The organism is Mycobacterium sp. GA-0227b, assembly GCF_001499855.1.
Taxonomy (GTDB): domain Bacteria; phylum Actinomycetota; class Actinomycetes; order Mycobacteriales; family Mycobacteriaceae; genus Mycobacterium.
Map to the genome: position 1 here is coordinate 1 of NZ_LQIK01000004.1, position 111438 is coordinate 111438.

Annotated in this window: 113 protein-coding genes, 1 pseudogene and 2 riboswitches (1 of these 116 only partly in view); of the genes and pseudogenes, 60 read left to right on the forward strand and 54 right to left on the reverse strand. The window is 68.2% G+C overall.

Translation table 11 applies throughout. The annotated features are described in order from the left end of the window. Nucleotides 1-363 (forward strand): nuclear transport factor 2 family protein (locus AU185_RS04935; protein ID WP_216636414.1); only part of this gene is annotated, 363 nt, incomplete at its 5' end. Between the two features lie 39 nt (nucleotides 364-402). Here the strand turns inward: AU185_RS04935 and AU185_RS04940 are convergent. Then, nucleotides 403-3054: an FHA domain-containing protein gene (locus AU185_RS04940; protein ID WP_059156945.1), complete on the reverse strand. Its 2652-nt coding sequence runs from the start codon at nucleotides 3052-3054 to the stop codon at nucleotides 403-405. Between the two features lie 10 nt (nucleotides 3055-3064). Continuing rightward, on the reverse strand, nucleotides 3065-3502 hold the full coding sequence (locus tag AU185_RS04945) for a nuclear transport factor 2 family protein (protein WP_231740310.1): 438 nt from the start codon (nucleotides 3500-3502) through the stop codon (nucleotides 3065-3067). 50 nt (nucleotides 3503-3552) lie between these two features. On the opposite strand from AU185_RS04945, the gene AU185_RS04950 reads away from it, so the two are divergent. Together AU185_RS04950 and AU185_RS04955 are read left to right on the forward strand one after the other, a co-directional pair. Then, nucleotides 3553-4116 carry a TetR/AcrR family transcriptional regulator gene (locus tag AU185_RS04950; protein WP_059099405.1) on the forward strand — a complete coding sequence of 188 codons (564 nt, stop codon included), beginning with the start codon at nucleotides 3553-3555 and terminating at the stop codon, nucleotides 4114-4116. A 68-nt stretch (nucleotides 4117-4184) separates the two neighbouring features. Further along, nucleotides 4185-4601 (forward strand): hypothetical protein, encoded by a 417-nt coding sequence (locus AU185_RS04955; RefSeq protein WP_156425405.1) that lies wholly within the window; start codon nucleotides 4185-4187, stop codon nucleotides 4599-4601. Here the strand turns inward: AU185_RS04955 and AU185_RS04960 are convergent. Further along, nucleotides 4568-5791 (reverse strand): NADH:flavin oxidoreductase, encoded by a 1224-nt coding sequence (locus AU185_RS04960; RefSeq protein ID WP_059099407.1) that lies wholly within the window; start codon nucleotides 5789-5791, stop codon nucleotides 4568-4570. The genes AU185_RS04955 and AU185_RS04960 overlap by 34 nt on opposite strands. A 58-nt stretch (nucleotides 5792-5849) precedes the next feature. On the opposite strand from AU185_RS04960, the gene AU185_RS04965 reads away from it, so the two are divergent. Further along, nucleotides 5850-6707 (forward strand): bifunctional methylenetetrahydrofolate dehydrogenase/methenyltetrahydrofolate cyclohydrolase, encoded by an 858-nt coding sequence (locus tag AU185_RS04965; RefSeq protein WP_059099408.1) that lies wholly within the window; start codon nucleotides 5850-5852, stop codon nucleotides 6705-6707. Beyond that, nucleotides 6704-6997 (forward strand): DUF3017 domain-containing protein, encoded by a 294-nt coding sequence (locus AU185_RS04970; protein WP_059099409.1) that lies wholly within the window; start codon nucleotides 6704-6706, stop codon nucleotides 6995-6997. The genes AU185_RS04965 and AU185_RS04970 overlap by 4 nt, the downstream gene beginning before the upstream one ends. 17 nt (nucleotides 6998-7014) lie before the next feature. Here AU185_RS04970 and AU185_RS04975 read toward each other — a convergent pair whose 3' ends face one another. The 3 genes from AU185_RS04975 to AU185_RS04985 all read right to left on the reverse strand — a co-directional run bounded on the left by AU185_RS04975 (nucleotide 7015) and on the right by AU185_RS04985 (nucleotide 8851). After that, entirely contained in the window at nucleotides 7015-7767 is a 753-nt protein-coding gene (locus AU185_RS04975) for a ZIP family metal transporter (RefSeq protein ID WP_059099456.1), read from the reverse strand. A 100-nt stretch (nucleotides 7768-7867) separates the two neighbouring features. Beyond that, nucleotides 7868-8494: an ATPase gene (locus tag AU185_RS04980; RefSeq protein ID WP_286142983.1), complete on the reverse strand. Its 627-nt coding sequence runs from the start codon at nucleotides 8492-8494 to the stop codon at nucleotides 7868-7870. Beyond that, complete coding sequence (locus tag AU185_RS04985; protein WP_059099411.1) at nucleotides 8495-8851, reverse strand: type II toxin-antitoxin system prevent-host-death family antitoxin; 357 nt, start codon at nucleotides 8849-8851, stop codon at nucleotides 8495-8497. 167 nt (nucleotides 8852-9018) lie between these two features. Here AU185_RS04985 and AU185_RS04990 point away from each other — a divergent pair, with 167 nt between their 5' ends. Both AU185_RS04990 and AU185_RS04995 read left to right on the forward strand, forming a co-directional pair. Beyond that, nucleotides 9019-9636 carry an acyl-CoA-like ligand-binding transcription factor gene (locus tag AU185_RS04990; RefSeq protein WP_059099412.1) on the forward strand — a complete coding sequence of 206 codons (618 nt, stop codon included), beginning with the start codon at nucleotides 9019-9021 and terminating at the stop codon, nucleotides 9634-9636. Beyond that, nucleotides 9633-11156, forward strand: coding sequence for an FAD-dependent monooxygenase (locus AU185_RS04995; RefSeq protein WP_059099413.1), 1524 nt, complete (start codon nucleotides 9633-9635; stop codon nucleotides 11154-11156). The genes AU185_RS04990 and AU185_RS04995 overlap by 4 nt, the downstream gene beginning before the upstream one ends. A gap of 115 nt (nucleotides 11157-11271) precedes the next feature. Here the strand turns inward: AU185_RS04995 and erm are convergent, their stop codons facing one another. The 4 genes from erm to AU185_RS05015 all read right to left on the reverse strand — a co-directional run bounded on the left by erm (nucleotide 11272) and on the right by AU185_RS05015 (nucleotide 15415). Beyond that, entirely contained in the window at nucleotides 11272-12030 is a 759-nt protein-coding gene (gene erm, locus AU185_RS05000; protein ID WP_059099414.1) for a 23S ribosomal RNA methyltransferase Erm, read from the reverse strand. Between the two features lie 157 nt (nucleotides 12031-12187). Further along, nucleotides 12188-12919 (reverse strand): class I SAM-dependent methyltransferase, encoded by a 732-nt coding sequence (locus AU185_RS05005; protein WP_059099415.1) that lies wholly within the window; start codon nucleotides 12917-12919, stop codon nucleotides 12188-12190. Nucleotides 12920-12926: 7 nt separating this feature from the next. After that, on the reverse strand, nucleotides 12927-14069 hold the full coding sequence (gene metX, locus AU185_RS05010; protein ID WP_059099416.1) for a homoserine O-acetyltransferase MetX: 1143 nt from the start codon (nucleotides 14067-14069) through the stop codon (nucleotides 12927-12929). Continuing rightward, nucleotides 14069-15415 carry a bifunctional o-acetylhomoserine/o-acetylserine sulfhydrylase gene (locus AU185_RS05015; protein ID WP_059099417.1) on the reverse strand — a complete coding sequence of 449 codons (1347 nt, stop codon included), beginning with the start codon at nucleotides 15413-15415 and terminating at the stop codon, nucleotides 14069-14071. Before AU185_RS05015 ends, metX begins: the two co-directional genes overlap by 1 nt. A gap of 42 nt (nucleotides 15416-15457) precedes the next feature. Next, nucleotides 15458-15580: riboswitch (SAM riboswitch) on the reverse strand. A 333-nt stretch (nucleotides 15581-15913) separates the two neighbouring features. On the opposite strand from AU185_RS05015, the gene AU185_RS05020 reads away from it, so the two are divergent. Further along, nucleotides 15914-18169, forward strand: coding sequence for an NADP-dependent isocitrate dehydrogenase (locus AU185_RS05020; RefSeq protein WP_059099418.1), 2256 nt, complete (start codon nucleotides 15914-15916; stop codon nucleotides 18167-18169). Here the strand turns inward: AU185_RS05020 and ephH are convergent. Next, the gene (ephH, locus tag AU185_RS05025; RefSeq protein WP_059099419.1) at nucleotides 18166-19002 is read right to left on the reverse strand and encodes an epoxide hydrolase EphH; all 837 of its coding nucleotides are present in this window, start codon (nucleotides 19000-19002) and stop codon (nucleotides 18166-18168) included. The two genes, AU185_RS05020 and ephH, sit on opposite strands and share 4 nt — an antisense overlap. A 68-nt stretch (nucleotides 19003-19070) precedes the next feature. On the opposite strand from ephH, the gene AU185_RS05030 reads away from it, so the two are divergent. The 4 genes from AU185_RS05030 (at nucleotide 19071) to yhjD (ending at nucleotide 23404) form a co-directional block, all read left to right on the forward strand. Next, nucleotides 19071-19868, forward strand: a complete 798-nt coding sequence (locus AU185_RS05030) for an exodeoxyribonuclease III (RefSeq protein WP_059099457.1) — start codon at nucleotides 19071-19073, stop codon at nucleotides 19866-19868. 37 nt (nucleotides 19869-19905) lie between these two features. Beyond that, nucleotides 19906-21264: an NAD(P)/FAD-dependent oxidoreductase gene (locus AU185_RS05035; RefSeq protein ID WP_059099420.1), complete on the forward strand. Its 1359-nt coding sequence runs from the start codon at nucleotides 19906-19908 to the stop codon at nucleotides 21262-21264. Nucleotides 21265-21334: 70 nt separating this feature from the next. Then, on the forward strand, nucleotides 21335-22351 hold the full coding sequence (gene trpS / locus AU185_RS05040) for a tryptophan--tRNA ligase (RefSeq protein WP_059099421.1): 1017 nt from the start codon (nucleotides 21335-21337) through the stop codon (nucleotides 22349-22351). Between the two features lie 18 nt (nucleotides 22352-22369). Further along, nucleotides 22370-23404 carry an inner membrane protein YhjD gene (gene yhjD / locus AU185_RS05045; RefSeq protein ID WP_059099422.1) on the forward strand — a complete coding sequence of 345 codons (1035 nt, stop codon included), beginning with the start codon at nucleotides 22370-22372 and terminating at the stop codon, nucleotides 23402-23404. Here yhjD and AU185_RS05050 read toward each other — a convergent pair. Further along, nucleotides 23401-23715, reverse strand: coding sequence for a DMT family transporter (locus AU185_RS05050; protein ID WP_059099423.1), 315 nt, complete (start codon nucleotides 23713-23715; stop codon nucleotides 23401-23403). The two genes, yhjD and AU185_RS05050, sit on opposite strands and share 4 nt — an antisense overlap. 12 nt (nucleotides 23716-23727) lie before the next feature. After that, a riboswitch (guanidine-III (ykkC-III) riboswitch) is annotated at nucleotides 23728-23795 on the reverse strand. Between the two features lie 66 nt (nucleotides 23796-23861). On the opposite strand from AU185_RS05050, the gene AU185_RS05055 reads away from it, so the two are divergent. Continuing rightward, the gene (locus AU185_RS05055; protein ID WP_172800373.1) at nucleotides 23862-24788 is read left to right on the forward strand and encodes an NAD(P)H-dependent flavin oxidoreductase; all 927 of its coding nucleotides are present in this window, start codon (nucleotides 23862-23864) and stop codon (nucleotides 24786-24788) included. Here AU185_RS05055 and AU185_RS05060 read toward each other — a convergent pair. From AU185_RS05060 to AU185_RS05075, 4 genes are all read right to left on the reverse strand, one after another. After that, nucleotides 24785-26008 carry a D-alanyl-D-alanine carboxypeptidase family protein gene (locus tag AU185_RS05060; RefSeq protein WP_059099425.1) on the reverse strand — a complete coding sequence of 408 codons (1224 nt, stop codon included), beginning with the start codon at nucleotides 26006-26008 and terminating at the stop codon, nucleotides 24785-24787. The genes AU185_RS05055 and AU185_RS05060 overlap by 4 nt on opposite strands. A gap of 152 nt (nucleotides 26009-26160) precedes the next feature. Beyond that, on the reverse strand, nucleotides 26161-27162 hold the full coding sequence (locus AU185_RS05065) for an SMP-30/gluconolactonase/LRE family protein (protein ID WP_059099426.1): 1002 nt from the start codon (nucleotides 27160-27162) through the stop codon (nucleotides 26161-26163). A 23-nt stretch (nucleotides 27163-27185) separates the two neighbouring features. Continuing rightward, entirely contained in the window at nucleotides 27186-28553 is a 1368-nt protein-coding gene (locus AU185_RS05070) for an aspartate aminotransferase family protein (protein WP_172800370.1), read from the reverse strand. A 14-nt stretch (nucleotides 28554-28567) separates the two neighbouring features. Beyond that, nucleotides 28568-29089 carry an Lrp/AsnC family transcriptional regulator gene (locus tag AU185_RS05075; protein ID WP_059099428.1) on the reverse strand — a complete coding sequence of 174 codons (522 nt, stop codon included), beginning with the start codon at nucleotides 29087-29089 and terminating at the stop codon, nucleotides 28568-28570. A gap of 268 nt (nucleotides 29090-29357) precedes the next feature. Between AU185_RS05075 and AU185_RS05080 the strand changes: the two genes are divergently transcribed. From AU185_RS05080 to AU185_RS05095, 4 genes are read left to right on the forward strand one after another with little or no spacing between them, the layout of a single operon-like run. After that, nucleotides 29358-29945, forward strand: coding sequence for a TetR/AcrR family transcriptional regulator (locus AU185_RS05080; RefSeq protein WP_231740312.1), 588 nt, complete (start codon nucleotides 29358-29360; stop codon nucleotides 29943-29945). After that, nucleotides 29942-31312: a hypothetical protein gene (locus AU185_RS25520; RefSeq protein ID WP_059099430.1), complete on the forward strand. Its 1371-nt coding sequence runs from the start codon at nucleotides 29942-29944 to the stop codon at nucleotides 31310-31312. Before AU185_RS05080 ends, AU185_RS25520 begins: the two co-directional genes overlap by 4 nt. 30 nt (nucleotides 31313-31342) lie before the next feature. Next, nucleotides 31343-32257 carry a sigma-70 family RNA polymerase sigma factor gene (locus AU185_RS05090; RefSeq protein ID WP_059099431.1) on the forward strand — a complete coding sequence of 305 codons (915 nt, stop codon included), beginning with the start codon at nucleotides 31343-31345 and terminating at the stop codon, nucleotides 32255-32257. Between the two features lie 13 nt (nucleotides 32258-32270). Next, nucleotides 32271-32738, forward strand: coding sequence for a PPOX class F420-dependent oxidoreductase (locus AU185_RS05095; protein ID WP_082683755.1), 468 nt, complete (start codon nucleotides 32271-32273; stop codon nucleotides 32736-32738). On the opposite strand, the pseudogene AU185_RS05100 reads toward AU185_RS05095, so the two are convergent. After that, a pseudogene (locus AU185_RS05100) lies at nucleotides 32713-33309 on the reverse strand (carboxymuconolactone decarboxylase family protein); the annotation flags it as partial. The gene AU185_RS05095 and the pseudogene AU185_RS05100 overlap by 26 nt on opposite strands. Nucleotides 33310-33542: 233 nt before the next feature. Between AU185_RS05100 and AU185_RS05105 the strand changes: the two are divergent. Beyond that, complete coding sequence (locus tag AU185_RS05105; protein WP_059099434.1) at nucleotides 33543-33950, forward strand: hypothetical protein; 408 nt, start codon at nucleotides 33543-33545, stop codon at nucleotides 33948-33950. A gap of 50 nt (nucleotides 33951-34000) precedes the next feature. On the opposite strand, the gene AU185_RS05110 is transcribed toward AU185_RS05105, so the two are convergent. From AU185_RS05110 to sdhC, 4 genes are all read right to left on the reverse strand, one after another. After that, on the reverse strand, nucleotides 34001-34780 hold the full coding sequence (locus AU185_RS05110; protein WP_059099435.1) for a succinate dehydrogenase iron-sulfur subunit: 780 nt from the start codon (nucleotides 34778-34780) through the stop codon (nucleotides 34001-34003). A 34-nt stretch (nucleotides 34781-34814) separates the two neighbouring features. After that, nucleotides 34815-36569 (reverse strand): succinate dehydrogenase flavoprotein subunit, encoded by a 1755-nt coding sequence (sdhA, locus tag AU185_RS05115; protein WP_059099436.1) that lies wholly within the window; start codon nucleotides 36567-36569, stop codon nucleotides 34815-34817. A 14-nt stretch (nucleotides 36570-36583) separates the two neighbouring features. Next, nucleotides 36584-37003, reverse strand: a complete 420-nt coding sequence (locus AU185_RS05120) for a succinate dehydrogenase hydrophobic membrane anchor subunit (protein ID WP_059099458.1) — start codon at nucleotides 37001-37003, stop codon at nucleotides 36584-36586. A 98-nt stretch (nucleotides 37004-37101) separates the two neighbouring features. Continuing rightward, complete coding sequence (sdhC, locus tag AU185_RS05125) at nucleotides 37102-37542, reverse strand: succinate dehydrogenase, cytochrome b556 subunit (RefSeq protein ID WP_082683743.1); 441 nt, start codon at nucleotides 37540-37542, stop codon at nucleotides 37102-37104. Between the two features lie 240 nt (nucleotides 37543-37782). On the opposite strand from sdhC, the gene AU185_RS05130 reads away from it, so the two are divergent. The 4 genes from AU185_RS05130 (at nucleotide 37783) to AU185_RS05145 (ending at nucleotide 41256) form a co-directional block, all read left to right on the forward strand. Next, a complete protein-coding gene (locus tag AU185_RS05130) occupies nucleotides 37783-38193 on the forward strand; it encodes a cytidine deaminase (protein WP_059099438.1) in 411 nt (136 codons plus the stop codon). A gap of 81 nt (nucleotides 38194-38274) precedes the next feature. Continuing rightward, nucleotides 38275-39582, forward strand: a complete 1308-nt coding sequence (locus tag AU185_RS05135) for a thymidine phosphorylase (protein WP_172800372.1) — start codon at nucleotides 38275-38277, stop codon at nucleotides 39580-39582. Nucleotides 39583-39594: 12 nt separating this feature from the next. Continuing rightward, nucleotides 39595-40683, forward strand: coding sequence for an adenosine deaminase (locus tag AU185_RS05140; RefSeq protein ID WP_059099439.1), 1089 nt, complete (start codon nucleotides 39595-39597; stop codon nucleotides 40681-40683). 225 nt (nucleotides 40684-40908) lie between these two features. Further along, the gene (locus AU185_RS05145) at nucleotides 40909-41256 is read left to right on the forward strand and encodes a VOC family protein (protein WP_059099440.1); all 348 of its coding nucleotides are present in this window, start codon (nucleotides 40909-40911) and stop codon (nucleotides 41254-41256) included. A gap of 2 nt (nucleotides 41257-41258) precedes the next feature. Here the strand turns inward: AU185_RS05145 and satS are convergent, their stop codons facing one another. Next, nucleotides 41259-42530, reverse strand: coding sequence for a protein export chaperone SatS (satS, locus tag AU185_RS05150; protein WP_059099441.1), 1272 nt, complete (start codon nucleotides 42528-42530; stop codon nucleotides 41259-41261). 55 nt (nucleotides 42531-42585) lie between these two features. Then, a complete protein-coding gene (locus AU185_RS05155; protein ID WP_059099442.1) occupies nucleotides 42586-43317 on the reverse strand; it encodes a hypothetical protein in 732 nt (243 codons plus the stop codon). 116 nt (nucleotides 43318-43433) lie between these two features. On the opposite strand from AU185_RS05155, the gene AU185_RS05160 reads away from it, so the two are divergent. Beyond that, entirely contained in the window at nucleotides 43434-43982 is a 549-nt protein-coding gene (locus AU185_RS05160; RefSeq protein WP_059099443.1) for a TetR/AcrR family transcriptional regulator, read from the forward strand. On the opposite strand, the gene AU185_RS05165 is transcribed toward AU185_RS05160, so the two are convergent. Both AU185_RS05165 and AU185_RS05170 read right to left on the reverse strand, forming a co-directional pair. Next, nucleotides 43955-45136: a C40 family peptidase gene (locus AU185_RS05165; protein ID WP_059156946.1), complete on the reverse strand. Its 1182-nt coding sequence runs from the start codon at nucleotides 45134-45136 to the stop codon at nucleotides 43955-43957. The two genes, AU185_RS05160 and AU185_RS05165, sit on opposite strands and share 28 nt — an antisense overlap. Before the next feature lie 2 nt (nucleotides 45137-45138). Next, the gene (locus AU185_RS05170; RefSeq protein WP_059099445.1) at nucleotides 45139-45429 is read right to left on the reverse strand and encodes a type VII secretion target; all 291 of its coding nucleotides are present in this window, start codon (nucleotides 45427-45429) and stop codon (nucleotides 45139-45141) included. 49 nt (nucleotides 45430-45478) lie between these two features. Here AU185_RS05170 and upp point away from each other — a divergent pair, with 49 nt between their 5' ends. After that, on the forward strand, nucleotides 45479-46102 hold the full coding sequence (upp, locus tag AU185_RS05175; RefSeq protein WP_059099446.1) for a uracil phosphoribosyltransferase: 624 nt from the start codon (nucleotides 45479-45481) through the stop codon (nucleotides 46100-46102). Here the strand turns inward: upp and AU185_RS05180 are convergent. Next, a complete protein-coding gene (locus AU185_RS05180) occupies nucleotides 46099-47727 on the reverse strand; it encodes a phospho-sugar mutase (protein ID WP_059099447.1) in 1629 nt (542 codons plus the stop codon). The two genes, upp and AU185_RS05180, sit on opposite strands and share 4 nt — an antisense overlap. A 53-nt stretch (nucleotides 47728-47780) precedes the next feature. Further along, on the reverse strand, nucleotides 47781-48575 hold the full coding sequence (locus tag AU185_RS05185) for a purine-nucleoside phosphorylase (protein WP_059099448.1): 795 nt from the start codon (nucleotides 48573-48575) through the stop codon (nucleotides 47781-47783). Nucleotides 48576-48631: 56 nt separating this feature from the next. On the opposite strand from AU185_RS05185, the gene AU185_RS05190 reads away from it, so the two are divergent. From AU185_RS05190 to AU185_RS05200, 3 genes are all read left to right on the forward strand, one after another. After that, a complete protein-coding gene (locus AU185_RS05190; protein WP_059099449.1) occupies nucleotides 48632-49813 on the forward strand; it encodes a M20 family metallopeptidase in 1182 nt (393 codons plus the stop codon). Then, on the forward strand, nucleotides 49810-50982 hold the full coding sequence (locus AU185_RS05195) for an amidohydrolase (protein ID WP_059099450.1): 1173 nt from the start codon (nucleotides 49810-49812) through the stop codon (nucleotides 50980-50982). Before AU185_RS05190 ends, AU185_RS05195 begins: the two co-directional genes overlap by 4 nt. Before the next feature lie 181 nt (nucleotides 50983-51163). Continuing rightward, nucleotides 51164-52051, forward strand: coding sequence for a type IV toxin-antitoxin system AbiEi family antitoxin (locus AU185_RS05200; RefSeq protein WP_059099451.1), 888 nt, complete (start codon nucleotides 51164-51166; stop codon nucleotides 52049-52051). 108 nt (nucleotides 52052-52159) lie between these two features. On the opposite strand, the gene AU185_RS05205 is transcribed toward AU185_RS05200, so the two are convergent. After that, nucleotides 52160-52639, reverse strand: coding sequence for a gamma-glutamylcyclotransferase family protein (locus AU185_RS05205; protein WP_059099452.1), 480 nt, complete (start codon nucleotides 52637-52639; stop codon nucleotides 52160-52162). A gap of 67 nt (nucleotides 52640-52706) precedes the next feature. Between AU185_RS05205 and AU185_RS05210 the strand changes: the two genes are divergently transcribed. From AU185_RS05210 to AU185_RS05220, 3 genes are read left to right on the forward strand one after another with little or no spacing between them, the layout of a single operon-like run. Further along, nucleotides 52707-54122: an NAD(P)H-quinone dehydrogenase gene (locus AU185_RS05210; RefSeq protein ID WP_059099453.1), complete on the forward strand. Its 1416-nt coding sequence runs from the start codon at nucleotides 52707-52709 to the stop codon at nucleotides 54120-54122. 57 nt (nucleotides 54123-54179) lie between these two features. Beyond that, nucleotides 54180-55931: a glycerol-3-phosphate dehydrogenase/oxidase gene (locus AU185_RS05215; protein WP_059099454.1), complete on the forward strand. Its 1752-nt coding sequence runs from the start codon at nucleotides 54180-54182 to the stop codon at nucleotides 55929-55931. A 5-nt stretch (nucleotides 55932-55936) separates the two neighbouring features. Then, entirely contained in the window at nucleotides 55937-56785 is an 849-nt protein-coding gene (locus tag AU185_RS05220; protein WP_059099455.1) for a pseudouridine synthase, read from the forward strand. Between the two features lies 1 nt (nucleotide 56786). Here the strand turns inward: AU185_RS05220 and AU185_RS05225 are convergent, their stop codons facing one another. Further along, complete coding sequence (locus tag AU185_RS05225; RefSeq protein ID WP_059099460.1) at nucleotides 56787-58703, reverse strand: glycoside hydrolase family 2 protein; 1917 nt, start codon at nucleotides 58701-58703, stop codon at nucleotides 56787-56789. Nucleotides 58704-59315: 612 nt separating this feature from the next. On the opposite strand from AU185_RS05225, the gene AU185_RS05230 reads away from it, so the two are divergent. Next, the gene (locus AU185_RS05230; RefSeq protein WP_059099074.1) at nucleotides 59316-60086 is read left to right on the forward strand and encodes an SDR family NAD(P)-dependent oxidoreductase; all 771 of its coding nucleotides are present in this window, start codon (nucleotides 59316-59318) and stop codon (nucleotides 60084-60086) included. Here AU185_RS05230 and AU185_RS05235 read toward each other — a convergent pair. Together AU185_RS05235 and AU185_RS05240 are read right to left on the reverse strand one after the other, a co-directional pair. Continuing rightward, the gene (locus AU185_RS05235) at nucleotides 60055-60840 is read right to left on the reverse strand and encodes an enoyl-CoA hydratase/isomerase family protein (protein WP_059099073.1); all 786 of its coding nucleotides are present in this window, start codon (nucleotides 60838-60840) and stop codon (nucleotides 60055-60057) included. The two genes, AU185_RS05230 and AU185_RS05235, sit on opposite strands and share 32 nt — an antisense overlap. 26 nt (nucleotides 60841-60866) lie before the next feature. Then, nucleotides 60867-61556, reverse strand: a complete 690-nt coding sequence (locus tag AU185_RS05240) for a TetR family transcriptional regulator (protein ID WP_059099072.1) — start codon at nucleotides 61554-61556, stop codon at nucleotides 60867-60869. A gap of 70 nt (nucleotides 61557-61626) precedes the next feature. Here AU185_RS05240 and AU185_RS05245 point away from each other — a divergent pair, with 70 nt between their 5' ends. Next, a complete protein-coding gene (locus AU185_RS05245; protein ID WP_059099071.1) occupies nucleotides 61627-62703 on the forward strand; it encodes a ferredoxin reductase in 1077 nt (358 codons plus the stop codon). A 15-nt stretch (nucleotides 62704-62718) separates the two neighbouring features. Next, a complete protein-coding gene (locus AU185_RS05250; protein ID WP_059099070.1) occupies nucleotides 62719-63819 on the forward strand; it encodes a fatty acid desaturase family protein in 1101 nt (366 codons plus the stop codon). Between the two features lie 89 nt (nucleotides 63820-63908). On the opposite strand, the gene nei2 is transcribed toward AU185_RS05250, so the two are convergent. The 3 genes from nei2 to AU185_RS05265 all read right to left on the reverse strand — a co-directional run bounded on the left by nei2 (nucleotide 63909) and on the right by AU185_RS05265 (nucleotide 70014). Then, on the reverse strand, nucleotides 63909-64667 hold the full coding sequence (nei2, locus tag AU185_RS05255) for an endonuclease VIII Nei2 (protein ID WP_059099069.1): 759 nt from the start codon (nucleotides 64665-64667) through the stop codon (nucleotides 63909-63911). Nucleotides 64668-64702: 35 nt separating this feature from the next. Next, nucleotides 64703-69253: an ATP-dependent helicase gene (locus tag AU185_RS05260; RefSeq protein ID WP_059099068.1), complete on the reverse strand. Its 4551-nt coding sequence runs from the start codon at nucleotides 69251-69253 to the stop codon at nucleotides 64703-64705. A 110-nt stretch (nucleotides 69254-69363) separates the two neighbouring features. Continuing rightward, a complete protein-coding gene (locus tag AU185_RS05265) occupies nucleotides 69364-70014 on the reverse strand; it encodes a TetR/AcrR family transcriptional regulator (protein WP_059099067.1) in 651 nt (216 codons plus the stop codon). A gap of 129 nt (nucleotides 70015-70143) precedes the next feature. Between AU185_RS05265 and AU185_RS05270 the strand changes: the two genes are divergently transcribed. After that, on the forward strand, nucleotides 70144-70983 hold the full coding sequence (locus AU185_RS05270) for a glucose 1-dehydrogenase (protein WP_059099066.1): 840 nt from the start codon (nucleotides 70144-70146) through the stop codon (nucleotides 70981-70983). A 21-nt stretch (nucleotides 70984-71004) separates the two neighbouring features. Here the strand turns inward: AU185_RS05270 and AU185_RS05275 are convergent, their stop codons facing one another. Next, nucleotides 71005-71598 (reverse strand): restriction endonuclease, encoded by a 594-nt coding sequence (locus tag AU185_RS05275; RefSeq protein WP_059099065.1) that lies wholly within the window; start codon nucleotides 71596-71598, stop codon nucleotides 71005-71007. Nucleotides 71599-71700: 102 nt separating this feature from the next. Between AU185_RS05275 and AU185_RS05280 the strand changes: the two genes are divergently transcribed. From AU185_RS05280 to usfY, 4 genes are all read left to right on the forward strand, one after another. Beyond that, nucleotides 71701-72381, forward strand: coding sequence for a PAS and ANTAR domain-containing protein (locus AU185_RS05280; RefSeq protein WP_059099064.1), 681 nt, complete (start codon nucleotides 71701-71703; stop codon nucleotides 72379-72381). Between the two features lie 104 nt (nucleotides 72382-72485). After that, nucleotides 72486-72836, forward strand: a complete 351-nt coding sequence (locus AU185_RS05285) for a hypothetical protein (protein WP_231740288.1) — start codon at nucleotides 72486-72488, stop codon at nucleotides 72834-72836. Next, on the forward strand, nucleotides 72833-73465 hold the full coding sequence (locus AU185_RS05290; RefSeq protein ID WP_059099062.1) for a flavodoxin family protein: 633 nt from the start codon (nucleotides 72833-72835) through the stop codon (nucleotides 73463-73465). The genes AU185_RS05285 and AU185_RS05290 overlap by 4 nt, the downstream gene beginning before the upstream one ends. A 100-nt stretch (nucleotides 73466-73565) precedes the next feature. After that, a complete protein-coding gene (usfY, locus tag AU185_RS05295) occupies nucleotides 73566-73874 on the forward strand; it encodes a protein UsfY (protein ID WP_059099061.1) in 309 nt (102 codons plus the stop codon). Nucleotides 73875-74136: 262 nt separating this feature from the next. Here usfY and mbp1 read toward each other — a convergent pair whose 3' ends face one another. Together mbp1 and AU185_RS05305 are read right to left on the reverse strand one after the other, a co-directional pair. Next, nucleotides 74137-74373, reverse strand: coding sequence for a microaggregate-binding protein 1 (gene mbp1, locus AU185_RS05300; RefSeq protein WP_059099060.1), 237 nt, complete (start codon nucleotides 74371-74373; stop codon nucleotides 74137-74139). Nucleotides 74374-74552: 179 nt separating this feature from the next. Further along, nucleotides 74553-74756 (reverse strand): hypothetical protein, encoded by a 204-nt coding sequence (locus AU185_RS05305; RefSeq protein WP_059099059.1) that lies wholly within the window; start codon nucleotides 74754-74756, stop codon nucleotides 74553-74555. 164 nt (nucleotides 74757-74920) lie between these two features. Here AU185_RS05305 and AU185_RS05310 point away from each other — a divergent pair, with 164 nt between their 5' ends. Further along, complete coding sequence (locus AU185_RS05310; RefSeq protein WP_059099058.1) at nucleotides 74921-75895, forward strand: glycosyltransferase; 975 nt, start codon at nucleotides 74921-74923, stop codon at nucleotides 75893-75895. A 23-nt stretch (nucleotides 75896-75918) separates the two neighbouring features. Continuing rightward, nucleotides 75919-77145 carry a glycosyltransferase gene (locus AU185_RS05315; protein ID WP_059099057.1) on the forward strand — a complete coding sequence of 409 codons (1227 nt, stop codon included), beginning with the start codon at nucleotides 75919-75921 and terminating at the stop codon, nucleotides 77143-77145. 5 nt (nucleotides 77146-77150) lie between these two features. Here the strand turns inward: AU185_RS05315 and AU185_RS05320 are convergent, their stop codons facing one another. Continuing rightward, nucleotides 77151-78035, reverse strand: a complete 885-nt coding sequence (locus AU185_RS05320) for a glycosyltransferase family 2 protein (RefSeq protein WP_059099056.1) — start codon at nucleotides 78033-78035, stop codon at nucleotides 77151-77153. A 37-nt stretch (nucleotides 78036-78072) separates the two neighbouring features. Here AU185_RS05320 and AU185_RS05325 point away from each other — a divergent pair, with 37 nt between their 5' ends. From AU185_RS05325 to AU185_RS05365, 9 genes are read left to right on the forward strand one after another with little or no spacing between them, the layout of a single operon-like run. Further along, nucleotides 78073-79041 (forward strand): NAD-dependent epimerase/dehydratase family protein, encoded by a 969-nt coding sequence (locus AU185_RS05325; protein ID WP_082683745.1) that lies wholly within the window; start codon nucleotides 78073-78075, stop codon nucleotides 79039-79041. Nucleotides 79042-79050: 9 nt separating this feature from the next. Further along, nucleotides 79051-80706: a carbamoyltransferase family protein gene (locus AU185_RS05330; protein WP_059099054.1), complete on the forward strand. Its 1656-nt coding sequence runs from the start codon at nucleotides 79051-79053 to the stop codon at nucleotides 80704-80706. Then, the gene (locus tag AU185_RS05335; RefSeq protein ID WP_059099053.1) at nucleotides 80703-82196 is read left to right on the forward strand and encodes an HAD-IIIA family hydrolase; all 1494 of its coding nucleotides are present in this window, start codon (nucleotides 80703-80705) and stop codon (nucleotides 82194-82196) included. Before AU185_RS05330 ends, AU185_RS05335 begins: the two co-directional genes overlap by 4 nt. Continuing rightward, complete coding sequence (locus tag AU185_RS05340) at nucleotides 82193-83209, forward strand: glycosyltransferase family 9 protein (protein ID WP_059099103.1); 1017 nt, start codon at nucleotides 82193-82195, stop codon at nucleotides 83207-83209. Before AU185_RS05335 ends, AU185_RS05340 begins: the two co-directional genes overlap by 4 nt. Before the next feature lie 5 nt (nucleotides 83210-83214). Continuing rightward, nucleotides 83215-83784 (forward strand): D-sedoheptulose-7-phosphate isomerase, encoded by a 570-nt coding sequence (locus AU185_RS05345; RefSeq protein ID WP_059099102.1) that lies wholly within the window; start codon nucleotides 83215-83217, stop codon nucleotides 83782-83784. Continuing rightward, nucleotides 83777-85135 carry a PfkB family carbohydrate kinase gene (locus AU185_RS05350; protein WP_059099052.1) on the forward strand — a complete coding sequence of 453 codons (1359 nt, stop codon included), beginning with the start codon at nucleotides 83777-83779 and terminating at the stop codon, nucleotides 85133-85135. Before AU185_RS05345 ends, AU185_RS05350 begins: the two co-directional genes overlap by 8 nt. A gap of 17 nt (nucleotides 85136-85152) precedes the next feature. Further along, complete coding sequence (locus AU185_RS05355; protein ID WP_059099051.1) at nucleotides 85153-85848, forward strand: SDR family oxidoreductase; 696 nt, start codon at nucleotides 85153-85155, stop codon at nucleotides 85846-85848. Further along, on the forward strand, nucleotides 85839-86780 hold the full coding sequence (locus AU185_RS05360; RefSeq protein WP_059099050.1) for a glycosyltransferase family 9 protein: 942 nt from the start codon (nucleotides 85839-85841) through the stop codon (nucleotides 86778-86780). The genes AU185_RS05355 and AU185_RS05360 overlap by 10 nt, the downstream gene beginning before the upstream one ends. Then, nucleotides 86777-88075 carry a UDP-glucose dehydrogenase family protein gene (locus tag AU185_RS05365; protein WP_059099049.1) on the forward strand — a complete coding sequence of 433 codons (1299 nt, stop codon included), beginning with the start codon at nucleotides 86777-86779 and terminating at the stop codon, nucleotides 88073-88075. The genes AU185_RS05360 and AU185_RS05365 overlap by 4 nt, the downstream gene beginning before the upstream one ends. On the opposite strand, the gene AU185_RS05370 is transcribed toward AU185_RS05365, so the two are convergent. After that, nucleotides 88069-89088: a DNA topoisomerase IB gene (locus AU185_RS05370; protein ID WP_059099101.1), complete on the reverse strand. Its 1020-nt coding sequence runs from the start codon at nucleotides 89086-89088 to the stop codon at nucleotides 88069-88071. The two genes, AU185_RS05365 and AU185_RS05370, sit on opposite strands and share 7 nt — an antisense overlap. 292 nt (nucleotides 89089-89380) lie before the next feature. On the opposite strand from AU185_RS05370, the gene AU185_RS05375 reads away from it, so the two are divergent. Both AU185_RS05375 and AU185_RS05380 read left to right on the forward strand, forming a co-directional pair. Further along, on the forward strand, nucleotides 89381-89812 hold the full coding sequence (locus AU185_RS05375; protein ID WP_059099048.1) for an ATP-binding protein: 432 nt from the start codon (nucleotides 89381-89383) through the stop codon (nucleotides 89810-89812). Between the two features lie 62 nt (nucleotides 89813-89874). Then, entirely contained in the window at nucleotides 89875-90597 is a 723-nt protein-coding gene (locus AU185_RS05380) for an RNA polymerase sigma factor SigF (protein WP_502687789.1), read from the forward strand. Here AU185_RS05380 and AU185_RS05385 read toward each other — a convergent pair. Then, nucleotides 90568-91005, reverse strand: coding sequence for an STAS domain-containing protein (locus AU185_RS05385; protein ID WP_156425406.1), 438 nt, complete (start codon nucleotides 91003-91005; stop codon nucleotides 90568-90570). The genes AU185_RS05380 and AU185_RS05385 overlap by 30 nt on opposite strands. A gap of 329 nt (nucleotides 91006-91334) precedes the next feature. Between AU185_RS05385 and AU185_RS05390 the strand changes: the two genes are divergently transcribed. Continuing rightward, entirely contained in the window at nucleotides 91335-91871 is a 537-nt protein-coding gene (locus AU185_RS05390; protein WP_502687982.1) for a nucleotidyltransferase family protein, read from the forward strand. Here AU185_RS05390 and AU185_RS05395 read toward each other — a convergent pair whose 3' ends face one another. The 7 genes from AU185_RS05395 to AU185_RS05425 form a co-directional block, all read right to left on the reverse strand. Beyond that, nucleotides 91872-92186, reverse strand: coding sequence for a hypothetical protein (locus tag AU185_RS05395; RefSeq protein WP_059099098.1), 315 nt, complete (start codon nucleotides 92184-92186; stop codon nucleotides 91872-91874). Nucleotides 92187-92271: 85 nt separating this feature from the next. Continuing rightward, the gene (locus AU185_RS05400; protein ID WP_059099046.1) at nucleotides 92272-94071 is read right to left on the reverse strand and encodes an acetyl-CoA carboxylase biotin carboxylase subunit; all 1800 of its coding nucleotides are present in this window, start codon (nucleotides 94069-94071) and stop codon (nucleotides 92272-92274) included. 123 nt (nucleotides 94072-94194) lie between these two features. Beyond that, a complete protein-coding gene (locus AU185_RS05405) occupies nucleotides 94195-94608 on the reverse strand; it encodes a SufE family protein (protein ID WP_059099045.1) in 414 nt (137 codons plus the stop codon). Next, the gene (locus AU185_RS05410; RefSeq protein WP_059099044.1) at nucleotides 94608-95501 is read right to left on the reverse strand and encodes a sulfurtransferase; all 894 of its coding nucleotides are present in this window, start codon (nucleotides 95499-95501) and stop codon (nucleotides 94608-94610) included. Before AU185_RS05410 ends, AU185_RS05405 begins: the two co-directional genes overlap by 1 nt. 9 nt (nucleotides 95502-95510) lie before the next feature. Continuing rightward, on the reverse strand, nucleotides 95511-96152 hold the full coding sequence (locus tag AU185_RS05415; protein ID WP_059099043.1) for a Maf family protein: 642 nt from the start codon (nucleotides 96150-96152) through the stop codon (nucleotides 95511-95513). Next, the gene (locus tag AU185_RS05420; protein ID WP_059099097.1) at nucleotides 96149-96418 is read right to left on the reverse strand and encodes an acyl-CoA carboxylase epsilon subunit; all 270 of its coding nucleotides are present in this window, start codon (nucleotides 96416-96418) and stop codon (nucleotides 96149-96151) included. Before AU185_RS05420 ends, AU185_RS05415 begins: the two co-directional genes overlap by 4 nt. 50 nt (nucleotides 96419-96468) lie before the next feature. After that, complete coding sequence (locus AU185_RS05425; protein WP_059099042.1) at nucleotides 96469-98109, reverse strand: acyl-CoA carboxylase subunit beta; 1641 nt, start codon at nucleotides 98107-98109, stop codon at nucleotides 96469-96471. A 142-nt stretch (nucleotides 98110-98251) separates the two neighbouring features. Here AU185_RS05425 and AU185_RS05430 point away from each other — a divergent pair, with 142 nt between their 5' ends. Then, a complete protein-coding gene (locus AU185_RS05430) occupies nucleotides 98252-99064 on the forward strand; it encodes a biotin--[acetyl-CoA-carboxylase] ligase (RefSeq protein ID WP_059099041.1) in 813 nt (270 codons plus the stop codon). A 10-nt stretch (nucleotides 99065-99074) separates the two neighbouring features. Next, a complete protein-coding gene (locus AU185_RS05435) occupies nucleotides 99075-99593 on the forward strand; it encodes a PH domain-containing protein (protein WP_059099040.1) in 519 nt (172 codons plus the stop codon). Here AU185_RS05435 and AU185_RS05440 read toward each other — a convergent pair. Further along, nucleotides 99548-100231 (reverse strand): GtrA family protein, encoded by a 684-nt coding sequence (locus AU185_RS05440; protein ID WP_059099039.1) that lies wholly within the window; start codon nucleotides 100229-100231, stop codon nucleotides 99548-99550. The two genes, AU185_RS05435 and AU185_RS05440, sit on opposite strands and share 46 nt — an antisense overlap. Before the next feature lie 103 nt (nucleotides 100232-100334). Here AU185_RS05440 and AU185_RS05445 point away from each other — a divergent pair, with 103 nt between their 5' ends. From AU185_RS05445 to AU185_RS05455, 3 genes are read left to right on the forward strand one after another with little or no spacing between them, the layout of a single operon-like run. Beyond that, on the forward strand, nucleotides 100335-101555 hold the full coding sequence (locus tag AU185_RS05445; RefSeq protein WP_286142976.1) for a 5-(carboxyamino)imidazole ribonucleotide synthase: 1221 nt from the start codon (nucleotides 100335-100337) through the stop codon (nucleotides 101553-101555). After that, complete coding sequence (gene purE / locus AU185_RS05450; RefSeq protein ID WP_059099038.1) at nucleotides 101548-102060, forward strand: 5-(carboxyamino)imidazole ribonucleotide mutase; 513 nt, start codon at nucleotides 101548-101550, stop codon at nucleotides 102058-102060. Before AU185_RS05445 ends, purE begins: the two co-directional genes overlap by 8 nt. A 59-nt stretch (nucleotides 102061-102119) precedes the next feature. Then, nucleotides 102120-103283, forward strand: coding sequence for an acyl-CoA dehydrogenase (locus tag AU185_RS05455; RefSeq protein WP_059099037.1), 1164 nt, complete (start codon nucleotides 102120-102122; stop codon nucleotides 103281-103283). 4 nt (nucleotides 103284-103287) lie between these two features. On the opposite strand, the gene AU185_RS05460 is transcribed toward AU185_RS05455, so the two are convergent. Together AU185_RS05460 and AU185_RS05465 are read right to left on the reverse strand one after the other, a co-directional pair. After that, on the reverse strand, nucleotides 103288-104004 hold the full coding sequence (locus tag AU185_RS05460; protein WP_156425407.1) for a TIGR03089 family protein: 717 nt from the start codon (nucleotides 104002-104004) through the stop codon (nucleotides 103288-103290). Between the two features lies 1 nt (nucleotide 104005). Next, entirely contained in the window at nucleotides 104006-105472 is a 1467-nt protein-coding gene (locus AU185_RS05465; protein WP_059099036.1) for an LCP family protein, read from the reverse strand. Between the two features lie 285 nt (nucleotides 105473-105757). On the opposite strand from AU185_RS05465, the gene AU185_RS05470 reads away from it, so the two are divergent. After that, on the forward strand, nucleotides 105758-106642 hold the full coding sequence (locus AU185_RS05470; RefSeq protein WP_059099035.1) for a glycosyltransferase family 2 protein: 885 nt from the start codon (nucleotides 105758-105760) through the stop codon (nucleotides 106640-106642). Between the two features lies 1 nt (nucleotide 106643). Further along, nucleotides 106644-107720 (forward strand): mannose-1-phosphate guanylyltransferase, encoded by a 1077-nt coding sequence (gene manB / locus AU185_RS05475; protein ID WP_172800345.1) that lies wholly within the window; start codon nucleotides 106644-106646, stop codon nucleotides 107718-107720. A 1-nt stretch (nucleotide 107721) separates the two neighbouring features. On the opposite strand, the gene AU185_RS05480 is transcribed toward manB, so the two are convergent. The 3 genes from AU185_RS05480 to cofD are packed head-to-tail and all read right to left on the reverse strand — an operon-like array spanning nucleotide 107722 to nucleotide 110620. Beyond that, complete coding sequence (locus AU185_RS05480; RefSeq protein WP_059099034.1) at nucleotides 107722-108261, reverse strand: NUDIX hydrolase; 540 nt, start codon at nucleotides 108259-108261, stop codon at nucleotides 107722-107724. Further along, on the reverse strand, nucleotides 108258-109604 hold the full coding sequence (locus tag AU185_RS05485; RefSeq protein ID WP_059099033.1) for a coenzyme F420-0:L-glutamate ligase: 1347 nt from the start codon (nucleotides 109602-109604) through the stop codon (nucleotides 108258-108260). The genes AU185_RS05480 and AU185_RS05485 overlap by 4 nt, the downstream gene beginning before the upstream one ends. After that, entirely contained in the window at nucleotides 109601-110620 is a 1020-nt protein-coding gene (gene cofD, locus AU185_RS05490) for a 2-phospho-L-lactate transferase (RefSeq protein ID WP_059099032.1), read from the reverse strand. Before cofD ends, AU185_RS05485 begins: the two co-directional genes overlap by 4 nt. 459 nt (nucleotides 110621-111079) lie before the next feature. Between cofD and AU185_RS05495 the strand changes: the two genes are divergently transcribed. Further along, complete coding sequence (locus tag AU185_RS05495) at nucleotides 111080-111340, forward strand: WhiB family transcriptional regulator (RefSeq protein ID WP_231740286.1); 261 nt, start codon at nucleotides 111080-111082, stop codon at nucleotides 111338-111340. Nucleotides 111341-111349: 9 nt separating this feature from the next. Here the strand turns inward: AU185_RS05495 and AU185_RS05500 are convergent, their stop codons facing one another. Continuing rightward, a protein-coding gene (locus AU185_RS05500; protein ID WP_059099093.1) for a metallopeptidase family protein crosses the window boundary here: on the reverse strand, nucleotides 111350-111438 show its final stretch. Its footprint extends 334 nt past the window's final position; 89 of the gene's 423 nt are visible here — the last part of the coding sequence; its start codon lies off the right edge, out of view; it ends in the stop codon at nucleotides 111350-111352.

Here is a 111438-nt window from a genome sequence, read left to right on the forward strand (position 1 = left end):
GGCCCCGGCGCGGTGAGCACACGCCGCACCATCGAACGATGGGTCGAGTTGTTCAATGCCGGTGATGCCCGCGGCATCTCGGAGTTGTACGCCGACGATGCGATCAACCATCAAGTCGCGCTGCAGCCCGTTGTCGGCCGGGACGCGATCGAGCAGTTTCATCGCGATGTCTTTGCCGCAGGACCGCTCATCTGCATTCCCGTCAATCTCGTCGTCGATGGCGAATGGGGTGCGCTCGAATGGATCGATCCCGAGGATTTCCGCGGCTGCGGATTCTTCCTGGTGCGCGACGGGAAGATCGCGCACCAGCGTGGCTATTGGGACAGCGCGCAACTCAACGCGGTCCACCCCGACGTCCATTGATGCGGCTCGGACGTCCGCAAAAATGCTGCGGCGCAGGGCTCAGCCGCTGGCCAGCCGGATCCGCCAGCGCACGAAAGCCGTGTAGCCGATGCAGATCAACCCGAGCATCGCCATGTCGAACAACCAGGTTCCCGCACTGTGCTCCCAGTGTCGGTCGGCTGGCGTCAACGGTCCCGGAACCAACCGGATCAGATCGATCGTCGAGGCCGAAGCGGCGAAACCCCAACGCGCCGGGGTGAACCACGACATCTGATCCAGCACGATCCGGTCCGTCACCGGGATCATGCCGCCCGAGAACACCAGCTGCGACATGATCGCGACCACGAGCAGCGGCATGATCTGTTCGTTCGACCTCGCCAGCGCCGAGAGCGCCAACCCGACCATCGCCGCGGCCACCGTCGTCACCGCGATGTCGACGAACAACTCGATGCTGCGGTTGCCCAGAAGGGAACCGCTGTCCACGGCGCCGGGTCCCCACCCCTTGCCGATGATCGCGATCGCCGTGACAATCGCCGACTGGACGATCGCGAACAGCGTGAACACGAAAATCTTCGCCAAAAGGTATGCCGTCGTTGACAATCCGACGGCCTGCTCGCGACGGAAGATCGCCCGCTCGCCGATCAGCGCGCGGATCGTCAGCGCGGTGCCCATGAAGATCGCGCCCACGTTGAGCATGACCAGGATCTGTCCCGGCTCGTTGGGTGCCGGTCCGCCCTGCATCGCGGGCACCGGCACGCCGAACCCGACGTCACCGGGCACCGAAAGCGACAGCACGCCCATGATGAACGGCAGCAGCATCAAGAACGCGAAGTAGCCGCGGTCGGACACCACCAAGCGCACTTGGCGCCGCGCGATCGTCGAGAACTGGCGCCGCACACTGGTACTGGTCGGGCTGCCGAGTTCGGACGGCCGTTCGGTCGGTGGCGGTGGCGGCGGTGGCCCGTGCCGCGAGAGGAAACGCTGGTTGGCCGCGTCGGGATCACTGGCCACAGTGCTGAAGATGTCGGCCCAGTTGGTCGTGCCCATCGACGTGCCGATCTGGCTGGGCGGACCGTAGAACGCGGTCTTGCCGCCGGGCGCCAGCAGGAGCACCTGGTCGCAGACGTCGAGATAGGTCAGCGAATGCGTGACGACCAGCACGACGCGGCCGGCATCGGCCAGTTGCCGCAGCATCGTCATGACCTGGCGATCCAGTGCGGGATCCAGACCCGAGGTCGGCTCGTCGAGGATCAGCAGCGACGGGCCGGTCAACAGCTCGAGCGCCACCGAGGCGCGCTTGCGCTGACCGCCGGAGAGTTTGTCGACGCGGGTCTCCAGATGCTTGGTCATCTCGAGTTCCTCGAGCACCTGCATGACGACCTGTTCCCGGTCGGCCTTCGTGGTGTCCGGCGGTAGCCGTAGTTCCGCGGCGTACATCAGCGCCTGACGAACGGTCAACTGGCCGTGGACGACATCGTCCTGCGGCACCATCCCGATCCGGGACCGCAGCGACGCATACTCGGCGTGCACGTTGTGGCCCTCGAAGGTCACCGTGCCCGTCGTCGGATGGGTGTAACCGGCGACGAGGCGCGCGAACGTCGACTTGCCGGCGCCCGAGGGCCCGATGACGGCCGTCAGCGTGCCGGGCCGCGCGGCGATCGAGATGTTGTGCAGCAGCGTCTTGTTGTTCTCGATGGTCCACGTGACGCCGTGCACTTCCAGCCCGCCGGTGCGGGTTGCGGCCTCGGTCTCGGTTCGGCGAACCAGCGTGCCACCGGAGAAGACGAGGTCGATGTTGCCGATCGTGACCGTGTCGCCGTCGTGCAGTACCGCGGACTCCACCCGCGCGCCGTTGACGAACGTGCCGTTGATGCTCCGGTTGTCCTGGATCTGGGTGCCGGCAGGGGTGGGCACCAGGCTCGCGTGATGGCGCGACGCCAGCACGTCGGGCACGACGATGTCGTTGTCGGTTGCGCGGCCGATCTTGACCGCGCCGGGGATGTTGTCCGCGGGCCTGCTCGGCCGCAGGATCTTGAGCATGCTCGTGGCGATGTTGCCGTCGCTCGAGCGGGGTGCCGCGGTCGGGCCCATCATGGTCACCGACTCGATTCCCGGCGCCGACATCGGCTGCGACGGCTGCGGCGGGCGCACCGGCTGGGGGGTGCTCGGCGGAGCGGCCGCGGGCCCGCTGCTGTGCGCGGCGGGTTGTGGTGCGCTGGGATAGCGAGGCGGTGCAGGGGCGGTCGGATATGCCGGCGCAGACCGCGGTCCACCGGGCGGCGGTCCATACGGGCGCGCCGCGGCCTGCGGCCCCGATGTCGGCGGAGGGGTCGGGGGACCACCCGCCGGCCGCTGGCCGGTGATCGGTACCGCCATGGTCGGCGTTCGGCCCGCCGCGCCCTGATGACGGCCGACCTCGAACGTCAGCCGTGGGCCGTCGGGGTTGCCGATGTTGACGGTCTGGCCGTCCTGGATGTCGACGGTGGGCACTCGCCGGTTGTTGACGAACATCCCGTTGAGGCTGCCGTTGTCGATCGCCACCCAGCGGCCCTGGTCGAACCGCAACACGAGGTGGGCGCGGGAGATCAGCGGATGGGCGATGCGAACGTCGGCGCGGAGGTCACGGCCGATGACGACATCGTTTCCCGCCGCGAAGGTCCGGGTCGATCCGTCGTACCGAACGGTCAGCGCGGGTGGGGCGGGTCGGCTCATCGAGGCAACTCTAACGGTAAGGGCGCCGTGCGGGGAGGTGGTCCGACCACGGGTCAGTGTCGCGGGATGCTCCAGCGCGCCGTGTCGGTGATCTGCTGCAAAGCCGCGATGCGGTCGTCCCGCGTCGTGATGACGTGTGCGAACGCCGCATCGACCGTCGTTTCGCCGTCGCGGGCCGGGCCCAGTAGCGGCCGATGACAACCACCCGACCGTCATCGGTCACCAGGTATTCGGCCGGATCGACGTGCATGTCGTACAGCGTGCCGATGGCTCCCCAGACACCGGCGATCATGTCCGCCGGGCCGTGGTGCTGTCCGCCGACACCGTGCGGCATACCCGGGCTGACCGTGCCGACGAAGTCCTCGGTCAGCAACTCGAAAAGCGCTCGGCCGTCTGCCCCGGCGAGGGCGTCGTAGAACCGCTGTGCGACATCGATGGGAGTGGACATGTTCGCCTCCTCAGGCTATTAGAGAGAAGCCTCTATTATAGGGTAGGGCGATGCCGCGGCCCGCGCGATTCACGGTCGACGAACTTCTCGATGCCGCCGCTGCACTGCTCGCCGACGAGGGACCCGCCGCGGTGACGATGTCTGCGGTGGCCCGCGCGGCAGGCGCGCCGAGTGGTTCGATGTATCACCGGTTTCCCGGCCGGGCGGCGCTGTGCGGGGAACTGTGGATGCGCACCGAGGAGCGCTTCGTCGCGGGGTTCACTGCGGCGTTGTCCGGGCCGCGCGGCCGGCGGTCCAAATGTGTCGCAGGCGCTCGCTACACCGTGCAGTGGTGCCGCGACCATCCGGCCGAGGCGCGGGTGCTGCTTGCGGGTGCGGATGCGCTTTGCGTCGCTGACTGGCCGGCACAGTTGGTTGCGCGCAGGCGCCGCGTGCAGCGTCAGCTGCGACGCTCGTTGGAGGGCGTGCCCGGCGACGCCGATCGGGTGAACGCCGCCGTCATCGATATCCCGTACGCCGTGGTGCGCCGCCATCTGTTGGCCGGGACCGCGATTCCGGCCGGCGCGGACGCGATCGTCGCCGACTGCGCGACAGCGCTCATTCCAGCCGACTGACGAAAGTTTGCCGGTCGTCCGGCGAGTCGCGCGCCAACGGCGTCGAATCGTGGTCACCATTGGTCATGGTGTCTCGGGCGCCTTTCGTGTTCGTCGGCATCGCCGGGCTCTGCATCGCGGCTGCGTTCCTGGCGCCGACGGTCGATGCGCAGAGCGCCATCGCCATCGACGAGCATGGGTTCGTCGATTCCGAGGCCCGCTGCGAGGCGCCATGGCAGCCAGTGGCATTCGGCCGCACACAGTTCGCGCTCGTCGCGATCTGCACGCGCGACGGGAGCCATCAGTACCGCGGTGTGCGGATGAGCGACGGACTGACGCTGACCGCCGCGGCCGTCGAGAAGGATGACGGCGTGTTCACCGTCGAGCACGACGGCGCCACGTACACGTTCTCCGCGAAGGAACTCGTCGTGGCCTCGGGAGACCGGGTGCTCATCACCGAACCGATGGTGGCCTACGTCGAGCCGCGGGTCGCCGCGGACGGCTGATAGTTGTCCGGCGCCCCGGTCAGCACACAGTGGGTGTGGCTGTAGATCGTCGTCATGCACTTGTTGTTGTGATCGCAGATCGACCGCACCGATCGGTCCGCCTGGATGCGGTTGATCAGATCGGGTTCGGCCAGCAGCGCGCGGCCCATCGCGACGAACTCGAAACCCTCGGCCATCGCCAGGTCCATCGTGTCGCGGTTGGTGATGCCGCCCAGCAGGATCAGCGGAAGCTTCAGCTCGGCGCGGAACTGCTTGGCGTCGCGCAGCAGAAACGCCTCGCGGTAGGGATACTCGCGCAGGAACTTCTTGCCGGTCATCCGAATGCCCCACCGCAGCGGTGGTTTGAACGCGCCGGCGAACTCCTTGACCGGGGCGTCGCCGCGGAACAGGTACATGGGGTTGACCAGGGAGCTGCCCGCGGTGAGCTCGATGGCGTCCAGCCCGCCGTCCTCCTCGAGCCATTTCGCGGTCTGCAGTGACTCCTCGAGGCTGATGCCGCCGCGTACGCCGTCGGTCATGGTGAGCTTGGCCGTCACCGCGATCGGGTTGCCCTCCTTCTCGACGGCGCGGCGCACGGCGGTGACAACGCCCCGGGCCACCTTTGCACGGTTCTCCAACGAGCCGCCGAATTCGTCGGTGCGGCGGTTGAGCAGCGGGCTCAGAAAAGAGCTGGCGAGGTAGTTGTGTCCGAGGTGGATCTCGACCGCGTCGAACCCGGCCTCGATCGCCAGGCGGGCGGCGTTGGCGTGGGCCTCGGTGACGTCGCGGATGTCGTCACGGGTGGCCTTCTTGGCGAACCGCATCGACAGCGGGTTGAAAAAGCGCATGGGTGCCAGCGCTTTGGCCTTGTTCGTCCGCGCGTTCGCGACCGGCCCGGCGTGGCCGATCTGCGCGCTGATCGCCGCGCCCTCGGCGTGGATCGCTTCGGTCAACTTCTTGAGCCCCGGCACGGCCTCCGGACGCATCCAGATCTGCCAGCCGTCGGTGCGCCCACCGGGGGCGACCGCGCAGTACGCCACCGTCGTCATGCCCACCCCGCCGGCGGCGGGCAGCCGGTGGTAGTTGATCAAATCGTCGGTGACGAGCGCGTTCGGGCTCGACGCCTCGAAGGTCGCCGCCTTGATGATCCGGTTGCGCAGCGTCACCGGGCCGAGCTTGGCCGGGGTGAACACATTGGGCTGAGTGTTCATATAGGAGGAGCATGCCAGACTGGCTTCACAGGCGAGCGATGCGACGGGAGGATTCTGCGTGGGTGCGATCACTTTGGACGGCAAGGCCACGCGCGACGAGATCTTCGTCGACCTCTCCAAACGGGTCGCGGCGCTGACCGCCGCCGGCCTCACGCCCGGACTCGGCACGGTGCTGGTGGGCGACGACCCCGGCTCGCACGCCTATGTGCGCGGCAAGCATGCCGACTGCGCGAAGGTCGGCATCAACTCGATCCGGCGCGATCTGCCCGCCGACATCAGCCAGGCCAAGCTCGACGAGACCATCGACGAACTCAACGCCAACCCCGAGTGCACCGGCTACATCGTGCAGTTGCCGCTGCCCAAGCACCTCAACGAGAACGCCGCCCTGGAGCGAGTGGATCCGGGTAAAGACGCCGACGGTCTGCATCCGACCAACCTCGGCCGGCTGGTGCTCAACGAGCCCGCGCCGCTGCCGTGCACCCCGCGTGGCATCGTGCACCTGTTGCGCCGCTACGAGGTCGAGATCGCCGGTGCGCATGTCGTCGTGATCGGGCGCGGGGTTACCGTCGGCCGCCCCCTGGGGCTGCTGCTGACGCGACGATCGGAAAACGCCACAGTCACGTTGTGCCACACCGCGACTCGTCACCTGCCCGAGCTTGCGCGCGAGGCCGACATCATCGTCGCCGCGGCCGGCATGCCGCACATGGTGACCGCCGAGATGGTGCGGCCGGGCGCGGCCGTCATCGACGTCGGGGTCAGCCGCGACGAGAACGGCAAGCTCGTCGGCGACGTGCATCCCGGCGTATGGGACGTCGCCGGCCACGTGTCGCCGAACCCCGGCGGCGTCGGCCCGTTGACCCGGGCATTCCTACTGACCAACGTCGTCGAGCGCGCGGAGGCACTGACCGCGACGTGACGCCAAAGGAGTTCGCGCGCAAGGTTTTCACGGGCCAGTGGCCGTTCTGGTCGGTGGGCCTGACCTTCGTCGTCGCGTTTGTCCTCGTGGTCGGCGGCTACTGGCGGCGTGGCGCGCTGGTGATGGCGATCGGGGTCGGTATCGCGGCGGGGCTGCGGCTGGTGCTGAGCGACGACCGCGCCGGCCTGCTCGCGGTGCGCAGCCGGGGCGTCGACTTCGTCACCACCGCGACCGTCAGCGCAACGATGCTCTACATCGCCTGGACCATCGATCCGTTGGGAACGAGTTAGCAGACCTAGGTGTACATCTAGGCCACCCGTTCGATCGCGAAGGCGGTCAGGAAGCCGACTGCGGTGATCACTCCGGTCAGAATGTGTGCTTCCTCGAAGGCTTCGGGAACCATCGTGTCGGCGATCATCGCCAGGATCGCTCCGGCGGCGACGGCGGTGATCACCGCGACGAGAGCCGGCGAGGCGTTGGCCAGCAGCACATATCCCAACATCGCGGAGATGCCGCTGATCACCGCGATTGCGCCCCACACTCCGAAGACGTAACGCGCAGAGCGATCGGCCTGCTTCATTCCGGCGGCGCTGGAAAGCCCTTCGGGGAGGTTCGAGATGAACACTGCAGCCAGCACGGTCAGCCCCACACCCTGTCCGCCGAGCACGGAGATGCCCAGCACCGCCGACTCGGGCACGCCGTCGAGCAGCGCACCGATCGCGATCGCGGCACCACTTCCACTCGCTTGCTCCTCCGTCGGTTGCCGGTCGCGTGAGCGCTTACGATGACGCGCGCCGCGCCGGGCCAGCGCCGCGTTGGCGGCGACGTACGCAACGGCCCCGCCGAGGAAACCGAGCGCGGTGGCCAGCAGCCCGCCGGTGCGCTCCGCTTCGTCCATGAGGTCGAACGCCAGCGCAGAAATCAGCACACCGGCGCCGAACGCCATGACACCGGCGACCACTCGCACTGGAACCCGCACGGCCCAGCCGATCAGCGCACCGAGGACCAGGGCGGCGCCGGCCACCAACCCCCACCCGCCGGCTTCAAGCCACCCCGGCATGACCATTCCGACGTTTGTGGCTGAACGATCCGATGCGGCTTACCGGAGGGGGCCGTCGTTGAGTCTTCATCGCGGTCGGTGTTCCCCGGCGCTCGTTCGGTTAAGCGCTCAGCTGCAGCGCGGCCGCGACGATCGGTTTCCCCCATCCCGGTGTGGCCGAGAGGTCTTCGGGGCCGACGACCTCGCCGTGGTCCACATGCAGCACAAGTATCGGCCGCGGCGCCTTCCCTTCGACAGGATCGGCGTGTGCGGAGTTGTCGTACACCCGCAATTCGGCGAGCACGGGCAGCAGCTGCACCAGGTTCTGCCTGCTGTGTCGCCAACGGCGCCGGATGACGGCTTCGGGGATGTCGTGGCCGCCGGAGCGTACGCGCTGCCGAACCCGCTCGATATGTGCGTCGGCGCCGGACAACCCGACGTACCAGACGCGTACTTCGATGCCTTGTGACGCCGCTTCGGACAGCAGCCGGGTGATGGTGCTGCCACCGAGCGTGGTCTCCAACGCAAGGTCAAGCCGTTCGTGGATCGCCCGTTGGAGCAGGCGCGTGCCCTGACGCCATGCCACGGCGTTCGCGTTGGTCTGGTCGAGCCCAGGGTTGGCCGCCATCAGTTCGCGCGCGGCCTCGTCGGGGTTGTAGTAATCACTGCCCGCCGCGCGGATCATCGCGCCGCCGATGCTGCTCTTACCGGCGCCGTTGACGCCGGCGAGGATATAGAGCCGGGACAGTCAGCGCCGCCGTTTCGGGCGGGCCGCCTTCACCGCGGCGCGGCCCAGTTGATCCGGGCCGGCGTCAAAGGCGGATGCCATACCCGCCTTCGACTTCGGGCTCTGCATCCGTTCGAGAAGATCATCGAACTGCTCGGTCAGCTCGTCGAGCGCGGGTGTGCTCGCCTTCGTCAGCGCCTCGAACTCGGCGTACGACAACAGCACCGCCCGCGGCGTGTTGTGTTTGGTGATCGCCACCGCGCCTGCGGTGGTGGCCTGCTCGAAGACCGCCCCGAACTCGTTCTTGAACCGGGTGGCGGCCACGGTTGGCACGTCGACCAGTTCGCCGTCGCGGTTACGGAACGTCAATGTGGACATATTGGCTATTCTAGCCATTTTTTCGCACGCCCGCCGAAACTGAAGATGTGCGCGAGTTTTGCGCGCGGCGGTTTTTCGAGCACAAGCTCAGTTTCGGCACCCGTCTAGCGTAGTTGCCCGCTAGGCAATTTTGCCCGATGTGCAACTTTTTGGATAACGTGGTGTCCATGTCCGGCCTGAGGGAGCGCAAGAAGCTCGACACTAAACGTGCGCTGAGCGATGCCGCGCTGAAGCTCGCCCTGGAGGGCGGCTTCGACGCGGTGACGCGTGAGGCGATCGCCGAACTGGCGGGCGTTTCGCTGCGCACGTTCAACAACTACTTCACCGGGAAGTACCAGGCGCTGGCCTACCGCCAGACTGAACGGCTGCGCCGCAGCATCGCGGAGTTGCGTGCCCGTCCGGCCGCCGAGCCGCTGTGGACATCGATCACCGAGTCGGTGCTGGCGCCGCTCGAGGAGGACTTCCGCGAGGCGAACGGCGCCGAAAACCGGATTCCCAGCCGCGAGGAGCTTGCCGAGATCCGAAAGCTGTTGATGCGACCGGAGATCCGCGATGCCGTGTCGAAGGGGCTGTTCGACGAATGGACGGTCGCCATCGCCGAGCGCACCGGCACCGACCCGGACGCCGACCTGTACCCGCGGCTGGTGGCCGCGGTGGTGCGCGCGGTCGGTGACGCCGCGACCGAGGTCTACGTGCGCGCCGACCCGCCGGTGCCGATCACGACGCTGATCCGCGCCGGCTTCGCCGAGGTCGCCGCCGGTCTGCCCGATCCGAGCGTCTCATGACCGGCGAGCACGCGTCCGTCGTCATCTGCGGCGCCGGGCCCAACGGGCTGATGCTGGCCTGCGAACTCGCGCTGGCGGGGGTGCGCCCCGTGGTGCTCGATCGACTGCCGGGACCGAGCGACGAGCCGAAGGCCAACGGCCTTGTCGGGCAGGTCATTCGACAGCTCGACATGCGCGGGCTCTACCACGCCTTCGGCGGTGAGGACGGCCCTCCGCGGCCGGTTCACGGCTGGATGTTCGCCGGGATGCCGCTGAGCTTGCTCGGCGTCGTAGACAACCCGATGTACGCGCTGCTGCTGCCGCAGCCACGGCTGGTCCGCCTGTTGGAGAAGCGGGCCCGCGACCTCGGCGTCGACATCCGCTGGGGCCACGAGCTGACAGGGCTGAGCGCGGCGGCCGACGCGGTGTCGGGGACCGTCGCGGCCGGCGCGCGAACGTACCGGCTGGACGCCGAATATCTCGTCGGCTCCGACGGCGGGCGCAGCACCGTCCGTAAGGGCGCCGGCATCGACTTTCCCGGCAGCACGTCGCCGACGGTGAGCAGGCTTGCCCACGTTCGGCTGCCGGACGAGTTGCTGGTTCCCGGCCGCGGCTACGACATCCCCGGCTTCGGCCTGATCCCGTTCGGGCCGAACAGGTTCGACAATGGCACGCTGGTCATCTTCCCGCTGGAGCCGGAGCGGCCGCTGCTGGGCACGATCGAGTACGGCTGGACGCCCGGTAGCGCCGACGGTCCGATGACGCTGGACGAACTGCGCGCCAGCGTCCGCCGGCTGATCGGCGTCGACGTACCCCTGCAGGAGCCGACGACGTCCGGCACGCACGCGTTGCGCCGCCTCGATGGGCAGAACACCCGCCAGGCTGACCGGTATCGCGTGGGGAGGGTGCTGCTGTTGGGTGACGCCGCGCATGTGCACTCGCCGATGGGCGGGCCCGGGCTGAACCTAGGCATGCAGGATGCGGTCAATCTCGGCTGGAAGCTGGCCGGCGTGGTGAACGGTTGGGCGCCCGCAGGCCTGCTCGACAGCTACGAGTCCGAGCGCTATCCGGTGGGCAAGCGGGTGATGATGCACTCGCTGGCGCAGATCGCGCTGGCTGCGCCGGGGCCCGAAGTGTCCGCGCTGCGTGAGCTTTTCAGCGAACTGGCGGCCAAACCGGAGGTGGCCGGCCATCTCGCCGGGTTGCTCGCCGGCTCCGATCTGCGCTACGACGTCGGCGACGATCATCCCCTGTCGGGTCTGATGGTGTCGGACCTCGTGTTCGACGACGGCCGTCGCGTTGCCGGCCTGCTGCACGAAGCCCGACCGGTGCTGCTGGACCTGTCGGGCGGCGCGGCGGCGGCGGTCGCGGCACCATGGGCAGATCGGGTGGACGCCGTGACCGTGGCAATGACCGATTGTCCGGCGGCCGCGCTGCTGCTGCGGCCCGACGGCTACGTGGCTTGGGCTGCAGACACATTCGACGCCGACGACGAGGATCGGCTGCGCGTAGTGCTCGTCCGGTGGTTCGGCGGCTGCTAGTTCTCGGGCGAGGTGGGCTGTTTCGCGAGCTCGCCGAGCGTCACCGGACCGTCGAGTGCGCCATTGTTCGCGGTCCTTCTCGGGTTGTACTCATCAACCGTCCGCTCGGCGACCGCTAGCGTGACATCGCGAACAGCGACGCCCATTGCGCCGCGGTCAGGTCTCGCGGCAGCGCGTGGACGCTGAGGCGGTTGTTGTGCAGCCATCGGCGGGTGGTGTCCTTCGGCAACCGGGCGCCGACGATCTGCGCGATACCGCGCCCTCGGCCGGTGAACACCTGATGCACCATCGCCTGGTAGCTGTGGCGGTCATCGTCGGCGACCAGCGGAGCGTCCCGCCGGCGGATCGTCATCAACCCGCCGTCGACGCTGGGCCGCGGTCGGAACGCGTTCGCCGAAACACGTTGCGACAGCGCGAACTCGTACCACGGCCACCATTGCGCCGTCATCATGGTGGCGCCGCCGACGCCTGCCCGCCGCCGGGCCACCTCCCACTGCACCAACAGCACGGCGTCGGTCCAGCCGGGGCCGCGCAGGATCCGGCGCAGCATGCTCGTCGTCAGATGGAACGGCAGATTGCCCACGATCACGTGCGGTGAGCGCGGCAGCCGGTAGCGCAGGAAGTCGGTCGGCACCACGTTGGTCGAGGCGGCGGTCCGCGCGGCGAGTCGTGCAGCGCGGCGCCCGTCGACCTCGAGCGCGGTCAGCGGTCGCCGGAGCCGCTGCAGCGGCACCGTGAGTGCGCCGTCGCCCGCACCGACTTCGACGATGGGTCCGTCGGTGCGCGCGACGAGATCGACGATCGCGCCGATGACGCGACGGTCGTGCAGGAAATTCTGGCCGAACTCGTGTTGGCCACGATGAGGGGAAGACACAGTGCCTCCGCGGTCGCCGGGACATGTCGCTGCGGCGGCGGATGTGATGCGTGAGAGGCAGATCCGCCGCTAGGCGGTGCGCAACCTCATCGAAGCTGTCATGGGCTCGAGGCTAGGGGACACCGGCGGGCGTCTCAACTGAATTTCGCCGCCGTCGTCAGGCCAGCGCAGCGCGGATGCACACCGTGACGTACGGCAGCGCCAGCCCGGTCGAGTTGGCCAGCGCCGGGTGGGTGCTCAGCAGTTCGCGCACGCGATCCAGCGTGCGGGTGCGGACCTTCTCCGGTGAGGTGATGCAGTAGCTGCGGGAGGCCACCAGGTCGATGAGCGCCTGCGGGGTCAGGTAATTGGTCCACTCGACCTGGTGACGCTCGACGCCGGTGAACGGCTCGGGCAGCGTCACGGTGGCGTTGAACGGATCGTCCTCGTGGCCGATGATGCGGCCGAGCTCCTTCACCCAGCCCAGCCGCTCGTCGCGGGTGTTCCACACCAGGCCGAGGCGGCCGCCGGGCCGCAGCACCCGGGCGACTTCCTTGACCGCGCGGTCGAGATCGAACCAGTGCCAGGCCTGGGCCACCAACACCGCGTCGACGCTGTCGTCGGGCAGCGGGATCTCCTCCGCGCTGCCGAGCAGCGCGGGCGTGTCGGGTAGCGAATTGCTCAGCAGCTCAAGCATTTCCGGGATCGGGTCGACTGCGACCACGTCGAGGCCGCGCTCGACGAGCCGGGTCGTCAGCTTGCCCGTTCCCGCCCCGAGGTCGAGCACTGTAGTGGCGCCGTCCGGCAGCAGCCAGTCGATCGCGTCGGGCGGATACGACGGCCGGCCCCGCTCGTAGGCGGCGGCTTCCGCGCCGAACGACAGCGACCGATCCTGCTCCGAGCGGGTCACCGCGCCGTCATCTCGCTGCCAGCTCCAGCGTCTTGCGGATCAGCTTGTACACCGCGTCGGTCTCCACCAGGAAGCCGTCGTGTCCGTAGATCGACTCCACGATGTCGAGCTCGGCGCAGCCCGGCAGCAACTCGGCCAGCTCCTGCTGCAGCCGCAGCGGGTAGAGCCGGTCGGAGGTGATGCCACCGACCACTGCGGGCACCGGGCAGCCCCGCAATGCGGCCTCGATACTGCCGCGGCCGCGGCCCACGTCGTGGCTCGACAGCGACTCGGTGAGGGTGACGTAGGTGCCCGCGTCGAACCGGGACACCAGTTTGCGGCCCTGGTGTTCCAGATAGCTCTGCACCGCGTAGCGGCCGCCGGAAGCGGGGTCCGCTGGGTTTTCGCCGTCCTGCGCATCGTTGGCGAAGCGGGTGTCGAGCTCGACCTCGCCGCGATAGGTCAGGTGGGCGAACCGGCGGGCGATCTCCATGCCGAGATCGGGCGAGCGCCCGGTGCCGTAATAGTCCCCGTTCTGCCAGTTCGGGTCGGCCTTGATCGCCGCGATCTGCGAGCTCTGGGTGCCGATCTGATCCGCGGTGGCGCGCGCCCCGACGGCGAGCACCAGCCCCGAGCGGACCTTGTCCGGGTGGCCGACCATCCACTCCAACGCCCTCGCGCCGCCCATCGAGCCGCCGACGACCGCGGCGACCTCGGTGATGCCGAGCGCGTCGAGCGCGGCAATGTCGGCCTCCACCTGGTCCCGGATGGACACGAGCGGGAAGCGCGAGCCCCACGCCTTGCCGTCGGGGTGCGGTGAGCTCGGGCCGGTCGAGCCGCGGCAGCCGCCGAGTACGTTGGTGGCCACCGCGCACCAGCGGTCGGTGTCGATCGGCCCGCCCGGGCCCGCCACGCCGTCCCACCAGCCCGCGGTCGGATGGTCCGGGCCTGCGGGGCCGGTGATGTGTGAGTCGCCGGTCAGCGCGTGCAGCACGACGACCACGTTGTCGCGCTGCGGCGACAGCTCCCCCCAGCGCTGGACGGCGATCGACACGTCGTCGATGACCGCACCGTTCTCCAGCGTCAGCGGGCCGATGTCGACGACGCCGACCTCGCCCTCGGCGGGCAGACTCAAAACTGGCACGTCGGCTTCCAATTCAGAGATGGACATCAGAACGCCGCCGCGGTGTTGGGATCGGTCGATCCGGCGGCGCGCAACGGCTTGGCGGCGGCGAAGCCCTGCTCCAGGTCGGCGAGGATGTCGTCGATTCCCTCGATGCCGACCGCCAGTCGCACCAGCCCCGGTGTCACCCCGGTGGCCAACTGCTCCTCCGGTGAGAGCTGCGCGTGCGTGGTCGACGCCGGATGGATCACCAGCGACCGCACATCGCCGATGTTGGCGACGTGGCTGTGCAACGTCAGCGCGTTGACGAAGGCCTTGCCGGCGTCGACGCCGCCGGCCAGCTCGAATGCCAGCACCGCACCGGTGCCCTTGGGCGCCAGCTTCTTTCCGAGGTCGTACCAGGGGGAGGAGGGCAGCCCGGCGTAGTTGACCGAGATGACATCCGGGTGCGCCTGCAGATACTCGGCCACCTTCTGCGCGTTGGCCACGTGCCGTTCGACACGCAGGCTCAACGTTTCCAGCCCCTGCGCGATCAGGAACGCGTTGAACGGCGACGCCGCCGAACCCATGTCGCGCAGCAGCTGTACGCGCGCCTTGAGCGCGTAGGCGGGCGCACCCAGTTCGGCGAACACCACGCCGTGGTAGCTGGGGTCCGGTTCGGTGAAGCCGGGGAACTTGCCGTTGGTCCAATCGAAGGTGCCGCCGTCGACGACGACCCCGGCGATCGCCGCGCCGTGCCCGCCGAGGTACTTGGTGGCGGAGTGCACGACGATGTCGGCGCCATGGCTCAGGGGTTGGATCAGGTACGGCGTGGCGATGGTGTTGTCGACGATCAACGGCACGCCGGCGTCGTGGGCGACCGCGGCGACGTTCGGGATGTCGAGCACGTCGATCTGCGGGTTGGAGATGGTCTCGGCGAAGAACGCCTTGGTGTTCGGCCGTACCGCGGCGCGCCAGGAATCGAGGTCGTCGGCGTCCTCCACGAAGCTGACCTCGATGCCGATCTTGGGCAGCGTGTAGTGGAACAGGTTGTAGGTGCCGCCGTAGAGGCGGGGGCTGGACACGATGTGGTCGCCGCTGTCGGCGAGGTTGAGGATCGCGAACGTCGACGCGGCCTGGCCGGACGACAGGAACAGCGCCGCGACGCCGCCTTCGAGCGCGGCGATGCGCTGCTCGACGACGTCGGTCGTCGGGTTCATGATCCGGGTGTAGATGTTGCCGGGCTCGGCGAGCCCGAACAGCGCGGCGGCGTGGTCGGTGCTGTTGAACGTGTACGAGGTGGTTTGGTAGATCGGCAGCGCCCGCGCGTTGGTGGCCGCGTCGGGGACTTGGCCGGCATGGACCTGTTTGGTCTCGAACGCCCACTTTGCGGTCGGGTCTTCTGGCGCGCTCATGCGGAACGGACCTCCATCTGTGTCTGGGGGCCCGTCATAACGGACCCGCGCTTGCCGGCAGCCGCTCGTTAGCGGTTACTCAACCTGGTCATCACCCGGGGCACCCCACCGCGGTTGGAGGGTTGCCGACCAGCAAGCCGGGGCTTGTCGCTGGCACTCATGACCGAGCAGAAGCGTATCGCACGTCACCGACGTGAGGCCAGCGAGGGCAGTGCGACGGCGGCGCCGCCACCTCTAGTCCCTCTCGGGAGACGTACGCCAGGGTCAAAATCCGGGGTCGACCCACAACCCTGGTGTAACTCTCGCCAATCGAGCCGACGTGCGGCAAAGACCCGCTGTGCAGGGCGGGCGACAAAGCTACTGGTCAGTAGCTAGTTCTTTGCCGATGGGGCCGGACCCCCTGGCTCACACGTAGCGTCGTGTCCGAGGCAATACTGGTAGTCGACGCGACACCGAACATCCTCGAACCGACCGCTACCGACGCCGGGAGAACACCGAATGACTGCCGAGCAGCCGACCATCATCTACACGCTGACCGACGAGGCGCCGCTGCTGGCGACCTATGCGTTCCTGCCGATCATTCGCACGTTCACCGAACCGGCCGGCATCAACGTCGAAACCAGCGACATCTCGGTGGCGGCGCGCATCCTCGCCGAGTTCTCCGACCGGCTGACCGAAGAGCAGCGGGTGCCCGACAACCTGGCCCGGCTCGGCGAGCTGACCCAGCAGCCGGACACCAACATCATCAAGCTGCCGAACATCAGCGCCTCGGTGCCTCAGCTGCTGGCCGCGATCAAGGAGTTGAAGGGCAAGGGCTACGACCTGCCGGACTATCCCGGTGAGCCGAAGACCGACGAGGAGAAGCAGGTCAAGGAACGCTACGCCAAGGTTCTCGGCAGCGCAGTGAATCCGGTTCTGCGGCAAGGTAATTCGGACCGTCGCGCGCCGAAGGCCGTCAAGGAGTACGCGCGCAAGCACCCGCACAGCATGGGGGAGTGGTCGCAGGCGTCGCGCACTCACGTGGCGACCATGAAGCGCGGCGACTTCTACCACGGCGAGAAGTCGATGACGCTCGACAAGGATCGCAAGGTCAAGATGGTGCTCGAGACGAAAAGCGGCGAGACTCTCGTCCTCAAGCCGGAAGTGGCGCTCGACGACGGCGACATCATCGACAGCATGTTCATGAGCAAACAGGCGCTGTGCGAATTCTTCGAAGAGCAGATCGAGGACGCCTACAAGACCGGCGTGATGTTCTCGCTGCACGTCAAGGCCACCATGATGAAGGTGTCGCACCCGATCGTGTTCGGACACGCGGTGAAGGTCTTCTACAAGGAGGCGTTCGCCAAGCACCAGAAGGTACTCGACGAACTCGGGGTCAACGTCAACAACGGAATGTCGGATCTGTACGACAAGATCCAGTCGCTGCCGGCGTCGCAGCGCGAAGAGATCGTCCAGGACATCCACGCCGTGCATGAGCACCGGCCGGAACTGGCCATGGTCGACTCCGCCCGAGGCATCACCAACTTCCACTCACCGTCCGACGTGATCGTCGACGCGTCGATGCCGGCCATGATCCGGCTCGGCGGCAAGATGTACGGCGCCGATGGCCGGACCAAGGACACCAAGGCGGTGAACCCGGAATCCACGTTCAGCCGCATCTATCAGGAGATGGTCAACTTCTGTAAGACCCACGGGCAGTTCGATCCCACCACCATGGGCACGGTTCCGAACGTCGGGTTGATGGCGCAGAAGGCCGAGGAGTACGGCAGCCACGACAAGACCTTCGAGATTCCCGAGGACGGCGTCGCCAACATCGTCGACATCGACACCGGCGAGGTGCTGTTGACGCAGAACGTCGAGACCGGCGACATCTGGCGGATGCCGGTGGTCAAGGACGCCGCGATCCGGGACTGGGTCAAGCTGGCCGTCACGCGGGCCCGCGCCTCGGACATGACGGCGCTGTTCTGGCTCGACACCGAGCGTCCACACGAGGTCGAGCTGCGCAAGAAGGTCAAGGAGTACCTGAACGAGCACGACACCGAGGGCCTGAAAATCCAGATCATGCCGCAGGTGTGGGCGATGCGGTACACGCTGGAGCGGTTGATCCGCGGCCAGGACACCATCGCCGTCACCGGCAACATCCTGCGCGACTACCTGACCGACCTGTTCCCGATCCTCGAGTTGGGCACCAGCGCCAAGATGCTCTCGATCGTGCCGCTGATGGCCGGTGGCGGCATGTACGAGACGGGCGCGGGCGGTTCGGCCCCCAAGCACGTCCACCAGCTGGTCGAGGAGAACCACCTGCGCTGGGACTCGCTTGGCGAATTCCTCGCCCTCGGCGCGTGTTTCGAGGACATCGGCCGTAAGACCGACAACAAGCGCGCCGTGTTGCTGGGCAAGACGCTCGACTCGGCGATCGGAAAGCTGTTGGACAACAACAAGAGCCCGTCGCGCAAGACCGGCGAGCTGGACAACCGGGGCAGCCAGTTCTATCTCGCCATGTACTGGGCGCAGGAGCTCGCCGAGCAGACCGACGACAAGGAACTGGCCGACCACTTCGCCGGGCTGGCCAAGACGCTGGGCGAGAACGAGGACGCCATCGTCACCGAACTCGCTGAGGTGCAAGGTGACTCGGTTGACATCGGCGGTTACTACTACCCGGACCGCGAGAAGACCACGGCAGTGATGCGGCCGAGCAAGACGCTGAACTCGGTGCTGGAAGGCGCGACGGAACAGCCGGTGACGGAGGGTTAGCCGCCGAGCGCTTCCCTCGGTTGCGGTGTCGTGTACCGGTCGACGAACCCGAGGATCACGTCGGCGACCCGTTGCGGCGCTTCGAACATCGGGATGTGCCCGACATCGTCGAGGTGGGTGACCTCGGTGCTCGACGGTAGATGCGTGCTGAAATGGCGGGTGAACCGCGGATGCGGCAGCACCCGGTCCTTCTCGCAGATCACCAGGTGTGTCGGCGCTTTGCCTTCGGCGAGTTCGAGAAGACCCGGCATCAACAGCGCCTTCACCAACAACTGGTAGTAGGCCGGGCAATGGGTGACGTCGTCGATGATGTCGACGAGGTCTTCGTCGGACAGCCGGTCCGGGGTGGCGCTGATCGGGAAGTGCGCCAGGTAGCGGGTGAACGGCAACTTCAGGACGCGCTGGCGGAACGCGAGCGTGAACAGCCAGACGGGCATGCCGGCCAGGAATTTGCCGACGATCTCGAACTTGGCGGGCGTGTAGCGACTCCAGCCACCGGCCGGTGCGATACCGGTCAGCGTGCGGGCCCGGCCGCGGCGTTCCAACTCGAAGGCCACCCAGCCGCCGAGCGAATTACCGACGATGTGCGCGGTGTCCCAGCCGAGTGCATCGAGCCGGCGTTCGACGTCGTCGGCCAGTTCGGCCGTGTCGAGGAAGTAGTGGCCCTTCACGCCGCCGTTGTGTCCGGGCATGGTGGGGGCGAGGACCTCGTACCGGCCGGTGTCGGCGATCAGCGGGGCGACTTTCTTCCACACGTTCTGCGACATCATGAACGGGTGTAGCAACAGCATTGGCTCCCCGGAGCCGAGGTGGATCGGTGCGCGCTCGCTCATCAGCCCGACATTAAGGTGATACCGGCGGTACCGCAAGTGCGTCGGTAGGGTCGCCCGCTGTGAGTTCGCTGATCGTGAGCACCGTCAACGTCAACGGCATCCGGGCCGCCGTCAAGCAGCGGTCTGCGCAGAACCTCGGGCTGTTGCCCTGGCTGGCCGAGACCACCGCCGATGTGGTGTGCCTACAGGAGACCAGGGCCGACGACGCGCAGTTGGCTTCGGCGTTGGCCCCGGCGCTGTCCGACGGTTGGCATTTGGCGTCCGCCGAACCGCATGTCAAGGGCCGCAGCGGCGTTGCCGTTCTATCCCGGCACCCGATCGAGGCCGCGCGGCTCATCGAGTCCGAAGAATTCGGGTCGCACGGGCGGTACCTGGAGGCCGACACCGCCGGGCTGACGGTCGCCAGCGTGTACATCCAGACCGGCGAGGCGGACACGCCGCGACAGTTGGAGAAGGAGCGGTTCATGGCGGTGCTCGCCGCGCGGATGGCGAAGCTGCAGTGCGCGGGCCGCGAAGCCGTCGTCTGCGGCGACTGGAACATCGCCCACACCGAGAACGACATCAAGAACTGGAAGGGCAACGTCAAGAAGTCGGGCTTCCTGCCGGCCGAACGGCAGTGGCTCAGCGAGCTTCTCGGGACGGGCTGGGTGGACGTGGTCCGCGAGTTGCATCCCGATCAGCCGGGCCCGTACGCGTGGTGGTCGTGGCGGGGCCGCGCGTTCGACAACGACGCGGGTTGGCGCATCGACTACCAGTTGGCGACGCCGGATCTGGCGGGGCGCGCGGTGGCGGCACGGGTCGAGCGTGCGGCGGCATACGCGCTGCGCTGGTCCGACCATGCGCCGGTGACGGTCGAATACCGATAGGGTCGATCAATCCGGTGCGTCGGGAGGAGCGCAGGCCATGACCGTAGACAACGAAGTGCCCCGCCGCCATCGCGTGGTCATCATCGGGTCGGGCTTCGGTGGCCTGTTCGCCGCCAAACACCTCAAACGAGCCGACGTCGACGTCACGCTGATCGCCAAGACGACGCACCATCTGTTCCAGCCGCTGCTGTACCAGGTGGCGACGGGCATCCTGTCCGTCGGCGAGATCGCGCCGGCGACGCGAATCATCTTGCGCAAGCAGAAGAATGCCGAGGTGCTGCTCGGTGAGGTCGTCGGCGTCGACCTCGAGAACAAGACCGTCACCTCCAAGCTGCTCGACTGGGAGCGGGTGGTTCCCTTCGACAGCCTGATCGTGGCCGCGGGCGCGCAGCAGTCGTATTTCGGCAATGACCATTTCGAGGCTTTCGCGCCCGGCATGAAGACCATCGACGACGCCCTCGAACTACGCGGCCGCATCCTCGGCGCGTTCGAAGCGGCCGAGGTGACGACGTCGGCCGACGAACGGCAACGCCGGCTGACCTTTGTCGTCGTCGGTGGCGGACCGACCGGTGTCGAGGTGGTCGGGCAGATCGCCGAGCTCGCAGATCGGACCCTGACGGGGGCGTTCCGCACGATCGACCCGACCGAGGCGCGGGTGATCCTGATCGAGGCGGCCGGGGCGGTGATGCCGCCGATGGGCCCCAAGCTCGGGCTCAAGGCGCAGCGTCGGCTGGAGAAGCTCGGTGTCGAGGTCAAGCTGAACACCATGGTGACCGACGTGGACTACAAGGGTCTGACCGTCAAGGAGAAGGACGGATCCGAGTACCGGATCGAGTGCGCCGTCAAGGTCTGGTCGGCCGGCGTGCAGGCCAGCCCGCTCGGCAAGCTCGTCGCCGAGCAGTCCGACGGCACTGAAGTCGATCGGGCGGGCCGGGTGGTCGTCGAACCCGATCTCACCGTCAAGGGCCACCCGAACGTCTTCGTGATCGGCGACCTGATGAGCGTGCCCGGCGTGCCGGGGCAGGCGCCGGGCGCCATTCAGGGCGCCAAGTACGCCACCAAGCTGATCAAGAGTGAACTCAAGGGTGCCGACCCGACGACCCGAAAACCGTTCAAGTACCTCGACAAAGGCAGCATGGCGACGGTGTCGCGGTTCTCGGCGGTCTGCAAGGTCGGCAAGCTCGAGTTCGGCGGGTTCATCGCCTGGCTGGCCTGGCTCGGCCTGCATCTGTACTACCTGGTCGGCAGCCGCAACCGTGTCGCCGCCGTGTTTTCCTGGTTCGTCACCTTCCTGGGCAGGGGCCGCGGGCAGATGACGATCACCGAGCGGTGGGTGTTCGCGCGGCGGGCGCTCGAACAGGTGCGGGACCAGGAGACTCCGCGCGCCATCGGGTGACTTGGGCACGTTTTGGAGGGTTCACCGCTCCAAACGGTGCACAAATCGCTTGTGAAAAGATGGGCCCATCATGAGCAGTTCCGCGCAGCAAATCGTCTTCTCGGGCGTGCAGCCCACCTCAGATTCCCTTCACCTGGGCAACGCGCTGGGGGCCATCACGCAGTGGGTCGGCCTGCAGGACGACTACGACGCGTTCTTCTGCGTGGTGGACCTGCACGCGATCACGATTCCGCAGGACCCCGAACAGTTGCGGCGGCGCACCCTCGTCACCGCCGCGCAGTACCTGGCGCTGGGTATCGACCCCGCGCGCAGCACGATCTTCGTGCAGAGCCATGTATCGGCGCACAGCGAATTGTCATGGGTACTGGGCTGTTTCACGGGTTTCGGGCAGGCGTCGCGGATGACGCAGTTCAAGGACAAATCGCAGAAGGAAGGCAGCGAGGCCACCACTGTCGGGCTGTTCACCTATCCGGTGCTGATGGCCGCCGATGTGCTGCTCTACGACACCGACCTGGTTCCGGTCGGGGAGGATCAGCGTCAGCACCTGGAGTTGGCGCGCGATGTGGCGCAACGGTTCAACTCCCGCTTCCCGGAGACGTTCGTCATCCCCGAACCGCTGATCCCGAAGGCGACCGCCAAGATCTTCGATCTGCAGGATCCGACGTCGAAGATGAGCAAATCGGCGGGCACCGAGGCCGGGTTGATCGGCCTGCTCGACGATCCGAAAGCGTCGGCCAAGAAGATCCGCTCGGCGGTCACCGACAGCGAGCGCGAGGTGCGCTACGACCCCGACGCCAAACCCGGCGTCTCGAACCTGCTGACCATCCAGTCGGCGGTCACCGGCGCCGACGTCGACAAGCTCGTCGAGGGTTACGCGGGACGCGGATACGGCGATCTGAAGTCCGACACCGCGGAAGCCGTGGTCCAGTTCGTCAGCCCGATCAAGGCCAGGGTCGACGAACTGCTGGGCGATCCCGCCGAACTGGAATCGGTGTTGGCGGCGGGGGCCGAGCGCGCCCGCGAGGTGTCTGCGAAAACGCTCGAACGGGTATACGACCGGTTAGGGTTTTTGCGGCGACGCTGCTGAAGTGTTGGGGAGGCTGGCATGACCCATGCCGAGCCGGATGACAAGCCGGGGTTCGTCGATCGGTTCCGGGCGCGGTATCGCTGGTTCGACCACGCCATGCGAGCGCAGGAGCGCTACAAGGACAGTAAGGGCGACTTCTACGCGGCCGGCATCACCTACTTCACGATCTTCGCGCTGTTCCCCTTGCTGATGGTCGGCTTCGCCATCGCCGGTTTCATCCTGGCCAGCCAGCCGGAGCTGCTCGCCGAGATCCAAGACCGGATCAGGGCGTCGGTGTCCGGTGACTCCGGCACCCAACTGGTGGAGCTGATGGACTCGGCGATCGAGTCCCGCACCTCGGTCGGAGTCATCGGCTTGCTCGCCGCGGTGTGGGCGGGGCTGGGCTGGATGGCGAATCTGCGTGAGGCGCTGAGCCAGATGTGGGGTCTGACGCGCGGGGAGCCCAAAGGCTTCCTGCGCACCAAGCTGTCGGACCTGACGGCGATCGCCGGCCTGTTCCTCGCGATCGCACTCACTGTCGCGCTGACCGTGGTCAGCAGTTCCGGTTTGGCGCGCAAAGCGGTGGAATGGGTTGGGCTGCAGGATGTCCCGGGCATGAGCGTGCTGTTGCGGGTGGTTTCACTGTTGGTTTCGGTGTTGATCAGCTGGCTGCTGTTCACCTGGATCATCTCGCGGCTGCCCCGCGAATCCGTCAGCTTCCGCTCCGCGCTACGAGCCGGGCTGTTGGCGGCGGTGGCGTTCGAGATCTTCAAGCAGGTGGCGTCAATCTACCTGCAGTCGGTCGTGACCGGCCCGGCGGGGGCGACCTTCGGCCCGGTGCTGGGCCTGATGGTGTTCGCCTACATCACGTCGCGCCTCATCCTGTTCGCCACGGCGTGGGCCGCCACGTCGACCGAAAACCTCGAGGCCGCGCCCGTCGAACCGCCGGGCCTCGCCCGAATCGCACCGCGGGTGCAGGTGCATGAGGGCGTCGGCGCGGGCGGTGTGCTGACCGCAGCCGCGGTGGGAGCGCTTGGCGCGCTGGGGATTTCGCGATGGACCCGCGATCGTTAGCTGACCGCTTTGAGCCCGACCACACAGCCGATGATGCCGACGATCAACAGCACCTTGATCGCCGACGCGCTTTCGGCTCCGGTGATCATCGCGTAGGCGACGGTCAGCGCCGCGCCGATCCCGACCCAGACCGCATAGCTGGTGCCGGGGGGCAAGCTGCGCATCGCGAAGCCCAGGCCGACCATCGACAGCACCAGTGCCACCAGGAACACCGTCGACGGGCCCACGCGGGTGAAGCCCTCCGTCTTGCTGAGCGCGGACGCCCACACCGCTTCCAGAACTCCCGACACGGCCAGAATCAACCAAGCCATCACACAACTCCGTCGGCGCCGTCTTGTCGCTGGCCGGGTACGGTGCCCCTCGTCCGGATCGCATGGTTCACATGCCAATCGCTGTCCACGGTAGCAAAGGAGTAGGGTCCCGCTGCGTGGCGTTGTCGACACCGTGGTCCCGTCGGATGGGGCTGGAGGCGCCGATCGTCAACGCCCCGATAGGCGGAGCGGCGGGCGGCGCCCTGGCCGCGGCGGTGTCTCGGGCGGGTGGGCTCGGCATGATCGGGATGGGCAGTTCGGCGACAGCCGCGGGGCTGGCGGCTGAACTGCCGCACTTGTCCGGACTTTCGCATCCGTTCGGCATCGGGCTCGTGCACTGGGTGATGGAGGCCGAGCCCGACCTGCTGGAGGTCGCGCTGTCGGCGAAGCCCGCGCTGTTGTCCGTGAGTTTCGGCGACGACTGGTCGTGGGTGCGCAGAGCCCACGACGCGGGTGTGCCGGTGGCTGTGCAAGTGGCCGACGTGACCGCCGCGCGGCGCGCGGTGGACGCCGGTGTCGACGTGGTGGTGGCGCGCGGAGCCGAAGGGGGAGGACACGGCGAGCCGCGCGTCGGCACCCTGCCGTTGCTCGCGGAGGTGCTCGACGAGATGCCCGTGCCTGTGCTTGCCGCGGGCGGCATCGCCTCCGGTCGAGGCGTGGCCGCGGTTCTGGCCGCGGGAGCCGCCGGCGCGTGGCTCGGCACCGTGTTCACCACCTGCACCGAGGCTTTGACGTCGCCCGCCGCCCGGGTACGGCTTCTTGCGGCGCGCGGTGTCGACACGGCGACCACGCGGGTTTTCGACGTGGCGCAGGAATACCCTTGGCCTGCAACGCTTCCCGAGCGGGTTCTGCGCAACGATTTCGTGGACCGCTTCGATGGTCGCGAGGACCTCCTCGACGCCGACGCCCGCGAGGCTCTCGCGTCGGCGGTCGCCACCGAGGACTATCGAGTGGCGCCCGTCAACGCCGGACAGGGCGTGGGCATGGTGCGCGAACCGCGGTCGGCCGCCGAGGTCATCGAATCGCTGTGCGCCGAGGCCGAGCGACTGCTGCGGCCGTGGGGCGAGGTTTAGTGCTGTGGTCGCCGGTTCAGTGACCGGGCGCCCATGATCAACCCGAACACGATCACGCTGCCGACCACCGCGACGCCGACCCGCACCGGCATCGCGTCGACGTCCGACAGCATCGGCGCGGCGTTGACTGCCGGGTTCGCGCCGTCGGCGCTCGGCTTGGGGTCGAGCAGCGACGGGTCCGGCTCGATCAAGGTGCCCACGCTGGTGCCCGGGGGCGTCGCGAAGCCGTAGTCGAGCAGATGTGCCGCCTGTGCCCACGGAGCGATCGGCTGGCGGGTGCCCTTCAGGAGCACGGCGACGAGTCGGCGGCCGTCGCGGTCGGCCGCGCCGACGAAGGTCTGGCCGGCGTCGTCGGTGTAACCGGTCTTACCGCCCATCGCGCCGGGGTAGTTGAGCAGCAGCTTGTTGTCGTTCTCGATCGGATATCCGGCATCACCGCGGCCGGGGAAGTCGAACGTCTTGGTGGACACGATGTCGGCGAAGATCGGGTTGCGCCAGGCGTAGCGGTAGAACAGCGCCATGTCGTAGGCCGATGTGCTCATGCCGGGACCGTCGAGGCCGGACGGCGTCGCCACCCTGGTGTCGAGGCCGCCGAGCTTGCGGGCCAGGTCGTTGAGTTTCCTCAGCGTGGCGTCCCAGCCGCCGAGTTGGCGCGCCAGCGCGTATGCGGCGTCGTTGCCCGAGTACATCAGCAACCCGTGCAGCAGGTCGTTGATCGAGTAGTGGCCCCCTTCGCCGACTCCGACCTTGGTGCCTTCCTGGCGGGCATCCTCGGCGGTGCCCGGCACGACGCGGTGGATCGGCAACTCCTTGATCGCCTGCATGGCGGTCAGCACCTTGATGATGCTGGCGGGCCGGTGCCTGCCGTGCGGGTCCTTGGCCGCGATGACGTCGCCGGTGTCGAGGTCGGCGACCAGCCACGCCTCGGCGGAGACGTCGTTGGGCAGCGGCGGCGTCCCCGGCGCGGTGATGATGCCGCAGCCGGACAACTTCTCGCCGCCCATCGGTGTGGCGGGCACCGGCAGCGGAGCGGGCGGCGCCTCACCGGGTTTGGGCACTTCGGAGGCGTCGACGGCCGGCGGGGTCACCTCGCGGTACGGGCACGCGTTGGCCTCCGGCGCGGCTGGCGGCTGAGCACTTGCCACAGCGGGCGCTGCGGCTACGAACAAGGCCGCTGCCAGCACGGCGGCGCGGTTCAACGAATTTCGAAACTTCGCCATCGAGCGCAGATTAAGGCGTATTCGCGAGGATCCCGCGGAGGCGCGCTGTGACTGCTGTTACTCAAGTTTCATTTGTGACTGGCGGTTCACGCCGAGTGCACGCTTGACGTACGCCTAATCGGCATTTGTGTACAACACGCGTGCACTCGGCGTTAGTGGGGGAGCGCACAGTGCGCGACGGCCGGGAAACCGATGCAGCCCATCCACAGTCGGCCGCCGGCCTCGACCAGGCCGGTGACCATGCCGAACTGCGGATGTTCGGTGCGCAAGCCGGCGACGACTTCGCCGCTGTCGGGATCGAAGGCCACCGCCCACACCTCGGGTTTGATTTGGGGTTGCAGTGTGTCGGGCAGCTTCCACAGCAGCTTGCGCAGCGCCGGCCAGCGCGGCGCGAGCCATTCGGCCGCGGCGTTGAGCGGTGAGACCATCGCGCACCAGATGCGGCCGTCCGCGCCGGTGGACAGGTTGTCCGGATGGCCGGGCAGGTTCTCCCGAAGCGGTGTCACCGTGCCGGCCCGCTCCCCGGTCAGCCAGAACTTCGACAGCCGGCGTCCCATCGTCTCGGCGAACACCAACGCCGAGCCGTCGGCAGTCGGCGTCACACCGTTGGCGAAGTACAGACCCGGCACCGCGGTGAGCACGGTGCCGTCGGCGTCACGCCGAAACAGGCTGCCGCGCGGCCGTGCCTCCATGACCGCGCCCTTGAAATGGGCATAGCTGAACGCGCTCGTCGACTCGGTGAAATAGATTGTGCCATCCGGTGATTGGGTGACGTTCGAGCAGAACATCAACCGCCGGTCGTCGACCTCGGCGACGAGCGTCTCCAGTGTGCCGCTGGCCGGATCCAGTGAGCGCAGGCCGCCCGGACTGGTGCACACCAGGATTCGGCCGTCGTGGGCGACGTGCAGCCCGAGCGGGCGGCCCTCCGTCGTGGCGACGACAACGGGGTCTCCGCCGTCGGCCGGGATGCGCAGGATGCGGCCGTCATCGACACCCGTCCATACGGCGCCGGCGGCGTCGACGACCACGTCCTCGGGCGCGTTGCCCGGCAACGGGACGACGGTCAGCTCGGCCGGCGGCAGGTCGGGCAGCGGGTCGACGGATGGCGGCTGCCAGCGGACGGGATCGATCGGCGGCTTCTTCGAGGCGGACACGTCGCCGACGCTACGCCGACGGGCTAGAGCAGTCGGCCCGCTTCGTCGAGCACGCTGCGCATGATGTCGTAGATCGCCTCGAACTCCCTCGGACCGCTGATCAGCGGCGGCGCCAGTTGGACGACCGGGTCACCGCGGTCGTCGGCCCGGCAGTACAGCCCCGCCTCGAACAGCGCGGGGGTGAGAAAGCCACGGAGTAATCGCTCACTTTCCTCGTCGTCGAAGGTTTCCTTGGTCGCCTTGTCTTTGACCAACTCGATGCCGTAGAAGAAGCCCTCGCCGCGGACGTCGCCGACGATCGGCAGGTCGTAGAGCCGCTCGAGGGTGGCCCGCAGCCGCGGGGCGTTCTCCTTGACGTGGTCGTTGAGGCCCTCACGCTCGAAGATGTCGAGGTTGGCCAGCGCCACCGCCGACGACACCGGATGCCCGCCGAACGTGTATCCGTGCGCGAACGTCGTTTTGCCGTCGTCGAACGGCTCGAACAACCGGTCGCTGGCGATCATCGCGCCGATCGGGGAGTAGCCCGACGTCAAACCCTTGGCGCAGGTGATGATGTCGGGCACGTAGCCGAAGTCGTCACAGGCGAACATCGACCCGATCCGGCCGAATGCGCAGATGACCTCGTCGGAGACCAGCAGCACGTCGTATTCGTCGCAGATTTCGCGGACGCGCTCGAAATACCCTGGCGGAGGCGGGAAGCAGCCGCCGGCGTTCTGCACCGGTTCCAGGAAGACCGCCGCGACGGTGTCCGGTCCTTCGAACTCGATCGCTTCGGCGATCCGGTCCGCGCAATACTGCCCGAACGCCTTCTCGTCGCTTTGATACGGCGCGGGCGCCCGGTAGAAGTTGGTGTTCGGCACCCGGAATCCGCCGGGTGTCAGCGGCTCGAACGGCGCCTTGAACACCGGCAGTCCGGTGATGGCCAACGCGCCCTGTGGCGTGCCGTGGTAGGCGATCGACCGCGAAACCACCTTGTGCTTACCGGGTTTGCCGATGAGCTTGAAATAGTTCTTGGCCAGCTTCCACGCCGATTCGACGGCCTCGCCGCCGCCGGTGGTGAAGAAGACCCGGTTCAGGTCGCCGGGCGCGTAGCTGGCTATCCGCTCGGCCAGTTCGATGGCGGTCGGCGTGGCGTAGGACCAGAGCGGGAAGAACGCCAGCTGCTCGGCCTGTTTGGCCGCGGCCTCCGCCAGTTCGTGGCGGCCGTGACCCACCTGGACGACGAAAAGCCCCGACAGCCCGTCGATGTAGCTCTTACCCTTGCTGTCCCAGATCGTGATGCCCTCGCCGCGGGTGATGATCGGCGGGGTGATGCCGGCACCGTGCCGGGCGAAGTGGCCCCACAGGTGGCGGTGCGCTTTTGCGTCGAGATCGGTCGAAAAGTCTTGCACGGTACCGGTTGTAGTCACCTTGTGCCCCAATTGTATTGCTGCTTGACCAGTTTCAGGTAGACGAGCGTCTCGGTGGACAGCACTCCGGGCACGGCGCGGATCTGGGTGTTGAGCAGGTCGAGGAGCTCGTCGTCGTCCGCGCAGACGACCTCGATGATCGCGTCGAACGATCCCGCGGTCAGCACCACATAGTCGACGGATTCGATGGCGGCAAGCCTCTCGGCCACCTTGGTGGTGTCGCCGGTGCAGCGGATGCCGATCATCGCCTGCCGGGCGAAGCCCAACTGCAGCGGGTCGGTGACGGCAACGATCTGCATGACGCCCGCGTCGACCATGCGTTGCACCCGCTGGCGTACGGCGGCTTCCGACAGTCCGACGGCCTTGCCGATGCCCGCATAGGAGCGGCGGCCGTCCTGCTGGAGCTTCTCGATGATCTGCTTCGACAGGTCATCGAGCTGGAACGCGGCGCCCGGTCGAGAGTGGTTGACGCGGAACGAAACGGGCCCGACGCCGTGCGCAGCACCCGGAGTAGACATGCCAGTGATTGTGCACGGAATCCGTCGTAGCGGGCAACCAACGGCCCTGAAACCCTCGTCTGAACGGCCTTGGGTGCGGGAATGCGTAGCCTGGCGCGGCCGAGCCGGGATAGCGTGAACGCCATGACGGCGGTTTCCGCAAGCCTGGCAGGCAGCTGGATCGACGGCGCAGCGGTGAGGGCCGGCGGGCGGCCCGCCGGGCGCACGCAGGGAGCCCTCCAGATAGACACGGTTGCGTAGCTACTAAGCCGTTTCTATGATTTGGGGCGTGCGGAGACGAACGCTCGATCAGCTGATCGCCGACTGTCGAACCGCAGTGCTGGCGGAGGCTGCCGAATCAGGCATCGGCCGGCTGTCCATCGAGGGCGTCGCTCGGCGCGCCGGAGTGGCCAAAACTTCGATCTACCGGCACTGGCCCACGGTCGAGGACCTACTTCTGGACGCGCTGAGCGAGGCCTACCCCGTCGAACTACCTACGCCCGCGGGCGGGGATCTGCGGGCCGACCTGCTGCGGTCGCTCGAATCGCTCAGGGCATGGCTGACCGGGCCATCGGCACCCGCGGTGACCGCCATCCTCGCCGACCGGCGACGACGCCCCGACCTCGCGGAGGCGTTGTACAGCCGCGTTTTTGACCCACACGGTGGACGCTTCACGCGCACGGTGCTGGAGCACTACGCCGCGCTCGGCGAGATCGACGCCCGGCTGGTGACGCCTGTCGTCTGCGACATCGGTGAGGCGCTGGTGATCAAACACCAGATCGACACCGGCGACATGCCCGACGACACGAGCCTGGCCGCCATCGTCGACCAGGCCATCCTGCCCGCACTCTTCTTCATTTCTAAGGAGGGACGATGACGATTCGGATCAACGTCGACTGGGACACGATCGATCGCAGATCGCAGACCACACTGACGACCCACCTTTGGACCGCGCCGCCACTGCGGCGCGGCTCACCGATTCACGTCAAGGCCTTTCAGGCGCTTCGAAACCTCGAAGCGGATCTGGCCCGATTCCTGCCCTGGTTCGCCCATCCGCGCGTCTCGGTCCCGGAGCTGGTCGCGCCGACAGAAACTGAAACCTCTTGGAATTTTGAACTTCTCGACCCCTTCGTGGCCGACTTCATGGATGCCGCACAGGGTCGGCCGGTGGTCATGAATTTCGCGACCATTCCGGCGTGGATGTTCACCACGGACATCGCTGACCTTCCCGAGGATCCCAATGAAATTGTCTGGCATTACGAGTCGTGTGCCGAACTGCGCGATCCCACCTGCGCCGAGGTGGCCGACTACTTCTACCGGATCGCCAGCTGGTATATCGCCGGCGGATTCACCGATGAACTCGGCCACTGGCATGAATCCGGACACCACTACCGCTTCGCCTACTGGGAGGTGTTGTGCGAACCAGATATCCGCGGCATGTCACCACAGACCTACGCGAAGCTGTTTGACGCGGTGGTGACCCGGCTGCGCCCGCTGGACCCGGAGATGAAATTCGTAGGCTTGTCGTTGACGCACATGCACCGAGATCCCGAGTACTTCTGGCAATTCCTCGATCCGGCCAACCACAATGCCGGCGCGGCGCCAGATGCCATGTCCTACCACCTCTACGCTCACCCTGAGATCGTCAATCCCTACTCGCGCGAGGGGAATCCGCCGTTCGCACACTGGCGCGACGCGTTCTTCGCGCAGGCCGATGGATTCATCGAACAGGCGCGTTTCATTGAGTCGATCCGCACGCGGATTGCACCCGACACCAAGACTTTCGTCAACGAGATCGGCACTTTCACCGCCGAGCCGATGGACCCGGCACCCGATATCCCCGATGAGTACTGGGACCTCAGCGCCGCCGTGCAGTCCTATCTATGGGTGCAGCTTGTCAGGCTGGGCGTCGATCTGGTCGGCGTCGCCGAGTTCATCGGCTACCCCGGCATGATCCCTGGCGTCACACTGATCGACTGGGCCACCGGCTTGCCCAATGCGCGCTATCACGCACTCGAACTACTGATGCGACACTTCGGACCGGGCGATTCCGTGGTGTCCACCAGCACCGGACAACCGGCGATGCCCGACCCCCGGGTGTGCGCGCAGGGCTTCGTCAGCACGGACGGCACACGGAAGCTGTTGCTGATCAACAAAACCGCGGCGCCTGTGGTGGTCTCGCTACCAGCGGGTCCTTGCTCGCTGCGCCTCGACGGATACGCAGTCGTGGTGCGCACATTCTGAACGCGCGCGAGCAGTCGCTAGGCTCGAACTATGACCGCCAGCACGCGGATCGACGAGTTCGAGGCATTGCGACCGCATCTGCTGTCGGTTGCCTACCGGCTCACCGGCACGGTCGTCGATGCCGAGGACATCGTGCAGGACGCGTGGCTGCGCTGGAGCGCCGCCGACTCGGAGGCGATCACGAACCTGCGGGGCTGGCTCACCACGGTGGTCAGCAGGCTGGGGCTCGATCGGTTGCGGTCGGCGACGCATCGACGCGAGACCTATGTGGGCGAATGGCTTCCCGAGCCGGTGGTCACTGCGCTGGACGGCAACGACCCGCTGGCGGTGGTGGTCGCGGGTGAAGACGCTCGGTTCGCCGCGATGGTGGTGCTCGAGCGGCTCAAACCCGACCAGCGGGTCGCGTTCGTCCTGCACGACGGCTTCGGGGTGCCGTTCGGCGAGATCGCTGACGTGCTCGGCGTCAGCGCGTCCGCGGCTCGTCAACTGGCGTCGCGGGCGCGGCGGACCGTGGCCGATGCGCCGCCGCCGGTTGCGCCCGACGAACACAACGAGGTGGCCGGCGCGCTGATGGCGGCGTTGGCCTCCGGCGACATGGAAGCCGTGGTGCGCCTTCTCCATCCGGACGTGACGTTCACCGGCGACTCCAATCGCAGGGCGCCCACCGCGCCGCGCGTCATCCACGGCCCGGACAAGGTTGCGCGGTTCCTGTTCGGCCTGGCCCGCCGCTACGGCCCGGGCTGGCTCGAGACGGGTGTGCCTGCACTGATCAACGGTCAGTTCGGCAGCTGGACACCGGGTTCGCCGGCCCGCGACGGCTATCCGGAGATGACCCCACGCGTGACCGCGATGACCGTGCGCGACGGAAAGGTCTGTGCCATCTGGGATATCGCCAACCCGGACAAGTTCACCGGTTCGCCGCTGAGAGGAAAATATGGCCGCTGATTTCGCTACCACGATGAGCCAGCTCATGTTCCGCGGGATGGACAAGATGCGCCATCACGAAGCCTTCGAGGTCGGTGCTCCCACAGGTACGGACTTCACGGGCTTCGAGAAGACGCGCCAGATCCTGCTGGTGACGTTCAAGCGGTCCGGCGAAGCAATGCCGAGCCCCATCAACCACGGTCTCGCCGACGGAAAGCTCTACGTTCGGACCGACCCGTCGACCGGTAAGGTCAAGCGCCTGCGGAACAATCCGCGAGTTGTGGTGGTGCAGTGCAACTTGCGCGGAAAACCCAAGGGGCAACCGGTCGCCGGGATCGCGCGGATCCTGCCCGAGGCCGAACACGCGCACGCCGAGCGGGCCATCGCGGCGAACTGGAGCCTGCCGATGAAGCTGTTCGAACGCGGTCTCGACAAGGGCAGCCAGGCGCTCGGAACCGACATGGCCTACATCGAGATCACCCCCGAGACGCGACCTCGCTAGCCCACGGAACCCGGCATGCATCACCCGAATTGAAGCCCTGCTCGGTGATGCCCAGCGCGGAGTACATCCGCGCCCGCATGTTCTCCACGCCGATCTGGTAGGTCAGCTCGATGACGCCGTCGTCGCCGAACCGCCGCCTGAGGTCGTCGACCTGCTCGTCGGTGAGGGTGTGCGGGTCGGTCGTCATCGCGTCGGCGTAGGCGATCGCGGCGCGCTCGTCGTCGGAGAACAGCGGGGAATTGGCGTAGTCATCGATGTGCTTGAGCCGGTCGACGTCCAGGCCGTCGAGGCGTTGCAGCATCGAGCCGAAGTCGACGCACCACGAGCAGCCGACCGTGCGGGCGGTCCAGAACACTGCCAGCTCGCGCACGCTCTTGGGCAGCTTCTTCGACGCCGAGCCGAGCATGCCTTCGTGGACGACGTTGGCGATCATCAGCCGCGGGTGATGCGCGGCCACCGCGAACGGCTCGGGCACCTCGCCGAACCGGCGCCTGGCGACCCGGTAGAAGACCTTGGTGAGCAGCGAGGCACGCTGCGGGGGTAGGGGATCGATGCGGGTTTTCTGTGCTTTCTCGGTCATACCCATATGACGAGACAGCCGCCGGATGTGTGACAACAGTTTCCGCAAGCGTGCTCGCTCGCCGACGTAACGCCGGGCAGGCCATGGCCCGATAACTCAGTGAGATCGATCAAGTCTGTCCAGGCCGGACTCGGAGCCGCCGCGGCGGCGACATCAGACTTGGCGGACGGTCGGGGTTGTCCTTCTCAGTTTCCTGCTCATGTCGGGGAGACGAGGAGTCACACATGGACGTCGCGAAAGTCCTGAAGAAAGCCACCGCCCACGGCGCCGTCGCCGTCGTGCTCGGTGGTGCTGCGCTGGGTACCGGCGCCGTGACCGCCAACGCTGACCCCGACTGGGGGCCGCGCGACCACGACGAGTGGGTCGACGGCGACTGGCAGTACCGCGACCGTGACTGGAAGTGGAACCGGTGGAACGACCACGACTGGGACAAGTGGTGGAAGGTCAACAAGTGGCGCAACGACGACCGCCCGCCGTGGGGCTGGGGCCGTCCGCCCGCCGTGCATTGGCGCGGGCATCCGCCGCAGTGGATCGACTACTGGGGCTACCGCGTGCATCCGGTCTGGGATCCGGGCTTCAAGGCCTTCGGCTTCTGGCTCTTCGGAGTCTTCATCCCGGTGATCGTCCTGTAGCGATTTGGGTGTCCGAACAGTCGCTGACCGACTGTTCGGGCACCAAATCCCTAACGCGCGAACATCAGCGCGCGCTTGACCTCCTGGATCGCCTGGGTGACCTGAATTCCGCGCGGACACGACTCGGTGCAGTTGAACGTGGTGCGGCAGCGCCACACGCCGTCGACCTCGTTGAGGATGTCGAGTCGCTCGGCGGCGGCCTCGTCGCGGCTGTCGAAGATGAACCGGTGTGCGTTGACGATCGCGGCGGGTCCGAAGTAGCTGCCTTCACTCCAGTAGATCGGGCAACTCGTGGTGCAGCACGCGCACAGGATGCACTTGGTGGTGTCGTCATAGCGGGCGCGGTCGGTCTGGCTCTGGATGCGCTCGCGGGTCGGCGGGTTGCCGCTGGTGATCAGGTAGGGCTTGATCGCGCGGTAGGCGTCGAAGAACGGCTCCATGTCGACCACGAGGTCCTTTTCCACGGGCAGTCCGCGGATCGGCTCGATCGTGATCGTCAGTTGCTTGCGCGGATTCTTCGGCAGCATGTCGCGCATCAGCACCTTGCACGCCAGCCGGTTGACGCCGTTGATCCGCATCGCGTCCGAGCCGCACACGCCGTGCGCGCACGACCGCCGGAACGTCAACGTGCCGTCCAGATACCACTTGACGTAGTGCAGCAGGTTGAGCAGCCGGTCGGTGGGCAGGCACGGCACCCGGAAGCTCTGCCAGCCGGCCGTATCCGGGTCCTCGGGGTTGAACCGCGCGATCTTCAGCGTCACCATCACCGCACCCTCCGGCACGGGAGGGGTTGTGGCCTCGGCCTTTTCGACGTCGGGTGACAGAGTCATTTTGCCCCCACGCTCGTGTGCTCGTCAGTAGTCATCAGTACTTCCGTTCCATCGGCTCATACCGGGTCTGCACCACCGGCTTGTAGTCCAACCGGATGTCGGACAGCAGGTCCGTGCCCTGCTTGTACGCCATCGTGTGACGCATGTAGTTGGTGTCGTCGCGGTTGGGGTAGTCTTCGCGGGCATGCCCGCCGCGGGACTCCTTGCGGTTCAGCGCCCCGACGACGGTGACCTCGGCGAGCTCCAGCAGGAAGCCCAGCTCGATCGCCTCGAGCAGATCGCTGTTGTACCGCTTGCCCTTGTCCTGCACCGTGATCCGCCCGTAACGCTCCTTGAGCGCGTGGATGTCGGTCAGCGCTTGCTTGAGCGTCTCCTCGGTGCGGAACACCGCGGCGTTGTTGTCCATCGACTGCTGCAGCGCACCGCGGATGTCGGCGACGCGTTCGTTGCCGTGCTCGCTCAAGATGTCGCCGACCCAGTCGACCACCATGCCCGCCGGGTTGTCCGGCAGGTCGACATGATCGTGTCCCAGCGCGTAATTGGCCGCGGCGATACCCGCACGACGGCCGAACACGTTGATGTCCAGCAGTGAGTTGGTGCCCAGCCGGTTGGCGCCGTGCACGGACACGCACGCGCATTCCCCGGCCGCGTACAGGCCCGGGATGATCGTCGTGTTGTCGCGCAGCACCTGGCCGTTGACCGTCGTCGGGATTCCGCCCATGACGTAGTGGCACGTCGGATAAACCGGCACCAGTTCCTTCACCGGGTCGACGCCCAGGTAGGTGCGGGCGAACTCGGTGATGTCGGGCAGCTTCGCCTCGAGCACGTCTTCGCCGAGGTGGCGCACGTCGATGTAGACGTAGTCCTTGTTCGGACCCGCGCCGCGGCCCTCGAGCACCTCGAGCACCATCGACCGGGCGACGATGTCGCGGGGGGCGAGGTCGACGATCGTCGGCGCGTAGCGCTCCATGAACCGCTCGCCGTCGGCATTCAAGAGCCGCCCGCCTTCGCCGCGCACGGCCTCGGAGATCAGGATGCCCAGGCCCGCCAGACCCGTCGGATGGAACTGGTGAAACTCCATGTCCTCCAACGGAAGTCCCTTGCGGAACACGATGCCCAGGCCGTCACCGGTGAGCGTGTGGGCGTTGGAGGTGGTCTTGTACATCCGGCCCGAGCCGCCGGTGGCGAACACGATCGCCTTGGCGTGGAAGATGTGGATGTCGCCAGTGGCCAACTCGTAGGCGATGACGCCGGTAGCGACGGGCCCGCCCTGAGTCTCGGTCATCGCGATGTCCAGTGCGTAGAACTCGTTGAAGAACTCGACGTCGTGCTTGACGCAGTTCTGGTACAGCGTCTGCAGGATCATGTGGCCGGTGCGGTCGGCGGCGTAACACGCCCGGCGCACCGGAGCCTTGCCGTGGTCGCGGGTGTGCCCGCCGAACCGGCGCTGGTCGATGCGGCCCTCGGGGGTGCGGTTGAACGGCATCCCCATCTTCTCGAGGTCGAGCACCGCATCGATGGCCTCGCGGCACATGATCTCGACCGCATCCTGGTCGGCGAGGTAGTCGCCGCCCTTGACGGTGTCGAAGGTGTGCCACTCCCAGTTGTCCTCCTCGACGTTGGCCAGCGCCGCGCACATGCCGCCCTGCGCCGCTCCGGTGTGGCTGCGCGTCGGGTACAGCTTGGTCAGCACCGCCGTGCGGGCTCGCGGGCCGGCCTCGACCGCGGCGCGCATACCGGCCCCGCCCGCGCCGACGATCACGACGTCGTAGCGATGTTCAACAATCATTTACAGACTCGCCCTCATGAGATGTTCGCGTCGAAGGTGACCAACACGTAGCTGCCCAGCACCAGGGTGAACCCCGTGGTCAGCAGCAGCAGCGAGTTCAGCCAGAACTTCGTGGTGTTCTTGCGCGCGTAGTCGCCGATGATGGTGCGCAGGCCGTTGGCGCCGTGCAGTTGGGCCAGCCACAGCAGCGCCATGTCCCAGATCTGCCAGAACGGCGAGGCCCAGCGCTCGGCGACGTAGTTGAAGTCGATGCGGTAGACCCCGTCCTCCCACATCAGCATCACGAACAGATGGCCGAGCGCGAGAAAAACAAGAGCGACACCCGAAAAACGCATGAACAGCCACGCGTACTTCTCGAAGTACGGGATGCCGCGCGGCCGCCGCGGCGCCCGCGGATGGTCCAGGCCGGCCGGCCGGTCGTGCTCCTTCTCCATCACCGGTGCGATGCGTCCCTCGCGGTGATGCGGAGTCCAGGCCTTTTCCGCCGCCTTTTCGGTCGCAGCCTTTTCGGTCGCCCCACCCGTCGGCGCGCTCACAGGAACCGCTCCGCCATGTGCATCCCGATCACACCGAGCGACGGGATGAAGATTGCCAGGAAGACGCCGATGACGATCCACAGCATCACCCGCTGGTAGCGAGCGCCGTGCTGCCAGAAGTCGATCAGGATGACCCGGATTCCGTTGAGGGCGTGATAGAGCACCGCGACGACGAGGCCGATCTCCATCAATCCGATCAGCGGGGTCTTGTAGGTCTCGATGACCTCGTTGTAGGCCTGCGGGCTCACGCGCACCAGCGCGGTGTCGAGCACGTGGACGAACAGGAAGAAGAAGATCGTCGCGCCCGTGATGCGGTGAAGGACCCAGGACCACATCGCGGGATCGCCGCGGTAGAGGGTGCGCCTGCGCGGCGGTCGCGATCGCGGAGCCGGCACCGCCGGGCCCCCGGGCGCCAGCCCGGAAGTTTGAGTACTCATCTGGCCTCCAACGCCTTCGGTGGACGTTTGGGCTTTCGAGCTGCACCGGGCGGCAACTTGATCCGGTTCGCGCACTTCACCCAAACCTCGGGGCGACTCTAAACCCAGTTGTACTGCTAAACGAACTACGGTTTAGCCGTCGATGTCCTGAAAAGCGCCGAAGTTAGGGTTACCTATGCTGAAACCGGCTCCGCGCGCGGGACTTCGGAATGCATTCAGGATCGGCCCGGCGGGGGTGGCATGACAACAGAAATCGACTGGAAGATGCTGCGGCACAAAGCAATTGAAGCCGCAGAAACCGCCTATGCGCCCTATTCGGGCTTCGCTGTCGGTGCGGCGGCGTTGGTAGACGATGGCCGCGTGGTGGCCGGCTGCAATGTGGAAAATGTCTCATATGGCCTAGGTCTCTGTGCCGAGTGCGCAGTGGTCTGCAACCTACATTCCAGCGGTGGCGGACGGCTTGTCGCGCTGTCGTGCGTCGACGCGGCGGGCCAGCTGCTGATGCCGTGCGGGCGGTGCCGCCAGGTGCTGCTCGAGCACGGCGGGCCGGAAATCCTCATCGACCATCCGCAGGGTCCGCGCACGCTGAGGGACCTACTGCCCGACGCGTTCGGACCGCAGGATCTGGCCAGGCGCGGTCGGGAGACTTGAATCGCCGAACGAGGGCTTCCGGCACGCGATCCAGTGGTAATGCGTGCGTCGATCCCACTCGCGGCGGAGAAGGGAAATTCCGTGATGCAGTTCACATTTGACGCGCCGACGGTGATCCGGCGCAAGCGTGACGGCGGGGCGCTCCCGGATGCGGCGATCGACTGGGTCATCGACGCATACACCCATGGCCGGGTGGGCGACGAGCAGATGTCGGCGCTTCTGATGGCGATCTTCCTGCGCGGAATGACCACGGCCGAGATCGCCCGTTGGACTGCGGCCATGGTGAACTCCGGCGAACGGTTGGACTTCACCGATCTCCGTCGCGGTGGCAAGCCACTGGCGTTGGTGGACAAGCACTCAACCGGTGGGGTGGGCGACAAGATCACCATTCCGCTGGTGCCGGTGGTGATGGCCTGCGGCGGGACGGTTCCTCAAGCCTCCGGCCGCGGACTCGGCCACACCGGCGGCACGCTCGACAAGCTGGAGTCGATCCCCGGGTTCACCGCCGAGTTGGCCAAAGACCGTATTCGTCAACAGCTTTGCGACGTCGGTGCGGCGATCTTCGCGGCGGGGGAGTTGGCGCCCGCGGACCGCAAACTCTATGCGCTGCGCGACATCACCAGCACGGTCGACTCCCTGCCGCTCATCGCCAGTTCGGTCATGAGCAAGAAGATCGCCGAGGGCACCCGAGCGCTGGTGCTGGACACGAAGGTCGGTTCGGGTGCGTTCCTCAAGACCGAGGAGGAAGCGCGGGAGCTGGCCCGCACGATGGTCGAGCTGGGAACGTCACACGGCCTGGCCACCAGGGCGCTGCTGACCGACATGTCGACGCCGCTGGGCCGCGCCGTCGGCAACGCCGTGGAGGTGGCCGAATCGCTGGAGGTGCTCGCCGGCGGCGGGCCGCGCGACGTCGTGGAGCTGACCTTGGCGCTGGCCGCCGAGATGCTCGACGCCGCGGACATCGACGGCGTCGATCCAGCCCAGACCCTTCAGGACGGCTCGGCGATGGACAGGTTCCGCGACTTGGTCGCCGCGCAGGGTGGCGACCTGAGCCAGCCGTTGCCGCTCCGTACCTCGGTCGAAACCATCACGGCACCTCGCGATGGCACGATGGGGGACATCGACGCGATGGCGGTGGGTATGGCGGTGTGGCGACTCGGTGCGGGGCGCTCGGCCCCTGGTGAGCGGGTGCAACCTGGTGCCGGATTGCTCATTCACCGGCGGCCCGGAGAGCCCGTCAGCGCGGGTCAGGCGCTTTTCACCTTGAGCACCGAGACGCCCGAACGCTTCGAGGCCGCGATCGCCGAACTGGACGGCGCCTGGACCGTCGCCGATACCGCACCGCCGGCGCGCCCATTGATCATCGACCGAATCACGAGCGGAGACTGACCGGAGAGCGACATGACGACGCCGCTGACGCTGGACTCGATCAGGCAAGCGCCCAAGGCGCTGCTGCATGACCACCTGGACGGCGGCCTGCGCCCGGCCACCGTCCTGGAGCTGGCCGAGGCGACGGGTTACGACGACCTGCCCGCGTCAGACGTCGACGAACTCGCGACGTTCTTCCGCACCGCTGCGCACAGCGGCTCGCTGGTGCGCTATTTGGAGCCGTTCGCGCACACCGTCGGCGTCATGCAGACGCCCGAGGCCCTGCACCGGGTGGCCTACGAGTGCGTCGAGGACCTCGCCGACGACAACGTCGTCTACGCGGAGATCCGGTTCGCGCCGGAACTGCACATCGACGGCGGGCTGTCGTTGGACGCGGTGGTCGACGCGGTGATGGCCGGGTTCGCCGACGGTGAGAAGGCGGCCAGCGCCGAAGGGCGGGGCATCACCGTGCGGTGCCTGGTGACGGCGATGCGGCACGCGGCGCGCTCGCTCGAGATCGCCGAACTCGCGATCCGGTTCCGCGACAGGGGTGTCGTCGGCTTCGACATCGCCGGCGCGGAAGCCGGCTATCCGCCGACGCGGCACCTGGACGCGTTCGAGTACATGCGAAACAACAACGCGCGCTTCACGATCCACGCGGGCGAGGCGTTCGGCCTGCCGTCGATCCACGAGGCGATCGCGTTCTGCGGCGCCGACCGCCTCGGCCACGGTGTGCGGATCGTCGACGACATCACCGTCGCGCCCGACGGCTGCGCGCAACTGGGCCGGCTGGCGGCACTGCTGCGCGACAAGCGGGTTCCGTTCGAGCTGTGCCCGTCGTCCAACGTGCAGACGGGCGCGGTTGCCAGCATCGGCGAGCATCCGTTCGATCTGCTGGCGCGGCTGCGGTTTCGCGTCACGGTCAACACCGACAACCGGCTGATGAGTGACACCACGATGAGCCAGGAGATGCTGCGGCTGGTGGAGACCTTCGGCTACGGCTGGAGCGATCTACAGCGGTTCACCATCAACGCGATGAAGTCGGCGTTCATCTCGTTCGACGAGCGCCTGTCGATCATCGACGACGTGATCAAGCCGCGCTACGCCGTGCTCATCGGCTGAGTCCCCTTTCCGCGCGAGTGACCGTGTTTGCACACCGACACGCCTATGCCGGGTGACATTGTCCGGTCGGTCGCGCGTGCCGAGAGGCCCTACAGGCGGGCGGCCGCGAAGGCGGCGGCATGAGCCGCCAGGCCTGGCGGCACGTAGGACAGGTGCGCCGGCGGGCAGCACCTCCTCACGCGAGGGCGTGCCCCCGCCAGCCAGAGCGCGTCGTACGGTGACCACATGATCACCGGAGCTCACGTCATCGTCTACAGCCGCAACGCCGAAGCGGACCGGGCCTTCTTCCGCGACGTGCTCGAGTATCCGAACGTCGACGCCGGCGGTGGTTGGCTGATCTTCAAATTGCCGCCGGCCGAGGTCGCCGTGCATCCGGCCGAGGGTGCCGGGTCGCACGAGTTGTATTTGATGTGCGACGACGTCACCGCCACCGTTGAGCGACTGTCCGACAAGGGGATTACCTGCGGACCGGTGACCGACCAGGGCTGGGGTCTGTTGACCACCATCGCACTGCCCGGTGGCGGTGAGCTCGGTCTGTATGAGCCCCGCCACCCGAAAGCAACTGAGCTTTAACGCTATTCGGGGCGAAGCCGGGACTCGACGAACGCCTCCAACGCCTCCCACTGCTCGACGGCCTTGGCATACGGCGGGCTGGGCGCGCGGACCTTGTCGGGCTCCAGAACGTGGGCGATGATCCGGCCCAGCGGCTGATCGGCGTCGAGTGCCTGGTCGACCGTCGAGTCCTCCGAGTAGTCGCCGACGTCCCTGAGCAGTTCGACGGCCAAGTCCAACTGGTCGCGGTCCAGCGCATCGGGTCCCTCGGCGAGGTCGTCGACGATGCCGGTGAGCACATAGACGTTGTCGTCGGTGATGTCGATCTGCAGCGAGCCGTCGGTGGCGGCCGTCCGGATGTCGTCATAGGTGGCCAGCCCAGACAGGTCGTGGTCGTGCTCGTCGGCCAGATAGCGCGCCAGCGCCCGCTCCGAGCCGAAGACGCTGATGCGGCCGTTGCGGCCGAGGAAGACCGGCCGGTCCTCCAGATAGCAGCGCAGCGTGTAGTAGGTGCCCGCGCTCGTCATCATCCGCACCGGGTCGATGCCGACCTTGAGCCAGAAGTCCTCGTCGCTGCCCAGCACCTGGCTCTGCGCCTGGACGGCCAGCGCGTCGGGTTCCTCCGCGCCCTCGTCCTCGGCGCCCTCGCTGTCCTCGACCTCGTCGATCAGCTCTTCTTCCGGTTCCGGTTCCGGTGCCGGCTCGGCCAGTTCTGCCTCGGCCTTCTTCACGGCGTCCGCGTCGACGTCCGGCGTGGTGATCACTTCGTCGAGCGCGTCGACGACGTTGTCCCAACCTCTGGCTATCACGGCCTCGATTGCGGCCCACTGTTTGCGTCCCCGGCGCCCGGAGAACGCGTCGATTCCACCACCGAGCGTGCCCAGCACCGGGTTGCCGTTGAAGAACTTGGTGACCGCCGGCAGCTCGCACACCGAGCCGAGCGCCGAGACGACCGCCAGCGTCCGGTGCAGTCGCCGCACCGACTCTTCGGTGGCCTTCTCGGAGACGATGTCCGGTACGCCGACGACGTCGTATTGGTGTTCCTCGGCCGGATCGAGCCGGTGGGCATTGACCTCGGTGACCTTGTCCCATGCCGGGTGGTCGACGAGGTCGTTGTCCTTGTTGGTCCTGACGAATGCGACCAGGTCGGCAACCGACTCGAGCCCATACAGATCCTCGTCCTTGCCGAGGAAGGCCTCCCACTCGTCGGCGCCATCGCGCCAGCGTGGAGCCCATAACGTGTACAGGTCGCCCTTGGTCAAGCCGAGCCGGATCGGCACGATGTCAGCAGCCATGGCGCACAGCCTAACGATCGAGATCGGTGGTCAAGCTGGCGCAGGGCCATACCGCCTACCCCGTGGGCTGCTCGAGTGCCGCTTCGATCCAGTTGGAGAATTCGCACGCAAGGTGCCACCGGTGTCCGGCCACCATCCGCCCCAGTGTCGGCAGCGCGAACTCGACAGTCAGTCGAGCGTGGAATCCATCGTCGGTGTCACGGAACTGATGGCGCACGCCGCCGATCGCGAACCCGTCGGACGCCCGTGCGACGCCCGCAATCTGATGCGGGAAGCGCGTATCGGCGGGTGTGACCAGCGACGAGACGTCGTCGTAGTCGATCAAGAACAGCGCCGCAAACGGACTGCCGCCGGTCGTCTCCAGCACCTGCTGTCGGCGGTCGGCGCCGGTGCGGATGAGGAAGTGGTCCGGGCACGCTCGAAGCATCGCCGGCTCGTCAGAGGTCTGCGTCCAACGTTCGAACGCGTCGACGAACGTCTCGGCGGAGCCGCCACGAACGTATATGTCGATGCTGCTGATCCGACGTCGAGGACTCAGGCGGGCTTCCAGTCGGGCGGTGGCGTCGGCGATTCGCATCTCGCGATTGAGTCGGGCGGTGATCTTCTCGGCACCGAGGGAGCGCTTCGCCTGCAACAACGCTTCGCGCCGTTCTGTGACGCCGCTGCGCGGCACGCGCACGCCGAGCTTTCTCGCCACTGCGGTGATTCGACGGTCCTCCCAGGCAAGTACCTCGCCTCGGGTGACGCTCCTGCCGTTGATCTCGGTGACGATTTCCGGAGCCGACATGCCGACCCTAACGCTAGTAAATTTGCATTAAGGACCTTACGCTGACCATAGCCGCACGTCAAAGGAGGTGGCGATTGGTCACCCGACGACCTGGGGGCCGCTCTGAGCGCGTCCGTGTGAAGGTTCTCGAAGCGGCGGTGGAGCGGCTGCTCGACGACGGCTACGACGGACTCAAGGTGCGCGATGTCGCACGCTTGGCAGACGTCGCGGAAACCACGATCTATCGGCGCTGGCCCACGACGCACGATCTTGCTGCTGCCGCGGTCGGCCACCTCGCGCGCGCCGACAATCCGATTCCCGACACGGGCACGCTCGAGGGCGACTTAGGGACACTGTTGGGTCAGATACTCAACTTGCTTCGACGCCCGGAGGTCGAGCGGATTCTTCGCGTGGCTGCTGCGCTCGACAGTCGTGACCACGATGCCGTCGATGCACGTAAGGCATTCTGGCGCAGTCGATTCCTGGGGTCTTCGCGCATCGTCGAACGTGCCATCGACCGCGGCGAGCTCCCAGTCGGCACCGACCCAGACGAGTTGATCGAGTTTCTCGTGGCCCCGGCATATCTCCGGCTGCTGCTACTCGACCGCCCACTGGACAGTGCGCTGCTCGACCTATCGGTGCACAACACCCTCGCCGCCTACGCAGTCGGCCGCCAGAACCCCTGAAAACCCTGCCCCGCGTTGCTCGTCCGAATCGGCGAAAGTTGAACGGGGTCACCGGCTTCGATCATCTGGCCGTTCCCGACGATCATCGCGACATGACCGTCCCACACCGCGAGGTCACCCGGCCGTAGATCGCCCGCGGCGACGGGCGCGCCGATGTCCTGCTCCTGCGCGAGCCGCGGAAGGCTCAGTCCCGCTTCCGAATACGCCCATTGGGTGAGGGCGCTGCAATCGAGGCCGACGCCCGGCGTGGTGCCGCCCCAGTCGTACGGCACACCCAACTGCGTCAGCGCGTTCCGAACAGCGCTCGCCGCCACCGCGTTCGGCGCCGTCGCCGAGCTGCCGTCGGGAAGCCGCACCGCTACACCGTCTCCGAAGATCCCGGCATCCGGCGTCGGGACAGGAGCTTCGGGTCGGGAGAGTTCGGCGATGTCGCGCACCAGAGAGCCGAGTCCGCCCGCATTCGTGCCGAGCCCGCCGGCGCTGGACCCGAGCCCGCCGGCGCTGGACCCGAGCCCGCCGGCGCCGGACCCGAGGCCGCTGGACCCGAGCCCGCCACCGCCGGAGCCGAACCCGCCAGCACTTCCCAGCGGACTCATGGGCGCACCGAAGCCTGACGGTGTGGTTGCCGCGGCGCCGGACGGGGTCGTCGCGGCAGGAGCCGTTGCGCCCGCGGCGATCCCGGCGGCGTGCCCGTCGAGCTCGGCGCGCAACTCGTCGACCACCCCGGCGGCCTCGGCGAGCGACCGCCGTGCCTCGGCCATCAGCTCCTCGGTCACGCCGGGCGAATCGAGATACGGCTCCAGCGCGCCCGCTCGGGCCTCGAACGCGTCCACGATGTCGCGTAGGCGCTGATGAGCGCGCGCGACCGCCGCGTCGGCGGCATCCGCCGTTTCGCCGAGCCGCCCGACCCGTCGCGCGAGTTCTTCCGTCTGCGCGGCGGTCGCGATGACGACGCGCTCGGCCGCGTCGGCCCCGGGGCCGGTCCAGTGCGGCGCCGCACTTCGCCAGGCCTGGCTGGTCGACGCCGAGACCTCCTGCAGCGCATTGCGCACATCGTGCAGAGCGGTCGCCAACTCCGCCCCCGAGCCGGGGCCGACCAGCGACTGAAGTTCTCGCAGGGGTGCCGTCAGCGCGGCCACCAACGCACTCGGCATCGTCAGACGCCGCTGACCCGTGCGCCCGCGCGATCGTCGGCGTCGTCGTAGGCGCGCGCCGTCCGGTATGCGGCGTCACCGGTCGCCGATGCCCGGTCCCGCAACGCTGCGACGCCGCGCGCCTCGTGCGCCACGGCTTCGGCCAGCGCCGCGAGGAACGGCTCGCCGACCGGACCGAACGCTGGCGCCGACGTGGGGGCGCTCGCGAGTTTCGAAGCGATGGCGGCGAGTTCGTCGGCGTGCGCGGAGTTCGCCGCGGCCAGGTTGCGGATGGCGTCCGTATCGGCGTGCATGTCGTTAGGACGCGGCGCGACGGACCTCGGTTCCCGTTAAGGTCGGGCAATGGATGTGCGCGTCGTCGACCACCCGCTTGCGGCCGCACGACTGACCACATTGCGCGACGCCACAACCGACAACGCCGTCTTCCGGGCGGCCTTGCGAGACCTCACGCTGATGCTGGTGTACGAGGCGACCCGGGACGCCGCCGTCGAGACCATCCCGGTGCGCACCCCGCTGGCCGAGACCACCGGCTGCCGACTGGCCAACCCGCCGTTGCTCGTCCCTGTGCTGCGGGCCGGTCTGGGCATGGTCGACCAGGCGCACGTGCTGATCCCCGAGGCGCGCGTCGGCTTCGTCGGTGTCGCCCGCAACGAGCAAACCCATCAACCGACGCCGTATCTGGAGTCGCTGCCCGACGACCTGAGCACCCAGCCGGTGATCGTGCTCGACCCGATGCTGGCGACCGGCGGTTCGATGCTGCACACGGTCGAGTTGCTGCATTCGCGCAACGCCGTCGACATCACGGCGATCTGCGTCGTCGTCGCACCGGAAGGCTTGGCCGCGCTGGAGAAGGCGGCGCCGAACGTCCGGCTGGTCACCGCCACCATCGACGAATGCCTCAACGACATCGCCTACATCGTGCCCGGCCTCGGCGACGCGGGGGACCGCCAGTTCGGCCCGCGCTAGAACCGCGAGCAGAGGCCGGCCAACTCGTCCTGCACCCGCCGGGCCCGCTCCCGCGCTGCCGCCAGATCGGCGACGTCGCTGCTGCGTACCTCGATGTAGGACTTGACCTTTGGCTCGGTACCCGAGGGGCGCACCACCACCCGCACCGCGATGTCATCGCCACCGCCGGTCAGGATCAGCGCGTCGGTACCGTCATCGGGCTCCAGATCGGTGACGGTCACCTCGTATCCGCCGAGGCGGTCGGGTGGCGTCTCACGCAGGCGTGTCATCACCGCGTTCGCCTCCTGTGCGTCCTCGACGGGCCGCGAAACCGCCGTCGTGGTGTGCACGCCGTGGCGGCGGGCCAGGTCGTCGAGCGCGTCGAGCAGTGTGTGCCCGCGGTCGCGCAGCGCCGCAATCAGATCGCAGACCAACACCGCCGCGCTGATGCCGTCCTTGTCGCGCACCGCGGACGGATCGACGCAGTGGCCGATCGCCTCCTCGTATGCGTACACCAACGTGCAGCCCGGCAGGTCGACGTCCGCCCGCGACAACCACTTGAAGCCGGTGGGCGTTTCGACGTGACGCGCCCCTTGCTCCCGCGCGATCGCCGCCAGCATGCGCGACGACACCAGCGAACTGGCCACCACCGTGGATTCGGTCACCGCCCCGGGTTCGACCTGCGACAAGATGTAATCGCCCAGCAGCCAACCGGTTTCGTCACCTGAGAGCATGCGCCAACCGTCCGGCGTCGGAACACCGACCGCGCACCGGTCGGCGTCGGGATCCAACGCGATCGCGACCTCGGCGTCGACGTCGGCGGCCAGTTTCAGCACCGCTTCGACGGCCTCGGATTCCTCCGGGTTCGCCGAGGTCACCGTGGGGAAGTCGGCGTCGGGCGCGAACTGGTCTTCTACAACATGCACGTCGGAGAAGCCGGCGCGCACGAACGCGTCGAGGGCGAACTCCCCGCCGACGCCGTGCAGAGGGGTGAACGCGACCCGCACCGAACCGTGGGTGTGCCGGACATTCGCGGCGCGTTCGACGTAGCGCTGCACTTCGTCGACGCCACCCGGCGTCACCGCCTGGCGCGGGATCTCGTCGGCGTGCGGCGCCTCGGCCATGGCCTGCTCGATCTCGCGGTCGGTCGGCGAGATGATCGGGAAGCCGCCGCCGAAGAACACCTTGAAGCCGTTGTCGGACGGCGGATTGTGCGAGGCGGTGATCTGGATACCCGCGGCGGCCGGGCGGTGGCGCACGGCGAAGGCGACGATCGGCGTGGGCACGGCGGTGAAGAAGAGTGTGACGCGAAACCCGTGCGCAGCAAGGACTTCAGCGGCGGCCAGGGCGAACTCGTCGGACCCGTGCCGGGCGTCGCGGCCCACGATGACGTCCTGGCCGGACAGGCCCCGGTCCGTGAGCACCTTGGCGACCGCCCAGCTGGCGCGCAGCACGACGGCCAGGTTCATGCCGCTGGGGCCACCGCGCAGCGGTCCGCGCAAACCTGCGGTGCCGAACGTCAGTGGGTTTGCGAATCGCCGTTCGAGCTCTTCTTGTGAACACTCCGAGAGCTCGGCGGCGGTTTGGGGATCGGGATCGTGAGTGATCCACTCCTGCGCTGTACTTGTCGCCGGCGACGCAGTCATGGCGCTAGTGTGCCCACTTTCCTGTCGGCATATTCCAGCGACGCGGGTCGCCGTCAGAGCCGGGCGATGACCGCGGCGAGCAGCGCGCCCATTCGCGTCGCCGACCGGCGGCCCGCCTCCAACACCTCTTCGTGGTTCAGCGGGCGGCCCGTCATCCCCGCGGCGAGATTGGTCACCAGCGACACCCCGAGCACCTGCGCGCCCGCTTCACGCGCGGCGATGGTCTCGTGCACGGTCGACATGCCGACCAGGTCCGCGCCCAGCGTGCGCAGCATCCGGATCTCTGCGGGCGTCTCGTACTGCGGCCCCGCCAGCCCGGCGTAGACGCCGTCGGCCAGCGCGGGGTCGATCTCGCGAGCGATGCCGCGCAGTCGCGGCGAGTACGCCTCGACCATGTCGACGAACCGCGGCCCCACCAGCGGGGAGCGGCCCGTCAGGTTGAGGTGGTCGCTGATCAGCACCGGCTGGCCCACCGCGAACTCCTCCCGCAGACCACCGGCGGCGTTGGTCAGCACCACCGTGTGCACGCCGCTCGCGCAGGCGGCACGCACCGCATGCACGACGTGGCGCAGGTCGTGGCCCTCGTAGCCGTGGATGCGGCCCACGAACACCAACACCCGGTGGTCGGCGACGCGCATCGACAACAACTGGCCGCCGTGTCCCTCGGCGGCCGGCGGGGTGAACCCCGGCAATTCGGCGACCGGGACCACCGCCACCGGGTCACCCAGCGGTTCGACGGCCGGTGCCCAGCCCGAACCCAGGACGACCGCGACGTCGTGGCGGTCGACGCCGGTGCGCTCGGCGATGGCGGCCGCCGATTCGGCAGTCAGGGCCTGCGCATCGGTCACAGTGCGCGAGCTTATCTGTCGGTCCCGGCGCGCGGCCGCAGTGAGATACTGCCAAGATGCCAGCACTCACCGCGTCGGACGCCGTCGAAGACGCCGTCAACCGACGCCGTGGCGATCTGGTCGAGCTGTCGCACTCCATCCACGCCGAACCCGAACTCGCATTCGCCGAACACCGCAGCTGTGCCAAGACGCAGGCCCTGGTGGCCGAGTACGGGTTCGCCGTCGCGCATGCGCCCGGCGGGTTGGAGACCGCGTTCCGCGCCGTCTACGGCAGCGGGCCGCTCGTCATCGGGGTGTGCGCCGAATACGACGCGCTGCCGGGCATCGGGCACGCCTGCGGACACAACATCATTGCCGCGTCCGCGGTCGGCACCGCGCTGGCACTCGCGGAGGTGGCCGACCAGCTGGGGCTGACGGTCGTGCTGCTCGGCACCCCGGCCGAGGAGGCCGGCGGAGGAAAGGTGCTGATGCTGAACGCCGGCGCGTTCGACGACATCGCGGCGTCGGTGATGCTGCACCCCGGCCCGCTCGATATCGCCCGCGCGCGCTCACTCGCGCTCTCGCAGGTCGCGATCCGGTACGAGGGCAGGGAAGCGCACGCCGCGGTCGCGCCGTACCTCGGCCTCAACGCCGTCGACGCGATCACCGTCGCGCAGGTGGCGATCGGGCTGCTGCGCCAGCAGATGGCGCCCGGTCAGATGGCGCACGGCATCGTCACCGACGGCGGCCAGGCCACCAACGTCATCCCCGCGCGCGCCGAGATGCAGTTCACGATGCGGGCCAACGACGCCGCCTCGCTGCGGGAACTCGAACAACGGATGGCCGACTGCTTCCTGGCCGGCGCTGTGGCGACCGGCTGCAGCCACGAGGTCACCGAGACCGAACCCAGCTACCTCGAGCTGACCCCGGACACCTGGCTGGCGGAGACGTTCCGCGCCGAGATGCAGCGGCTGGGCCGCGAGCCGGTGCCCGCCGACGTCGAGGCCGCGCTGCCGCTGGGCAGCACCGACATGGGCAACGTCACCCAGGTGATGCCCGGAATCCATCCGATCGTCGGCATCGATGCGGGCGGCGCGTCGGTGCACCAGCCGGCGTTCGCGACGGCCGCGGCCGGGCCCAGCGCGGACAAGGCCGTCATCGAGGGCGCGATCATGCTGGCCCGCACCGCCGTGCGGTTGGCCGAAACGCCGCACGAGCGCGACCGGGTGATGGAGTCACAGGCGAGGCGGGCGTCGTGAGCGTGCTGCCCCACGCCGCCGCGCGGTGGCTCTCGGCCCACTACGACGACCTCGTCGAGTGGCGCCGCCACATTCACATGCACCCCGAGCTGGGCCGGCAGGAGTTCGCCACCACGCAGTTCGTCGCGTCCCGGCTGGCCGACGCGGGCCTGAACCCGAAGGTGCTGCCCGGTGGAACGGGCTTGACGTGCGACTTCGGTCCCGAACACGGACCTCGAATCGCGTTGCGCGCCGACATGGACGCGCTCCCGATGGCCGACCGCACCGGCGCGCCGTACGCGTCGCTGGTGCCGAACGTCTCGCACGCCTGCGGGCACGACGCGCACACCGCGATCCTGCTGGGCGCCGCCCTGGCATTGGCGTCCGTGCCCGAACTCCCGGTCGGGGTGCGGCTGATCTTCCAGGCCGCCGAGGAGCTGATGCCGGGCGGGGCGATCGACGCGATCGCCGCGGGCGCGCTGACCGGGGTGTCCCGGATCTTCGCGCTGCACTGCGATCCGCGGCTGGCCGTGGGCAAGGTCGCGATGCGGGCCGGACCGATCACGTCGGCCGCCGATCAGCTCGAGGTGACGCTGCACTCGCCGGGCGGTCACACCTCACGACCGCATCTCACCGGTGACCTGGTCTACGGGCTGGGCACGCTGATCACCGGTGTGCCGGGGGTGTTGTCGCGCCGCATCGACCCCCGCAACAGCACCGTGATGGTGTGGGGTGCGGTCAATGCGGGCGTCGCCGCCAACGCCATCCCGCAGACCGGCACGCTGGCCGGCACCATCCGCACCGCCAGCCGCGACACCTGGGAGATGCTGGAATCCATTGTGCGCGAGTCTGTTTCGTCGTTACTCGCGCCGCTCGGTATTGAGTACAGCCTGCAGTACCGCCGCGGGGTGCCGCCGGTGGTAAACGAGGAGATCTCGACGCGCATCCTGACCCACGCGATCGAAGCGATCGGACCCGACGTGCTGGCCGACACCCGGCAGTCCGGCGGCGGCGAGGACTTCTCGTGGTATCTGGAGGAAGTGCCGGGTGCGATGGCGCGCCTGGGCGTGTGGACGGGCCGCGGCCCCCAGTTGGATTTGCACCAGCCGACGTTCGACCTCGACGAGCGGGCGCTGGCGGTAGGGGTGCGGGTGCTGGTCAACATCATCGACCAGGCCGCCCAGTTCTAACTTTCCTTCTCCCGCGAGTGACCGTGTTTGCGCCCGACACGCCGGTTCTCGCGAACACTCGGCGGCCGTCCCCGACTCCGTGTGGGCCCACGCCAGAGTTGATCGTCCACAATTTGACCTTCATCCACAGCTTGGCCACACGGCCTATCGGCGCGGCCGCTCGTCGCTGACGATCAGCGCTGTGAACCGACAATTGACAGAACTTTTCGATACGCAGGGTGGGCTCGCCACGAGTGCCCAGATCCTGCAACACATGACGAGACGCGGCTTCGACTCAGCACTCGAATCCGGTCACTTGCAACGGCTTTGGCCAGGGGTCTACTGCATTGGCGAACCGGATGACGCGATGCGGCTGCGCGGGCTCGATTTTCGCTGTGGCACTCCGGTGGCCGCGTGTCTGCACACCGCAGCGGCGATCCATGGCTTCGATATCGAAGAGCCCGCCGATCTTCATGTGCTCAGCCCGCCGGGTTCACGATTGCGATCGACCGACGGCATGAAAGTCCATCGACGCGAGGGTGCGCCGCTGACCGTCGTCGACGGCAGGCCGGTCACCGCGGCGGCGTGGACGGCGGTGGAGGTGGCCCGTTCGCAGCGTCGACCGAGGGCATTGGCCACGTTGGATGCCGCGCTGCGCAGCGGTTCAGTGAATCGGACCGAGCTGTGGCGTGCGGCCGTCGAGCAGGCCGGCCGGCGCGGCATCGTCGCCGTTCGCGACCTGATCACGTTGGCCGACGCCCGCTCGGAATCACCGATGGAGAGCGAAGCGCGGCTCGCGATGATCGACGGTGGCCTGCCGACCCCGGAGCTGCAGTACGAGCTCATCGACGGGAATGGGCAGCTTCGTCGCGTCGATTTCGCCTGGCCGGCCTACCGGGTGGCCGTCGAGTACGACGGTCTGGACTGGCACAGCAGCGCCGAGGCGCTACGGCGCGACCGTCGCCGAACGGCTGCACTCCTCGACGTCAGATGGGTGGTCATTGCGATCGTCTTCGAGGATGTTCGGTACCGGTCGAGGGAGCTCGTTGCTCGCATCGACAACCAGTTGCGTCGCGCTCGCGCGGCGTGAGCGACCGCGAAATGCGCGCGAATTACGGCGTGTCGGCGTACAGACGCGGTCGCTCGCGGAAACTCGCGGAACTTCGCGTGGGCCCACGCGGAAACTCGCGGAAAAGAGTCAGCCGCTGGTGCCCGGGCCGATGTTGCGCGCCGGGCGAGTTCGTAGGTTGTGCACGTAATCCGCTGGGGCGCCGGCGACTTCGGCGGCGTCGGCCACCACGCCGAGATAGCGTGCCGACGGCAGACCACCCTCCCACGCGTCGACCACGTACAGCCACGCCAGCACCGGCTCGAAACTGGTGTCCGACGAGATGCGGTGCACCCGGCAGCGGATCTTCTTGTGAAAGCCCAGTTCCGAGCCTTCCCAGCGGTCGAGGTTCTCCTCGTCCTCCTTGGTCACGTCGTAGAGCACGACGAACACCTTCGATGTCGGATCCTCGACGACCGTGGCGAGCGCGCCCTCCCAGCCGATGTCCTCCCCGCCGAACGTCAGACGCCAGCCGTGCAGCCACCCCGTCCCCGCCATCGGGGAATGGGGCGCGCGCTGCAACATCTGCTCCGGATCCATGTTCGATCCGTACGCGGCATAGAGCGGCACCAGGAAAGACTAGCTGGGTTCGCGCACAGGCTGCGCGATCAACCATCCGCTTCGTTAGGTTGGGGTCGTGGCAACCCGCATCGTGATCATCGGCGGCGGGCCCGCCGGTTATGAGGCGGCATTGGTCGCCGCGGCACGAGGACCCGAAGTTGCCGAGGTCACCGTCGTCGACTCCGACGGCATCGGCGGGGCGTGCGTGCTGTGGGACTGCGTCCCGTCCAAGACGTTCATCGCGTCGACGGGCGTGCGCACCGAGCTGCGTCGTGCGCCGGACCTGGGCTATGCGCTCGAGTTCGAGGACGCCAAGATCTCGCTGCGGAAGATCAACGAGCGGGTCAAGCGGCTGGCTGCCGCCCAGTCCGCCGACATCGCCGAGCGGTTGCGCAACGACGGCGTGACGCTGATCGCCGGCCGGGGTGAGCTGGTCGACGACATGCCGGGCATGGCCAGGCACACCGTCAAGATCACCGCGCACGACGGCACCGTCAGCACGATCGACGCCGACGTCGTGCTGATCGCCACCGGAGCCAGCCCCCGGGTGCTGCCCGGCGCCGAACCCGACGGCGAACGCGTTCTGAACTGGCGCCAGCTCTACGACCTCGAGGAACTGCCCGAGCATCTGGTGGTCGTCGGCTCCGGGGTGACCGGCGCGGAGTTCGTCAACGCCTACACCGAACTCGGCGTCAAGGTGACGGTGGTGGCCAGCCGCGACCAGATCCTTCCCCACGAGGACTCCGACGCCGCCGCGGTGCTCGAGGACGCGCTGGGTTCGCGCGGGGTGACGCTGGTCAAGAACGCCCGCGCCGACCAGGTGAGCCGTACCGACGACGGTGTCGTGGTCAAGATGACCGACGGTAGATGCGTCGAGGGCAGCCATGCGTTGATGACGGTCGGCTCGGTGCCCAACACGGCGGGCCTGGGCCTCGAGCGGGTCGGCATCGACCTCGGGCCGGGGGACTATCTGAAGGTCGACCGGGTCTCACGCACCACCGTGCCGGGCATCTACGCCGCGGGGGACTGCACCGGGCTGATGTTGCTGGCCTCGGTGGCCGCCATGCAGGGCCGCATCGCGATGTACCACGTGCTCGGCGAAGGACTCGAGCCGATCCGGCTGCGCACCGTGGCCGCCGCGGTGTTCACCCGGCCCGAGATCGCGGCGGTCGGGGTGCCCCAATCCAAGATCGACGACGGGTCGGTGGCTGCGCGCACGATCATGTTGCCGCTGAACACCAACGCCAGGGCCAAGATGTCGAGTTTGCGGCGCGGCTTCGTGAAGATCTTCTGCCGTCCCGCGACCGGGGTGGTGATCGGCGGGGTCGTGGTGGCACCGATCGCCTCGGAGCTGATCATGCCGATCGCCTTGGCGGTGCAGAACGGCAACGACGTCGAGGATCTGGCGCAGACGTTCTCGGTGTACCCGTCGCTGTCGGGGTCGATCACCGAGGCGGGCCGGCGGTTGATGGCGCACGACGATCTGGACTGAACCCACGTAGCCTTGGGACGGACGAACGTACCCACCAGTAACTAGGAGTCCATTCCGGTGAGCGATCCGATCCCGGCCAACGGGCAGACGCTTCTGGGCCCCGAGCAGCGGGCCGAGGCCTGGGAGCGGCTCGGCAGCGAGCAGTTCGACGTCGTGGTGATCGGCGGGGGCGTCGTCGGGGCGGGCGCCGCGCTGGATGCAGCGACGCGCGGGCTCAAGGTCGCCCTCGTCGAGGCCCGTGACTTCGCATCGGGGACGTCGAGCCGGTCGTCGAAGATGTTTCACGGCGGCCTGCGTTACCTGGAGCAGCTGGAGTTCGGGCTGGTGCGCGAGGCGCTGCACGAGCGGGAACTGTCGCTGACGACGTTGGCGCCGCACCTGGTCAAACCGCTGCCTTTCCTGTTCCCACTGACCAACAGGTGGTGGGAGCGCTCGTACGTGGCCGCGGGCATCTTCCTCTACGACCAGCTCGGTGGCGCGAAATCCGTTCCGGCGCAGAAGCATCTGACGAAGTCCGGAGCCCTTCGGCTGGCGCCGGGCCTCAAGCGGTCGTCGCTGATCGGCGGGATCCGCTACTACGACACCGTGGTCGACGACGCGCGCCACACCATGACCGTGGCCCGCACGGCCGCGCACTACGGGGCGGTGGTGCGGACCTCGACGCAGGTGGTGGCGTTGCTTCGCGAAGGCGACCGGGTCACGGGCGTGGAGGTCCGCGATTCCGAGACCGGTGCGGTGACCGAGGTGCTCGGACACGTCGTGGTCAACGCCACCGGTGTCTGGACCGATGAGATCCAGGCATTGTCGAAGCAGCGCGGACGATTTCGCGTGCGGGCCTCCAAAGGCGTACACATCGTGGTGCCCCGCGACCGGATCGTCAGCGAGGTCGCGATCATCCTGCGCACCGAGAAGTCGGTGCTGTTCGTGATCCCGTGGGGCACGCATTGGATCATCGGCACCACCGACACGGACTGGAACCTGGACCTGGCGCACCCCGCGGCGACGAAGGTCGACATCGACTACATCCTCGAGAACGTCAACAAGGTGCTCGCGACGCCGCTGACCCACGACGACATCGACGGTGTGTACGCCGGGTTGCGCCCCCTGCTGGCAGGGGAGAGCGAGGAGACGTCGAAGCTTTCGCGCGAGCATGCGGTGGCGGTGCCGGCGCCGGGCCTGGTGGCGATCGCCGGAGGAAAGTACACGACGTACCGGGTGATGGGGGAGGACGCCATCGACGCTGCCGCGGAGTACATTCCGGCGCGGGTGGCGCGGTCGATCACCGAAAAGGTGCCGCTGATGGGCGCCGACGGATACTTCGCGCTGATCAACCAGACCGAAAGCGTCGGCGCGCATTACGACCTGCACCCGTACCGGGTGCGCCACCTGCTGGACCGGTACGGCTCGCTGATCGGCGAGGTACTGCAGATGGCCAGAGAACAGGCCGGGGTGCGACCCGACCTACTGGATCCGATCACCGAAGCGCCGGTGTACCTCAAGGTCGAGGCGTGGTACGCCGCGGCTGCCGAGGGCGCGTTGCATCTGGAGGACATCCTGGCGCGGCGGATGAGGATCTCGATCGAGTATCCGCACCGCGGAGTGGACTGCGCGCGTGAGGTCGCCGAAGTTGTTGCGCCGGTGCTGGGTTGGAGCGCCGAGGACGTCGACCGTGAAGTGGCGACGTACCTGGCGCGGGTCGAGGCGGAGGTGCGCTCGCAGCAGGAACCCGACGACGAGTCGGCCGACGCGTTACGGGCGGCAGCGCCGGAGGCGCGCGCCGAGATCCTCGAACCGGTGCCGCTCACTTGAGACGTATGCCGCCGTTGCCGGTGCGTGACGGGCTGGGTCCGGCGCGGGTGCGGCTGCGTGGCGGGGCGGTGCTGGTCGAGTTGGCCTCTCGGTTCGGCGAGGCAGCCGCCACCAAAGTGTTTGCGGGCGAGGTGGTTACGGCTGGCGGTGACGTCGTGACGGCGGGTACGGTGCTGCCGCCGGGTGCGTTCGTGTACCTGTACCGGGATCTGCGCGACGAGGTGCCGGTGCCGTTCGACATTCCCGTGATGTATCGCGACGACGACATCGTGGTGGTCGACAAGCCGCACTTCCTGGCGACGATGCCGCGGGGCCGCCACGTGGCGCAGACGGCGACGGTGCGGTTACGGCGAGAACTCGACCTGCCGGAGTTGTCGCCGGCGCATCGGTTGGACCGGTTGACCGCGGGCGTGCTGTTGTTCACGACGCGGCGCGAGGCGCGGGGCACCTATCAGACGATGTTCGCCCGCGGTGAGGTGCGAAAGACGTACCTGGCGCGGGCCGGTGTCGACCCGTCACTCGAGTTCCCGATGGTGGTGCGCAGTCGCATCGTCAAGCGGCGCGGGCAGTTACAGGCGATAGAAGAGCCCGGTGACCCGAATGCGGAAACTTGCGTGGAGCACGTTGGCAATGGGCTTTATCGACTGACCCCGCGGACCGGGCGGACGCATCAGCTGCGGGTCCATATGGCGTCGCTGGGGCTGCCGATCGTCAACGACCCGTTGTACCCGGACGTGCTCGACGTTGCGCCAGACGACTTCTCACGGCCACTGCAACTGCTGGCGCACAGCATCGAGTTCGTGCACCCGGAGACCGGGCGGTCACACGAGTTCACGAGCCGTCGCGCGCTGTGACTCAGCGCCGCGGGTCCGGAGGGGCCACCTGTGCGCCCGCCGCGATCACTGCGCGGTTGCGTTCGGCGACCGTTCGCAGCGTCATCTTGACCAACCACCGGTCGTAGGTCATGAAGCCGTTGACCTCGTTCTCGACGTCGGTGGTCTGGGTGTAGATCGCGCCGGACAGACCGCCCCTGCGGACCGCTTCTTCCAGGTCGCGGCTCACCTCGACGTAGCGCTGCGTCAAACGCGCTCGGTTGTCGGCCATTTCGTAGGCCTGCGGTTTGCCCGGCCAGCGGTTCCCGTCGGGCACCAACCCGAGGCCGCCGTACTCACCGTCGACCACCACCCGGTGTTCGAGCGGCACCGGACGATCGCCGAGCATCGTCCTCTCGTCGCGTGGGGTCGCCGGATTGTCGTGCAGCACCGGACGGCCCGGGCCGACATAGGTGTGGTCGTCGTAGACGTCGCCGGCCCTGCTGTCGGGCCGCGACTTGCAACAGTTCACCCCACTGCTGGCGTTGACCATCCGCGTCGGGTCCGCGGTCTTGGCCACGTGCGCGATTCTGGCGGTGTCGTACTCACCCCAGCCCTCGTTGAACGTGACCCAGCCGACGATCGAAGTGACGCTGCGCAACTGATCGATCATCTCGACGAGTTCACGTTCGAAGTTCGCTTTCGCCTCCGGCGGCGGATCCGGCGCCGGACCGACCGGGACGTCGAGGGACACGTTCAGCGACGGCATGTCCTGCCACACCAGCAGGCCGAGCTTGTCCGCCCAGTAGTACCAGCGCGCCGGTTCCACCTTCGCGTGCTTACGGACGAAGTTCATGCCGAGCGCCTTGGTGCGCTCGAGGTCGAACCTCAGCGCGTCGTCGGTGGGCGCGGTGTAGATGCCGTCGGGCCAATAGCCTTGGTCCAGCGGCCCGTGCAGGAAAGTGATCTTGTTGTTCAACGCGATTCGCGGCCGGCCCTGCGGATCCCGCACCGTGCTGATCGTGCGCAGGCCGCCGTAGCTGCTGACCTCGTCGACGACCTTTCCCGACGGGCTGACGAGCCGGACCTCGAGGTCGTACAGGTAGGGGTCGTCGGGCGTCCACAAGCGCGGCTTCGGCACCTGCACACGCACCGGCTTGCCGGGTTCGGCCGACGAACGGGCCAGCGTCGCACCGTCCGGGACGGAGACGATCACCTCGGCCCGTTCATCGGTGGTTCCGGATACCCGCGGTGTGACGGTGAAGCCGGTCAAATCCGGTGTGATGTCGAGCTTTTCGATGTGTGCGGCGCGGACCGGTTCCATCCACACGGTCTGCCAGATGCCCGACGCGCCGGTGTAGAACAGACCTTCGGGATCGTTGCGCTGCTTGCCGACGGCGAACGGGCCGTCTTCGTTGCGGTCCTCGGCGCGCACGACGATCTCCTGCGTCCCCGTCCACTTCAGCGCATCGGTGATGTCCGCGCTGAACGCGGTGAAACCACCCTCGTGGTGGGCCACGCGCCGGTTGTTCACCCAGACGGTGGCGGTCTGATCGACCGCGCCGAAGTGCAGCAGCACCCGCTGCCCCCGCCAGGTGCCCGGCAGCTCGAAGACCTTGCGGTACCACATCTGGTCGTCGTGCCGCTTGATCCCCGACAGCGCCGACTCCGTCGGGTAGGGCACCAGGATCTTCTCGTCGTAGTCGTCGGCCGACGGTGGTGTCGTCATCGCGGCGTCGCCGGAGCGCCCGGTGTAGGCCCACACGCCGTTGAGGTTCAGCCAGCGTGCCCGCGCCATCTGCGGCCGGGGGTACTCGGGCAGCGCGTTGTTCGGGCCGACCAGATGCGACCAGGGAGTCGACAGGGCCGGGCTCTGCCGCTGCCATGCCTCTGCCGCGTTGGCCGGCGGCGCACCCAGGATCGCGATGCCCGCCACCAGGGCGATGGGTACCGCGGCCATTCGGCGCAGTGCCTCGTGCACGCGGTGCCGCTTGTTGGACGGCTCGGTGTTCGCGGCCACGACTAGTCCCCCCTGCTGGAAACCCGTTGACGAAATGCGGTTGTGGTGCAGTACACCGTCACCGCCTGGCAAACCTAGTCGGCGGTGAGCCATGGAAGAATCCGGTGTTTCCCTATACTTCGCATCAGCGCGCTGGACGAACGTCTGTGTTCAGGCGCCGGCGAGCTGACAGAGACATGGATCGAGATCGCAAGGATGCACGATTGCTGTTGCGACACAGTGGAGCTGCGAAGTCGGGATGCGCGCCGAGCCTAGCATCTTGCTATGTCGGACGCCACTCGCGAAGAGGGCCGGCTCACCGATGCGCCGCCTCGCCGAGAACCGAGAATGCGGCCCAGTGCCGGATCGGTATATCGGTTGAGAGCAAACGTCGAGTAGACGAGCTCAGCAGTTTGTCGGAGCACCCGTTCGGCAGCGGATGCGGCCACCGTACAGGGCGGGATGTTCACCGGCGCCCAACGTCAACGTGTGCGCGAACGTGGGGCGACGGGTCAGCATCAGCGGTTGCATCTGACAGCGGGTTCGCATCGACGCTCTGATTGACTGACGGCCGTGGACCGCACTTCATTCGACCGTCTCTTCGACATGACCGACCGCGCCGTGATCGTCACGGGCGGCACTAGGGGAATCGGCCTCGCACTCGCCGAGGGTTTCGCGCTTGCCGGCGCCCGCGTCGTGGTCGCCAGCCGTAAGCCCGACGCCTGCGAGCAGGCCGCGCAGCATCTACGCGGTCTCGGCGGCCAGGCCATCGGTGTGCCGACCCACCTCGGCGACGTCGACGCGCTGGAGTCGCTCGTGGCGCGGACCGTCGACGAGTTCGGCGTCGTCGACGTCGTGGTCAACAACGCCGCCAATGCGCTGGCGCAACCACTCGGCGAGATGACCGCCGAGGCGTTGGCGAAGTCTTATGAGGTCAACCTGCGCGGTCCGGTGTTCCTCGTGCAGGCGGCGTTGCCCTATCTCAAGGCCAGCACCAAAGCCTCTGTGATCAACATGGTTTCGGTCGGGGCGTTCAACTTCTCGGCAATGACCTCGATCTACTCCTCCAACAAGGCAGCGCTGATGTCGTTCACCCGGTCGATGGCCGCGGAGTACGCGTCCTCGGGTATCCGGGTGAACGCGATCGCGCCCGGCCCCGTCGACACCGACATGATGCGCAACAACCCGCAAGAGGTGATCGACGGGATGGCCCGCAGCACCCTGCTGAAGCGGCTGGCCTCGCCGGACGAGATGGTCGGCACCGCACTGCTGCTGGCCTCCGACGCGGGCAGCTACATCACCGGCACGGTCGTCATCGTGGACGGCGGCGGAACGCCTCGCTAGCTTCGCGCATCTCGCCGCTGGTCGAGGACAGGATCTGGCTGCGGTTCTCCAGGTGCAGTGCCGCTTCCAGGCTCGACGCCTCGAGGTTCGCCCACAGCACCTGCTTGGTCGACTCCACTCCGAACTTGCCGTACCCGCACAGTGTTTCGGCGATGGCGAGGGCGTCGTCGACGACCGATCCCTCGGAAGACACCCGCGACACCAGGCCGAGCCGCAACGCTTCGGGCGTGTCGACCGCACGCGCGGTGAGGATGAGGTCGAACGCGGGGCCGGCGCCGATGATCCGTGGAAGCGTGTAGCTGACCCCGATGTCGCAGCCACCCAGGCCGAGCTTGATGAACTGCGTGCAGAACCGGGCGGATTCGGCGGCGATGCGGATGTCGCAGGCGAGCGCGATCCCCATTCCGCCCCCGTACGCCACGCCGTTGACCGCGGCGATCACGGGTTGGCGCAGCCGGTGGATCCGCGCGGTCAGGTCGGCGATGCGCTCCTGCCACCGCATACCCGAGCGGGGAAACTCCGTTCCGTCGCCGGCCTTGTCGGGGTTCGGGTCGGTCAGGTCCAGGCCGGAGCAGAAACCGCGCCCGGCCCCGGTGAGGACGACGACCCGGCAGTCGTTGTCCGCGCCGATCCGCTCGAGGGTGGCGTGCAGATCCTCGACGAGGTCGTAGGACAGCGCGTTGAGCTTCTCGGGCCGGTTCAGCGTCAGCACGGCGATGTCGGGCCGGGGGTAGGTCAGTTCCAGATTCGGCATGCACACACGCTAAAGCGTGGCCGGTATCAGACGCTGCTGCGCCAGCCGGCGACGCCGACCGCGATCATTCGCAGTTGTTTGACGGCCACCCGTTTGATCTCGTCGAGCGCGGCCGGGTCGTGGGCGTCCTCGATGGCCTCGGCGATCACGATCATCGCGTTGACGAACAAGCTGGCCAGGATGTTGAGGTCCTCACTGCTCCAAGTGTTCAGGCCGGGAAAGCGCGCCAGGTCGATCGCCAACTCCGAGGTGATCAGGCGGATCTCGGTGCGGATCGCGTACCGCAGGACGGTGACTCCGCTGTTGCGTTCCCGGCCGATGAACCGCCAGTGCTCGCGCCGCTGGTTCACGCCGTCGATGAGGATGTCCACGCTGGACTCGATGACGCGCTTGGGGTCGAGTTTCCCTGCGCGTGCCCCGCGCAGCATCTCTCTGAGGCTGCGGAACGACTCGTCGATGAGGACGAGCCCGAGGGCTTCCATCGACTCGAAGTGCCGGTAGAACGCCGCGGGCACGATGCCCGCCTCACGGGTTACTTCGCGCAGGCTCAGCGCGGAGAAGCTTCGGTCCTCGAGCAACTTGAGCGCCGCAGCGACGATTGCGCGGCGGGTGGCTTCCTTGCGCTCCTCCCGCGTCAACGTCGCGGAATCCCGCGGGCGGGGCTTGCCCGATCGACCCGACCGGCTCGTTCGTGAGCTAGGCGTACGGCCGTTCACTATGTGAAAGGTACCACAACCAGCGGAGAAACCCTTGACTGATACGCCGGAGAACGCACATGGTGTACACATGTTTACTCAAACCTTGACCCAGGGGCTGTGGGACAGGGCGCTTCGGTCGCCGCTGGTCGACCTGCTCACCGGGCCGCATGGCGTGGACCGATACACCGAGCTCGTGGCCCCGACCTGGACCCGGGCGCAGGCCCGTGCCGAGGTGGTCGCGGTGCGACGCGAGACGCCGCGCAGCGTCACCTTGACCCTCAAGCCGAATCAGGCGTTCACCGGCCACCGCGCCGGTCAGCACATCAACCTCACGGTCGAGATCGACGGCCGTCGTCGCACTCGCCCGTACTCGCCGGCCAACGCCGAGGGCGCCGCTCACCTCGAGCTGACCATCGGTCGTCACGACGGCGGCCTGGTCTCGACCTATCTCAACCAGCACGCCCGACCCGGCATGGTCGTCGGGCTCGACTCGGTCGGGGGCGACTTCTCTCTGCCGGGCGGCCCGCCCGCCACCCGTCCGCGCCGCATCCTGTTCGTGTCGGGCGGCAGCGGCATCACCCCGGTCATGTCGATGCTGCGGACCCTGCGCGCCCAGCACTTCGACGGCGAGCTCGCCTTCGTCCACTACGCGCGGTCGGCCCAGGAGGCGTGCTATCGCGCCGAGCTCGACGCGATGCGCGACGTGCGGGTCCTGCACGGCTACACCCGCGAGACGGCCGGGTCCGATCTCGACGGCCGGTTCGGCCCGGCCCACCTGGCCGCCGCGATGCCCGAGCCCGACGCCGTGTTCGTCTGCGGACCGCCAGACCTCGTCGAGGCGGTGCGTGCGCACTGCCAGAACGTCGCCTCGGAGAGTTTCGTACCGCCGACGTTGGCGCCGGCCGAGGCGTCCGGCGGCCTGGTCGCCTTCACCGACAGCAGCGTCGCAGTGGCCGACGACGGACGCCCGCTGCTGGAGCAGGCCGAAGCGGCCGGACTCAACCCCGAGAGCGGATGCCGAATGGGCATCTGCCACAGCTGTACTCGCCGCAAGACCCGCGGCGCAGTCAAGAACCTGATCACCGGAGCGGTGTCGAGCGTCGACGAGGAGGACGTGCAGTTGTGCGTGTCCGCGCCCGTCGGCGACGTCGACATCGCGCTCTGAGAGAGGAGTCACGACATGACAGTCACCACCACCACACAACCGGGCACCATCGAAAAGACCGTCGCAGGCAAGACGGTCAGCCTGACGCCAGAACAGGCCGAGGCATTCGGCCGCGAACTCGACGCGCTCAAGGAACGGGTCATCGCCGACCTCGGCGAGCGCGACTCCACCTACATTCGTCGAATCATCAAGGCGCAGCGTGGCTTCGAGCTCGGCGGCCGCGCCCTGCTGTTCGGCGGCGTGTTCCCGCCGTTCTGGCTGGCAGGCACCGCGATGCTGGGCCTGTCGAAGATCCTCGACAACATGGAGATCGGCCACAACGTCATGCACGGCCAGTACGACTGGATGGGCGACCCGGCAATCTCCAGCAGGGGATTCGAGTGGGACACCGCCTGCCCCGGCGACCAGTGGCGGCACTCGCACAACTACATGCACCACACCTACACCAACATCGTCGGCATGGACCGCGACGTCGGCTACGGCATCCTGCGGATGAGCAGCGACCAGAAGTGGACGCCGTACTTCCTCGGTAACCCCGTCTACGCCTTCCTGCTGATGGTGCTCTTCCAGTACGGCGTCGCACTGCACGAACTGGAGACCGAACGCATCCGCGCCGGAGAGATCACGATCGCCGACAAGCGCGAGATCCTCGAAGGCATCTGGCGCAAGACCAAACGCCAGACGCTCAAGGATTATGTTGCCTTCCCGCTGCTGGCGGGGCCGTTCGCACCGTGGGTGTTCGCGGGCAACCTCACCGCGAACCTGATCCGCAACGTCTGGTCGTACATGATCATCTTCTGCGGCCACTTCCCGGATGACGTCCAGGAGTTCACGATCGAGGAGACCAAGGCCGAGACGCGCGGGCAGTGGTACTTCCGACAGGTCCTCGGGTCGGCAAACCTCACCGGCGGCAGGCTCTTTCACATCCTCAGCGGCAACCTGTCGTTCCAGATCGAGCACCACCTGTTCCCCGACATCCCGGCGCACCGGCTCGCCGAGATCTCAGCGGAGGTCAAGGACATCTGCGAGCGCTACGGCATCCCCTACAACAAGGGGTCGCTGCCGCGGCAGTTCGCGACGGTAGTGCGCAAGATCGTCCGGCTGGCGCTGCCATGACGCTCCGCAGCGCCGTTGCGCCGAACGCGGTTTATCGGCACGCGAAACATCGCTGGAGTGTGTGACGAGACCACACTCGGCGACGTGGGTTAGGTCTGGCAGACCGGGCACCAGAACGAGACGCGGTCCCCGCTGCTGTCCGACTCGATCGGCGTGCCGCACCGCCGGCACGGGCGCCCGCGACGGCCGTAGACCCACAGGTCGCGGCCGCTGCGGGTATCGCCGGTTGTGGTGCGGTTGACGCGGGACCTGTTCAACCACAGCATGTCCCGCGCGCGTTGCACCATCCGTAGCGGGTCCTTGACCTGGCTCACCGCCGTGGTGGGCAGGTAGCCGGTGACGAAGCACAGCTCGTTGGCGTAGACGTTGCCGACACCGGCCATCACCCGTTGGTCCAGCAACGCCTCGGCAAGTGGCCGGTCGGGATTCTCGATCAGGTTCGCCCGCGCGATGCGGGGTTCCCAGTCGTCGCCGAGCAGATCGGGCCCGAGATGAGCGACGGCCTCCATATCGTGGTCGCGGCGCAGGATCTCCAACACAGCGAGGTCGATGCCTGCGGCGCGAGAGTCGCTGGTGTGCAGGAGGATCCGGATCTTGTGCTCGGGGACGCGACGAATCTGGCCGCCGACCAGCCAGGCGCCTTCCATCTTGAGGTGCGAATGGATACTCGCGTCACCGACACGGACGAACAGGTGCTTACCGCGGCTCAACACCTCGTCGACGACGCAGCCCGTCAGGTCGACCGTCGCGAACTTCGGCACGCGAACGTCGCAGCGGGTCAGTTCCTTGCCCTCCAGCGCCTCGCGCAGCTTGGCGGCCGTGCGGTAAACCGTGTCGCCTTCGGGCATGCGTCAGCGCCTTCTGTTCTTCGCGCAAGCTCTCATCACCGTAACCGCAGGCCTCGCGGTGTGCGGGCGAAGCCAGCGCCGAGCAGAGCATCCTGCACGCCGGCGCGCTCACCGCCGGCGCCGGTTTCCAGCACCGGTACGCCGTTGACCTTCTCGACGAGTAGCGACCCCACGCGACCGCTGCCGACGAGATCAGCCAGGGCTGCCGCGGCGGCGATGTGCGCGTCGGTGTCACCGGTGAAACTCAGCAGCGAGCGTCCGCCGCGCTCCAGAAACCACGCCAGTTCGCCGTCCACGAGGGCGACCAGCGCGCCCGCCTTCCGGCCGGGACGATGCGTGACGTCGTCATCGGAGCGCTTCGACGGCCACGGCAGCGCAGCCCCGTAGGGGTTGGCCGGATCGGCCGCCGCGAGCACCACCGCGTGATAATCCCGATGGTCGCGGTCCACTTCGTCGAGGTAGGTGCGCAACCGGTCGACGGTGGAGGCCACCGCGAACTGCGCTCCGCCCAGTGACTCGACGAAATAGCCGCGCTGACAACGGCCGGCATCCTCGAACGCTGTCAACACCTTGTAGAGCATCGCAAAGCCGCCGGGGACCCCCTCCGCGCCGACCGCGCCCTTCGTCAGCACCCCGTGCCGGCCGAGCAGCAGCTCGGCCTGAAAGTGCGCGCGCACGGTCGACTCCGGTTCGGCCGCCGGCAGCGCCGACCACCGGCCGGCCACCGTCGGGTCGGAGTTGCGGGTCTGGGCATGCGCGACGCTGTATCGGCTCAACCGCGGCGCCCGTTGCCGTTGCCGGTGCGCGGGTGCGCTGCGCCGGCTCGTAGCGCCGCGGCTGCCCATCAGCATCGCGCGCACGGGGGCGAACGTGTCGCCGGTGATCCACCCCGCCCAGACCAGGTCCCACAGGGCCCGCTTGTGCTCTTCGGTCGGGTGGTCAGTGAGGCGGCGGGAGAAGGTGTCAGCGAGCTGACGAAAAAAGAAGGCGCCGCCGCCACCGAGCGTGTCGAGGATCGCCCGATGGGTGTCGGTGAACTCGATCTCGGTCGGGGCGGCCAACGTCAACGGCGCCGTCTCGGCCGGGTGGAATGCGATCCAGCCGTCGCCGCCGCCGATTTGGCCGGCCCCCGACCAGGTCACCTCGCCGGAGGCGAGCAGCTCGTCGAGCATCGCCGGCTGGTAGTCGCGCACCCGTTGGCCGAACACCAGCGATTCCGCCGCTGACGCCGGAATCGGCACGCCCGCAAGCTGTTCGATCGCCGCGGCGAGGCCGTCCACGCCCGCGTTGTGCGCCGACCCGACCAGCTGCCACGCCGGCAGGAACCGGCCGTAGGCGGTGGTGCTGACCGGTTCGATCTGTGCGCGCAGCGCGGCAAGCGAACGGCGCCTCAGTATCTTCAGCACGTCGGCGTCACACCATTGCTCACTGTCGGTGTCCGCGCCGGCGAACTCGCCTCGAATCAGCTTGCCGTCGATCGCCATTCGGCCCAGCACGTCGGCGGTGACGCGCAGACCGAGGCCGAACCGGGCGGCCGCGTCGCGGCTGGAGAAGGGCCCGCGCGTGCGCGCGTAGCGCCCGAGCAGCTCGCCGAGTGGATCGTCGACCGATTCGGTGAACGCCGTCGGCACCCCTACGGGCACGGCAACTCCCACCCCGTCTCGCAGCAGACCGATGTCCTCGATCGCCACCCACCACGTCTGCTCGGCGAAGGAGACCGGCAGCGCGCGCTTGGCCGCCCGCAGCCCTTCGAGCCAGCCGCCCACCTCGGAAGTCGTGCAGCGCTCGACGATCTCGGCTTCGGTCAGCGGGCCCAACAGCCGCAGCAGATCGGCGACGCCTTCGGCGTCACGGGCCCGCCGGTCGTCGCTGAGGTGCTGAAGCTGCCGGGTCGTGTTCGTGATGACCTGCGGGTCGAGCAGCTCGCGCAGTTCGACCCGGCCCAGCAGCTCGGCGAGCAGCACGCTGTCCAGCGACAGCGCGGCGGCCCGTCGTTCGGCGAGCGGGCTGTCGCCCTCGTACATGAACGCGCCGACGTAACCGAACAGCAGCGACGCGGCGAACGGGGACGGCGTGGCGGTCTCGACCTCGACGATGCGCAGCCTGCGCTGCGCGACCCGGTGCATCAGCTCGGTCAGGGCGGGCACGTCGTAGACGTCCTGCAGGCATTCCCGCACGGCCTCCAGCACGATCGGGAAATCGGGGTACTTGCGCGCGACGTCCAACAACTGTGCAGCGCGCTGACGCTGGTGCCACAACGGTGAGCGCTTGCCGGGATGGCGGCGCGGAAGTAGCAATGCGCGGGCCGCGCATTCGCGAAACCGCGACGCGAACAGGGCCGAGCCGCCCACCTCCGCCGTGACGATCGGCTCGACTTCGTCGGCGTCGAACACGAACAGGTCCGCACCGGGTGCCGCGTCTTCGGTGTCGGGCAGCCGCACGATGATGCCGTCGTCGGACGCGGTGGGCTTCTCCTCGATGCCGTAGCGCTCCCGCAGTCGTCGCGACACCGCCAACGCGAGCGGGCCGTGCACCCGCAGCCCGTACGGCGAGTGCAGGATGACACGCCAGTCGCCGAGTTCGTCCCGGAACCGTTCGACGACGAACGTGGTGTCTGAGGGAACGACGCCGGTGGCCTGGCGCTGGTCGTCGATCAGCTGCCACAGGTTGTCCGAGGCGTACGCGTCGAAACCCATTGCGCGGCAGCGCTCGTCGAACTCAGTTTTGCCGAGGCGGGCCAGTTCACCGGTGTAGGCACCGACCGCCGCGCCGAGTTCGGCCGGTCGCCCGACTCCGTCGCCGCGCCAGAACGGCAGCCGGGCCGGCTGTCCCGGCGCCGGGATGACCAGCACGCGGTCGTGGGTGATCTCGGTGATCCGCCAGCTCGTCGCGCCCAGCGAGATCACGTCGCCGGGCCGCGACTCGTAGACCATCTCCTCGTCGAGTTCACCTACGCGGGAAGGCTTTTCGGAATCGGTGGCCAGGTACACGGTGAACAGGCCGCGGTCCGGGATCGCGCCGCCGCTGGTGACCGCGAGGCGCTGGGCGCCGGGCCGGGCCGTCAGCGTGCCCGTGTCCCGGTCGTACACCAGGCGGGGCCGCAACTCGGCGAACTCCGTCGACGGGTACTTGCCCGAGAGCAGATCCAGCGTCGCCTCGAACGCGCTGCGCGGCAGGGTGGCAAAGGGCGCGCTGCGCCGCACCGCGTCGAACCAGCGGTCGGCGTCGAGAGGTTCCAGCGCGCACGCCGCGACGGTGTGCTGCGCCAGCACGTCGAGCGGATTGGCCGGAACCCGCATGGTCTCGATTTCGCCGGACAGCATGCGTTTGACGGTCACCGCACAGCCGATCAGGTCGGTGCGGTGCTTGGGGAACAGCACGCCCTGCGAGATCTCGCCGACCTGGTGACCGGCGCGGCCGATGCGTTGCAGGCCGCTGGCCACCGATGGCGGCGCCTCGACCTGGATGACGAGGTCGACGGCGCCCATGTCGATGCCCAGTTCCAGGCTCGAAGTTGCGACGACGGCCTTGAGCCTGCCGCTCTTGAGGTCGTCCTCGACGATCGCCCGCTGCTCCTTGCTGACAGAACCGTGGTGCGCGCGCGCCAACAGCGTCGGCGCACCGAAGGACGCGCCGCTGGCCATCAGCTGGGCGGGCGCCCCGCCTCCGACTTGGGGGTTGGGCCCGGCCTCCAGGTCGACCCCGGTGCGCTCGGCGTGAATCTCGTTGAGGCGCGATGTCAGTCGTTCCGCGAGCCGCCGCGAGTTGGCGAACACGATCGATGAGTTGTGCGACTCGATCAGATCGACGATGCGTTCCTCGACGTCGGGCCAGATGGTGTTGTTCTCGAGGTTCGCCATGTCGGGCACCGGCACCTGGACCGAGAGGTCGAACGTCTTGGCAGCCGGTGGCGCGACGATCGTCGTGCGGGCCTGGCCCGACAGGAACCGCGCCACCTCTTCGGGTGGGCGCACTGTCGCCGACAACCCGATCCGCTGCGCGGGCTGGTCGAGCAGCTGGTCGAGCCGTTCCAGCGACAGCGCCAGATGCGCGCCGCGTTTGGTGGCCGCGACGGCGTGCACCTCGTCCACGATGACGGTCTGGACCTCGGTCAGGGTGTCGCGGGCCGCCGACGTCAACATCAGGAACAACGACTCCGGCGTGGTGATCAGGATGTCGGGCGGCCGGGCGATCAGGTCGCGGCGCTGAGCGGGTGAGGTGTCGCCCGAGCGCACGCCGACGCTGATCTGCGGCGCCGGGACGCCGCGCCGTTCGGCTACGCGTCCGATGCCGGTCAGCGGTGTGCGCAGGTTGCGCTCGACATCGACGGCCAGCGCCTTCAGCGGCGACACGTAGAGCACCTTGGTGCCTGCTCCGGCGGGTCGCGCTTCGGCAGCCAACTGGTCGATCGCCCACAGGAACGCCGCCAGCGTCTTGCCCGACCCCGTCGGCGCGATGACCAGCGTGTTGTCACCGTCGGCGATCGCCGACCAGGCTTGCGCCTGCGCGGGCGTCGGCTCGGCGAACGTGCCGGTGAACCACTCCCGGGTCAGGTCGCTGAACCGGGCGAGAGGTGTGGAGCTCATCTGGCCATCGTGCCCGCACCCACCGACATTTTTCATCGCCGAGTGCACGCTCCAGGTACACAAATCGTGAGTTGGCGTACCAGGACCGTGCACTCGGCGCACTGCGCCGCTCAGCGGCGGTCCGGCGACACCGCCTCGCACAGTGCAGAAGGGATGCCCGGGACGCGGCCGATCGCGTCGAGCAGGCCGTGTGCACACGCGTCGGCGACCTGGCCGGCATCGATCGACGGGTCGATCAGCCGCTGCCTGCACATCTCGAAGGTGAACGCCAGCCAGCCGTAGACGGTGATTCGCAGGTCACGATCCACTTTGGAGTCGAGCTCGTGGCCGACCGCGGCGTGGATCCGCGTGAGGATCCGGTCGGCCTGACGGTCGGTGTCGATGTCCTCGATACCGCGCAGGACCGGGTCTGAGCGGCCCATGCCCATGTACGCCGCCCACGCGCCGTGCGGATACTCCTCGTCGTAGCGCAGGTAGGCCAGCACGCCCTCGCGCAACTGGTCGAACAGGCTCTGACCCGGCCGCGGCGGCGTGTTGGTGGCTTCGAACAGTCGCTCACCCTCGGCCCGCACCACCGCGGCGAAGAACGCGCGCTTGTCGGGAAAGTAGTGGTACATCAGTGCGCGCGACACCCCCGCGCGTTCGGCGATCTCGTCGATGCGGACCTCGTCATAGGGCCGCTGCCCGAACACCTCGGCGCCGAGCATCAGCAGCTCGTTGCGGCGGTCGGCGGGCGAGAGTCGCCGGCGGGGCTCGGCCATGACCCCATGGTAGTGAACACATGTCAAACAACCGGTGCCCCTCAAGCGGTCGCCATCGACCCGAGTAATCGGATCGCCTCCGGGTAATCCGCAGGCAGCTTCCGACGTCCACGACCATGAGAGGTCCCGATGAGCTTCCCAGAACAGCAGCAGTCCCCGCCCGGCGTGCAGGGCCAGATGACACCGGCGCCCGACTGCGGCGAGACGAGCTACCGCGGGTCCGGACGGCTGACCGGCAAGCGAGCGATCATCACCGGCGGCGACAGCGGAATCGGCCGCGCGGTCGCGATCGCCTACGCCCGCGAGGGCGCCGACGTGCTGATCGCCTACCTCAACGAGGACGAAGACGCCAAGGAGGTGCAGACGTACGTGCAGGACGCCGGGCGCAAGTGTGTGCTCGTGCCGGGTGACCTCTCCGAGCCGGCACACTGCCGCGCCGTTGTGGATCGGGCCGTCGAGGAGTTCGGCGGCATCGATGTGCTCGTCAACAATGCCGCCTACCAGATGACCCACGACACGCTCGACGAGATCAGCGACGAGGAGTGGGATTACACGTTCCGGCTCAACGTCGGCGCGTACTTCTACCTCGTGAAGGCGGCGCTGCCGCACATGGGGACCGGAGCGTCGGTGATCGCCAGTTCGTCGGTGAACTCCGACATGCCCAACCCGAAGCTGGCGCCGTACGCGGCCACCAAGGCGGCGATCGCGAACTTCTCGGCCAGCCTCGCGGAGATGTTGGGGGAGAAGGGTATCCGCGCCAACAGTGTTGCGCCGGGCCCCATCTGGACACCGTTGATCCCGTCGACCATGCCGCCTGAGAAAGTCAAGAACTTCGGGGAGAACACCCCGCTGGGCCGCGCGGGTCAACCGGTCGAGTTGGCTCCGGTCTACGTGATGCTGGCCTCCGATGAAGCGAGTTACGTGACCGGTGCGCGGATCGCGGTCACCGGCGGCAGGCCCATTCTCTGAGCCGATCGCGACGCGACGCGCTCAGCCGACCTTCGGCGGCACCGAGGACTCGAGCAGCCGCCGGATCGTCGATCGCAACCGCGTGAGCTCGGCGCCGCCGACCAGCTCGCACCCGTGCAGCTCCGCGAGTTTGCGTGCGGCCGTGGTGAATTCATGGTTTGTGACGACCATCGTCATGGTGCAGTCCTGCATCGGCGCGCCCGCCACCACCTCCTGCACCGCGCTCGCCCCGACCGGGCGGGATTGGCGCTTGCACTGAATGGCAATGCGATTCGGCCGCTTGCCGACAATGATGTCGACGCCCCAGTCGCCGGTGATTGCCGTCATGATCACCGGCGCCCCGCAGGACCGGGCCACTCGTGCGACGTAGTCCTCGAACTCGGCGCCGGACATCGCCGAGGTGACGTCTTCCCGTGGCCCGGGTGTCATGGCACCGGAGAGCGTCCCGGCGAGAAAGCGCGGGGTGGCGACGAGCAGGAGCGGCGCGACGAGACCCAGCGCCGTGCTCCACTGCGGGGTGGCGCCGAGCAGCCACGCCCCGAGGCCCGCCGCCGTCGCCGCCGCCAGGTAGACCTTCAGCGTCACGCGATGGATGGTAGGGCGGTGCCCTGACATCGCACGGACGGCACGACGTGCGTCGAAGCCAGGGCTATCCGGAAAACGAAAGTTCGACCTGCTGCGACACCCCCGCCTGTAAAGCCGGGTTAACCTTCGATCATGACCGACGAGCTGGTTGATTCCGGCGGCCAGACACCTGTCGAGCAAGCTCTTGCTGGCGGCGATCCGCACCGCGTCGGTTGGTTCCGGTTCTACTTCGCCGACGAACGCTGGGAGTGGTCACCGCAAGTCGAGCGGATGCACGGCTACGAGCCGGGCACGGTGCAACCGACGACCGAGCTCGTGCTGTCCCACAAGCATCCCGAGGACTATCGCCAGGTGGCCGCGACTCTGGACGAGATCCGCCGCACGTCGGGCGCCTTCTCCACTCGGCATCGGATCATCGACACCCAGGGCGAGGTGCACCACGTCGTGGTGGTCGGCGACCAGCTTTTCGACGAGAGTGACCGGGTGGTCGGCACACACGGGTTCTATGTCGACGTCACCCCGTCGACGCTCGAACGTCAGCAAAAGATCCTCAGCGCGGCGGTCACCGAGATCGCCGAGGCCCGCGGGCCGATCGAACAGACCAAGGGCATGCTGATGTTGATCTACCGGATCTCCGCCGACTCGGCGTTCGAACTGCTCAGGTGGCGGTCGCAGGAGACCAACACCAAGCTGCGGCTGCTGGCCGAGCAAATCGCCGAGGACTTCCTTGGGCTGACATACGAGGAGGAGTTGCCGCCGCGCTCCACTTACGACAGGTTGTTGCTGACCGCACACAACCGCGTTCGATCCTGAGGTTTATCGACCGATCCAGCCGGGAATGCTGCGCCACATCGTATTGACGCTGGCCCAGCAGCAAATCCGGGGAGAGTTCAGTCGTGTATCACGATCCTACTGAGTTGAGGCGTGTCGAAACCGGGACGCGCGACGCGGTGCGGTTCGCGATCGGCGTTCTGGTCGCCGGCGCGGTGTTGCTTTTCGCCGTCGCGGTCTGGATCAGCACGTGCCATGGTGCGACGGCCGACAGTGTGGCCTGCGGGGCGCCGCAGCGGACGTTGCTGGCGCTTGCGGCTCCCGCCATCCTGCTGGCGGGCGGGCTGCGCGCGTTCTTCCGCAGCCATCAAGCGGGGCGCCGGGGCGAGATGTCGTGGGCCTGGCACGCCGCGGGTTGGCTCCTGCTGACGTCGATGCTGCTGGTGCTGGCGACGAGCACGCCCGCGTTCGCCGGAACCGCGGTGTTCGGCGGATGAGCGCGCCGACGAAGGCCGACCGACCGCTCACCGCCGTCGCGCTGGTTTGCAGCCTCAAGCCCAGCCCGGCCGAGTCGAGCAGCGCGCTGATGGCCGAGCACATCTGCGACAACCTGCGCCGCGCCGGTGTGGAGACCGAGTCGGTGCGGTGTGTCGACCACACGATCGCGCCGGGCGTCGAGGCCGACATGGGCGACGGCGACGAGTGGCCGCAGATCCGCGACAAACTGCTACGCGCCGACATCCTGGTGTTGTCGACGCCGATCTGGCTGGGCCATCCCAGCAGCGTCGCCCAGCGGGTGCTCGAGCGCCTCGACGCCGAACTGTCGAACACCGACGATGCCGGCCGGCCCGTCATGGTGGGCAAGGTCGCCGTCGTCGGTGTCGTCGGCAACGAGGACGGCGCGCACAAGGTGATCGCCGACTGCTTCCAAGGGCTCAACGACATCGGCTACAGCATCCCGGCTCAGGGCGGCACCTACTGGACGGGTGAGGCGATGCAGAGCACGGATTACAAGGAACTCGACGAGGTGCCCGAACCGGTCGCATCGACGACCGCCGCGCTGGCCCGCAACGCCGCCCACCTCGCGAGAGCCCTACAGGCCGGTCATTATCCGCCCTACCAGTGATGTTCCGTACTCCGCCGGTTTCTGCCTCAGCGCAGTCGGGTAGTTCTACCGTTGTCAGTAGCCCACCACCGGGCGGAGGTATGCCGAGAGAGGAGTACCGATGAAAAGCCCGAAGGACCCCGTCGACCACGCGAGGACCACGCGTCCACACGCCGGGGAGTCGATGAAGGACACCAAGAACATGCCCGGGCTCGTGCTCATCGGAGTGGCGCTGGTGCTGTTCGTCTCGGCGCTGGCCGCGCACGGCGCCGGCCACCACAGCGTAGGCATCGGCCTGGGCAGCGGGTCGGCCGCGCTGTTCATCATCGGCGGCGGCTGGCTGCTCGTCGAGCATCTGCGCGTGCGCAAGATCGAGGAGCGTTGGTACAGCGAGCATCCCGACGCCGAACGACAACGTCCCAGCAGCTGACCCGGCAGCCTCCTTGTGGCCGGGGCCTCAACTCATGCGGTGCCGACGTCTGGAGCGTGACCCGACATTCAATGATGAATAGCCCAAACTGATTGTCACTCAGCTGAATACGGACGCTCGGTGCCCTCGACGGCATCGATGTTGGACGCTGTCCGGGCAACCTGCGCACATGATGCATTGCTGACCTCGTCACCGCTGTGCGAGGTAGCCAGCCGCATGAGAAAAGCCCAGCCGGTGCGGCTGGGCTTTTCTCCGTGCAGCGTTACTGTTCGGATTCCTGACGCTTCTCGGCGGACTTGGCGCCGGCCCGCGCGGATTCCGCCTCGGCTTCCTTCTTCGCGGCGTCCTGCTGGGCATCGGCCTTGTCCTGCTGTGCCTTGCCTTCACGGACCATGTCGTCACGACCGGTTACGGTGCCGACCGTTTCCTTGGCTTTGCCCTTGACGTCTTCGACGACGCCCTTGATGCCTTCTTCAGGGCCACTGTTCTTCTCGGCCATGCTCACCTTCCCGCAGTGCAGTGGATTGGTCTAACCACGGGGATCTTCCCCGCGCGCCCAGTGAATGCCCGACGGTCTGGGGGGCTAAACGTTCCGTCCGTGCATGACAAGTGACGGCGGATATCGCGCCCGCGTGTCATCGGCCATCTCGCCGCCTACCTCCGCTGGTAGATCCTTCGTCACTCCTCGACCACATCGTCCTCCGGATCGAGGTCAACCGTTTCCAGCTGCTCCTGCCAGTCGGCGGGCGGCGCCTCCAGAGGCGGATCCTGTCCCGGTTCGGCGGACGCCTCCTCATCTGGATTCGGTTCGCTGGCGGCGCGCTGCTGCTCCAACGCGTCGGCGGCGGGAACGTCGTCGGGGAGGCCTTCGGTGTCTGGCATGCCGGTCGGGGTACCCGCAGACCCGCTGGTGAAACGGCGCCGCGACGGCCTCTGATCCGTCTTGCGAAGTGTGGAATCCAGTATGCGAATCGGGGGCTATCCGCTATGCGAAGAGTCGCGCGGGGAACCGTTTTGCCTGCGAAGTGCTCGGGTAGGCGAACCGCATGTCGATCCTGCCGGCTCCCCGTTCGGTGCTGCTCTGGCATGTGCACGGGTCGTGGACGGAGTCCCTGGTCTCGGGCGGCCACCGCTATGTGCTTCCGGTGAACCCCCGCAGGGATGCGAACGGCCGCGGGCTGTGCGGTAGGAATTGGCCACGCGCGCAGGAGGTTTCGTCGGACGACTTGTGTGACGAGCCGATCGACCTGGTGGTGTTGCAGCGGCCGGAGGAAATCGACCTGGCGACCCGCTGGCTCGGCCGCCGCCCGGGTGTCGAGGTACCCGCCGTCTACGTCGAGCACAACGCGCCGCGACCGTTCGCGGTGGACAGCGTCCACCCGCTTGCCGACCGCCCCGACATCCCGATCGTGCACGTGACCGACTTCAACCGGCTGATGTGGAACAACGGCGTCGCGCCGACCCGCGTCATCACCCACGGAATCGCCGACCCGGGTTTGCTCTACAGCGGCGAGATTTCGGCCGCGGCCACGATGATCAACGAGCCGTGCCGCCGCTGGCGCACGGTCGGCGCCGATTTGCTGGAAGTGTTCGGCGAGCACGTCCCGATCGACGTGTGGGGCATCGACACCGACGTGCTCAGCGAATGCGTCACCAGCGCCCGGGTGCGGGGTAGAGGCGACATGCCGGCCGCGCAGTTGCTGCCCGAAGTGGCCCGGCGACGGGTCTTCCTGCACACCGCCCGATGGACGTCCCTGGGCCTGTCGTTGATCGAGGCGATGTTCATGGGGATGCCGGTGGTCGCCGTGGCGTCGACGATGGCCCCGCTCGTGCTGCCACCCGAGGCCGGGGTGGTGAGCGCCGACATCGACAGGCTCACCCGCGCTTTGGAGGGCTTTATCGCAGACGGTGCGGCCGCCTCGGCGGCCGGTAAGGCGGCGCGCGACTTCGCGACCGCCCACTTCGGCCTAAAACGGTTTCTCGCGGAATGGGACGACCTCATCGACGAGTGCTGCCGATGACAACGGATGGAAGGAGGACGCCGATGAAAATCGCGATGGTGTCCGAGCACGCCAGCCCCCTGGCTGCGCTCGGCGGGGTCGATGCCGGCGGGCAGAACGTACACGTCGCCGAACTGTCGGCGGCTCTGACCAGACGCGGCCACCAGGTGACCGTCTACACCCGCAGGGACGATCCAGATCTACCCGACCACGTCGAAACACCGCAGGGCTACACCGTGGTGCACGTTCCGGCAGGACCTGCTGCGCAGTTACCCAAGGACGAGTTGCTTCCGCACATGGGGCCGTTCGCCCAGTTCCTCGATGCCGAATGGGCAGCCGACCGGCCCGACGTGGCGCATGCCCACTTCTGGATGTCCGGCATCGCAACGCAACTCGCGGCGCGGCATCTCGATCTGCCTGCGGTGCAGACGTTTCACGCACTGGGAGTGGTGAAACGTCGCCACCAGGGAGTGCAGGACACCAGCCCGCCGGACCGGCTGCGCCTGGAGGCGATGGTCGCCCGCACCGCCACCTGGGTCGCGGCCACTTGCACCGACGAGGTGTTCGAGCTGATGCGGCTGGGGCGGTCGCGCGACCGGATTTCGGTGGTGCCCTGCGGCGTGAACCTCGACCGTTTCAGCCCCGACGGTCCGGTGGCGCCGCGCAACGGCATGCACCGCATCGTCAGCGTCGGCCGGTTCGTCCCGCGAAAGGGTTTCGACGTGGTCGTGCGCGCGCTGCCGCACATGCCCGGCACCGAACTGGTGATCGTCGGCGGGCCAGACGAGTCGGGGCTCGACTCCGATCCCGAAGCGCGCCGGTTGATGGGCCTGGCAACGGAATTGGGCGTCGCGGAGCGGGTGCGGCTGTACGGCTCGGTGGCGCGCGACGACATGCCGGCGATTCTGCGCTCGGCCGACGTGGTCGCCTGCACTCCGTGGTACGAGCCGTTCGGCATCGTGCCACTGGAGGCGATGGCGTGCGGTGTGCCGGTGGTGGCATCGGCGGTCGGCGGAATGCTCGACACCGTGGTGCACGACGTGACCGGGCGGCTGGTCAAACCCAAGCGGCCCGATGAGGTCGCCAAGGCCGTCAACCATCTGCTGCGCGACGACTTCCTGCGGCAGAGCATGGGCGCCGCCGGGCGTGACCGCGCTCGGGCGCGCTATTCATGGGACCGGATCGCCGCTGACAGCCAGCGGATCTACGACCGACTGGTGCCGATGCGGGTCCCGCACACCGAACCGGCGACAAGTCTGTCGTCCGGATGACCGGCTCAACCCGACTCCAGCAAGGCCACCGCCTGCTCGACCGCGCGAGGAAGCCGCCGCCGCCGGGCGATGACCGCGGGCAGCCGGGCGACGGCTTCGACCGCGCCGCGGGCATGCTCACGGTCGCGCAGCGCGGCCACCCCGAGTCGGCCGGTCGCGTTGAGGCACTGTCGGATCGGACGGCGCAGCCACGTGGTCAGCACATCGTTGCGCAGCACCCGCGCGGCCTGGGCCGCGGTGGTGGCCCGAACCGACGACGGTTGGTGAATCGCGACCAGCCGGGGGTAGTAGCACAGGTCCCAGCCCGCCGCCGCGAGGTCGAGCGCGAGCAACTGTTCCTCGCCGCGGAAGTGCAGGATGTCACTGAAGCCGCCGGCCTGCTCGAACGCCCACTTGCGCACCATGGCCGCGCAACTCATGAAACCGAGAATCGACGGTCCGGGCAGATCCGGCCGGCGGCCCAGCGCGCTGTCGGCCAGCAGGGTGGAGAACGGGTCCTCCCGGTGCTGCGGCAGCACGATCGTGCGGGCCGCCAGCAGCCCCACCGACGGATGCCGTTCGAACGCCTCGACGCCGATCGCGGGCGCGTCGGGCGCCCACCACGAATCGTCGTCGCAGAACGCGACGTACGGCGTGCGGCACGCCGCGACACCGACGTTGCGGCCGACGGCACCGAGGTTGTCGGCCAACTCGACGAGCCGCAGGCGGCCCGCCGATCGCGCCGCCATCCTCCCCACGACCTCCGCGGTGTCATCGGTGGAGGCGTTGTCCACCACCACAATCGGGCACACCGTGGTGTCGAGCAGCCGGGCGACGACCGTGGCGAGTTCCGCGGCGCGATTCCGGCTGGCGATCACGAACGAGACATCGGCCGGGGCTGGGGTCCGCATGACCCTGCGGGCTACCCGCCGATCCGAAAGGCAAACGATGCATGACATCAAACGTGCACTGGTGACCGGCGGCGGCGGCTTCCTCGGGGGTCACCTGTCTGAGCGGCTGCTCGACAGCGGTGTCGAGGTGCTCTGCGTCGACGACCTTTCCACCAGCGCCCCCACCGCCGCCGATACGTTCCTCGACCGGCCCGGATACCGGTTCGTACCGCACGACATCAGCGAGCCGCTGCCCGATCCGCCCTCCGGCGTGGACACCGTCTTCCATCTGGCGTCGCCGGCCTCGCCGCTGGACTATCTGCGGTTGCCGATCCAGACCTTGCGCACCGGCGCGCTCGGCACCGCGCACATGCTGGAGTTCGCGGAACGCTCCGGTGCGCGGCTGGTGCTGGCGTCCACCAGCGAGGTGTACGGCGACCCGCTGGAACATCCGCAAACCGAAACATATTGGGGCAACGTCAATCCGGTCGGACCGCGCAGTGTCTACGACGAAGCGAAGCGGTTCGCCGAGGCGCTGGCCTTCGCCTACCGGCGCGAGCGGTCGGCCGACATCGCCGTGGCGCGCATCTTCAACACATACGGCCCACGGATGCGGCCCGACGACGGCCGGATCGTGCCGACCTTCTGCCGTCAGGCATTGGCCGGTGAACCGCTCACCGTCAACGGCACGGGCCGGCAGACCCGGTCCCTGTGCTACGTCGACGACACCGTCGAAGCGTTGATCGCCCTGGCCGAATCCGACTGCGCCGGACCGGTCAACGTGGGCAATCCGGACGAACTCACGGTGCTGCGGATCGCGGAGCTCATCCGCGATCTGGTCGGCAGCGCCTCGCCGATCGAGTATCGCCCGGCACCCCAGGACGATCCGCAACGCCGTTGCCCCGACATCACGCTGGCCCGCGAGCTGCTCGGCTGGAGTCCGCGCGTGAGCTACACCGACGGACTGTCCGCAACCGTCGACTGGTTCCGCAACCTGTCCGTCACCGTCGCGCTGCAGGGCCGCTAGGAGGAAGCAATGCGAATTCTCGGAATCAACGCGGTGTTCCACGATCCCGCCGCCGCGCTGGTGGTCGACGGACAGATCGTGGCGGCCGCCGAGGAGGAGCGGTTCACCCGGCGCAAGCACGGCAAGCAGGCGGTGCCGTTCTCGACGTGGGAACTGCCCGTGGAGTCGGCGCGCTGGTGCCTGCAACAGGCCGGCCTGACGCCGGCCGACCTCGACGCGGTCGGCTACTCCTACGACCCGCGGCTGATGGACGAGTCCGCCCAGGGGCTCGACGGCTTGGACCGCGACTGGGAGTACCTCCGCACGCTCTACGCCGAACGCGCACCGCGGTTTTTGCAGTCCGCCCTGCCCGGCCTGGACCCGGCGATCGTGCGTCATGTCCGCCACCACGTCGCGCACGCCGCGTCGAGCGCGCTGGCCTCGCCACACCCCGACTGCGCGGTGCTGGTGGTCGACGGACGCGGTGAGCGGTCCTCGATGCTGGCCGGAAGCTATCGCGACAGCAAACTCGACGTGCTTGCGACGCAGTCGCTTCCGCACTCGCTCGGCCTGCTCTACGAAAGCCTGACCGAACACCTCGGCTTCAAGCGCTCCAGCGACGAGTACAAGGTGATGGCGATGGCGTCCTACGGAACTCCGCGGTTCGCCGACACATTCCGCGAACTGGTCTACGCGTGCGCCGACGGCGGTTTCCGCACCGAGCCGGTGAGTTGGGATTCGATCACCCCGGCCCGTGCGTCAGGAGCCGGAAAGGGACATGCGCTGGACCGGCCAGAGCCCGAGCACGCCGATCTGGCGTGCAGTGTCCAAACAGTCGTCGAAGAGGTGCTGCTCGACCTAGTCGGCTGGCTGCGTGCGCGCACCGATCACGAAAACCTCTGTCTGGCAGGCGGAGTGGCGCTCAACTGCGTTGCCAACTCGAAAATCCACCGTCGCGGCGGCTTCTCGAACGTCTGGATCCAGCCCGCGGCCGGCGACTCGGGAACCGCACTGGGCGCAGCCCTGGCGCTGGCCGGCGAGGCCGGTGAGCCGATCACGCCGATGCCTTCGGCAGCGCTGGGCCGCGGATTCTCCGACGACGAGATCGCCGCGGCTCTCACCGAAGCGGCCGTGCCGCACGAGCGGCCCGCCGATCTGGCCGCGGCCATCGGCGACGCGCTGGCCGACAACTTGCTCGTCGGCTGGTTCCAGGGCCGCGCGGAGTTCGGGCCGCGCGCGCTCGGGCAGCGATCGCTGCTCGCCGACCCGCGACGCATCGACAACCTGGAGCGGCTCAACACCGTCAAGGGCCGCGAGCAATTTCGGCCCGTCGCCCCGATGGTGCTCGCCGAACACGCCGACGAAATCTTCTCCGGCGGACCGGTTCCCAGCCCGTACATGCTCTTCGTGCACGACGTCGCCGCCGCGTGGCGGGACCGGATCCCGGCGGTCACCCATGTCGACGGCACCGCCCGCATCCAGACCGTCGACCGCAGCCAGCCGCTGCTGCACGACACGATCAGCCGGTTCGCCGCCCGCACCGGCGTGCCCGTGATCGTGAACACCAGCTTCAACACCGCGGGACGGCCGATGGTCGACAGCCCGCGTGACGCGCTCGAGTGTTTCGGCAGTGCACCGATCGACGTGCTGGCAATCGGGCCGTTCATCGTGAGGCGGCCCGGATGACCCCGCGGTTCGCGGTCGTGGTGCCGACGGTCGGGCGGCCGTCGCTGCACCGGCTGCTCGCAGAACTCGAAGGATCGGCGGGCCCGGCGCCGGCGGCGGTGATCGTCGTCGACGACCGCCCCGGACCGCAACCGCCGCTGTCGATCGACTCGCAGTTGCCGGTCAGGGTGCTGCGAAGCGGCGGACGGGGCCCGGCCGCCGCCCGTAACACCGGGTGGCGTGCCGTCGACGCCGACTGGATCTGTTTCCTCGACGACGATGTTGTCCCGCAACCGGATTGGTTCGCGGCGGTGTCCGAGGACCTGGCGAAGGCCGACGTGGAGGCCGCGGCCGGATCACAAGCGGTGATCGAGGTACCGCGGGCGGGCGGGCGCAAGGCCACCGACGACGAGCGCCGCACCCAGCGACTCGCCGAGGCCCGGTGGATCACCGCCGATATGGCGTTTCGCCGTGACGTGCTGGTGACGGTCGGGGGTTTCGACGAGCGGTTTCCCCGCGCGTACCGCGAGGATTCGGACATCGCGTTGCGCATCGTGCAGGCCGGCAACACAATCGTCCGCGGCGCCCGCCGGTGTACCCACCCGGTGGCCGACGCCACACTCATGAGCAGCGTGCGTGCGCAGGTCGGCAACCGCGACAACGCGTTGCTGCGCCGTAAGCACGGAAGGCGGTGGCGCTCCGCGATCGGGGAGGGCCGCGGCCGGCTGCCCGCACACTCGATGACCACTGCGGCCGCCATTGTCGCCTTCACAAGCGCGCTGGCCGGCCGATGGCGTTCCGCGCGGTATGCCGCGGTGCTGTGGGGCGCGCTCACAGGCGAATTCGCGGTGCGCCGGTTCTGGTCCGGCCCACACACCGTGGGGGAGGCCGGCCGCATGCTGATCACCAGCGCGCTGATCCCGCCCGCAGCGGTCGCGCATCGCCTCGCCGGTGAGTGGAGGTTCCGTGGCGCGCGACGCGACCCCCCGTTGGCGGTGCTGCTCGACCGCGACGACACGATCATCGAAGACGGCCCGTATCTCAACGATCCGGCCGGCGTGCGCCCGCTGGCCGGTGCGCGCGACGGGCTGGACCGCCTGCGGCGCAAAGGATTGCTGCTCGCCGTGGTCAGCAACCAGTCGGGTGTCGCGAAGGGCCTGATCACCCCGGAGCAACTCGACGCCGTCAACGCGGAGGTCGACGCGCAACTCGGGCCGTTCGACTCCTGGCAGCTGTGCGTGCACGACGCCGACCACGGCTGCGGATGCCGCAAACCCGCGCCGGGAATGGTGCAGGCGGCCGCGGCAGCGCTCGGCGTCCATCCCTCCCGCTGCGTGCTCATCGGCGACACCGGCGGCGACGTGCAGGCGGCGCTGTCGGCCGGCGCCGACGCCGTGCTGGTGCCGACCCGGCGAACGCTGCGGCACGAGATCAGCGGCGCCCGGATGCGCGCCCGGGTGGCGGCCACGTTCGACGACGCCGTCGCGCTCGTCCTGAAGGAGTGCCGATGAACCGGGCCCTCGTCGCGCGACTGGACAGCGCCGGTGACGTTCTGATCACCGGCCCCGCGGTCCGTGCGATCGCCGAAAGCCACGATGCGGTGACCTTTTTGGCTGGGCCGCGGGGGCGAGCGGCTGCCGCGTTGTTGCCCGCCGTCGACGACATCATCGAGTGGCAGGCCCCCTGGGTCGACTTCGACTCGCCCGAGCTCACCCCCGGACACGTCGACGCACTCCTCAAGCAGATACGCGACCTGGCTCCCGACCGCGTCTACATCTTCACGTCGTTTCACCAGTCGCCGTTGCCGCTGGCATTGATCGCCCGGATGGCCTCGGTGCCGTGGGTCGGCGCGATCAGCGAGGACTATCCCGGCACGCTGCTCGACCTGCGCCACCACGTCGAAGGCGGCGTGCCCGAACCCGAGCGGGCGCTGTCGCTGGCCCGTGCGGCGGGCTGCGAACTGCGCGACGGCGACGACGGCAGGCTGCGGGTCAACATTCCGCCGCTGCCGGAGGAGCTGCGCGAACTCCTCTGCGCCCCACCGTTCGTGGTGTTCCACCCGGGCGCAGCGGTGCCCGCCCGCAGGCCCACGACCAAACGCAGCGCAGACATGGTGCACGCCCTGGTTGCCGCGGGCCATCGCGTCGTGGTCACCGGCGACCCCGCCGAACGCGAGCTGACCGCCGCGGTGGCCGGCGACGGGGCCATCGACCTCGGCGGGCGCACCTCGCTCGCCACGCTGGCGGCGATTTTCGCCGCTGCGAGGGTCGTCATCGCGCCCAACACCGGACCGGCGCACCTGGCGGCGGCCGTCGGCACACCGGTGGTCTCGCTGTTCGCACCCGTCGTACCCGCCTCGCAGTGGAGTCCCTACGGCAGCACCGTCATTCGGCTCGGGGATCAGGATGCCGCCTGTCGGCTGACCCGCGCGCGCAGCTGCCCGGTGGCGGGCCACCCCTGCCTGGACGGCATCACCGACGACGAACTGCTCAACGCGGTCAACCGGATTGGAGGACAGCAATGATTCCGATGATCGAAACCCACTTCTCCGCACTGTCGCAGGCGGTCGACCACATCGGCGCGGAGGCGCCGAGGCTGGCCGCGTGGGGCAGCCGGCTCGCCGACGTGCTCACCACCGGCGGCCGACTGCTGGCCTGCGGCAACGGCGGAAGCGCAGCCGAGGCTCAGCACCTCACCGCCGAATTGGTCGGCCGCTTCCGCGACGAGCGAATACCGATGTCGGCGATCTCACTGCACGCCGAGACCTCAGCGCTGACCGCGATCGCCAACGACTACGGCATCGACGAGATGTTCGCCAGGGGAGTGCGGGCACACGGCCGACCCGGCGACGTCCTGATTTCGCTGTCCACCAGCGGCACCAGCCCGAACGTGCTCGCGGCCGTCAAGGCCGCGCATGAAACCGGCCTGACCACATGGGCGTTCACCGGGCCGCACCCCAATCCGCTCGCCGCGATGTGCGACGACGCCGTCTGCGTCGAGGCGACGACCACCGCGACGGTGCAGGAGATTCACCTACTGCTGGTGCACGCGCTGTGCATCGCGCTCGATGACGTTCTGCTGGGAGCGTCCGATGACTAGGCCGTTGGTGATCGTGGGCGACTCGATGCTCGACGTCGACATCGAGGGCACCGCCACCCGGCTCAGCCCCGAGGCGCCGGTGCCCGTGGTCGACACCGAACGAAAGTGGCAGCGCCCCGGCGGCGCTGGACTGGCCGCCGTGCTGGCCGCCCGCACCGGTTGCGAGGTGGTGCTGGTGACGGCCGTCGGGGACGACGCCGACGGCCAGGCGCTGACCGAGCTGCTGGCCGACGCCGGAGTGAGGCTCGTCGCGCTGCCGTTGGCCGGAAACACGGTGTGCAAGACGAGGGTCCGGGTGGGCAACCATTCGATGCTGCGGCTCGACCACGGCGACGGGACGGCGTCCGGCGCCCCGGTGCCCACGCAGGTCGCCGAGGTGCTCGAGCAGGCCGGCGCAGTGTGCGTGGCCGACTATGGCCGCGGTGTCACCGCGCACGGCGAGATCCGAGAACTGCTGACCCGCCTCGCGCGGCGGCTGCCGACGGTCTGGGATCCACATCCGCGAGGCAGCCGGCCCGTCCCGGGCTGCTGGCTCGTCACCCCGAATTCCGCCGAGGCCGACGGACGTTCGGCTGAGTCGCTGCGCGAACAGTGGGCCGCCAGGGCGGTGTGCGTCACGCTCGGCCCGAAGGGGGCGCTGGTGGCCACCGAGAACGGCAACGCCCATCACCCGGTGCCCGATTCGGCCGCCCCGGCCGGCCGCGGTGACACCTGCGGCGCGGGCGACCGGTTCGCGATCGCGGCCACCATGGCGCTGGCCGCCGGAAAGGACGTCCACGAGGCCGTCGCCGACGCCGTGGACGCGGCGAGCCGGTTCGTCGCCGCGGGCGGCGCGGTGGGCGTGTCGAGCGCCGCGCCGGTCGGTCAGAGCCGTTCGGCGACAACCGAATCGACTGCGATCACCGGGGACATCGCGGACGTGCGGGACCGTCTGCGCAGCCGTGGCGGCACCCTGGTGGCGACCGGTGGTTGTTTCGATCTGCTGCACACCGGCCACGTCCGGCTGCTCCGGCAGGCCCGCGGGCTCGGCGACGCGCTGGTGGTGCTGCTGAACTCCGACGCGTCGGTGCGCGCGTTGAAAGGGCCACGACGGCCGGTGGTCGCGGATCAGGACCGAGCGCGCGTGCTGGCCGCCCTGGCCTGCGTGGACGCGGTGGTGATCTTCGACGAACTGTCACCCGAGGCGGCGCTCGCGCAGCTGCGGCCCGACCTCTGGGTCAAAGGCGGCGACTACACCGAAGCGGACTTGCCCGAGGCCGACGTGGTTCGCCGCCACGGCGGTGAAGTTGTGCTGCTGCCGACCGTCGCCGGTTACTCGTCGTCAAACCTGATCGCCGCTGCGCGGTCATGAATTGAAAGGAGACGCAGATGGCTTTGGGCAACATCATCATCACCGGAGGTGCTTCCGGTCTCGGCGCGGCCACCGTGAAAGCCGTTGCGCGCCAAGGTGGCACACCACTGGTCATTGACCGCAACGATCCGCAGGCCGGCGACCCGCCAGTGGCGTTCGCCCGCGCCGACCTCGCCGACACCGAGGCGGTCGACGCGGCGGTGCGCAGGCTTGCCGAACAGGTGGGCGGTCAGATCCACGGCGTGTTCACCGCGGGCGGCACCGACGTCTGCGGCAAGCTCGACGATGTCGCGGTCAAGGACTGGGAACGCGTCATCCACGTCAACCTGCTCGGCACGGCGGCGGTGATCCGCTCCGCGTTGCCCTACCTGAAGGACACCGGTGGCCGGATCGTCACGTGCGCTTCGACACTGGGCATCAAGGCCGTCAGCGACGCGACCGCGTACTGCGCATCCAAGTTCGGGGTGATCGGCTTCTCCCGGGCGCTGGCGGCCGAACTGGCGGGCGAGGTGGGCGTCACCACGCTGATCCCCGGCGGTATGCACACCGCATTCTTCGACAGCCGCGAGGAGCAGTACAAGCCACCGCCCGACGCCAAGCTCAACCAGCCCGAGCATGTGGCCGACACCGTGGTCTTCGCGCTGTCCCAACCCGCGGGCTGCGAGGTGCGCGAGCTCGTGGTGTGTGCGTCGACAGAGTCTTCGTGGCCGTGAGTCCCGACACCATCGTGGTTCTGCGCGCGCTGGGTCTCGGCGATCTGCTCACCGGCGTTCCGGCGCTGCGCGGACTGCGGCGCGCTCATCCTGACGCGCACATCGTGCTCGCCACTGGCGAGCGGTACGCGGAACTGGCGATGCTCTCCGGGGCCATCGACGAGGTCGACCCGACGCAGGGCCTCGGCCAGTTGCGCCCTCGCAGTGAGCCGCCCGCGCTCGCGGTGAATTTGCACGGCAGCGGCCCGGAGAGCATCGCCGACCTGCTCACGCTGCGCCCCGACGCCCTGATCAGCCACCGGCACTGCGCGTACCCGGATGTCGACGGTCCGCCGTGGCGCGCGGAACTGCACGAGGTGGACCGCTGGTGCGCTCTGCTCGAGTGGGCCGGAATACCCTGCGATCCAGAGGATCTGACGATCACACGGCCGGCCGGCTTCCCGGACCGCTCCTCGGCGGTCGTCGTCCATCCGGGTGCCGCGTTCGCCGCGCGGCGGTGGCCGCCGGAGCGCTTCGCCGAGGTTGCCGCCGCACTGCACGGCCGGGGCTACGACGTGGTCGTCACCGGAGACGACAGCGAGGTCGGCCTCGCGCGGTCGGTGGCCGACGCCGCGGGGCTGAAGCCATCGGCGGTGCTGGCAGGAACTCTCGGCCTGCTCGAACTGGTCGCGTTGATCAGCGACTGCCGGCTGTTGATCTGCGGTGACACCGGTGTCGGCCACATCGCCACCGCGACGGGCACCCCGTCGGTGTTGCTCTTCGGCCCGACGCCGCCGAACCGGTGGGGGCCGAAAGGATCCGGTCCGCACATCGCCGTCTGGGCAGGCGACAAGGGGGACCCGCACGCCGACCGCCCGCACCCCGGGCTGCTGCTGATCACCGTTCCGCGGGTGCTCGACGCCACCGAGACGCTGCTGAAGGACTGTGCATGAACACGTTTCGGACGGGCGTGATCGGCGCGGGCTACGTTGGCCTGACGACCGCGGTGTGCCTTGCCGAGCGCGGCCACGACACCGTGTGCGTCGATGTCGACGCGTCGCGCGTCGACCAGCTGCGCAACGGCGTGCCCCTGCTGGACGAACCCGGGATCGCCGAACTGCTGCGCCAGGGTTTGACCGCCGGAAAGCTCGAATTCACCGTCGAATACCGGGATCTGGCCGACTGCGACGCGGTGTTCGTCTGCGTACCGACGCCGAGCGGGGCGGATGGATCGGCGGACCTGTCCGCGGTCGACAACGCGGTCGATCACCTCGTCACCGTGCTGCGGGCGGGTTCGGTGGTGGTGCTCAAGTCGACCGTGCCGGTCGGCACCACCCGGCGGATCGCCGAGCGGCTGCAGCAGGGCGGGATCCGGGCGGTCTCCAATCCGGAATTCCTGCGCGAGAGCCACGCGGTCTACGACTTCCGCAACCCGGACCGCATCGTGATCGGAGCCGAGGACGCCGACGCCGCCGATCTGGTGTCGCGCGTGTACGGAAACCACGCGCAGACCTTCACCATGAGCCCGGAGAGCGCGGAGCTGGCGAAGTACGCCAGCAATGCCTTTCTCGCCGTGAAGATCTCCTACGCCAACTCGCTGGCGCAGCTGTGCGCACGGCTGGGCGCCGACATCGCCGACGTCATCCGGTGCATGGGCGCCGATGTGCGCATCGGCCCGCATTTCCTGCAGCCCGGGCCCGGGTGGGGCGGATCATGTCTGCCCAAGGACACCGCGGCCATCCTGCACACCGCCGATCAGGCTGACGTGCCCCTGCCGGAGATCGAGTCCGCCCGCTTCACCAACGCCGGACAATCCGCGCGCGTCGCCTCGACGGTGTCCCGAGCCATCGGAACCCCGCTCGGCAGGGCCCGGATCACCGCTTTGGGCCTGACATTCAAGGCCGGCACCGCTGATGTGCGTGACTCGCCGGCGCTGACCATCTGCGCGGATCTGGGCCGGGCCGGCGCGCAGGTCACCGGCTATGACCCGCGGCTGCCGGCGATGGACCATACGCGGCTGCGGGCCTCGTCGATCGTCGCGGTCGACGATCCCTACCTCGCCACCAAGGACGCCGACGCGATCGTCGTGCTCACCGAATGGCCGGAGTTCCGCGAACTCGACTGGGCCCTGATCGCCGAACAGGCCCCGGGAGCCGTCGTCGTCGACACCCGCAACCTGCTCGACCCGTCGGCACTCGCCGAGCTCGGATTGACTTACCTGGGTAACGGAACCCAGTCGGGTTACTGACTTTTGGCGACCTTGCGGATCAGACCCGCGGTGCTGCGGTCGAGCACCTGTTGACGTTCGGCGAGGGTCTTCGTCCGCGCGGCGCGGCGCACACCTGCGGCGATCGTGAGACCGGACTCGTAGCCCTCGACGACCCTGGGGTCGACGTACGAGCCGCGAGCCACCGCGGGGGTGTTGCCCAACTCTTCGGCGACCTCTTTCATCACCGCAGACTCGACCCGCTTGATCACCGTCTTGTTGACCGGTGGGTCGGCGTCGACGAATGCCGCCGCCGCCAGCACGGTGCCGTGCCAGGTCCGCAGATCCTTGACCGTGTACTCCTCGCCGACAAGTTCCTTGAACCGGGTGTTGAGGTCATCGGCATGGACGTCGGTCCAACTGGAACCGTTGCGGCACACCAGCAGCCGCTCCGTACGCTGCGGGCGGCGCAACAGCGACCGCACCGAGCGGACCGCTTCGGGATCGTCGATCGTCAGCGTCCGTCGCACCCCGCTCTTGGCGGGGAAGTCGAACTCGATGGCGTTGCCGCGCAGCGTCACATGCTCGCAGAGCAAAGTGGCGATTCCGTAGGAGTTGTTCTCCTCGGCGTACTGCTCCGAGCCGGCGCGGAAATAGCCGAGATCGAGCAGGTGCAGCGCGAGCGCGAGCACGCGGTCGCGGCCCAGGCCCCGGCTGCGCAGATCCGCGGCGATGCGTCGGCGCATCTCGGGCAGCGCGGCCGACATCTCCAGGACCCGGTCGAACTTCTCCTCGTTGCGCTCCTCCTGCCACCGCTGGTGGTACAGGTACTGTCGCCTGCCCGCGGCGTCTGTTCCGACCGCCTGGATGTGGCCGTTGGGGTACGGGCAGATCCACACCTTCTTCCAGGCCGGCGGGATCACCAGATCCTTGATGCGTTGCAGCGTCGCCTCATCGGTGAGCGGTGTGCCGTCAGGCTGGTAGTAGGAGAACCCGCGGCCCCGGCGCACCCGCCGCAGGCCGGGGCCCCGCACGACGCTACGGCGAAGTCGCATGTTTGGCATCCGAGCGCAGCGGGGTATTGGACTCCCACCATGGACAACTCCGGCTTCGCCACGCCATCGCAACGTTGGTCGTCACAGGCGCATTCACCGCATCATCGGCGCGACCGGCGCCCGGTCGTCGGCCGTGTGATCGAAGTGCGTTCGCCGTCGAGTCTGCTCCATGACCGGGTTATTACCCGCCTTGACGTGTGGCACACGTCATCAGCGGCGGGTAGCCGGAGTACTCGTGGTTAGCTGGGACTCGACCTGGGGTAATCTCGCTTCGACATTGCCGGGAGGTCAGATGGCCGACGTCGCCAACAAGAAAAACGGGCACGGACACGGCGGGCGGTCGGTGGAACTCCGGGTCGCTGCCGAACTCGAGAACCTAGCGGTGCTGCGCACCCTCGTCGCCGCGGTGGCGACGTTCGAGGACCTCGACTTCGACGCCGTGGCCGACCTGCGGCTCGCGGTCGACGAGGCGTGTACCAGGCTGATCCGGTCCGCGGTACCCGACTCGGTACTGCTGCTCGTCATCGACCCGCGGGAGGACGCCGTCATCATCGACGCGTCGACCACATGCAAGAACTCCGACATCTTGGCGCCGGGCAGCTTCAGCTGGCACGTGCTCAGCTCGCTGACCGACGAAGTCAAGACCTTCCAGAACGGGCAGGGACCCGAGAACGCGCAGGTGTTCGGGATCTCCATGACGACGAGACGAGCGACACTGCAGTGACGCCGCCGACGTCACAGGGTTCGTCGTCGCGTTCGAACTCTGAGTACGCGGATGTCGCCGACATGTTCCGCGAACTGAAGGATGTGCCGGCGGACTCGCCGAAGTTCCAGCGGCAGCGAGACCGCATCGTCGAGCGCTGCCTGCCGCTGGCCGACCACATCGCCCGCCGCTTCGACGGACGCGGCGAACCGCGCGAAGACCTCGTCCAGGTGGCCCGTGTCGGCCTGGTGAACGCGGTGATCCGCTTCGACGTCGAGGCGGGCTCGGACTTCGTCTCGTTCGCGGTGCCGACCATCATGGGCGAAGTCCGACGGCACTTCCGTGACAACAGCTGGTCGGTCAAGGTGCCCCGGCGGCTCAAGGAACTTCACCTGCGGCTCGGTGCCGCGACCGCGGAGTTGTCGCAGCGCCTCGGCCGCGCGCCGACAGCCTCGGAGCTGGCCGCGGAGCTGGGCATGGATCGCGACGAGGTCGTCGAGGGCCTGGTCGCCGGGAGCTCCTACAACACGCTGTCGATCGACAGTGGCGGCAGCGGAACCGAGGACGCCCCCGCAATCGCCGACACACTGGGCGACGTCGACCTCGGCCTGGATCAGATCGAGAACCGGGAAGCGTTGCGGCCCTTGCTCGCTGCGCTACCCGAACGCGAACGCACGGTGTTGCTGCTGCGGTTCTTCGAGTCGCTCACCCAGACGCAGATCGCCGAACGGGTCGGCATCTCGCAGATGCACGTGTCGCGGCTGCTGGCGAAATCCCTAGCGCGGCTCAGGGACCAGTTGCAGTAGCGGCCGATCGCCCTGTAGCGCCGAGAGCGCCGCCTCGACGCTGTCACTGACGGGCAACGCGGCATCCGGATCGCAGATGCGCAGCAATCGGCTCACCGCGGGGCTCGGCAGCATCGCCCAGCCGATCTCCTCGCCGGCAGTACGGACGTTGAGGGTGTGTAGCGCGGAAAACCCTGCGGTGCCGAAGAAGTCGACTCCGGAAAGGTCGATCAGCAGACAATCGAGCTCGGTGGCATGGCGCAGCGCATAGTCGATCAGGTCCTGAGCGTTCGCCGCGTCGATCTGGCCCTGCACGGTGATGATCGCGGTATCTGCTTGCAGCCGGCGGGTGGCGAAATGCGCGGTGTGGCAATCGTGGGATTCGACCAGTGGCGCCGAATCGATCGGTGGGGTGTGAGAAACAGGCATTTGTGACTCCATCAGTGAATGTGCAATTCGTACTGTGGTTCACGTCAAAAATTGGGGCCCTGCGTCTTCAAAGCCTTCGTAGCAGCGGCAAAAGTGATGCCCTGCCCGTGGATGACGTTTCCAGCTTGGCTGTGAACTCAACCTGTGCTGAACCCTACGCCGCATCTCGATCAACCACAATCGGTATCAACATCACCGGCATAGCCACAGGTCAACGGCAACGCCGCCGGCTACCCCCGCTTTCCTCCGACCGTGCATGCCCGTCGCACGACACGCCGCAACGCCGCAGCACTTTGCGCACGCTCGCGCAGGATCGCACACTTGTGTCCGTGACGACGACGGTAGCCGGTGTGCTGCTGGCCGCGGGTGCGGGCACCCGGTATGGAATGCCGAAAGTCCTTGCTGAACAAGGAAAGTGGCTCAGGGCCGGTGTCGACGCGCTGCACGACGGCGGGTGTGCTGACGTGGTGGTCGTGTTGGGTGCGGCGATCGTCGAGGTACCGCCGCCGGCGCGGGCGGTCGTCGCCGAGGCGTGGGCGGACGGGTTGTCGGCGTCCCTGCGGGCGGGCCTGTCGGCGGTGGATGCCGAATACGCGGTGTTGCACACCGTCGACACCCCCGACATCGGCGCCGACGCGGTGCGCCGCGTGGTGGCCGCCGCGGTCCGGTCGGCATCCGGGCTTGCGCGCGCCCGCTACCGGCGCGTGCCCGGCCATCCGGTGGTCATCGCGCGCAGGCACTGGGCCACGCTGCTGCAGCAAATCCACGGCGACGAGGGCGCCCGGGCGTTCCTGGCCGACCGCGACGACGTCGTCTCCGTCGATTGCGGCGACCTCGCGACCGGCCGCGACATCGACGTGAAGTAGCTACTCCAACGAGTCAGCGAACCGCCGGACGGCGTCGCCTGCGGCCTGCGCGGCCTCGGCATGGCCACGCCGGGCCTGCAGGGCGATGTTCCCGGTGGCCGGCGATAGCGTCACCTCGGCGAGCAGTTCGCCCGTCGTCGGCTCGCACACCGCCCACGAATACATGGTGTCCGACTCCCACTGCACCGCCCGCATCTGCACGTAACCGGCATCGGTGTTGCCCAACTCCGCCAGCGCGGGTCGGTCGTCGATGCGGTCGTCGCAGCGCAGAGCGCGCAGATACCACGCGCCCGCGTTGATCTCCACCGGCTCCATGTCACCCATCCAGCGCGAGCAGACGCAAAGTGACCCAAAATTGCCGCATTTCAGGACAATTGCCGTCTGCTCGCCAGGATTGTCCTTACTTGATCTCGGCCAGCACCGTGCCCTGGGTGATGGCGGCACCGGGCTCGACGGCCAGGCCGGTGACGGTGCCGTCCTTGTGCGCGGTGACGGGGTTTTCCATCTTCATCGCCTCGAGCACCACGACCAGGTCACCGGCGGAGACCTGCTGACCCTCCTCGACAGCGACCTTGACCACCGTGCCCTGCATCGGCGCGGTCACCGCGTCGCCGGACGCGGCCGCTCCGCCGCCCCCGCCGCGCTTGCGCGCCTTGGGCTTCTTACGGACGACGTTGGCACCGGCTGCCGGGGCGCCGCCGCCACCGAGAGCCAGGTCACCGGGCAGCGACACCTCGAGGCGCCGGCCGCCGACCTCGACGACAACGGTCTGCCGCGGGACGGTGTCCTCTTCCTCGATCGGGTCGCCACCGGTGAACGGTTCGATGGTGTTGTCCCACTCGGTCTCGATCCAGCGGGTGTGCACGGTGAAGCCGTTGTCGTCACCGATGAACGCGGGGTCGGACACCACGGCGCGGTGGAACGGGATCACGGTGGCCAGGCCCTCGACGTGGAATTCGTCCAGCGCGCGGCGCGACCGCTCCAGGGCCTCTTGACGATTGGCGCCGGTGACGATCAGCTTGGCCAGCATCGAGTCGAACTGGCCGCCGATCACCGAACCGGACTCCACGCCGGCGTCCATCCGGATGCCGGGGCCCTGCGGGGTCTCGAACCTGGTCACCGGACCGGGAGCGGGCAGGAAGCCGCGTCCGGCGTCCTCGCCGTTGATGCGGAACTCGATGGAGTGCCCACGCGGCGTCGGATCCTCGGTGATGTCGAGCGGTTCGCCGTTGGCGATGCGGAACTGCTGGCGCACCAGGTCGATGCCCGAGGTCTCCTCGGTCACCGGGTGCTCAACCTGCAGGCGGGTGTTGACCTCGAGGAACGAGATCAGGCCGTCCTGGCCGACCAGGTACTCGACGGTGCCGGCGCCGTAGTAGCCGGACTCCTTGCAGATGCGCTTGGCCGACTCGTGGATCTCTTTGCGCTGCGCTTCGGTGAGAAATGGCGCGGGTGCCTCTTCGACCAGCTTCTGGAAGCGGCGCTGCAGCGAGCAGTCCCGGGTGCCGGCGACGACGACGTTGCCGTGCTGGTCGGCGATCACCTGCGCCTCGACGTGTCGGGGCTTGTCCAGATAGCGCTCGACGAAGCACTCGCCGCGGCCGAACGCCGCGACCGCTTCACGCACCGCCGATTCGTACAGTTCGGGGATCTCCTCGATGGTGCGGGCCACCTTCATGCCGCGGCCGCCGCCGCCGAAGGCGGCCTTGATCGCGATCGGCACGCCGTACTCCTTGGCGAACGCGACGACCTCGTCGGCGTTCTTGACCGGATCCGGTGTGCCCGGCACCAGCGGAGCCTTGGCACGTGCGGCGATGTGGCGCGCGGTGACCTTGTCGCCGAGGTCGCGGATGGACTGCGGGCTGGGCCCAATCCAAATCAGGCCCGCGTCGATGACCGCCTGCGCGAAATCGGCGTTCTCGGAGAGGAACCCGTAGCCCGGGTGCACCGCGTTGGCACCGGACTTCTCGGCGGCGTCGAGCAGCTTCTCAAAGACCAGATAGGACTCCGCCGACGTCTGGCCGCCGAGGGCGAAAGCCTCGTCGGCGAGCCGGACGTGAGGGGCGTCGGCGTCGGGTTCGGCGTACACGGCCACGCTCTGCAGCCCCGCATCCTTGGCGGCCCTGATCACCCGGACCGCGATCTCCCCGCGGTTGGCGACCAGCACCTTGGAGATCTTCGAGCTGGCGTGACTTGCCACTGCGCCTCCTGACGGCATGTTCTCTAAGAAACGTCTTTAGGAATGTAACCCGGGAAAGTTTAAGGGGCGTAGCCGAGGGTTCGGCGAGCCGGTCCCTTACCGGTCGGTAACTGGAGAAATCCGTCAGCGGAGCCGGTTCTTGATGCGCGCGAGCATCGCGGACATACCACGCAGGCGCAGCGGGCTGATCAGCGCCGCGAGGCCCAACTCGGAGTAGAAGTCGTCGGGCACACCGAGGATTTCCTCGGCCGTGAGATCGTCCAGCCCGGTCGCCAGAATCGCGGCGAAACCGCGGGTGGTGGGGGCCTCGGCGGGCGCGCTGAAAAACAGCCGGACGTGTTCGCGGTCATCCGCGTCGACGTGCAAGAACAGCGGGGACTGGCACTCGGGCACCGGCTCCATCGCGGCCTCTTCGAGGTCGGCGGGCAGCGGCGGCAGCTCGTTGGCGAACTCCAGCAGCAGTTGCAGCTTGTCCTGGCCCCGGACCTCTTTGAAGTCCGAGACCACCTCGGCCAGCGCGGCCGGCATCGCGGTCATCAGGAGCCCGGCGCCTCCCCGGGTTCGGGTCCGACGGCCACCGGAACCCGTACCGCGTTGCCCCATTCGGTCCACGAGCCGTCGTAGTTGCGCACGCCGGGTAGGCCGAGCAGGTGGGTCAGCACGAACCAGGTGTGGCTCGAGCGTTCGCCGATGCGGCAGTACACGATCGTCTTGTCGTCGGCGGTCAGAAAGCCGTACAGCTCCTCGAGTTCGGGGCGGCTGCGGAACCGGCCGCTGTCGTCGGCGGCCTTGGCCCACGGGATGGAACGCGCGGTGGGCACGTGGCCGCCCCGTAGCGCCCCCTCCTCGGGGTAGTCGGGCATGTGGGTGCGCTCGCCGGTGTACTCCTGCGGGGAACGGACGTCGATCAACGGCGCGGAGCCGAGCACGTCGAGCACGTCGTCCTTGAACGCGCGGATCGGCGCGTCGTCGCGCTCGACGACGGGGTAGCCCGTGGACTGCTTGTTCGGCACATCGAGGGTGGTCTCACGGCCGTCGGAGATCCACAGGTCGCGCCCTCCGTTGAGCAGGCGGACATCGGGGTGGCCGAACAGCGTGAACACCCACAGGGCGTATGCCGCCCACCAGTTGCTCTTGTCGCCGTAGATCACCACGGTGTCGTCGCGGGAAATGCCCTTGCGGTTCATCAGTTCGGCGAACTGCTCGCCGGTGATGTAGTCGCGCACGTTGGGGTCATTGAGGTCGGTGTGCCAGTCGATCTTGACGGCGCCGGGAATGTGCCCGGTGTCGTAGAGCAGCACGTCCTCGTCCGACTCGACGATCGCCAGGCCGGGACGGCCGAGGTTTGCCGACAACCAGTCGGCGGTCACCAGCCGTTCGGGGTGGGCGTATGACTGCAGGGCGGGATCTGGATCGGCAGGCAATGGCACACAACAAGCCTACTCAGGCCGATTCGCCTGCCAAAGCTCGGCAAGGGACAGGCCGGCGTGCCCGATCAGCCTGCGGACGAGCGGTAGTCCGATGCCGATCACGGAGGACGGATCGCCTTCAACGCCATCGACGAACCAGCCGCCCAGCCCGTCGAGCGTGAATCCGCCCGCCACCGCGGTCGGCTCGCCGCTGGCGATGTAGTACTCGAGATCGCTGGGCGACGGAACGCCGAAACGGACCGTAGTGGCCTCGGACTCGGCAACTCGGTGCTCGATGACGTTGTCGCGCAACCGAATCACGCAATGACCGGTGTACAGCTGCCCGGAGTTGCCCGCCATCCGCTTCCAGCCGGCCAGCGCCGCCTCCGGCGTCGGCGGCTTGCCCAGCAGTTCCCCGTCGAAGTAGAGCATCGAGTCACACCCGATCACGACGCAATCCGCGGCGACCGCGGACTCGAGGCCGTCGAGCACCGCGTCGGCTTTCGCCGCCGCCAGCGCGACCGTCACCTCGGCGGGGGTGGCAGAGGGGTTCAGGCCGGCGACGACGGCATCCTCGTCGACGCCGGACACGATGACAAGAGGGTCGATCCCGGCCTGCCGCAACACCTTTCGGCGGCCGGGGGACGCCGACGCGAGGACTACCCGCGTCACCGTCGGCGCATGTGTGTCCGCTCCACGAGCGTCACCCGCTGCCAGCTGAACGGCGTGTAGCGCAGCCGGTCGACCGGATGACCCCAGAGGTTCTCCTCCTGCTCGCGCGGCTCGGCGGGAACGCTCGAGGCGGCCGCCAGCACGGCCATCAGCGCGGCCATCTCCTCGGTCGTCGGCTCACCCCGGACGACCTGGAGGTGCGCCTCGTGATCGGCGAGTGCCTCATTCGCCCCGCTCACGGGAGCCTGATCGTTCGCCCCGCTCACAGGACCCTCATTGTTCGCCCCGCTCACGGAAGCCTCATTGTTCGCCCCGCTCACAGGGGGATGTTCCCGTGCTTCTTCGGCGGCACCTGCGCGATCTTGCGTTCCAGCAGGCGCAGCGCGGTCGCGACGTAGCCGCGGGTGTGCGACGGCGGAATGACCGCGTCGACGTAGCCGCGTTCGGCCGCGATGTAGGGGTTGACCAGAGTGTCCTCGTACTCCTGCTGGAGTTGCAGCCGCAGCGCGTCGACGTCCTCGCCGCTCTTGGCCGCCTCCTTGAGCTTCGAGCGGTAGACGAAGCCGACGGCGCCCGACGCGCCCATCACCGCGATCTGCGCGGTTGGCCAGGCCACGTTGACGTCGGCGCCCATCTCCTTGGAGCCCATCACGCAGTAGGCGCCGCCGTAGGCCTTGCGGGTGATCACCGTGATCTTGGCGACCGTGGCTTCGCCGTAGGCGTAGAGCAGCTTGGCGCCGCGCCGGATGATGCCGTTGTACTCCTGATCGGTGCCGGGCAGGAAGCCGGGCACGTCGACCAGCATCACGATCGGGACGTTGAAGCAGTCGCAGGTCCGCACGAACCGGGCCGCCTTCTCGGAGGCGTTGATGTCGAGGCAGCCGGCGAATTGCGTCGGCTGGTTGGCCACGATGCCCACCGGGCGTCCCTCGATGCGGCCGAACCCGACGATGATGTTCTGCGCGTAGCCGGCCTGCACCTCGAGGAACTCGTCGTCGTCGAGCATGCGAACGATGACCTCGTGCATGTCGTAGGGCTGGTTCGGCGAATCCGGAATCAGCGTGTCCAGCTCGAGGTCCTCGTCGGTGAGGTTCTCCTCGATGGCGCCCTCGGGCGCCGCCGCGGGATAGCGCGGCGGGTCGGCCCGGTTGTTGGACGGCAGGTACGACAGCAGCTCGCGGACGTAGTCGAACGCGTCCTGCTCCCCGGAGGCCACGTAGTGCGCCAGCCCCGACTTGGCCATGTGCGTGTGCGCGCCGCCGAGTTCCTCCATCGTCACCTCTTCGCCGGTGACGGTCTTGATGACGTCCGGCCCGGTGATGAACATCTGGCTGGTCTGGTCGACCATGACGACGAAATCGGTGAGCGCGGGGGAGTAGACGTGTCCACCGGCCGCGGCGCCCATGATGAGCGAGATCTGCGGGATCACGCCCGAGGCCCGAATGTTGTTGTGGAAGATGTTGCTGTACAGGCCGAGCGAGACGACGCCCTCCTGGATGCGCGCGCCGGCACCGTCGTTGATGCCGATCAGCGGCCGCCCGGTCTTGATCGCGAGTTCCTGCACCTTGACGATCTTCTCGCCATACACCTCGCCGAGGCTGCCGCCGAAGACGGTCGCGTCCTGGCTGAAGATGCACACTTCGCGACCGTCGATGGTGCCGTATCCGGTCACGACGCCGTCGCCGAGCGGCCGGTTGGCCTCGAGGCCGAAGTTCGTGCTGCGGTGCCGGGCCAGCGCGTCGAGCTCCACGAACGAACCCTCGTCCAGCAGAGCGAGAATGCGCTCGCGAGCGGTGAGCTTGCCCTTGGCATGCGTCTTCTCGACCGCCTCCTCGCCGACCGGGTGCAGCGTCTCCTCGGCTCGCCTGCGCAGATCGGCGAGCTTGCCCGCGGTGGTGTGGATGTCGATCTCGTGTTCGCCTGACGGCTCGGCCGACGGCTGTTGAACGGAGGTCATGGTCGTCGATGCTAACGAATGAGGCGCGCGGGACTGACGGCGCGTCCTTAAGGTCCCCTTAAGCTGCCTTGCGCACCGTGTGGACAGCCGCCGGTGGTAGTAGTGAGGGCCGAACGAGTTTTCAGATGGGAGTCCGATTCCGATGACCGTCGATCGGGTTCCGCTCGACGCTGCGGCGTTGCGCGACGACGTATTGAGCAGCTCGCCGGAATGGCGGCGTGTCGACGTGGTGGCCGAGACCGGATCGACGAACGCCGACCTGATCGCGCGCGCAGGACGCGGCGAGGACATCGCCGGGGCGGTGCTGATCGCCGAGAACCAGACCGCGGGCCGCGGTCGACGCGGTCGAAGCTGGTCGGCGGTCCCGTTCGCGCAGATCACGATGTCGGTGGGCGTCGACGTGGCCGCGGTGCCCAGCGACGCATGGGGGTTACTGCCGCTGGCGACCGGTGTGGCCGTCGTCGACGCGGTCGCAGACGCCGGCGTGGCAGCGGGCTTGAAGTGGCCCAACGACGTCCTAGCCGGCGACGGCAAGCTGGCCGGCATTCTCGCCGAGGTCGCCGCGGCGGACCGGGCCGTGGTGATCGGTGTCGGGCTCAACGTCTCGCTGCGGGCCGGCGAGGTGGGCGTCGACGGGGTGACGTCGCTGGTCGACCTCGGTGTTGCGCACCCCGACCGGCAACGGCTGATCGACCGGGTACTGCACGAGCTCGGCAACCGGATCGATTCGTGGCGGCGGGCCGGTGGTGCCGACGCCGACCTGATCGCCGCCTACCGGGCACGGAGCCTGACACTCGGCATGAATGTTCGCGCGCTGCTCCCCGGTGACCGTGAACTCGTCGGCGTTGCGCGTGACATCGACGGCCAGGGCAGGCTCGTGCTCGACACCGACGGCGGGCCGACGACGGTGTCCGCGGGCGACATCGTCCACTTGCGGCCGGCCGAATCGCTCTAAGGTCATCGTCATGGGTTATCCCGACAATGTGCTCGCCGCCGATGAGCAGGTGGTGCTGCACCGGCACCCGCATTGGAAACGGCTGATCGGCCCCGTGGCGGTGCTGCTGTTGGCGACCGCGGCGGCCGCGGTACTCGCCGGCTACCTCAACACCCTCGACTGGGATCAGACTGCGCGCAACGTCGTGCTGATCGTGATCGCCGTGATCTGGCTGGTGATCATCGGATGGTTGACGCTGTGGCCGTTCCTCAACTGGCTGACGACCCACTTCGTGATCACCGACCGTCGCGTGATGTTCCGCCACGGCGTGTTGACCCGGTCGGGGATCGACATCCCGCTGGCGCGGATCAACAGCGTCGAGTTCCGGCACGGACTGATCGACCGCATTCTGCGCACGGGCACGCTGATCATCGAGTCAGCGGCGCAGGATCCGCTCGCGTTCGACGACATTCCGCGAGTGGAACGAGTCCACTCGCTGCTGTATCACGAGGTCTTCGACACCCTGGGCTCGGACGAGTCGCCGAGCTGAGCCAGCCGCCTGGCGCGCCGCCGCGGCTTCAAGGGGGTGACGTTGCCGACCGCGTGCTCGGCGGCCGCGATCTCTTCGTGCTCGTGGACGTCCTCCATGGCCTCGGCGAGGCCGCCCGCGGTGAGCGACTCGACCGCCTTGTCCGGGTTGCGCCCGAACTCGTCGGGGAACACCCAGCGGCGGAACGCCCAGAACCGGAACGCCATCTGCAGCAGGTTGCCGATGATGTAGGCCGAGATGAAGTCGGCGATGTTCTCCACGGTCAGGCTGACCTCTGGCACCCGCAGCATCAGCACGTAGCTGGAGAACCACAGCGGCGCCATGCTCAACAGCACGCCGACCCCGCTGAACCCGAAGAACAGCAGCGCCTCGTGGTGGCGCTCCCGACCGCCGCGGTCGCGGAAGCTCCACTCGCGATTGAGGATGTAGGACGCGATCACCGCGACGATGCCCGCGATGATCTTCGCCGTCACCGGCTTGGGCTCGAGCACCGTGAGCTTGAGCGTGTAGAAGACCGATGTGTCGATGATGAACGTCGTCGCGCCGACGATCGCGAACTTGATCAGTTCGTGATGCCGCTCGAAGTACGGCCGGATCGGACTTGGCAGCCGTGCGATCGTCGCATCGGTAAAGGACACAACAGCGCAGTGTACGGAAATACTGCACGTTGCGCGTACCCGTGCAGGTCGCAGCGGGTACACGGTGACCGGCCCGCCTGGGCGGTCATGACACCATTAGGGCGTGTCGCAGAACCCGAACGGACCCCCGGTGGTGGCCATGGTCGGCGGTGGACAGCTGGCCAGAATGACTCATCAGGCGGCCATCGCGCTCGGTCAGACGCTGCGTGTTCTCGCCGTCGACGCCGCCGACCCGGCCGCGCAGGTCAGCCCCGATGTGGTGCTGGGCACGCATACCGATCTCGATGCGTTGCGCCGCGCGGCCGCGGGCGCCGCCGCGCTGACCTTCGATCATGAGCACGTCCCTCCCGAGCTGCTGGAGAAACTCGTCGCCGACGGCGTCAACGTGGCACCGCCACCGTCGGCCTTGATCCACGCCCAGGACAAATTGGTGATGCGTCGACGGCTCGAGACGCTCGGTGCGCCGGTGCCGCGGTTCGCGGCGGTCGGTCAGCTTGCCGACGTCGACGCGTTCGCCGCCCGCGTCGACGGCCCCGTCGTGGTCAAGACCGCGCGCGGCGGATACGACGGCCGCGGTGTGACGCTGGCCCGCGATGCTGCCGACGCGCGCGACGCGGCGCGTCGGTACCTGTCGGGCGGCGCCGAAGTGCTGATCGAGGAGAGGGTGGCGATGCGGCGCGAGCTGGCTGTGCTGGTGGCCCGCTCACCGTTCGGTCAGGGCGCGGCGTGGCCGGTGGTCGAGACCGTGCAGCGCGACGGCATCTGCGTGGAGGTCATCGCGCCGGCGCCGCGGCTCGACGATGAGTTGCGTTCTGCGGCAGGCCGACTGGGGCTGCAGCTGGCAGCGGAGCTCGGCGTGGTCGGCGTGCTCGCCGTCGAATTGTTCGAGACCGTGGACGGTGCGCTGCTCGTCAACGAGCTGGCGATGCGTCCGCACAATTCCGGGCACTGGACCATGGACGGCGCCCGTACGAGTCAGTTCGAACAACATCTGCGCGCAGTGCTGGACTATCCGCTCGGTGACACCGCGCCGATCGCACCGGTCACGGTGATGGCCAATATCCTTGGCGCACAAGACTCTCCGGCGATGACGATGGACGAACGGCTGCATCATCTGTTCGCGAGGCTGCCGGATGCCAAGGTGCATCTGTACGGGAAACAAGAACGGCCGGGCCGCAAGATCGGGCATGTGAACGTCGTCGGCGCGGCCAGCGGCTCTGCCGATGACGACGCGTACGTCGCCGAGGTGCGGGAACGTGCGGTCAGGGCGGCACACTGGTTGTCGCATGCGGAATGGACGGACGGATGGAGTGCCCATGACTAGTGCCCCGGCGCCGCGGGTCGGCCTGATCATGGGCAGCGACAGCGACTGGTCGGTGATGGAAGACGCTGCGCACGCCCTGGCCGAGTTCGGCGTGCCGTTCGAGGTCGGCGTCGTCTCCGCGCACCGCACCCCGGTCCGCATGCTCGAGTACGCGCAGAGCGCGGCGGACCGCGGTATCGAGGTGATCATCGCCGGTGCCGGCGGCGCTGCCCATCTGCCCGGCATGGTGGCGTCGGCAACGCCGCTTCCGGTCATCGGTGTGCCGGTGCCTCTGGCCAAGCTGGACGGACTGGACTCGCTGCTGTCGATCGTGCAGATGCCCGCCGGCGTGCCGGTGGCCACGGTGTCGATCGGCGGGGCCCGCAACGCAGGGTTGCTGGCGGTGCGGATCCTGGGGGCGTCCGACGCCGTGCTGCGGGAGCGGGTCGTGCAGTTTCAGTCCGACCTGCAGGACACTGTCATGCAGAAGGATGCGGCGCTGCGGGACCGCTTGCTCGGGCAGTAGGCTGCCGGTGCCGTCGGAACCGCGAGGGTAAAGTTACCGGCGAGTAGCAAGGAGCTCCCATGGCCATCTCGAACCCGTCGTTCGACGCCTTCCGGCTTTCCGACGAGCACAATGAATTGCGCGCGGTGCTCCGCGACCTCTGCGAAAAGGAGATCGCGCCGTACGCCGCCGACGTCGATGAGAAGGCGCGCTACACCGACGAGGCGCTGGCGGCGCTGACCGCGTCCGGGATGGCCGCGATTCACATCCCCGAGGAGTACGGCGGTCAGGGCGGCGATTCGGTCGCGGCGTGCATCGTGATCGAAGAGGTCGCGCGGGTGTGCGCGTCGTCGTCGCTGATCCCGATCTGCAACAAGCTGGGCACCATGGGGCTGCTGCTGCGCGGCAGTGAGGAACTCAAGAAGCAGGTGCTGCCGTCGATCGCGGCGGGCGAGGCGGTGGCGTCGTATGCGCTCTCGGAGCGCGAGGCCGGCAGCGACGCGGCGTCGATGCGCACGCGGGCGCGCCGCGAGGGCGACGAGTGGGTGCTCAACGGCGCGAAGTGCTGGATCTCCAACGGCGGACACTCGACGTGGTACACGGTGATGGCGGTGACCGACCCCGACAAGGGCGCCAACGGCATCTCGGCGTTCGTCGTGCACAAGGACGACCCCGGCTTCTCCATCGGCGCCAAGGAGAAGAAGATGGGCATCAAGGGCTCGCCCACCACCGAGTTGTACTTCGAAGACTGCCGCATCCCCGCCGACCGCATCATCGGCGACGAAGGCACGGGCTTCAAGACGGCGCTGGCGACGTTGGACCACACCCGGCCGACCATCGGCGCGCAGGCCGTGGGCATCGCGCAGGGCGCTCTCGACGCATCGATCGCATATGTCAAGGAGCGCAAGCAGTTCGGCAAGCCGATCGGCGACTTCCAGGCGGTGCAGTTCATGATCGCGGACATGGCGATGAAGGTCGAAGCCGCCCGTCTGATGGTCTACACCGCGGCCGCCCGCGCCGAACGCGGCGAGCCGGCACTCGGATTCATCTCGTCGGCCTCGAAGTGCTTCGCCTCCGACGTCGCCATGGAGGTCACCACCAACGCGGTGCAACTGTTCGGCGGCTACGGCTACACCACCGACTTCCCCGTCGAGCGGTTCATGCGCGACGCGAAGATCACGCAGATCTACGAGGGCACCAATCAGATTCAGCGCGTGGTGATGTCGCGCGCCTTGCTGAAGTAACCGATCAGCCCCTCGTCACCTTCTCCATCTCCCTGCGGCGGTCCAGCACGGAGGGGTCGGGGTTGGCCACCTGCACCAGCGAGGCGCCCGCGGCGAAGACCGCGAGAAGATGCTCGATGAGCTTGTCGAGCGTATCCCAGCCGCCGCTCGACAGCACGCGGTCGTTTCCGGTAAAGCCCTGCGCCGCAGCGGATTCCCGAGCGGCGGTGAGTAATTCGGCAACCGTGCGGCCGTCCAGCGCGGGGCCGGGAACGGGTTCCGGTGAGATCTGGTCGCCGTGCACCCGCACGGCGGTGGCGTAGTCGGTCACGCCGACGGGCAGGTCGGCCGCCGGCTTGCCGAACGGATCCAGCGATAGCACCGCAACCTCGCCCATTCCGACCGCGGCGTCGGCCTCGCCCAACCGGTCCGCGGTGCACAACGCGATGTCGGCGTGCATGTCGGGATCGCCGCCGAGCACGACCTCCGCGCCGATCCACCAGATGCCGAACAGCACCGCGGCGGTTTGCCAGTGCGCGGGCAGCAGGACTGCCACACGGGTCGACGGTCCTGCACCCAGCTCGTCGCGTAACAGGTTGGCGGTCTTGGCGGCCCAGTTCGCGAGCGTCGCGGTCGACAGCTCGATGCGTTCACCGGTGGCGTCGTCGTAGTAGGTGATACGCGGCCCGGCGGGATCTGACGCCATGAGCGGATCGAGGATCGCCCCGCTGACCGTCGTCACGCTAATTGACGCACTTCGGATCGCTCGACCCGGCGGTCAGGATAGGCGAAGGGGGCGGGGCGGTCTCCGAACCGGTGGAACCGACGGCGACGGAATCGGCGGTCGTCAACAGCGGATCGGTGCCGTCCAAACCGGACCCGGGACCCGTGTAGTCGTCGGCCAGCACCACCCGCACGGAGCCGGGAGCCACCGAGGGATCCTCGATGACCGGTAGGCCGCCGAGGTCTTTCGAGACCGCTTGCGCGCCAAGGTCGTCTGTCTTGGCCGCGCGCACCTGGCTGCCGGCCACCGGTTCGTGGTTGCCGGTGGCGCCGGGCGTGAACCCCTTGTTGGTCAACACCTGTGACACCGCGGCGGCCAGACCGTTGACGTCGGTGGCGTTGACCACGTCGACGGTGGTCTTGTCGGGCGAGTACGCGAGTTCCTCGGTCTTGCCTTCGTCCTGGTCGTGCAGCAATCCGTCGACCCAACTCTTCACCTGGTCGGGATCGACCCGCACCACGCTTTGCATTCCGTCGTCGCTCCAGCCGTTCTCCTGCAGGACCGGGATGGTCGCGAACGCGACATTGCCCGCGGCGAGCTTCTGCAGCTGGTCGGCGAATTCCATGACATCCCAACCGTCGGAGAGCACCACCGAGCGTTGGACGGCCTGCTGCAGCCGGTTCAGCGTGGACGGGCTGGACAGCGTCTTGCTGGAGATCACGTCGTGCGCCAGCGACGCCATCACGGCCTGTTGGCGTGTCACCCGGTCGAGGTCGCCGCGCGGCAGGTCGTGCCGCTGCCGAACGAAGCTCAACGCCTGCGGGCCGTTGAGCTTCTGCCAGCCCGCCGGAAAGTCCGCGCCCGAAAGGGGTTCGTACACGGCTTCTTTCAGACACACGGTGACACCGCCCAGGGCATCGGTGATCAACGCGAATCCGAGCAGGCCGATCTCGGCGTAGTGGTCGACGGTGACACCGGTGAGGTTGGCCACCGTCTTGATCAGGGCTTCGCGACCGGCTTCGGTCGCCTTCGGCTGGGCCTCCGCCGGGTCCATGCCGTCCTGCTCGACGAGCTCGGTCATCTTCTCCAAGTGCTCGGAGCCGTACACGCCGTTGATCTTCATCTTGCCGATCCCCGGTGCCTCGACGTAGGAGTCACGGGGAATCGAGATCGCGGTGGCGGACTTTCCGTTGTTGGGGACGCGGACCAGGATGATCGTGTCGGTGTTGGTGGCCTCGTCGTCGCCTGCCCGCAGGGTCGCCAGCTCCTCCTCGGACAGGGGGTTGCCGTGGGCATCGGTCCGACTGTCCATGCCGACGAGAAGGATGTCGATGGCGCCGTCTTCGCCGCCTTCGCCGAGCGCGATCGGCGAGATCTGATTGATGCCGGATTCGAACGAGCGGATCTTGCCCCAGGCGACGCCCGTTCCGACCACGACGGCCAAGGCCGCGGACACGGCGATCACACGGAGCATTCGACCGGGCATCAGCCCAGGCTACTTGCGACCCAGCCGCAGACCGGGTAGCGCGGGTCGGCGTGCCAGACTCGTGACTGTGTCTTTCTGCAAGTCCGCCCCAATCGTTATGCCCCGCACGGTCGGCATGTCGGGTGGGTTCTGGCAGCTCAGGCACGCATACCGCGTGATGAGGTGCGCTCGCGGCGGATCGACCCGACGGCCCGTTAACCTCTACGCCGTGAGCGCGGAAGTGGTGGTGTCACGTGAGTGACGAATTGGTGGCCGTCACGTGAGTGATGATTTGGTGGCCGTCACGTGAGTGACGAATTGGTAGTCGTCACGGTGACGTACTCACCGGGGCCGCATCTCGACCGGTTCCTCGCCTCGCTGTCGCATGCGACCGACCGGCCGGTGACCGTGATCATGGCCGACAACGGGTCGACCGACGGGGCGCCGGAGGAAGCGCTCGAGCGCTATCCCAATGCCCGATTGCTGCGAACCGGAGGCAATCTCGGTTACGGCAGTGCCGTCAACCGCGCCGTCGACGAATACCTGAAGGATTCGGATTACTCCGACTATTTCGTGGTGGCGAACCCAGACGTGCAGTGGGGCCCACGCAGCATCGACATCTTGCTGGAGGCCGCTGCCCGGTGGCCGCGCGCCGCGTCGCTGGGGCCGTTGATCCGCGACCCCGACGGTTCGGTGTATCCGTCCGCCCGACACCAGCCGAGCCTGGTGCGCGGGGGCATGCACGCGGTGGTCGGGCCGATCTGGAAGTCCAATCCGTGGACCGCCGAGTACCGCCAGGAGCGACACGAGCCCAGCGAACGTCCGGTCGGCTGGCTGTCGGGCTCGTGCCTGTTGCTACGGCGGTCGGCCTTCGAGGAGATCTCCGGGTTCGACGAGCGCTACTTCATGTACATGGAGGACGTCGACCTGGGTGATCGGCTGCTGCGCGCTGGCTGGCAGAACGTGTACGTGCCTTCCGCCGAGGTGTTGCACGACAAGGGTCATGCGACCGGCAGGGACCCCGCGCGCAACTTGGCCGCCCATCACACGAGCACCTACACTTTTCTGGCGGATCGGTATCCCAGGTGGTGGCAGGGTCCGCTGCGGTGGACGATCCGGAGCTCGCTCGCCGCACGCGCGGGTCTGGTGGTCCGCAATTCACGTCGCAGACGGGCGAAAGGACGGCGCTAGCGTGAACCCCGCACAAGTGGACGCCGTCATTCTGGTCGGCGGCCTGGGCACCCGCCTGCGGCCGTTGACCCTGTCGGCGCCCAAGCCGATGCTGCCGACGGCCGGATTGCCGTTCTTGACGCATCTGTTGTCGCGCATCGCCGACACGGGCATCGAACACGTGGTGCTGGGCACGTCGTACAAGGCCGGGGTGTTCGAGGCGGAGTTCGGCGACGGGTCCAAATTCGGTCTGCAGATCGACTACGTCGTCGAGACCGAACCGCTGGGCACCGGTGGCGGCATCGCGAATGTGGCTCCGATGCTGCGCCACGACACCGCGCTGGTCTTCAACGGCGACGTGTTGTCGGGAGCCGACCTGCGCGCTCTGCTCGATTACCACGACAGCAACGGCGCCGACCTGACGCTGCACCTGGTGCGCGTCGGCGATCCACGGGCGTTCGGTTGTGTGCCGACCGATTCCGACGGCATGGTCACCGCGTTCCTGGAGAAGACGCAGGACCCGCCGACCGACCAGATCAACGCGGGCTGCTACGTGTTCAAGCGCGAAGTCATCGAGCGCATCCCCACGGGCCGGGCGCTGTCGGTGGAACGCGAGGTGTTCCCGGGGCTACTGTCCGACGGGCTTCGGGTGTGCGGCTACGTCGACGCCACGTACTGGCGCGACATGGGCACCCCGGAGGACTTCGTGCGGGGATCGGCCGATCTGGTCCGCGGCATCGCGCCGTCGCCGGCGCTAGGCGGACACCGCGGCGAAAAACTGGTGCACGACGGCGCCAGCGTCGCACCGGGTGCGCTGTTGATCGGCGGCACCGTGGTCGGCCGCGGCGCCGAAATCGCCGGCGGCGCAAGGCTGGACGGCGCGGTCATCTTCGACGGCGCGCGCGTGGGAGCGGGTGCGGTGATCGAACGCTCGATCGTCGGCTTCGGCGCGCGCATCGGTCCGCGCGCACTGATCCGCGACGGGGTGATCGGCGACGGCGCCGACATCGGCGCGCGCTGCGAACTGCTGCGCGGTGCACGCGTCTGGCCGGGGGTCACGATTCCCGACGGCGGCGTCCGCTTCTCGACCGACGTCTGAGTCACCGGGAGCGTGTAGCCGCCGCCGCCAGTTGGGTGAGGCCGAAGTCGCAGTCCTGGGGTAACGCGTCCAACGGCCACCAACGCAAATCCAACGACTCGTCGCTCGCGACGATCTCGGCGCCCGCGGGAGCGTGCACGATGAATTGCATGTCGAGGTGGCGGGTGGGCACGCCCAGCGAACAGACGACCGGATGAACATGCAACGCCGCCAGGGTCGGGTCGATCGTGAGCCCGTCGATGCCGGACTCCTCGGTGGCCTCCCTCAACGCAGCCGCGACGATGTCGGGGTCGGTGGCCTCGCAGTGCCCGCCCAGCTGCAGCCACCGCCCGAACCGCGGGTGCAGCGTGAGAAGAGCATGCGTGCCGGTGTGGTCGACTACCAGCGCCGACCCGGTGACGTGTCCGGGCACGCACTCACGCAGACATCCATCGGGCCTGGCCGCCAGAAACGCCAGCACCGCATGCCGCAGCGTGTCCTGAGCGGGATCGGGTGCCCGCCAACGGCAAAGCGCCTCGACCGCCGACGCGTGCAGGCTCACTTGCGCACCAGCAGACCGTCGGTCCGCACCGGCGCCCGCGGGCCCGACGGCGCGCCGTCGTCCGCATAGCCGATCGCGATTGCGCCCAACGGTTCCCAGTCATCGGGCAGCCCGAGCTCGTCGCGGACCACATGCGGGGCGAATATCGTCGAGCCGATCCAGCAGCTGCCGACACCGCGCACGGCCAACGCCACCAGCAGCGCCTGCACCGCCGCGCCGACCGCGACGGTGAACATCGTGTGCTCGGCGGCGGTACGGTCGGCGTCGGGATAGCTGTGCGCACCGTCGGGAACCAGGAAAGGGATGACGACTTCCGGTGCGTCGTAAAGTATTCGGCCACGGTCGACGCGGCGTTCGACGGCCTCGGCGGAGCGGCCATCGGCCGACAGATCGGCGCGCCACTTGTCTTTCATCCGATCGAGTAGCGCCAGCCGTCTGTCCCGGTCCTGCAACCACACGAACCGCACCGGCCGCGTGTGGTGCGGTGCCGGCGCGGTGAGGGCCTCCGCGACAGCGGCTTCCACGAGCTCATGGGCTACGGGCTCAGCGGAGAACCGGCGCACCGACCGGCGCAGCAGCTGGGCCTGACTCCTGCCCAGCGCGATGGCTTCCTCGGTGCCCAGCCAGAACAAGTCCTCCTCGCCCGCCCGGACCAGCTTGCGCGCCGTCGAACCGTCGTCTGCCAGTGGCAGCCCGCGCAGCACCGCCACAGGGATGTCGGTCAGCTTGCCCTTCACCAGATCCGCTGCCGCAGCGATCTCGTCGGCGACCGCGATCTCGGTGACGATCAGCTCGTTGCCGTGCCGGTCGAGCGATCCCTCATACCCGTGCAGCACGGTCAGGCCGGCGGCCCCGATGGCCACGTCGATCTGCCCGTTGCGCCATGCCCGGCCCATGGTGTCGGTGACGACCACGCCGACGGTCACACCGAGGCGCTCACCCAGAGCGGTTCGCAGCGCGGCCGCGCTGGCGTCGGGATCGGTTGGCAACAGCGCAAGTTCGGCGGAGTCGACGTTGGATCCGTCGACTCCTGCGGCGGCCTGAACCAATCCGATCTTGTTCTCGGTGATCAGTGTGCGGCCTTTGCGGGCCAGCACGCGAACCGCCTCGGAGTCGATGAGCTTGCGGCGCAGGGCATCGCGCTCTTCCGGATCGGCGGGGGCGTCGACGATGCGTCCCTCGCACTTCGACAGCACCTTGCTGGTCACCACCACGACGTCGTCGTCGCGCAGCCACGGTGCAGCATCGGCGATCGCCGCGGCGAGGTCGTCACCGGGCCGGAACTCCGGCAACCCGGGCACCGGGAGAAGTTCGACGGCAGCGGCCGTTCCGTGCTCGGTCACGGTTTCACGCCCGCTAAATCCAGTCCGGCGCGCACCATTTCGCCGGTCGCCGCGGGGTCGGACATCAACAGCGGCACGGAGCGGACCTCGACACCGTCTATCTCGGCGTGGTCGTCCTCGTGCACCAGCCAGCCGTCGAGGATCCCGACGCCGGAGCGCGCGCCGTAGTGCCGGCCGACGGCCTCCGAGGTGCTCGGCACGCCGATCACCGACAGACATTCGTCCGCCATGCCGCGCAACGGCTTTCCGCCGATGATGGGGGAGTAGCCGATGACCGGTGCCGGTGTCGACCGCAGCGCGCCGCGGACACCCGGCACGGCGAGGATCGCGCCGATGCTCACCACCGGGTTGGACGGCGCGATCATGACGACATCGGCGGATTCGATCGCCTCGGTGACGCCGGGCCCCGCCGTGGCTTTATCGGCGCCGACGAAAGCGAAGCTGTGCGTGGGCACCTGCGCGCGGTAGCGCACCCACCACTCCTGGAAGTGGATGGCGCGTTTCTCGCCGGCGTGCTCACCGGGTCCCGGATCGGTGATGACGACGTGGGTTTCACTGCGGTCGTCGCTGGCGGGCAGCAGCGTCGCGCCCGGCGACCATCTCTTGCACAGCGCCTCGGTCACCTGCGACAGCGGGTAGCCGGCGCGCAGCATCTGGCTGCGCACGAGGTGAGTCGCGAGATCCCGGTCGCCGAGCCCGAACCAGTCCGGTTGTACGCCGTAAGCCGCGAGTTCCTCTTTGGCATGCCAGGTTTCGTTGCGATGTCCCCATCCGCGGTCCGGGTCTATGCCGCCGCCGAGCGTGTACATGCACGTGTCGAGGTCGGGGCAGATGCGCACCCCGAACATCCATGCGTCGTCACCGACGTTGACCACAGCCGTCAGTTCATGCACTGTAGAATCATCAGTCACAGCAGCATCTTTCGTGACAGCGAATTGCCCGAGCCCCAGCATGTGCTGCACGCCGAGTAGGAAGCGTGCGCCACCGACGCCGCCGACGAGTACCGTGACCTTCACATCGACCGAGCGTAGGCCGTCCAAGCGAATTCGGTTCGCCCAGGAGTGCCTCAATCCTCGGGGGGCCCGTGGGATTCGCGGAATGTGACAGACACGCCGTGGTAACGACTCGCCGCATTTCGATCACGGAATGGTATGAATTCCTGTTCTAACGCTTGACCGGGGCAGCTCACGCGTGTGTAATCACACCAGTGTCATTTCCCGGTAGGCCATCCGGTTCCGGTGCCGCAGACCGAGATTCGATCACTTGTTCGAATTGAATGGGTCCCACGTTCCGGTGGGGCGCTTATAGGGGATCAGCGAAACCAGGTGAGGAGGCCGAAGATGTCTTTTGAGTACGGCGATTTCGATCGTCTGATTCGGTTTGACAACCGATTCCTCGGCTCAGTAGACAGCGCCCCGCACGCCAATTCCGGATCGGCACCTGTTGAGACGCCCCGGCGTCCCCAGCTAAGTCTGGTGCCCGATCCGATCGACGTTGCGCCGGCGCTTACACCCGAAGACGATCTGTGGCAGGAGCGCGCGCTGTGCGCTCAGACCGACCCCGAGGCATTCTTCCCCGAGAAGGGTGGCTCGACGCGCGAAGCCAAGCGAATCTGCCAGGGCTGCGAGGTGCGCGACGCGTGCCTGGAGTACGCGCTGGCGCACGACGAGCGCTTCGGCATCTGGGGCGGCCTGTCCGAACGCGAGCGTCGTCGGCTCAAGCGCGGAATCATCTGACCGCAGCGGTCAATCGTCGTCGATCGTCGGGTCGATGACCGAAGGCTCGACGCCCAGATACGTGGCGACCTGAGCCACCAGAATCTCATGCAGCAGCT

What these genes read in the sequence shown, in the direction of transcription:
- AU185_RS05355 (WP_059099051.1), top strand. Translation starts at nt 85,153, where the DNA reads ATGGCTTTGGGCAACATCATCATCACCGGAGGTGCTTCCGGTCTCGGC.
- AU185_RS05385 (WP_156425406.1), bottom strand. Translation starts at nt 91,005, where the DNA reads ATGCCTGTTTCTCACACCCCACCGATCGATTCGGCGCCACTGGTCGAA.
- AU185_RS05170 (WP_059099445.1), bottom strand. Translation starts at nt 45,429, where the DNA reads ATGCACGCCGATACGGACGCCATCCGCAACCTGGCCGCGGCGAACTCC.
- AU185_RS04985 (WP_059099411.1), bottom strand. Translation starts at nt 8,851, where the DNA reads ATGTCCACATTGACGTTCCGTAACCGCGACGGCGAACTGGTCGACGTG.
- AU185_RS05380 (WP_502687789.1), top strand. Translation starts at nt 89,875, where the DNA reads ATGTTCCGCGAACTGAAGGATGTGCCGGCGGACTCGCCGAAGTTCCAG.
- AU185_RS05405 (WP_059099045.1), bottom strand. Translation starts at nt 94,608, where the DNA reads ATGACCGCGATGCCGGCCGCGCTGGCCGAGGTGGTCTCGGACTTCAAA.
- AU185_RS05305 (WP_059099059.1), bottom strand. Translation starts at nt 74,756, where the DNA reads ATGCCAGACACCGAAGGCCTCCCCGACGACGTTCCCGCCGCCGACGCG.
- AU185_RS05280 (WP_059099064.1), top strand. Translation starts at nt 71,701, where the DNA reads ATGACCGACGAGCTGGTTGATTCCGGCGGCCAGACACCTGTCGAGCAA.
- AU185_RS04950 (WP_059099405.1), top strand. Translation starts at nt 3,553, where the DNA reads ATGCCGCGGCCCGCGCGATTCACGGTCGACGAACTTCTCGATGCCGCC.
- AU185_RS05315 (WP_059099057.1), top strand. Translation starts at nt 75,919, where the DNA reads ATGAAAATCGCGATGGTGTCCGAGCACGCCAGCCCCCTGGCTGCGCTC.
- purE (WP_059099038.1), top strand. Translation starts at nt 101,548, where the DNA reads ATGACTAGTGCCCCGGCGCCGCGGGTCGGCCTGATCATGGGCAGCGAC.
- AU185_RS05430 (WP_059099041.1), top strand. Translation starts at nt 98,252, where the DNA reads ATGACCGTCGATCGGGTTCCGCTCGACGCTGCGGCGTTGCGCGACGAC.
- AU185_RS04990 (WP_059099412.1), top strand. Translation starts at nt 9,019, where the DNA reads ATGTCCGGCCTGAGGGAGCGCAAGAAGCTCGACACTAAACGTGCGCTG.
- AU185_RS04945 (WP_231740310.1), bottom strand. Translation starts at nt 3,502, where the DNA reads ATGTCCACTCCCATCGATGTCGCACAGCGGTTCTACGACGCCCTCGCC.
- AU185_RS05190 (WP_059099449.1), top strand. Translation starts at nt 48,632, where the DNA reads ATGCCAGCACTCACCGCGTCGGACGCCGTCGAAGACGCCGTCAACCGA.
- AU185_RS05265 (WP_059099067.1), bottom strand. Translation starts at nt 70,014, where the DNA reads ATGGCCGAGCCCCGCCGGCGACTCTCGCCCGCCGACCGCCGCAACGAG.
- AU185_RS05050 (WP_059099423.1), bottom strand. Translation starts at nt 23,715, where the DNA reads ATGGCTTGGTTGATTCTGGCCGTGTCGGGAGTTCTGGAAGCGGTGTGG.
- AU185_RS05320 (WP_059099056.1), bottom strand. Translation starts at nt 78,035, where the DNA reads ATGCGGACCCCAGCCCCGGCCGATGTCTCGTTCGTGATCGCCAGCCGG.
- AU185_RS25520 (WP_059099430.1), top strand. Translation starts at nt 29,942, where the DNA reads ATGACGATTCGGATCAACGTCGACTGGGACACGATCGATCGCAGATCG.
- AU185_RS05455 (WP_059099037.1), top strand. Translation starts at nt 102,120, where the DNA reads ATGGCCATCTCGAACCCGTCGTTCGACGCCTTCCGGCTTTCCGACGAG.
- AU185_RS05270 (WP_059099066.1), top strand. Translation starts at nt 70,144, where the DNA reads ATGAGCTTCCCAGAACAGCAGCAGTCCCCGCCCGGCGTGCAGGGCCAG.
- AU185_RS04960 (WP_059099407.1), bottom strand. Translation starts at nt 5,791, where the DNA reads ATGAACACTCAGCCCAATGTGTTCACCCCGGCCAAGCTCGGCCCGGTG.
- AU185_RS05250 (WP_059099070.1), top strand. Translation starts at nt 62,719, where the DNA reads ATGACAGTCACCACCACCACACAACCGGGCACCATCGAAAAGACCGTC.
- ephH (WP_059099419.1), bottom strand. Translation starts at nt 19,002, where the DNA reads ATGAGCGAGCGCGCACCGATCCACCTCGGCTCCGGGGAGCCAATGCTG.
- AU185_RS05330 (WP_059099054.1), top strand. Translation starts at nt 79,051, where the DNA reads ATGCGAATTCTCGGAATCAACGCGGTGTTCCACGATCCCGCCGCCGCG.
- AU185_RS05220 (WP_059099455.1), top strand. Translation starts at nt 55,937, where the DNA reads ATGCCGCCGTTGCCGGTGCGTGACGGGCTGGGTCCGGCGCGGGTGCGG.
- AU185_RS05225 (WP_059099460.1), bottom strand. Translation starts at nt 58,703, where the DNA reads ATGGCCGCGGTACCCATCGCCCTGGTGGCGGGCATCGCGATCCTGGGT.
- AU185_RS04975 (WP_059099456.1), bottom strand. Translation starts at nt 7,767, where the DNA reads ATGCCGGGGTGGCTTGAAGCCGGCGGGTGGGGGTTGGTGGCCGGCGCC.
- AU185_RS05055 (WP_172800373.1), top strand. Translation starts at nt 23,862, where the DNA reads ATGGGGCTGGAGGCGCCGATCGTCAACGCCCCGATAGGCGGAGCGGCG.
- metX (WP_059099416.1), bottom strand. Translation starts at nt 14,069, where the DNA reads ATGTCCATCTCTGAATTGGAAGCCGACGTGCCAGTTTTGAGTCTGCCC.
- AU185_RS05325 (WP_082683745.1), top strand. Translation starts at nt 78,073, where the DNA reads ATGCATGACATCAAACGTGCACTGGTGACCGGCGGCGGCGGCTTCCTC.
- sdhA (WP_059099436.1), bottom strand. Translation starts at nt 36,569, where the DNA reads ATGATTGTTGAACATCGCTACGACGTCGTGATCGTCGGCGCGGGCGGG.
- AU185_RS04995 (WP_059099413.1), top strand. Translation starts at nt 9,633, where the DNA reads ATGACCGGCGAGCACGCGTCCGTCGTCATCTGCGGCGCCGGGCCCAAC.
- AU185_RS05340 (WP_059099103.1), top strand. Translation starts at nt 82,193, where the DNA reads ATGAACCGGGCCCTCGTCGCGCGACTGGACAGCGCCGGTGACGTTCTG.
- AU185_RS05435 (WP_059099040.1), top strand. Translation starts at nt 99,075, where the DNA reads ATGGGTTATCCCGACAATGTGCTCGCCGCCGATGAGCAGGTGGTGCTG.
- AU185_RS05165 (WP_059156946.1), bottom strand. Translation starts at nt 45,136, where the DNA reads ATGCCGAGTGCGTTGGTGGCCGCGCTGACGGCACCCCTGCGAGAACTT.
- AU185_RS05140 (WP_059099439.1), top strand. Translation starts at nt 39,595, where the DNA reads ATGACGACGCCGCTGACGCTGGACTCGATCAGGCAAGCGCCCAAGGCG.
- AU185_RS05245 (WP_059099071.1), top strand. Translation starts at nt 61,627, where the DNA reads ATGTTTACTCAAACCTTGACCCAGGGGCTGTGGGACAGGGCGCTTCGG.
- upp (WP_059099446.1), top strand. Translation starts at nt 45,479, where the DNA reads ATGGATGTGCGCGTCGTCGACCACCCGCTTGCGGCCGCACGACTGACC.
- AU185_RS05180 (WP_059099447.1), bottom strand. Translation starts at nt 47,727, where the DNA reads ATGACTGCGTCGCCGGCGACAAGTACAGCGCAGGAGTGGATCACTCAC.
- AU185_RS05060 (WP_059099425.1), bottom strand. Translation starts at nt 26,008, where the DNA reads ATGGCGAAGTTTCGAAATTCGTTGAACCGCGCCGCCGTGCTGGCAGCG.
- satS (WP_059099441.1), bottom strand. Translation starts at nt 42,530, where the DNA reads ATGGCTGCTGACATCGTGCCGATCCGGCTCGGCTTGACCAAGGGCGAC.
- AU185_RS05015 (WP_059099417.1), bottom strand. Translation starts at nt 15,415, where the DNA reads ATGAGCGCGCCAGAAGACCCGACCGCAAAGTGGGCGTTCGAGACCAAA.
- AU185_RS05035 (WP_059099420.1), top strand. Translation starts at nt 19,906, where the DNA reads ATGACCGTAGACAACGAAGTGCCCCGCCGCCATCGCGTGGTCATCATC.
- AU185_RS05275 (WP_059099065.1), bottom strand. Translation starts at nt 71,598, where the DNA reads ATGTCAGGGCACCGCCCTACCATCCATCGCGTGACGCTGAAGGTCTAC.
- AU185_RS05020 (WP_059099418.1), top strand. Translation starts at nt 15,914, where the DNA reads ATGACTGCCGAGCAGCCGACCATCATCTACACGCTGACCGACGAGGCG.
- trpS (WP_059099421.1), top strand. Translation starts at nt 21,335, where the DNA reads ATGAGCAGTTCCGCGCAGCAAATCGTCTTCTCGGGCGTGCAGCCCACC.
- AU185_RS05350 (WP_059099052.1), top strand. Translation starts at nt 83,777, where the DNA reads ATGACTAGGCCGTTGGTGATCGTGGGCGACTCGATGCTCGACGTCGAC.
- yhjD (WP_059099422.1), top strand. Translation starts at nt 22,370, where the DNA reads ATGACCCATGCCGAGCCGGATGACAAGCCGGGGTTCGTCGATCGGTTC.
- AU185_RS05425 (WP_059099042.1), bottom strand. Translation starts at nt 98,109, where the DNA reads ATGACCTCCGTTCAACAGCCGTCGGCCGAGCCGTCAGGCGAACACGAG.
- nei2 (WP_059099069.1), bottom strand. Translation starts at nt 64,667, where the DNA reads ATGCCCGAAGGCGACACGGTTTACCGCACGGCCGCCAAGCTGCGCGAG.
- AU185_RS04940 (WP_059156945.1), bottom strand. Translation starts at nt 3,054, where the DNA reads ATGAGCCGACCCGCCCCACCCGCGCTGACCGTTCGGTACGACGGATCG.
- AU185_RS05075 (WP_059099428.1), bottom strand. Translation starts at nt 29,089, where the DNA reads ATGTCTACTCCGGGTGCTGCGCACGGCGTCGGGCCCGTTTCGTTCCGC.
- AU185_RS05155 (WP_059099442.1), bottom strand. Translation starts at nt 43,317, where the DNA reads ATGTCGGCTCCGGAAATCGTCACCGAGATCAACGGCAGGAGCGTCACC.
- AU185_RS05120 (WP_059099458.1), bottom strand. Translation starts at nt 37,003, where the DNA reads ATGGAGAAGGAGCACGACCGGCCGGCCGGCCTGGACCATCCGCGGGCG.
- AU185_RS05090 (WP_059099431.1), top strand. Translation starts at nt 31,343, where the DNA reads ATGACCGCCAGCACGCGGATCGACGAGTTCGAGGCATTGCGACCGCAT.
- AU185_RS05260 (WP_059099068.1), bottom strand. Translation starts at nt 69,253, where the DNA reads ATGAGCTCCACACCTCTCGCCCGGTTCAGCGACCTGACCCGGGAGTGG.
- AU185_RS05310 (WP_059099058.1), top strand. Translation starts at nt 74,921, where the DNA reads ATGTCGATCCTGCCGGCTCCCCGTTCGGTGCTGCTCTGGCATGTGCAC.
- AU185_RS05365 (WP_059099049.1), top strand. Translation starts at nt 86,777, where the DNA reads ATGAACACGTTTCGGACGGGCGTGATCGGCGCGGGCTACGTTGGCCTG.
- AU185_RS05395 (WP_059099098.1), bottom strand. Translation starts at nt 92,186, where the DNA reads ATGGAGCCGGTGGAGATCAACGCGGGCGCGTGGTATCTGCGCGCTCTG.
- AU185_RS05095 (WP_082683755.1), top strand. Translation starts at nt 32,271, where the DNA reads ATGAGCCAGCTCATGTTCCGCGGGATGGACAAGATGCGCCATCACGAA.
- AU185_RS05465 (WP_059099036.1), bottom strand. Translation starts at nt 105,472, where the DNA reads ATGCCCGGTCGAATGCTCCGTGTGATCGCCGTGTCCGCGGCCTTGGCC.
- AU185_RS05145 (WP_059099440.1), top strand. Translation starts at nt 40,909, where the DNA reads ATGATCACCGGAGCTCACGTCATCGTCTACAGCCGCAACGCCGAAGCG.
- AU185_RS05345 (WP_059099102.1), top strand. Translation starts at nt 83,215, where the DNA reads ATGATCGAAACCCACTTCTCCGCACTGTCGCAGGCGGTCGACCACATC.
- AU185_RS05290 (WP_059099062.1), top strand. Translation starts at nt 72,833, where the DNA reads ATGAGCGCGCCGACGAAGGCCGACCGACCGCTCACCGCCGTCGCGCTG.
- AU185_RS05235 (WP_059099073.1), bottom strand. Translation starts at nt 60,840, where the DNA reads ATGCCGAATCTGGAACTGACCTACCCCCGGCCCGACATCGCCGTGCTG.
- AU185_RS05375 (WP_059099048.1), top strand. Translation starts at nt 89,381, where the DNA reads ATGGCCGACGTCGCCAACAAGAAAAACGGGCACGGACACGGCGGGCGG.
- AU185_RS05335 (WP_059099053.1), top strand. Translation starts at nt 80,703, where the DNA reads ATGACCCCGCGGTTCGCGGTCGTGGTGCCGACGGTCGGGCGGCCGTCG.
- AU185_RS05370 (WP_059099101.1), bottom strand. Translation starts at nt 89,088, where the DNA reads ATGCGACTTCGCCGTAGCGTCGTGCGGGGCCCCGGCCTGCGGCGGGTG.
- AU185_RS05105 (WP_059099434.1), top strand. Translation starts at nt 33,543, where the DNA reads ATGGACGTCGCGAAAGTCCTGAAGAAAGCCACCGCCCACGGCGCCGTC.
- AU185_RS05110 (WP_059099435.1), bottom strand. Translation starts at nt 34,780, where the DNA reads ATGACTCTGTCACCCGACGTCGAAAAGGCCGAGGCCACAACCCCTCCC.
- usfY (WP_059099061.1), top strand. Translation starts at nt 73,566, where the DNA reads ATGAAAAGCCCGAAGGACCCCGTCGACCACGCGAGGACCACGCGTCCA.
- sdhC (WP_082683743.1), bottom strand. Translation starts at nt 37,542, where the DNA reads ATGAGTACTCAAACTTCCGGGCTGGCGCCCGGGGGCCCGGCGGTGCCG.
- mbp1 (WP_059099060.1), bottom strand. Translation starts at nt 74,373, where the DNA reads ATGGCCGAGAAGAACAGTGGCCCTGAAGAAGGCATCAAGGGCGTCGTC.
- AU185_RS05130 (WP_059099438.1), top strand. Translation starts at nt 37,783, where the DNA reads ATGACAACAGAAATCGACTGGAAGATGCTGCGGCACAAAGCAATTGAA.